We start from the raw sequence: 110,685 nt of genomic DNA on the forward strand, positions 1-110,685 counted from the left end.
TCGCGGCGTGCGTGTCGTCCCAGCCGCCGTCGCCGAACATCAGGATCGCCGGACGGGCGATGCCGCCGCAGCCCGGGCAGCGGGGCAGCTCGCCGACGGCACGCATGGTGGCCTCGTCGACCGGCACCTCGACGCCGTCGGCGGGCCACACGCCGTGACCGCAGAGCCGCAGGCACTGCAGGTGGTGGATGGAGCCGTGCACCTCGGCGACGTCGTCCGGGGCGAAGCCGGCCCGCTGGAACTGGCCGTCGACGTTCGAGGTGAACACGTTCGAGGGCACCCGGCCGGCCCAGCGGCGCAGCACCGCGAACCCCGGGTGCGGCACGGTGTCCCGGTAGAGGTGCAGGCGGTGGCCGTAGAAGCCCCAGGCCAGCGCCGGGTCGTCGGCGAAGTGCGCGGGATCGGCCAGCTCCTCGAAGCGCAGGCCGAGGCGGGCGTAGGGCGGGTAGGCCCGCCAGAAGCCCTCGCCGCCGCGGAAGTCCGGCAGCCCGGAGTCGACGCCCATCCCGGCACCCGCGGTGACTAGCAGGGCGTCCGCGTCGCGGACCAGGCGGGCCGCCGCGGCGATCTCGTCGGAGAAGGCCGCAGCGACCTCGCGGGCGTCGATCAGGACCCCGCCGCGATCTGCTGCAGGTCGACGACCTCGAACTCCAGCAGTGACGCGCCCTTGGCGACCGGCTGCGGCGAGCGCTGACCGGCGTGCGCCTCGGCGGCCGGGCCCGCGCGCCACGCCTGGAAGTCGGCCTCGGTCTCCCAGCGGGTCACGACGAAGTACCGGTCGTCGCCGGAGACGGGGCGCAGCAGCTCGAACCCGAGGAAGCCGGGCTGCCCGTCGACGGCGTGCAGGCGGTTCGCGAACCGCTTCTCCAGCTCGGGGCCCGCGTTCTCCGGGACCTCGATCGCGTTGATCTTCACAATGGCCATGTCCGCCACGTTATCCCCGCCCGGCCTCGTCGACGCGCATGTGCCACGCGTCACCGACCAGCTCGGCCAGCCGGTCGTCGTCCACCTGGTCCAGGCGGAGGAGCACCAGGGGCCACGGCGCGTGCCCGGCGTCGGTGAAGAACAGGTCGGGCTCGCCGAGCAGCAGGGCCTGTTTCTCCGCCTCGTCGCCGACGTACAGCACGGCGACGTCGGTCCTGATCACCTGTCGTCTCCCGGGCACCCGCTCCGGCCAGGACCACACGAAGCCCTTGCCGCGCACCCGGAAGTCGAACCCCTCACTCGGGTTCTCGACGACGCCGTCGAGGGCGAGCGCGATCCGCCGCACGTCCTGTTCGTCCGCCACGGGGCGAGCCTAGGGTCGGGGCGCACCACAGGGGACGGGCCGCCGCCGTGCAGGTATACGACCAGCCGCGCGGGCTCCGACCCCGGCCGGTACAACCGACCCGGACGGGACCGGACAGATGATGCTCGGCTGGCTCGCCGCGCCCGGGCCGGTCCGGCACCGGACGACCGCGGCCCGGCGGCCGGCGGAGTGGATCGAGCGGGGCCGCGACGGCGGGGGACCGACCCGGCCACCGACCCGGACGTCGCCGCCGACCTCCTGTTCGACGGCTACCTCGGGGCCGTCCTGCGCTGGTGTGCGATCCCGGCCGACCGCCGCGGGCCGCTCACCCCCATGGTGGAGGCGCTGGTCGAGCAGGCCCTCGCGGGGCTCAGCCCGCGCTGAGGGCCACCGTCTCCCCGGTGCGCGAGTCGTGCAGCTCGACGGCGGTGATCCGCGCCCGCACCGGCTCGACCGGGTGCAGCCGCGCGAACGCCTCGGCGGGCCGCCCGGTCGCCAGCACCACGTGCGGCAGCCAGGAACCCGGCAGGTGCGCGGCGTGCGCGCCCCGCACCCGCCCGGCCAGCGCGTCGTGCACCGCCGTGTGCACGGCCAGCACCTCGGGGTCGGTGACGGCGGTCAGCGCCAGCGCGTCCGGCGCGTCCGGGCCGACCGAGCCGAGACCGGCCAGCCACAGCACCGGCAGCGCGACCAGGCGCAGCTGGGCGGTCAGCTCCCGCACGGCGGGCGGCGGGACCGTGCCCGCCGCGGCGACGGTGACGTGCGGCGTGCCGGCCGCGACCGGGATCCCGGCCGCGGCGAGCCGGTCGCGCAGCGCGGTGAGCGCGGCGGCGCCGTCGTCGTCGAGCCGGAAGCGGACGGTGCTGGGCATCGGTCCCCCGCTCAGACGGGGAGGGCGAAGCGGCCGTCGTCGGTCTGCTCGGCCAGGCCGTCGACCAGCAGCGAGTGCAGGCACCGGTCGCGCTGGCCCGCGTCGGACCAGACGGCGTCCAGCGCGGCCCGCTCGACCGGCCCGTGCGCGGTGCGCAGCACGTCCATGAGCTTGCCGCGTACCTGCCGGTCGGTGCCGGCGAAGCCCTGGACCGGCTTGCGCGGGCCGTCGTAGGCGGGCCTGCCGGCCGCCACCCAGGCGCAGCGGGCCGCGACCGGGCAGTCCGCGCAGCGCGGCGAGCGGGCGGTGCAGACGACCGCGCCCAGCTCCATCAGCCCGGCCGAGACGACGGCGGCCTCGGCGTCGTCGTCGGGCAGCAGTGCGTCCACGTCGGCCAGGTCGGCCCGGGTGCGGGCCGGTCCGGCGTCGCCCTGACCGTGCACCGCGCGGGCCACGACCCGGCGGACGTTGGTGTCGACGACGGCGGCGCGCAGCCCGAAGCCGAACGCCGCCACCGCCCGCGCCGTGTAGGAGCCGACACCGGGCAGGGCCTCGAGTGCCTCGACGTCGGAGGGGACGGCGTCGCCGTGCTGGGTGGCGATCGCCGCGGCCGCGTCGTGCAGCCGGATGGCGCGGCGCGGGTAGCCGAGCTTGCCCCAGGCCCGCAGCACGTCCGCGCGCGGCGCGGCGGCCAGCGACGACGGCGCCGGCCAGCGCTCCATCCAGTCCCGCCAGACCGGTTCGACCCGGGCGACCGGGGTCTGCTGGAGCATGAACTCGCTGACCAGCACTCCCCACGGCGTGGTCTCCGGGCGCCGCCACGGCAGGTCGCGGGCGTGCGCCCGGAACCACGGGAAGATCAGGTCGGCCACCACCGTCCCAGTGTCCCGCGCCCCGGCCGGGCCCCCGGCGACGGCCCCGCCGTGATCACGGACCGGGCACCGTCGGCGTCGCCCGCGGCCGTCCCGGGCGTCGGCGCGGGGATCACGGTCCCTACCGCGCCCGCCACCGGGGCGCGCGCCACGACCGGGGTGGTTCCCGGCCGCGGGTGACCGGGCGGGCCCTGTCGCCGGACGATGTCGGTCACCGTGGGTCGGTGCGCCACTCGCCCGGGGGTCGGGCGATCCGGGTCGTCGACCCCGTCCGGGACGGCCCGGGGGCGCCCGGGCGGCCGTTCCGCCACTGCACTCACCCGGTCGGGACGCGCGGGTCGCCCCGCCGGGTGGACCTCGCCGGACATGTCCGGTCCCGGCGCGGCGGCGGCGACTTCGTGTAACCGGAGATCTACCGTCGGTGACATGCACCCGGTGGGTCCCCTGCCGGCGTCGGTCTACTGGCGCCGGCGCGCGTGCGCGGTCGGCGTCGCGCTGCTCGCGCTCTTCGCGCTGCTGTGGCTCACCACCTGGCTGCTGATCCCGCGGGGCTCCGACGAGCCCGCCGGGACGGCCGCACGGACGACCCCCCAGTCGTCGCAGACCACACCGGACACGGGGACGGCCGCACCCGCGCCGCCCCCGGGGTCCCCGTCCCCGGCATCCCCAGCCCCGGGGACGGGGGCACCCACGTCCGTGCCGCTCCCCGACCCCGCCGCGCCCGGACCCCCGCCGGCCGCCGCGGCGGGGACGTCCGCCGGGCCCGCGACCCCGAACGCGGGCCCGGCGGACGAGACGGTCCGCCCCGACGACACACCACGCCCGTCCGTGCAGGTGCCGCAGTCCGCACCCTCCCCGCCGACCGGTCCGGTGCCCTGCACCGACGCGATGATCGAGGTGCGTGCCGAGACCGGGCAGCCGACCTACCCCTCCGGCGCGCGGCCCGAGCTGCGGCTGGTCGTCACCAACGTCTCCGGCCAGCCCTGCGTGCGCGACCTCGACGGCGCCCAGCAGGAGATCGCCGTCTGGAGCGGCGACGGGGCGACCAAGCTCTGGTCGTCCAACGACTGCTCCAACCCGTCGTCGGACGACCTGCGCACCCTGGTGCCCGGCCAGCCGGTGGCCTTCGCCGTGACCTGGACCGGGCTCGCCTCCGAGCCCGGCTGTGCGGGCGAGCGCACCCGGGTGGGCCCGGGCGGCTACCGGGTGCTGGCCCGGCTCGACCGGGTCGTGAGCGAGCCCGCCCCGCTGCTCATGAGCTGAGGCTCAGCGGATGCGGGCCATGATCTCGCGCAGCGACGACGCCTCGGTGATCTGCATCCCGGTCCGCCCGACCTCGGCCCCGGTGGGGACGATCGCCCGGGTGAAGCCCAGCCGTGCGGCCTCCGCGAGGCGCCGGTCCACCCCGTGCACCCGGCGCAGCTCGCCGGCCAGCCCGAGCTCGCCCAGCACGACGAGGTCCGCGGGCAGCGCCGCGTCCCGCTTCGCCGAGACGACCGCCAGCGCGATCGCGAGGTCGGCCGCCGGCTCGGTGATCCGCATCCCGCCGACGGTGGCGGTGTAGACCTCGGCGTCGTGCAGCTTGAGCCCGCCCCGCCGTTCGACGACGGCGAGCAGCATCGGCACCCGCGACGAGTCCAGCCCGGTCACCGCCCGGCGCGGGCTCGGGATGTTCGCCCCCGCGACGAGCGCCTGCACCTCGGCCAGCAGCGGCCGTCGCCCGTCCATCACGACGGTCACCGCGGTCCCCGGCTGCACCGCGTCGGCGCCCTGGCCGAACCGGCCGAGGAACAGCCCCGAGGGGTCGGCGAGACCGACGATGCCGGAGTCGCGCAGCTCGAAGCAGCCGACCTCGTCGGCCGGACCGAACCGGTTCTTCACCCCGCGGACCATCCGCAGCGCCGAGTGCTTGTCGCCTTCGAAGTGCAGCACCACGTCGACCAGGTGCTCCAGCACCCGCGGACCTGCGATGCCGCCGTCCTTGGTGACGTGGCCGACGAGCAGCACGGCCAGGCCGCGTTCCTTCGCCAGCGCGGTCAGTCCCACGGTGACGGCACGGGTCTGGGTCACCCCGCCGGGGCTGCCGTCGACCGAGGCGGTGGACATGGTCTGGATGGAGTCCACCACCAGCAGCGACGGCCGCAGCGCGTCGACGTGGCCGAGCACCGACTCGAGGTCGGACTCGGCGGCGAGGTAGAGCTCGTCGTGGACACCGCCGGTGCGCTCGGCGCGCAAGCGGACCTGGCCCGCGGACTCCTCACCGGAGACGTAGAGGACCCGGGACCGGGCGGCGGCCTGTGCGGCGACCTCCAGGAGCAGCGTGGACTTCCCGACGCCCGGCTCACCGGCCAGCAGCACCACCGCGCCCGGGACGAGCCCGCCACCGAGGACCCGGTCCAGCTCGTCGACCCCGGTCGGCCGGGCCCGGGCGGAGTCCAGCTCCACCTCGGCGATCCGCCGGGCCGGGGTGCTGGGCGCCCCCGCGACGACGGTCCGGCCGCCCCCGCCGGTGCGCACCGGCTCGACCTGCTCGAGCGACCCCCAGGCCTGGCAGCCCGGACAGCGCCCCACCCACTGCGCCGTGCGGTGGTCGCACTCCGTGCAGCGGTAGCCGCCCGAGCGGGCGGCGCGGGACCGGGGGGTCAGTTGCCGGCGGCGCCGCCGGCGCCGCTGCCCTCGTTGCCGGGCGCGACGGGGGCGCCCTCACCGGCCGGGACCGGGTTCGGCCGGTCCACCGGCGGGGCCTCGGCCTGGCCACCGGTCTCGGAGTTGACGCCGGTCTCGGCGCCGTTGGCGCCCTCCTCGCCGTCGGCGAACGACGCGCGCTCCGGGGCGTGCCCGGGGGAACCCTCGACGGTCGGCACGCCGGTCGGGACGGTGAGGGTCACCGAGCCGGCCTTCTCGAACACGAACGTCATCGGGAGCTGCGCGCCGGAGGGGACCGGACGGGTCAGACCCTCGGCGACGAGCTGCACGCGCTTGGCGTTGGTGGGGGCCAGCTGCAGGTTGCCCGGCGAGACCAGCGCGACGTCCTGCGGCATGGTCGCGTCGCCCTGGATCTGCACCGACGCGGCGGCCGGCGAGGTGACCGAGACCAGGCGGTCGGCGACCGAGCCGGTGTTGACCAGGGTGGCGACGAGCGGTGCGGCGCCGCCCTGGCGGTAGAGCGCGTCCGGGCCCGCGGGCGTGGTCGGGTAGGCGACCTGGACGTCACGCAGGTCGACCGAGCCGACCGTGGCGTTGGCGCCGTTGACGGCGGCGACCTGCTCTGCGGTCTGCGCGATCTGCCCGGCTCCACAGCCGCTGATCAGCAGGCCGGTCAGGGCGACGGCGCCGGCGACCCCGGCCAGGGTCCGGGCGGAACGGCGGGTGCGGCTCACGGTCGTCGTGTCCTTCCTTGCCGGTGCCCCGAAGTGCCCCCGGCGCACATGCTGGGTCTGTCGGGGGCAGCCTAGTCGCGCGCTCCGGCGCGTTGCGCGGTCGGGCACCCGGGTGTGACGACCGCGTCCCCGCCGGACGGCGGGGCGGCAGACCCGGTGGTCCGGGACGTGACGCGGCGGCGACCGGCACGTGGCCGGGCCGGTCCGGATGGGCGCCACGCCCGCGGGGAACACGTTCCTCCGCCGTTGTCAACCCCCTGACCTGCGACGACGGTGAAAGCCGGTCACCGTCCCGCCCGGGCGACGTGTTAATCTGGACCCAGCGAAAGGGGCCAGAGGACACATGGTTTTCAAGGTCGGAGAGACCGTCGTCTACCCGCACCACGGTGCCGCGCTCATCGAGGCGATCGAGACCCGGACGATCAAGGGCGAGGAAGTGCAGTACCTCGTCCTGAAGGTCCAGCAGGGCGATCTGACGGTGCGCATCCCCGCCGACAACGTCGAGGTGGTCGGTGTTCGTGACGTCGTGGGCCAGGAGGGACTGGATCGGGTCTTCGAGGTGTTGCGCGCGCCGCACACCGAGGAGCCCACGAACTGGTCGCGCCGGTACAAGGCGAACTGGGAGAAGCTCACGTCCGGTGACGTGAACAAGGTCGCCGAGGTCGTCCGCGACCTCTGGCGGCGGGAGAAGGACCGGGGCCTGTCCGCCGGTGAGAAGCGGATGCTGGCCAAGGCGAGGCAGATACTGGTCAGTGAGCTCGCGCTGGCCGAGGGCACCGACGAGGAGCGGGCCGAGGTCCTGCTCGACGAGGTGCTCGCCACCGCGAACGCCTGACCGGCGTGCACGGACCGTCCTCCGGGGCGGGTGTCGTCGCGGTGCTTCCCGCGGCCGGTTCCGGGGTGCGTCTGGGTGCAGGTGTGCCCAAGGCGTTCGTCGGACTGGCCGGGGTTCCCATGCTGGTACGCGCGGTCGACGGCCTTCTCGCGTCCGACGTCGTCGGACACGTGGTGGTCGTCGTCCCCGCGGACCAGGTGGACGCCGCCGCCGCCATGCTGCCCGGACGCCCGGCGACCGTCGTCGCCGGCGGTGCCGACCGCACCGCCTCCGTCGCGGCGGGTCTCGTTGCCACCGGGACGGACGCCGAGGTCGTGCTGGTGCACGACGCCGCGCGCCCGCTCACACCACCCGACGTCGTCCGCCGGGTGGTCGAGGCCGTGCGCGCAGGTGCGCCCGCCGTGATCCCGGTGCTCCCCGTGGCCGACACGATCAAGCGGGTCGACGGCGCCGGGACCGTCGTGTCCACCGTGGACCGTTCCGAGCTGCGTGCGGTGCAGACACCGCAGGGGTTCCGCGCGGCCGACCTGCGCCGCGCCCACGCGGGCACACCCGACCCCCGCACCGACGACGCCGGGCTGGTCGAGGCGCTCGGCGACCCGGTCACCACCGTCGCCGGGGACCCGCTCGCGTTCAAGGTCACCACCGCGTGGGACCTGCGCATCGCCGAACTGCTGCTCGCCGGGGCGGGCCGCGTCATCGAGCACGAGGAACACGCATGAGGGTCGGGATCGGTACCGACGTGCACCCGGTCGAGCCGGGCCGCGACTGCTGGGTCGCGGGTCTGCTGTGGCCCGGGACCGACGGCTGCGCCGGGCACTCCGACGGCGACGTCGCCGCACACGCCCTGTGCGACGCCCTGCTGTCCGCGGCGGGGCTGGGCGACCTGGGCGCGGTGTTCGGCACCGGCCGTCCGGAGTGGACGGGTGCGAGCGGGGCGACCCTGCTCGCCGAGGTCCGCCGCCTGCTCACTCGCGACGGCTGGACCGTCGGCAACGCCGCCGTCCAGGTGATCGGGAACGACCCGAAGATCGGGAAGCGCCGGGCCGAGGCCGAACGGGTGCTCTCGGAGGTGGTCGGCGGCCCGGTGTCGGTGTCCGGCACGACGACCGACGGGCTGGGGCTGACCGGGCGCGGCGAGGGCCGCGCCGCCGTCGCGACGGCGCTGCTGCTGCCCGCGGGCTAGAGACGCCCGGTCCGCTCCTGGACCTGCTCCGGGGTGAGGTCGTCGGCGTGGGCCGCCACCATCCAGGCGTGGCCGAACGGGTCGGCGAGCCGGCCGCCGCGCTGCCCGTAGTCGTGGTCGGTCACCGGGAACAGCACCCGGCCGCCGTGCTCCACCATCGCCGTGGCGACCGCGTCCGGGTCGTCGGCCTCCAGGGCCAGGATCACCCCGCCGGGCCCCGACGGCGGGGGGTCGACGTCGTCGCCGTCCTTGACGGCCCACTCCGCGCCGCCGGCCCGCAGCAGGGCGTGCACCACGGCGCCGGAGCCGTCGGTGTAGCGCTCCACGAGCTGCGCGCCGAACGCGGCGCGGTAGAAGTCGATCGCGGCGTCGGCGTCGTGCACGACCAGCCGCGGGTACATCCGCTGAACACCCATGGCCGACACCTTGCCCCGTCCGCACCGCCCGTGTAGTGGACGAATCGGAGGCCCGTACCCTGGTGACGTGAGCCTCAGACTTCTCGACTCAGCGACCAGGGAGCAGCGTGCGTTCACGCCGCTGCGGGCCGGAGCAGTGTCGATGTACGTCTGTGGGGCGACGGTGCAGGGTCTGCCGCACATCGGCCACGTCCGCTCGGGCCTGAACTACGACGTGCTGCGTCGCTGGCTGGCCCGGTCCGGGTACGACGTCACGCTGGTCCGCAACGTCACCGACATCGACGACAAGATCCTGCGCAAGGCCCAGGCCGCGGGCCGTCCGTGGTGGGAGTGGGCGGCCACGCACGAGCGGGCCTTCACCGCCGCGTACGACGCGCTGGGCTGCCTGCCGCCGTCGGTGGAGCCCCGGGCGACCGGGCACATCACGCAGATGGTCGAGCTGATCGAGCGGCTGATCGAGCGCGGTCACGCCTACGCCGCGGGCGGCGACGTGTACTTCGCCGTGCGCACGCTGCCCGACTACGGCGCGCTGTCCGGCCAGCGCGTCGACGACGTCCACCAGGGCGAGGGCGAGGGCGGCGCCAAGCGCGACGCACTGGACTTCACGCTGTGGAAGGCCGCCAAGCCCGGCGAGCCGAGCTGGCCCACCCCCTGGGGGAACGGCCGTCCCGGCTGGCACCTGGAGTGCTCGGCGATGGCGACCGCCTACCTCGGCCCGGAGTTCGACATCCACGGCGGCGGCCTGGACCTGGTGTTCCCGCACCACGAGAACGAGCGCGCCCAGAGCCACGCGGCCGGGGACGGGTTCGCCCGGTTCTGGCTGCACAACGCCTGGGTGACCATGGGCGGGGAGAAGATGTCGAAGTCGCTGGGGAACACCCTGGCGATCGAGAACCTGCTCGAGCGGGTCCGCCCGGCCGAGCTGCGCTACTACCTGGTCGGCCCGCACTACCGGTCGGCGATCGAGTACTCCGACGCCGCGCTGGACGAGGCCGTCGCCGCGTACCGGCGGATCGAGTCGTTCGTGCACCGGGTGCGCGAGCGGCACGGCCTGCCCGAGGTCGCGGCGGAGCTGCCCGGCGCGTTCACCGCCGCACTCGACGACGACCTGGGCACCCCGCTCGCGCTCGGCACCGTGCACACCCTGGTGCGCGAGGGCAACACCGCCCTCGACGCCGGGGACGTCACCGGCGCGCTGCGGGCCGCGTCCGCGGTCCGTGCGACGACCGAGGTGCTCGGCCTGGACCCGCTGGCAGCCGGCGGCGTGGCCGAGGAGTCGGGCGACGCCGCCCGGCAGGCGCTGGGCACCCTGGTGGAGACGATGCTCGAGCGCCGCCGGGCCGCGCGCGCCGAGCGCGACTTCGCCACCGCGGACCGGCTCCGCGATGAGCTGCTCGCCGCCGGGATCGCCGTCGAGGACGGCGCCGACGGCTCCACCTGGACTCTCAAAGACAACTAGGACTCGTAGAACTCATGGCAGGCAATTCCAAGCGCCGCGGTGCGATCCGTAAGGAAGGCACCAAGAAGGGCATGGTCGTCGGATCCGGCGGCCAGCCCCGGCGCGCACTGAAGGGCAAGGGCCCGACCCCGCCCGGCGAGATGCGACCCGGCCACCCGAAGGCGAGGGCGGCCGCGCGCCGCGCAGCCCAGGACCAGCAGCAGCGCCGACGCCCGGTCGCGGGCCGTCGCGGTGACGGGGAGACCCCGGAGACCGTGCTCGGCCGCAACCCGGTCGTCGAGTGCCTGCGGGCCGGCGTCCCGGCGACGGCGCTGCAGGTGGCCACCGGCATGTCCGCCGACGACCGCGTCACCGAGGCCGTCGCGCTGGCTGCGGAGCGGGGCATCTCCATCCTGGAGGTGCCGCGCAACGACCTCGACCGGATCAGCGGGGGAGCGCTGCACCAGGGCCTCGCCCTGCAGGTGCCGCCGTACGCCTACGCCCACCCCGACGAGGTGCTCGAGGCCGCGTCGCACTCCGGGCGCCCGGCACTGGCCGTCGCCCTGGACGGGGTGACCGACCCGCGCAACCTGGGTGCGGTCGTCCGGTCGGTGGGTGCGTTCGGCGGCCACGGCGTCGTCGTGCCGCAGCGGCGCGCCGCGGGCATGACCGCGGTGGCCTGGCGGACCTCGGCGGGCACCGCGGCCCGGGTCCCGGTCGCGCGCGCGACGAACCTGACCCGCACGCTGCAGGAGTACGCCTCCGCCGGGCTGATGGTCGCCGGTCTGGCCGCCGACGGCGACGTCTCCCTCGACGACTTCGACCTGGCCTCCGGGCCGCTGGTGATCGTCACCGGGTCGGAGGGCAAGGGCCTGTCCCGGCTGGTCCGCGAGACCTGCGACGTGACCGTCTCGATCCCCCTGGCCGGCCGCGTGGAGTCCCTGAACGCCTCGGTCGCCACCGGCGTCGTTCTGGCCGAGGTGGCCCGCCGCCGTCGCGTCGGCCGCTGAGCGGACCCCCCTCCCTGCACGAACGGGCCCCTCGTACGAACCTTTCGTACGAGGGGCCCGTTCGTGCGACCGGGGGGTCAGGCGCGGACCGGGCCCCGGCCGCGGAGGCGGCCCACCAGCCGGCACAGCAGGTAGGCGACGAACCCGATGGTCGCCACGTAGGCCGAGATCGGCAGCCCCGGCGCCAGCGACAGGATCGTCCCGCCGACCAGCGCGACCTCCGCGATGACGATCGCGAGGACGGTCGCCAGCAACGGGTTCGCGGTGACCCGGTTCGCCGCGGCGCCGGGCACGATCAGCACCGACAGCACCAGGATCGCCCCGACGATCGGCACGGCCAGTGCCGTCACCAGGCCGATCAGCACGCCGAACACCAGGGTCAGCGCGCGGACGGGCACGCCGCGCGCCAGCGCGACGTCGGGGTCGGTGCTGGCGAACAGCAGCGGCCGGTAGAGCAGCGCCAGGGTCGCGAGAACGACGACGGCGACGGCCCCCAGCACCCACAGGTTCTGCTGGTCGACCGACACGATGGAGCCGGTCAGCAGGCCGAACCGGTTGGAGGAGCGGCCGTCGTAGAGGGCCAGGAACAGCACGCCCAGGCCGAGCCCGAACGCCATCACCACGCCGATCGCGGAGTCCCGCTCGCGTTGGCGCAGGCCCAGCACACCGAAGATCACCGCGGCGACGACGGCGCCCACCACCGCCCCCACCCCGACGGCGACGCCGAGCAGCAGCCCGGCCGCGGCCCCGGTGAAGGCCAGCTCGGCGGTGCCGTGCACGGCGAAGGCCATCCCGCGGCTGACGATCAGCGGGGCGAGCAGCCCGGCGACCAGCCCGAGCACCGCGCAGGCGATGAGCGCGTTGCGGACGAACGGGTAGCCCAGCAGCGTGCCGGTGCCGGACAGGTCGAGGATCCGGGCCAGGAACTCGGTCACGCGCCACCCCCGACCGCGACGCCGTGCTCGGCGTGCTCGTCCCGGGTGACCGGGGAGTCCTCGGCCCCGACGACGACCAGCCGGTCGCGGACCCGCAGCACGTCGACGTCGGTGCGGTAGAGCCGCGACAGCGTCGCCGAGGTCATGACCTCGTCGGTGGTGCCGATCGAGAACCGGCCGTCGACGAGGTAGAGGACCCGGTCCACCAGCGGCAGCACCGGGTTGATCTCGTGGGTCACGAACAGCACCGCGGTGCCCGCGGCGCGGCGGCGCTCGTCGATCAGCCGGGTCACGATCCGCTGGTGGGACAGGTCCAGGCTGAGCAGGGGTTCGTCGCACAGCAGCACCGCCGGGTCCCCGACGAGTGCCTGCGCGACCCGCAGCCGCTGCTGCTCGCCGCCGGACAGCCGCCCCACGGGGGCGTCGGCGTACCCGGTGCCGCCGACCTGGGCGAGCGCGCGGTCGACGCGCTCGCGCCGCTCGCGTCGCCGGCCCAGGCCGAGACCGAAGCGGTGCCCGTCGAGCCCGAGGCCGACGAGGTCGCGCCCCCGCAGCGGCAGGTCCGGGTCGAGCGGCTGCTGCTGCGGGACGTAGCCGATCTCCGGGCTGCCGCGCCGCGGGGTGTGCCCGCCGACGGTCACGGTGCCGTCGGAGAGCGGGAGCAGCCCCAGCAGGACGCGCATCAGCGTCGTCTTGCCGGAGCCGTTCGGGCCGAGGACGGCGACGAACTCGCCGGGTGCGACGTCCAGGTCGAGGCCGGACCAGAGGGTCCGGTCCCCGAACCGGAGGCCCGCCCCGCGCAGCGACAACGCGGACTGTTGCGAGGAACCCATGTCAGCGGTTCAGCGCCGCGGAGAGCTCGTCCAGGTTGGCGTTCATCCACTGCACCCAGTCGGTGGTGCCCGCGGGCAGCGTCTCCGACATCTGGACCACCGGGACGCCTGCCTTCTGGGCGGCGTCGCGGACCTGGTCGGTGGTCGGCGAGGTCGTCTGGCTGTTGAGGACCAGCGCGTCGACCGGCGGCTGCGCGGTGAACAGCCCCAGCATCTGCGCGACGACGGCGGCCGGCGGGTCGGTGCCCTCCTCGACGGCCGAGGAGAACTCCTGCGGGGTCGCGTTCGCGATCCCGGCGGCCTGCAGCAGGTAGGCGGGCACCGGCTCGGTGACGGCGACCCGGGCCCCCGGGTGCGCGCGGCCGATCTCGGTGGCCTTCGACGTCAGCTGGGCGACGCCGCCCTCGAGGGTCTGGGCGTTGGTGCGGAAGTACTCCGCGGCGCTCGGGTCGATGCGGCCGAGCTGGTCGGCGAGCTGCTCGGCGACGCGGCCGACCGCGGCCGGGTCGTACCAGACGTGCTCGTTGAACGAGCCGTGCTCGTGCTCGTGGTCCGCCTCGCCCGCGGGCTCGGGGGTGGCCCCGGCGGCGTGGTCGTGGCCGTGGTCGTCGGCGGCGGCCTCCTGGGCCCCCTCGATGCCGGAGACCTCGACGGCGTCCACCAGCGGTGCCGTGTTGCCGGACGCGGCGACGAGGTCGGTCATGAACGCGTCGTAGCCGCCGCCGTTCATGACCAGCAGCTGGGCCTCGCCGACGGTCGCCGCGTTCTGCGGGGTCGGCTCGTAGCCGTGCGGGTCGACGTCGGGGGAGCTGATGACCGACTCGACCCTGGCGTAGTTGCCGCCCACGGCGCGGGCGACTGCGCCCCAGGCGTCGGTGGAGGCGACGATCTTCACCTGCGGGGTGTCGGCGCTGGTGGGGGCGTCGACCTGGCCGGAGCCGCAGGCGGTCAGACCCAGGGCGAGTGCGGCCAGCCCGGCCACGAGCGCGGCCGGGCGGAGCGGGGATCGGGACACGGACGGAACTCCCATCAACATATCGGCATAGATTTATTGGAAATCGTTCTCAGATTCACTCTACCGCTGTACGGGGAGCCCGGAACGCGCGCGGCGTGTGATCCCGTCGTGGCCGGTCGGGGCGGACTTTCACGTGCGTGACCGCGCCGCTACCGTTCGGGGAATGACCGGCCCCCAGCACCCGCGGCGCCCGGCGACGCTCGCGTCGCTGGCCGCCGAGCTCGGGGTCTCCCGGACGACCGTGTCGAACGCCTACAACCGCCCCGACCAGCTGTCCGCGCCGCTGCGCGAGCGCGTCCTGGAGGCGGCCCGGCGGCTCGGCTACCCGGGCCCGGACCCGGTCGCCCGCTCGCTGCGCACCCGGCGTGCCGGAGCGGTGGGCCTGCTGCTGACCGAGGCGCTCAGCTACGCCTTCCGCGACCCGGGCGCCACCGGCTTCCTGGAGGGGCTCGCGCTGGCCTGCGAGAAGGCGGGCACCGGTCTGCTGCTGATCCCGGTCAGCCCCGAGCACTCCGACGTCGACTCCGTCTACCAGGCCGGGGTCGACGGCTTCGTCGTCTACTCGGTCAGCGAGGACGACCCGCACTTCCGGGCCGTCCTGCAGCGCCCGGTGCCGACGGTCGTCTGCGACCAGCCCACCGGGATCACCGGGGTGGACCGCGTCGGCGTCGACGACCGCGCCGGGACCCTCGCGCTCGGGCGGCACCTCGTCGAGCTCGGCCACCGCCGCGTCGGTGTGCTCTGCATGCGCCTGTCCTCGCACCGGCACGACGGCAGGGCCGACGTCGCCCGGCAGGAGGGCAGCTCCTACGCCGTGCAGCGCGAGCGCCTCGCCGGGCTGCGCGCGGCGCTCGCCGAGGCCGGTGTCGACTGGGCCGACGTCCCGGTCATCGAGCGGTTCGAGCACTCCCTCGACGCCGGCGCGGACGGCGCCGCCACCCTGCTGGACTCCCACCCCGGGATCACCGCGCTGGTGTGCACCTCCGACATCCTCGCCCTCGGCGCGCTGCGCGAGGCCCGCGACCGCGGCCTAAGGGTGCCCGAGGACCTCTCGGTCGCCGGGTTCGACGGCGTGCCCGAGGCCGAGCGCGTCGGCCTGACCACGGTCCGCCAGCCGTTCCGGGAGAAGGGCCTCGAGGCCGGACGGCTGCTGCTCGAACGCGGCGACCGCCACGTCCCCGAGCACGTCACGCTCCCGACCGAGCTGATCGTCGGTACGACCACCCGCGGGCTGCGCCAGTCCGGGGAGTTCTTCTCCGGATGGTGAGCCTGACGGGGCTGCGCCGCTACCCGGTCAAGTCCTGCCGGGGCGCGGACGTCGCCCGCGCCGTCGTCGAACGGGCCGGTCTCGCCGGGGACCGGCGCTGGATGCTGGTCCGCGACGACGGCGCCGTGGTCACCGCGCGCACCCACCCGCGGCTCGTGCTCGTCGCGCCCACCCCCGCCGCCGACGGGCTCCGCCTGACCGGACCGGGGCTGCCGCCGCTCACCGTCCCCGTGTCCGACGGCGAGCCGGTGCCGGCCCGCGTGCACCGCTGGGACACCGCGGGCGTCCCGGCCGGCCCGGCGGCCGACGCCTGGTTCTCCGAGCTGCTCGGCGACCCGGTGCGGCTGATCCACCTCGACGACCCGGCCCGGCGCCGTCCCGACCCCGACTTCTCCCTCGACGACGACCGCGTCTCCTATGCCGACGGCTATCCGCTGCTGCTCGCCTCCACCGCCTCGCTGCACGCGCTGGACGCTCTGGTCGCCGACGGCCCGAACGCGGCCGAGGCGCCGCTGCCGATGACCCGGTTCCGGCCGAACGCCGTCGTCGACGGCGCACCGGCCTGGGCCGAGGACGGCTGGCGGCGCATCCGGATCGGCGCCGCGGAGTTCCGGGTGGCCAAGGGCTGCGCCCGCTGCGTGCTCACCACCGTCGACCCGGACACGGCCGTCAAGGGCCGCGAGCCGATGGCGACCCTGGCCCGGCACCGGCGGTTCGACGGCAAGGTGTGGTTCGGGGTCAACCTGATCCCGGACGACCCGGGCGCCGAGATCGCCGTCGGCGACGAGGTCGAGGTGCTCGACGCCGTCGACCCGGCCTGCGGCCCGCCGCGCTGACCCGGACCGGCCACGGTTCCTCCCGCCCCGTCGGTATCGTCGGGTTCGGGTCGCCCGTCCGGGTGGCCGGACCGGGGCGAGGGGGAGGTTGCGCTGAACGACGAGCGCGACCCACGTCGCCGTCCGCCACCACCGCCCCCGGGCCCCGCCGGGCGGCGCCCACCGATGCCGCCTCCCGCGTCGCGTCCCGGGGCCGGGCCGCCACGTGTCGTGCCGCCCCGCCTCCCGGACGTCCGTCGGCGGGCGGGCGGCCGGCCCGCGCCGTGCCACCCCGCCGGCCCCGCGGCCCTCCGCGCCGCCCGACCGCCCCGACCGCCCCGACGGCCTGCGTCGAGCCCCGCGCCCCGCACCGTCCGACTCCCCGGACGCCCGGCGCCCGATCCCGCGCCCCGTGGCGTCCGACCGCCCGGACGTGCTCCACCCGGCCCAGCGGCCACTGCCCACGCGTCGCGGCGCCCGCCGGACCGGCCCGCCCCCACGCCGAGGTGCGGGCGCGGTACCCCGCCCGGAGTCCGGGCCCGCCCCGCGCCGCCCGATCGGGCCGCAGCTCGCGGCGCTGCGGGACCGGCTGCGCCGGCTGCGGCCGCAGCGGCCCCCGGGGACTCCGCCGCCGTCGACCCGGGCCCGGCTGCGCAGGCTGCTGCGCTGGGCCCTGGTCGCCCAGGCCGTCCCGCTGGTCCTGGTGCTGCTGTTCACCCTGGTCAACCCGCCGTACACGATGTTCCGGCTGTGGAACTTCGGGCCGACCGTGGCGCAGTGGACCGACGCCGAGCACGTGTCGCGCAACTTCCTGATCGTGGTGATGGGGCAGGAGGACCAGCAGTTCCCGGAGCGCACCCTCGCCGTCGACTACGGGATGCAGTGGGCGCGCGTGCAGGCGTACATGGACGGCACCGACGACCCGTCCGGGTCGACCATCACCCAGCAGACGTCGAAGAACCTGTTCCTGTGGGCCGGGCGCTACCCGCCGCTGGAACCGGTGCGCAAGGCTCTGGAGATCCCGCCGGCGGAGACGATGGAGCTCGTCATGTCCAAGCGCCGGATCCTGGAGATCTACGTCAACGTCGCGCAGTTCGCGCCGCGCGTCTACGGCGTCTGCGCCGCCTCCTGGTACTACTTCGGCAAGTCCAGCCGCTCACTCAGCGTGGACGAGTCCGCCCAGCTCATCGGACTGCTGCCGTCCCCGCTGCACGTCGAACGCGCCCCCGGCGGCGGCATGCGCTTCCTCGGCGACGCCAACGGCAACGGCGTCGCCGACCCCGGCGAACGCGGCTGGATCAGCGCGAAGGGCTACTGGCACGCCCGCGAGCGCGCCCCGCGCTGGTACACCCAGATGGGCGGGCTCGCCGCCACCGAGGGCCTCGGGATCCCCGGCAACGCCTCCGACCTGCCCGCCGCCGACGACCCGTGCCGCGAGCCCCCGGCCGCGCTGGCCGACCTCGACTGAGCTGCCGCGACCCGGTCAGGACCCGGTCAGGACCCGCAGCGCAGCGCGGCCAGCCGCTCCAGGACCCCGGCCATCTCCTGCGGGTCGGCGACCCGGAAGCGGGCCGCGGTGGCGCCGTCGCCCACCTTGATCCCGACGTCGCCGTCGCCCAGCACCCGGAACGCGGTCTCGTCGGTGACGTCGTCCCCGGCGAACAGCACCGCGTCCGCGTGCAGTGCCGACCGCAGCGCCTCCACCGCGGAGCCCTTGGTGGTCTCGACGACGGCCAGGTCCAGCACGTCCTTGCCCGCGACGGCGTCGACGCCGTCACCGGCCCACTCGGCGTGGACCCGCTCCAGCAGCGCCGCCCCGGCGACCGGGTCCATGCCGCGCACGTGCACCGCTCCGCCCGCGGGCTTGGTCTCCAGCCGCGCCCCGGGGGCCCCGTCGACCAGGGTGCGCAGACCGTCGAGCAGCGCGGTCCGCCGGCGCTCCTGCGCAGGCGTCAGCAGGCCGCCGCGCCCGAGCAGGGCGGCGAGCCCGTCGTCGTACTCGGCGCCGTGGCTGCCCACCAGCCCGACCGGCGGGACGAACCCGGAGACGGTCGCGAGGTCGTCGCGCCCCCGGCCGGACAGCATCACGACGGTCGTCGCGTCGTGCGCCGCGAGGCGCCGGACGGCGTCGGCCGAGGCGGGCAGCGGCCGCGACGCCGACGGGTCGTCGACCAGCGGGGCCAGTACGCCGTCGAAGTCGAGGGCGACGAGCAGCCGCCCCACGCCGGCGAGCTGCTCCACGGCCGCGTCGGGGCTCACTGCTCGACCCGGATGCCGAGCGCCTCCAGGAACCCGGTGGCCCAGCGGTCGACGTCGTGGTCGAGGACCTGGCGACGCAGCGTGCGCATCCGCTTGCGCCCCTCCTCGGCGTTCATGGTCAGCGCCGCGTAGAGCGCCTCCTTGACGCCGTCGGTGTCGTGCGGGTTGACCAGCAGGGCGCTGGTCAGCTCGATCGCGGCACCGGCGAACTCGGACAGCACGAGACAGCCGCCGTCGTCGGGGCGGCAGGCGACGTACTCCTTGGCGACGAGGTTCATGCCGTCCCGCAGCGGGGTCACGAGCATGACGTCGGCGGCGAGGAAGAACGCGGCGAGCTCCTCGCGCGGCAGCGACCGGTGCAGGTAGTGCACCGCCGGGTGCCCGACGCGGGCGAACTCGCCGTTGATCCGCCCGACGGCCTGCTCGATGTCGGCGCGCATCTGCTGGTAGTGCTCGACCCGCTCCCGCGACGGCGTCGCCAGCTGGATCATCACCGCGTCGTCGACGGACACCCGCTCCTCCTCGAGGAGCTCGTGGAAGGCGCGCAGCCGGACGTCGATGCCCTTGGTGTAGTCGAGCCGGTCGACACCCAGCACGATCTTCTCCGGGCTGCCGAGCTCCGTCCGGATCTCGGCGGCACGCTTCTCGACCTCGGGGGTCCGGGCCAGCTCGTCGAGCCGGTGCGAGTCGATCGAGATCGGGAACGCGCCGAGCCGGATCCGCCGTCCGCCGTGGTGGAGCACCTCCGGGTCGCGGTCGGTGGAGGCTCCGGCGAGCTCCTGGGCGAGCCAGTGGAAGTTGCGGACGCCGCCGTCGGTGTGGAAACCGACGAGGTCCGCGCCGAGCAGGCCCTCCATGATCCGGGTCCGCCACGGGAGCTGGCGGAACAGCTCGACCGGCGGGAACGGGATGTGCAGGAAGAAACCGATCCGCAGGTCCGGGCGCAGCTCACGCAGCTTCCCCGGGACGAGCTGGAGCTGGTAGTCCTGCACCCAGACCGTCGCGCCCTGGGCGGCGACCTTCGCGACCTCCTCGGCGAAGCGCTGGTTCACCGCGGTGTAGGCGCGCCACCAGTGCCGGTGGAACTGCGGCGGCGCGACGACGTCGTGGTAGAGCGGCCAGAGCGTGCCGTTGGAGAAGCCCTCGTAGTAGTCGGTGACCTCCTGCGCGGTCAGCGTCACCGGGAACAGCGACAGGCCGTCCTCGGCGAAGGGCTCGACCTCGGCGTCGGGGACGCCGGGCCAGCCGACCCAGGCACCCTCCCTGGCCCGCAGGGTCGGCTCCAGCGCCGTGACCAGGCCGCCCGGGCTGCGACGCCAGGTGGTGCTGCCGTCCGGATGCCGCTCCAGGTCCACGGGGAGCCTGTTGGCCACCACCACCAGATCCGCTGCGGTCACCGGTTCCCCTGTGGACACATGCCCTCCTCGACGCTCGCCCCGTGGCGACCCTACTTCGGATCGGCCCCGTCGGCCGTGGCGTCCGACACCGGGGCGCCGACGGCCGCGGCGCCGGTGGGGGAGCTCTCGGCCCCGCCGGGCCGGTCCTCGGGACGGCGGCGCGGGCTGGCCACGAACTGCCCCAGGGCGACGCCCGCGGCCAGCGCCAGACCGACGGCCAGCGCGATCGTGATCGTCACCAATCCCTCGGACGGCCCCTCGATCGCCAGCTGGTAGAAGCCGCGGTAGGCGGCCAGACCGGGCAGCAGCGGGGTGACCCCGGCGAGGGTGACGACCATCGGCGGGGTCTGTGTGCCGCGCCGCAGCAGGCCCGCCGCGAGCCCGACGACCAGGGCCGCGGCACCGGTCGCGGGTACCTGGCCGAGCCCGGCGTTCTGCGTGAGCAGGCCGTAGACCAGCCAGCTCGACGCGCCGACCGCGCCGGCGATCGGCAACGACCGCAACGGTGCGTACCCGGCGAGCGCGTAGAACGCCGCCGCCAGCGCACCGGCGACCAGCGACAGCCCGAACTGGCCCGGTCCCGACGGCAGGTCCCCGGACACCTCGATCTGGGTCCCCATCGCGAGCCCCAGCTGCAGGCCGAGCACGACGCCGGTCAGCAACCCCGCCGACAGCAGTGAGATCTCGACCATGCGGGCGGCCGCGGTCAGGTAGTAGCCGGTCAGGGCGTCCTGCACGGTGGAGACCACGCTCAGCCCGGACAGCAGCACCGTGATGCCCGCCGCGACGATGTAGGACGCCCGGGTGCCCGGCGGGAACACCTCCAGCTGCACCAGCGCGACCGTCGAGGCGGTGACGAGGAAGCCGCCGACCACCTGCTGGAAGAACGCCGCGACCCCGCGCCGGGCCAGCAACCGGCCGATCCGGTCGATGATCGCGGTGGTGACGAACGCCGTCGTCGCGGTCAGCGGACCGCCGCCGAGCAGCAGGGCGATCGACGCGGCCAGCGCGGCCCAGCCGAACGTCGCCACCCAGCGGGGGTAGGGGTGCGGGTGCCGCACGACCTCCGACACCTTCGACGACGCCGCCCGCACGTCGAGCCGGCCCGCCTCGACGTCGCGGATGATCTCCTCGGTCTCGGCGAGGCGGGACAGGTCGAGCGTGCGGTAGCGGACCAACCGCATCGTCGTCACCGGCTGCGCGGCGTTGCCCCGGTGGCAGCACATGGTGATCGAGGTGAACGTGATGTCCACGTCGACGGCGGGCAGACCCGCCAGGTTGGCCAGCCGCAGCATCGTCGCCGTGACTTCGTCGACCGATTCGCCGGAGGACAGCTCGATCTCACCGATCCGCATGCAGAGGTCCAGGACCTCCTGCACACGGGCGTCGTCGGGGACCTGCGGGCCGAGCATGAGCATCGGCACCGTCGACGGACCCGGGGTGAGCAGCCGTTTCGCGTCACGCCGCAGCGCGCCGCGCAGTCGCCGTGCGAACCGGTCGGCCGTCGGCGTCTCCTCGGCCACGATCCCTCCATCCGTTCGTGCGGGTCCGGTGTCGCACACCAGGCTAGGGGCGGGCCGACGGGCGGCGACGGGCGACGGTCCACCTCACACCGTGCGACGGCCCGGCGGCCGGGAGGGTTGCGACACGGTCGGGGCGTTAGGCTGGTCGTGTTCGCCGGTGTAGCTCAGTGGTAGAGCAACCGCCTTGTAAGCGGTAGGTCGTCGGTTCGATCCCGACCTCCGGCTCCACGTCCGACCAGCGGTCCTCTCCGGGACGTCTCCGGCACGACCGCTCGCACGACTCCCCGTGGTCCAGGCCGGGGCAGGCCGGCCGCCGGCGTGACGCAGGGCCACGGGCGATTCGCGGGACGCCGGGTGGCAGGACGACTCTCCGGACCCGCCGGCACCGGTCTCCCCGGTCCCGAGGACCGACCGCTCGGCGATGGTCCACATCACAGCACCGACGCGTGAGGATCCCGCCCCGATCGCGTCCCACAGCTGTGGAACGGACCGAGGCATTCCGGGAGCGGTGGCCTCGTCCGCCGCCGAGGTCCCGGCACGCCAGGCGGCCGGGCCCGCAGGACGACGGGAGACAGGACATGACCACCCCGAACACCCCCGCGACGACGACCCCGAACCCGGCCGCGTCGGGCGCGCTGTCCTCCGGCCGGGGCAGCCCCCGGATCGCCGAGGCCGTGGTCGCCGCGATCGCAGGTCCGGCGGCCCGCGAGGTCCGCGGCGGGTACGCCCTCGGCGGCGGAGCGGCCCGCATCGCGTGACGGCCACACCGGGCCGGCCTTCGCCCCGGCCGCGACCCGGGCGCTGAGGTGCGCTGCCGGAGGAAACCCGCACCCGTGCCCTGCGGCGAGGCCGACGGCCACCTTTCCCGGCCGTCGGACGGACGGCCTGCGCGCCCGACGGATCGCCGCCCTGGTCCGTGCATCCGTTGCCTCCGCCGGACGGGCGGCCGAGATCGTCGTCGTGGTCGAGGGCTGCAGGTGCTCTCCGCGGCGCCGCACCGACCGGCCACCGCTCGTCCGTGTCGAGCTCGGGGTGGTTCTGCGGGCGATGCGCCCGGCCGCGGTCGGCCCACCCGGCGGACCCGGCATCACCCGATCACCGACGACGAGGTCGAGGAGGACCGAATGAGCGGGCATCATGCCGCTGACGTGTTGGTGGACAGGCCGGGCCCGGGCATCGTGGTGCTGCGGATCGTCGGCGAGGTCGACGCCGCACGCGTGCCGGAGCTGCAGCGCACGGTCATCGCGCTCCTGCCGGATCCGGCTCTGACCCGGTTGTGCGTGGACCTGACCGCGGTGGGCTACCTGGACTCCCATGGTGTGGACCTGCTGGTGCGCACCCACCGGCTCGCTCGTGCCCACGGGATCGACATGCGCGTGGTCGTGTCGGGGAACCGTGCACTCGAACGTCTCGTCGTGGTCAGCGGCGTCGAGCGCGTGCTGCATCTCGCCGACGACGTCACGCAGGCGATCGCACCTGACACGGAGCCGGCCGCGCACGACCGGGCGACCACCCCCACCGCGACCTGGACAGCTCGCGACGACGAGAGAGGAGAGGGCCCATGACCGACCCCCGACCAGAACATCCTGACCACCTCAGCGTCCCACTCGCCGACGCGGTACGGGGCTGTCCGGGCGTCGTCGACCTCCACGGCGGGCCCTTCGGGACCGTCGCCACCCATCTGCCGGGACGGCGAGTCGTGGGTGTCCGCCTCGGCGTCGACCCGGGCGCCGAGCGGACGGCCGCGGACGCTCGACGCTCCACGCATGTCGAGGTCCACGTCGTCGGTCGCCACCCCCATCCGATCGCCGAGATCGCCGACCAGGTCAGGGCCGCCGTCCGCGGGGTCATCCCCGACGCGGGGATCACGGTGACCGTCGAGGACTAACGGTGACCCGCCCGGTGCGCGCCTGAGCCACTGCTCCGCCGGGCGGGATGTGTCCGTGTGTACGCAACGATCGTCCGCATGTCCGTCGCCCCCGTCGCCGGCTCGGGGCGTCGGCGCTCTCGGCACCGCAGCAACGAGTTCCCGAGGCCGACAGGTCGGCGTCGACCATCCCGCCGGAGGTACGGAGCCACGTGGCGCACGACAGCCGGCCCCCCCCCGTCCCGGCGCGGCGTGGGCCCCGTCCCGAGCGGCTCGACCACCAGGCCGACGACTGGCTCGTCGGCAAGGCCCAGGAGGGTTCGCTCGACGCCTACGAGGCGCTCGTGCGGCGCCACCGCGACCGCATCTACCGGATCGCCCTGCGCATGCTCGGCAGTCCCGACGACGCCGAGGACGTAGCCCAGGAGGTCGTCATCCAGCTGTGGACGGCGCTGGCCGGGTTCGCGGGCACGAGCCTGTTCACCACGTGGCTCTACCGCATCGTGGTGAACCGTTGTCTGGGCACGATCAGGCGTCGCCGTGACGACACACCCCTGACCGACCCCGACATCGTCAGTTCGCCGGGCGCCGACGTCCAGGTGATGGCCCGGAACAGGCTCTCGGCGATGCTGGCGGCGGTCACCGACCTGCCACCCGAGCAGCGGGCCCCCGTCGTGCTGGTGGACATCGAGCAGCTGGGCTACGACGAGGCCGCCGCCATCCTCGGCGTCTCCGAACCGACCTTGCGCGGCCGTCTGTACCGAGCCCGCCGCCGGCTCGCCGACACCATGCGGGAGTGGGCATGACCGAGCACGACCAGCCCGACCACACCGACCGTCGGGATCGGGACACCCTCCCCTGCGGCACGTCGGTCGACGTGCTGCTCACCCAGGTCGCCGACGGCCGCGGTGCCGACCGTGACGTGCACCAGCAGGGATGCGTGCACTGCCAGGCGGCCCTCGCGGAGTACGACAGGCTCCTGTCACCCCTGCGCGACCTGGCCGCCGAGCAGGTGATCGCGCCCGAGGGGCCGATGGAGGAGGCGCTCGCGCGCATCCGCAGCGCGATCGACGACAGCGACTACGCCACCGTCCGTACCGCCGACGGGGTCACCCGCGTCGCCGCGCGGGTGGTCGTCGCCGCCGCGCGGCACTCCGCCGAAGGTGTTCCCGGTGTCCGCGTCGCCCTGAGCCGTGACCTGTCGGGCCACCGCGACTCGGACTCGGAGATCACCGCAGGCGTCGCCGGGGCGAGCACGGCCCTGGAGATCACCCTCGCCGCGGACTTCGGGCGCCCGCTGCACCAGCTCGCCGACGACGTCCGCCGCGCCGTGGTCGCCACGGTCCGTCACCTCACGGACCTCGAACCCGTCCAGGTGACCGTGCTCATCGACGACGTCTTCACCGAACCCTGAGGATCGCGGTGACGTACGCCATCCGGCGAGAGGCACGCACCACCCGCCCGATCGCGAGATCCCCGGTGAGCTGTCGACCGGGAGCGGACGGTCATGTCGTCGTCGCAGGTTCTGCTCACGGGGGTACGGGATCGAGCGAACGGCCCAGCCGAGGAGATACCCCCTCCCACACAGGGGGGTCAGCAGGGCTGTGCCGACATCCGTCACACGATGTAGTGGACCCATGACAACAGTCGACGCGGCCCCCGCCCCCACGAGGAGCGGGCCCCCACCCGTCCTGGACGGGAAGCGCCCGCCGGGAGAGATGTTCCTGGTGGGGCTGTTCGTCGTCCTGCCGACCCTGGCGCTGCTCGCGGCCGTCCCGCTCGCCTGGAGCGTGGGCTTCCTCGGCTGGACCGACGTCGTGCTGGCGTTCGTCCTCTACTACGTGAGCTGCCTCGGCGTCACGGTCGGGTTCCACCGGTACTTCACCCACGGCGCGTTCAAGGCGAAGCGCCCGCTGCGGATCGCGCTGGCGATCGCGGGCAGCCTGTCGCTGCAGGGCAGCGTGCTCGACTGGGTCGGTGACCACCGCCGGCACCACGCGTTCTCCGACAAGGAGGGCGACCCGCACTCGCCGTGGCTCTACGGCACCGGCCCGATGGCCCTGGTCAAGGGCTTCTGGCACGCCCACCTGGGCTGGCTGTTCCAGCGCGACCTGACCAACATGAAGCGGTTCGCCCCGGACCTGCTCGCCGACCGCGACATCGCCCGTGTCGACAAGGCGTTCCCGCTGATCGTCGTCGCGAGCCTGCTCGGCCCGGCACTGCTCGGCGGTCTCATCACGATGTCCTGGTGGGGTGCGCTGACCGCGCTGTTCTGGGCGGGCTTCGTCCGCGTCGCGGTGCTGCACCACGTCACCTGGTCGATCAACTCGATCTGCCACATCTGGGGCGAGCGCCCGTTCGCGGCGCGTGACCGGTCCGCCAACGTCTGGTGGCTGGCCCTGCTGTCCTGCGGCGAGTCGTGGCACAACCTGCACCACGCCGACCCGACCTGCGCCCGGCACGGCGTGAAGAAGGGCCAGATCGACATCTCCGCCGTGGTCATCCGCGGTTTCGAGAAGGTGGGCTGGGCGACGAACGTCCGCTGGCCCACCACCCGTCGCCTGGAGCGCCTCGCGGCGAAGTGACGACCGGCGGCGACGCCGACGGTGGCCCGTCGGCTTCGTCGCGTGCGAGGATCGCGGTGTGGCCACGACCTTCGCACTGATCTACACCTACACCGACGACACGGAGCTCCGGGACGCCACGCGTCCGGCCCACCGTGACTACCTGCGCCCCCTCGCCGAGGACGGGACGATGCTCGTCGCCGGCGCCTGGGCCCCGGGTGAGGACCCGGGCGGCCTGCTGATCTTCCGCGTCGAGGACCGGGCCGCGGTGCAGGCGATCGTCGACGCGGACCCGTTCTCCACGGCCGGCGTCGTCGCCCGCGCCGAGATCCGCGAGTGGGCGCCGCCGCTGGGCCCGCTGGCCGGGGCGCTGACCGGGCAGGCGTAGGCACCCTTCCCCCGCACCACGACGGCGGACGGCCCGGGACCATCCTCCCGGGCCGTCCGCCGTCGGCATTCCCCATCCCGGTCGGGCAGGGAATCTTGACAACTGTCCAGATTCCCGCCACGGTCGTCGCTGTCCGCAACGGTGCAGATCCGGGGAGCCGCGATGTCGCTGACCTTCTACCTCGACAAGGGCGCCTCCCTCGATCCCGCGGCCCCCTGCCTGACCCTCGACGGCACGTCGCTGTCCTACGGCGACGTCGTCGATCTCTCGCACGCCGTCGCGCGGGCGCTGCGACGCTCCGGCGTCGCGCCGGGGGACAAGGTCGGCATCCTCTCGGCGAACGACCCGACCGCGTTCTCCTGCGTGTTCGGCATCGCCCGCGCCGGCGCGGTGTGGTGCCCGATCAACCCGCGGAACGCGGCGGACGAGACCGCCGAGCTGCTCGACCTGTTCGACTGCACCACGCTGATCTACCAGCCCTCCTTCGACGGCCTGGTCGCCGAGATCGCCCCGGACCTCCCGCAGCTGACCACCCTGGTGCGCCTCGGCGACCCGGGCCCGGACGGGCGGGCCGAGGCCTTCGACGCCTGGCTCGACGCCGCCCGCGACGACCCGTCCGCCGAGGCGGCACCGCCCGACGAGATCGTGGCGCTGGTCGGCACCGGCGGCACCACCGGGCGTCCCAAGGGCGTGCTGCTGACCGACCGCAACGTCGAGACGATGTCGGCGATCACGCTGATGAGCTACCCGTTCGACGAGCGGCCGGTCTACCTCGCGCTGGCGCCGCTGACCCACGCCGCGGGCGTCCTGTGCTTCCCGGTGATGGCCCGCGGCGGCGAGGTCGTGATCATGGCGAAGCCCGACGTCGGCCGGTTCCTGGAGCTGATCGAGGCGCACCGGGTGACGCACACGTTCCTGCCGCCGACGCTGATCTACATGGTGCTCGGCCACGAGGCGCTCGACGCGACGGACCTGTCGTCGCTGCAGTGCTTCTGGTACGGCGCGGCCCCGATGTCGGTGGCCCGGCTGACCGAGGCGCTGGACCGGATCGGGCCGATGGCGCAGCTGTTCGGCCAGTCCGAGGCCCCCATGATGATCTCGACGATGTCGCCCGCCGAGCACCGTCGCGCCGACGGGAGCGTCGCCACCGAACGGCTGGCCTCGGCCGGGCGGCCGTCGCCGCTGGTCACCGTCGCGATCCTGGACCAGCAGGGGAGCCCGGTCCCGCGGGGTGAGCGCGGCGAGATCTGCGTCCGCGGCTCGCTGGTGATGGCCGGCTACCACCGCAACCCCGAGGCCACCGCGGAGGTGTCCGCGCACGGCTGGCACCACACCGGCGACATCGGCCTGCTCGACGACGACGGCTTCCTGCACATCGTCGACCGGGCCAAGGACATGGTCATCTCCGGCGGCTTCAACGTGTACTCCGCCGAGGTGGAGCAGGCTCTGATGGCGCACGACGCCGTCCGGGACTGCGCGGTGGTCGGCCTGCCCGACGAGAAGTGGGGCGAACGGGTGACCGCGGTGGTCCAGCCCCAGCCCGGTGCCGAGATCGACACCGAGGAACTGGTCGCGTTCGTCAAGGCGCGCATCGGTTCCGTGAAGGCCCCCAAGCAGGTCGAGCTCTGGACCGATCTTCCGCGCTCGACTGTGGGTAAAGTTCTGAAGAACGAGATCAGGGTCACACTCTCCCGTTAGCGACACTGTCATGCCGCAAGGAGGCAGCATCACATGAAGCTCGCTCTGTACCTCCCCAACTTCCGCGACCTCGTCACGGTCAAGGAGCTGGAGGACCTCACCGCGCTCGCCGAGGACCTGGACTTCGACTCGGTCTGGACGCTCGACCGGATCGTCGTCCCGGAGAAGTCCGACCGCCAGGAGCTGCAGTACTCCTTCGGCATGATGGACGGGCTGCCGAACGCCCTGCCGGTGTCCTCGCGCGGCAAGTGGTTCCAGGGCTACCCGCTGATCCCGTGGCTCGCCGCCAAGACCACCAAGGTCCGCATCGGGATGAGCATCATCGACACGCCGTTCCGCTCGCCCGGCGTCCTCGCCGCGGAGCTGGCGACCATCGACCACCTCTCCGGCGGCCGGCTGAACGTCGGCGTCGGCTCCGGCTGGATGCCCGAGGAGTTCGCCGCGGCCAGCGCCGCCCACATCTTCCCGAAGCGCCACAAGCACGTGCGCGAGTCGATCGAGATCATGCAGGGCATCTGGGACAAGAACGCCGACCACTACGAGTTCCACGGCGAGTTCGCCGACTTCGACGCCTGCGGCTTCGGGCACAAGCCGCTGCAGGACCCGCGCCCGCCGATCTTCATGAGCGGCCTCAAGGACCCGCTGCGCTCGGCGCGCCGGATCACCAAGTACGACCTCGACGGCTGGATCGGCATCCAGGACTCGCCCGAGGGCCTCGCCAAGTGGATCACGGCCATCGACGAGCAGTTCGAGGAGATCGGCAGCCCGAAGCGGGCCAAGGACCTCGAGATCTGCTCGATGATCTGGACGGTCATCACCGACGAGGAGGTCGACCAGACCGTCAACGGCGTCGCGTCGAACCTGCTGGTGGGCACCGAGAAGCAGCTCACCGACCGGCTCAAGGCGTACAAGGAGGCGGGCATGACCATGCCGCTGATCTGGCCGCCGTTCGCCGACGTCCCGGTGTCGAAGACGCTCGACGACCTCAAGCGGATCAAGAACGACATCATGCCGAAGGTGCTCGCCTCCTGAGCGCCCCGAGCCGGGTGTCGCCCGGCGATTCCGCCGTGGGCTGACCGCGGCACCGCACCGCAGCACCGCGTCGGCGGGTCCACCTCCCGGGTGGGTCCGCCGACGCGCGGGACGCCCCCACGGAGGAGACACCGATGACCGACGTCCTCTGGAGCCCGTCGGCGGAGCGCATCGAGCGGTCCGCGTTGCGCGCCTACCTGGACTGGCTGGCCGAGCGGGAGGGCCGCCCGTTCGACGATCACGACGCCCTGCACGCGTGGTCGGTCGCCGACATCGACCGGTTCTGGCGTTCGGTCGTCGACCACTACGACGTCGCGTTCTCGACGCCGTGGGAGCAGGTCCGCACCGCGGACGCCATGCCGCACACCCGGTGGTTCACCGGGGCCCGGCTGAACTGGGCCGAGCACGCGCTGCGCCGCGGCGCCGACGACGACCCCGCCCTGGTGTGCGTGCAGGAGGGCGGTGCGCCCGCCCGGGAGATCACCCGCGGCGGGCTCCGCCGGTCGGTCGCGGCCGCCGCCGGCTGGCTGCGCCGGGCCGGGGTGCGCCCCGGGGACCGGGTCTGCGCCTACCTGCCCAACACCGAGCACGCCGTGATCGGGCTGCTGGCCGCGGCCGCGGTCGGCGCGGTCTGGTCGTGCTGCTCACCGGACTTCGGCGCCGAGGGCACCATCGGCCGGCTCGCCCAGCTCGAACCGACCGTGCTCGTCGTCGCCGACGGCTACCACTGGAACGGCCGGGAGGTCGACCGCGCCGACGTCGTCGTGCGGCTGCGGGCCGAGCTGCCGACCGTGCGCCACGTCGTGGCCGTCCCCTACGTGTTCGACCGGCCCGCCCCCGAGGGCACGACGCCGTGGGACGAGCTGCTCGCCGTCGACGCCGAGCCGGAGTTCACGCAGGTCGAGTTCTCGCACCCGCTGTGGGTGCTGTTCACCTCCGGCACCACCGGCCTGCCGAAGGGCCTCGTGCACGGCCACGGCGGCATCACCCTCGAGGGCCTGAAGTGGTCCGGGCTGTACTGCGGCCTGCGGCCCGGCGAGCGCATGTTCACCTACACCTCCACCGGCTGGGCGCTGTGGAACATGCAGCTCGGGGCGCTCACCCAGGGCGCGAGCATCGTGCTCTACGAGGGCAGCCCCGGCCACCCGCCGGGTGCGGTCTGGGAGGTCGCCGCCCGGACCGGTGCCGACGTCGTCCTGATGGGGGCGGCGGTCGTCACCGCGACGGCGAACACCGGGGTGTCCCCGCGCGCCGAGCACGACCTGTCCCGGCTGCGGCACGTCATGGTCAGCGGCTCGGCGCTGCCGCCCGCCGGCTACGACTGGCTGTACTCCCACGTCAGCCCGGACATGCGGATCGACTCGACCAGCGGCGGCACCGACGTCTCCGGCTCGTTCGTCGGGGCGAACGAGTACTCCCCGGTCCGGGCCGGGCGGATCGGCGGCCGGCTCGCGGGCGTGGACTGCGCCGCCTGGGACTCCGACGGCGACCCCGTCGTCGACGAGGTCGGCGACCTGGTGGTCCTCCAGCCGATGCCGTCGATGCCGGTGCACCTGTGGAACGACCCGGAGGCCGAGCGCTACACCGACTCCTACTTCGACACCTGGCCCGGCGTGTGGCGGCACGGGGACTGGGTGACCCTGCACGCCGACGGCAGCGTCTCCATCCACGGCCGCTCGGACTCCACGCTCAACCGGCAGGGCGTCCGGCTGGGCAGCGGCGACTTCTACGACGTCCTCGACACGATGGAGGAGATCGACGAGGCGCTGGTCGTCGGCGTCGACCTCCCCGACGGCGAGTACTGGCTGGGCCTGTTCGTCGTCCCCGCGGAGGGGCACACCCTCGACGACGACCTGCGGGCCACGATCGTGTCCACCCTGCGGTCCCGGCTGACGCCGCGGCACGTCCCGGACGAGATCGTCGAGGCCCCCGCGGTGCCGCACACGCTGAGCGGGAAGCGGCTGGAGGTGCCGATCAAGAAGCTGATGGCGGGCCGTCCGCTGGAGAAGGCCGCGAACATCGCCTCGGTCGACGACCCGGACGCGCTGCGCTGGTACGCCCGGTTCGCCGCGGACCGGCGGGCGTAGCGGTGCGGCTGGGCGCGACGCTCGCGCACCTGTCCGACGCGCCGCCGTACCCGGTCGCCGGGTGGGCCCGGCGACTCGCCGGTGCCGGTTTCGCGCACCTGTGGGCGCCGGAGATCATCGGCCGTGGACGGCTGGTGCCCGACCCGTTCGTCGCGCTGGCCGTCGCGGCCGGGGCCACCGACGGCGTCGGCCTGTCGACGGGCACGGTGCAGGTCCCGCTGCACCAGCCGGCCGAACTGGCCCACCGGATGCTGTCGCTGCAGGCGGTCTGCGGGGACCGGCTCGCGCTCGGGGTGAGCCCCGGCTCGACCCGCGACGACTACGCCGCCCTCGACCGGGACCACCGGACCCGTTTCCGGACCTTCGACGAGAACGTCGTCCGACTGCGTGAGCTGCTGGAACGCGGCGGGGACGCCGACGCCCGGCTCGCGGACGCGCCCACCGCCCGGCCGCCGCTGCTGCTGGGGTCGTGGGGCGCGAACGTCGAGAAGGCCGCCCGGTCCTTCGACGGCTGGCTCGCCTCCGGCCACCGCACCACGCCGGACGAGATGGTGGACGCCCTCGGCCGCTACCGGGCGGCCGGGGGCGGTCGCGCGGTCGCCTACGCCCTCCCGGTGCCCGCGGGCGCCGACCTCGGCCGTCTGCGGGACGACCTGGCCCGCTACGCCGACGCGGGCTTCGACGACGCCGTCGTGGTCATCGGGCCGGGCGGCCCGGACCCCGACGGGGTCCGGGCGCTGCTGCCGTAGCCCGGTCTCAGCCGCGCTCGACGTGGGCGCGCACCGAGTCGCCGTCGTCGGAGAGCCAGCCCTTGCTCCGGGCGTAACCGAGCATCCCGGCGAGGTCGTCCTCCCAGTCCGGGCCGACCCGGCCCGCCGCCAGCCTGCGGACCGCGTCGACGCGCACCAGGACGTGCCCGCCGTCGTCGGCGACCTCGCCGAGACCGGTGCTGCGCACGGTGTCGGCGAGCGTGTCCTCGGTCAGGTCCGCGGGGGCGACGACATGGAAGCTCCGCACGTCATCCGGGTCGACGAGCTCGACGTCGCCGGGGGTGATCCGGAAGTACATGCACCGAGGCTAGCCCGCGGCGTGGCGCGGTGGACGGTGTCGCGTCGCCGGATCCGGCTCAGCCCGCGAGCTTCCCGGCGACGGTGACCACGCGGGTGGCGAGGTGGTCGAGAGCCGCATTGTCGGCCTCACCGAGCGGGGCGTCGTTGTCCGCCCCGGTCACGTGCGAGGCGCCGTAGGGGTTGCCGTCGACGAACTTGGTCGGGTCGGTGTACCCGGGCGCGACGACGATCCCGCCGAAGTGGTGGATCGTGTTGTACAGCGCGAGCAGCGTGGACTCCTGGCCGCCGTGCAGGGTCTGGCTGGCGGTGAACCCGGCGTAGACCTTGTCGGCGAGCAGGCCCTGGCCCCACTGCGGGCCGAGCGAGTCGATGAAGGTCTTCAGCTGGCCCGCGATGTTGCCGTAGCGGGTGGGCGAGCCGAACAGGACGGCGTCGGCCCACACGATGTCGTCGGCGGTCGCGGCGGTGACCTCGGGGGCGGCCTCGGCGTGCGCGGCCTGCGCGTCGGTGGCCTCGCGCTCACCGGTGGTCGCCTCGCGGGCGACGCGGCGCAGGCGCACCTCGGCGCCCGCCTTCTCGCCGGCCTGCGCGGCCCGGTGGGCCATCGCGTCGACGGTGCCGGTGGCGGAGTAGTAGACGACGGCGAGCTTGACGGTGCTCATGGTTCCTCCGGTAGATGTGAGGGGAGGAGCCCGGTACGGCACTGGACCCGGCTCGGTACCTCCGTCGCGTTCCCGGTGGGGGCGACCGGCATGCGTCCCGGTCACCCCCGTCACGCCGTCGGCGGACTCAGCCCTTCGAACCGCCGAACGCGTCCTTCACGTTGCCCGCGGCGTCCTTCAGCTTCTCCCCGGCGTCCTTCAGCGACGCCTTCGACTGCTCGGCCTTGCCCTCGGCCTGGAGCTCCCGGTCGCCGGTGGCCGCGCCGGCCTTCTCCTTGGCGACGCCCACGGCGTTCTCGGCCTTGTTCGTGACCTTGTCGGTGAACGACACGACTGCCTCCTCGATGGACTGGTCGTTCGAGGATGGTCGCCCCGCCGTCCGCACGCGGACGTGACACACGTCACTCAGGACGCGATGCGGTCCACCCGGTCGGGCACCGGGCCGATCCGGCCCCGTCCGTCGGTCCGGTGCAGCGCGGCGACGGCGTCGAGGTCGGCCCCGTCGAGGGTGAACCCGGCGAGATCGCGGTTGGCGGCGATGCGCCCCGCGTCGTCGGACTTCGGAACGGCGACGGTGCCCTGCTGCAGGTGCCAGCGCAGGACCACCTGGGCGGGGGTGACGCCGTGCCGGTCGGCGATCCGGGCCAGGAGCGGCTCGCCGAGGACCGCGCCGCGGCCCAGCGGGCTCCAGGCGCCGGTGACGATGCCCAGCGCGGCGTGCACCGCGCGCAGCTCCGGCTGCTGGTGGTGCGGGTGCAGCTCGACCTGGTTGAGCGCCGGGAGCCGACCGCCGAGCGAGCGGAGCCTGCGCAGGTGCGACGGTCGGAAGTTCGACACCCCGACCGCGCGGGTGCGGCCCTCGGCCAGCAGCTGCTCCATCGCCTCCCAGGTCGACAGGCAGTGCCTGAGGTCGTCGTTGGGCCAGTGCACGAGCAGCAGGTCGACGTGGTCGAGCCCCAGCCGGTCCAGGCTGCGCCGTGCCGCGCCCAGCGCGTCGGGGCGGTCGCCGTCGACGTTCCAGACCTTGGTGGTCACGAACAGCTCGGAGCGGGGCAGGCCGGAACCGGCCAGCGCGGCGCCGACGCCGGTCTCGTTCTCGTAGACGGCGGCGGTGTCGATGCTGCGGTAGCCCTGCGCGAGCGCCTCGGCGACGGCGGCGTGGGCGTCGCGGGACTCGGACACACCGAACCCGAGACGGGGCATGGCGACGCCCCCGTTCAGGAGCACGGTGTCGTCGGTGTGGGTCACCGGGAGGGTCCTCTCGACTGCGGGTGGCGACGGCGGCGTCGGAGGTGGTCACCCCGTCCAGCGTCCGGCCCGGCGCCGGTGTTCCCCGCGGTGGGCCGCCTCACGGCCCGTCCGGGGCCGCCGCGCGCTCGTCGATCCGGGCCTGGATGCCCGCGTCGGAGCAGAACCCGCGACCGTGCCGCTTGAGGCAGAGCAGCCCGAGCAGCCGGCCGGCGTCGTCGACGACGGCGACCCGCCGCCGCCCGGCGTCGGCCATCGCCGCCCAGGTCGACGCCAGGTCGTCGCCGGCGTGGGCCACCCGCCCGCCGAGCGTCCCCAGGGGCGCGGCGGGCTCGTCCGGTCCGGCCCCGGTCAGGTCGGCCCGGTCGACCACCGCGAGCAGCCGTCCCGCGTCGAGGACCAGCAGCGAGTGCACCTTGGGTCGCTCGAATGCCGCCCACGCCTGCGCGACGGTCGTCGCCGGTCCACAGGTCTTGGGGAAGGTGTGCATGGCCGCGGCCACGCGCACCCCGTCCGGTGCGGTGCTCGGTGCGGTGCTCATCGCGTCCCTCCCCTCTCCACGCGGGTTACCCGGCCTCACTCCGGCCGGAACACGGCGAGTGCCGTGGCCAGCATCGAGTAGTACCCGGTCAGCCACACCAGCGCCGCGAGGGTGTCCCGGCCCAGCACCCGTAGCGCGGTGGCGAAGGCGTCGTCGCCCAGGTCGTGCCGGGTGAGCAGGGCCCGCACGGTGGTCAGCGCGACCCGCTCGGCCTCGTCGAGGCCGTCGGGGACGTCGCCGTCGAGCAGGGCCTGCAGCTGCGCCCCGGACAGTCCGGTGTCGCGGGCGAGGCCCTCGTGCGCGGACCACTCGAAGGCCGACCCGTGGTGCACGGCGACGGCGAGAACGGCCAGCTCGCGCAGCCGGGGCGGGAGGTCGTCGTCGGTGCGCAGGGCCGCGCCGACCTGCTGCACGGCGTCGCCGATGCGCGGGGAGAACAGCATCGTCGTGAACGGGCCGAGCAGGCGGCCGGCGTCGTCGACCAGCGGGACCCGGGCCTGCGCTCCGCGCGGGCCGGTCGCGATGCGGGCGTGCAGCGCGGCGCGCCCGGGGTCCAGCCCGGCCGGGTCCGACGGCGCGGTCCGCGGGTGGACCGGCGGTCGCGGCCTGCCGCGCAGGTCGGCGGGCGTCGTGGCGTCGCTGGTCGTCACCGGTCCAGGTTACGGACGCGCGCGGCGGGCCCCGGGAGTGACGCCGATCTCCTGGACGATCCGTCCAGGTGGACCGGCACCAGGGCCGGGTGACCTGCCGCCGGTGTGCAGCTCGTGGTGGGCCGGTTGCGTAGATACCGGGATCAGCGGTGTCCTCGCTGCACACCAGCGAGGCGATGGAGGCGCGGGATGGCTCTGCCCGAGTGGGACGGCGAACTGACCTCGGTCCGGTACGACCGGGGGACGGGCGCGTGGTTCGTGATCGGGGTGCACTCGACCCGTCTCGGACCGGCGTCGGGCGGGACCCGCGCGATGGTCTACCCCTCGCCCGGCGACGCCGTCGCCGACGCCCGCCGCCTCGCCGGGGCGATGACGCTGAAGATGGCCGTCGCGGGCCTGCCGATGGGCGGCGGCAAGTCGGTGATCGCGCTCCCGGCGCCGCGCGCCGAGCTCGGCGAGGCGACCTGGCGCCGCATCCTCGAGGTCCACGCGGCGAACCTGGAGCTGCTCGGCGGGAACTACACCACCGGCCCGGACGTCGGGACCTGCTCGGCCGACATGGACGTGCTCGCCGGTCTGACCCCGCACGTGTTCGGCCGCTCGGTCGCGGCGGGCGGGCCCGGCTCGTCCGGCCCGATGACCGCCCTCGGGGTGTTCGCCGCGATCCGCGCGGGAGTCGCGGAGGCCGGGTTCGACGGCGTCGACGGGCTGCGGGTGCTGGTCCAGGGGCTCGGCGCGGTCGGCGCCGACGTCGCCCGGCTCGCCGCCGACGCCGGGGCCAAGCTGATCGTCACCGACGTCGACCCGGCCCGCTGCGCCGCGGTCGCCGACGAGCTGGGCGCCGAGGTGGTCGACACCGGCGCGGTGACCACCCGCGAGTGCGACGTGCTGGTCCCGTGCGCCACCGGCGGTCTGATCACCGCCGAGGTCGCCGAGACCCTCCCCACCGCGGTCGTCGCGGGCGCGGCGAACAACCTGCTCGCCGACCCGTACGCGGCCGAGGTCCTGCGCCGGCGCGGCATCGTCCACGCCCCGGACTTCGTCGCCAACGCCGGCGGCGCCATCCACCTGGTCGGCCGCGAGGTCCTCGGCTGGAGCGCCGACGCCGTCGCCGGCCGGACCCGCGCGATCGGCGACACCCTGACCGGCGTCTTCGCCGACGCCCGCACGCACGGCACCACCACGGTCACCGCGGCACAGGAGCTGGCCGCCCGCACACTGACGGGAGAGCACTGATGGACATCCTCACCGACTCCGAGAAGCTCGCCGATCTCGACGCCGCCGCCCTGCGACGCCTGGTCGGCCTCGTCTCCCACGACGACTCCGCCGACCCGTTCCCGGTCACCGGCTGGGACGCCGTGGTCTGGGCGGTCGGCAACGCCACCCAGGCCGCGCAGCTCTACCAGGTCGTCTACGGCATGGAGCTCGTCGCGTACTCCGGGCCGGAGACCGGCAACCGCGACCACCACTCGTACGTGCTGCGCTCGGGCGCGGTCCGGTTCGAGCTGCGCGGCGCCGTCGACCCGGACAGCCCGGTCGCCGACCACCACCGCCGGCACGGCGACGGCATCGTCGACATCGCCCTCGAGGTCCCCGACGTCGACCGCTGCCTCGCCCACGCCCGCGCCCAGGGGGCCACCGTGCTGGTCGAGCCGCACGACACGACCGACGAGCACGGCACCGTGCGCTCCGCCGCGATCGCCACCTACGGCGACACCCGGCACACCCTGGTCGACCGGTCCCGCTACACCGGCCCGTACCTGCCCGGCCACGTCGCCCGCAGCTCCTCGGTGGACCGGCCCGCGGACGCGCCGCGCCGGCTGTTCCAGGCGCTCGACCACGTCGTCGGGAACGTCGAGTACGGCCGCATGGACTCCTGGGTGGACTTCTACCACCGGATCATGGGCTTCACGAACATGGCCGAGTTCATCGGCGACGACATCGCCACCGACTACTCGGCGCTGATGAGCAAGGTCGTCGCGTCGGGCAACCACCGGGTGAAGTTCCCGCTCAACGAGCCCAGCCCCGGCCGTCGGAAGTCCCAGATCGACGAGTACCTGGACTTCCACCGCGGCCCCGGTGCCCAGCACCTCGCGCTGGCGACGAACGACATCCTCACCACCGTCGACGTGCTGCGTTCGCGCGGCGTGGAGTTCCTCGACACCCCGGACGCCTACTACTCCGACCCGGAGCTGCGGGCCCGGATCGGGTCGGTGCGGGTGCCGATCGCCGAGCTGGCGTCCCGCGGGATCCTCGTCGACCGCGACGAGGACGGCTACCTGCTGCAGATCTTCACCAAGCCGGTCGGGGACCGGCCCACGGTGTTCTTCGAGCTCATCGAGCGGCACGGCTCGCTCGGCTTCGGCAAGGGCAACTTCAAGGCGCTGTTCGAGGCGATCGAGCGGGAGCAGGAGCGCCGCGGCAACGTCTGACCGGTGCGTGTCCGGTCCGGGTCAGTCCCGGATCCGCCGCCAGGGGCGGTCGGCCTCGATGGCGTACGCCAGCTCCAGCAGCGTCCGCTCGTCGCCGACCGTGCCCTCCAGGTGCACCCCCACCGGCAGCCCGCCGGCCGTCGCCCCGGCGGGCAGCGCGACGGCGGGCGCCCCGGCGACGTTGGCCAGCGGGGTGAACGCCACGTAGTCGAGCAGCCGGGCGGTGAGCTGCTCGATCGGCACCGTCGGCGCGAGCCACCCGATCTCCGGCGGGGTGTGCGCGAGCACCGGGGAGAGCAGCACGTCGTGCCGGGTGAACAGCTCGGCGTGGGTGGCCGCGACCCGGCGCAGGCGGTGCAGGAACACCGGGGTGCGGGCCAGCGCGCGACGGTAGTGGTCGGCCAGGCCGTGGGTCAGGCCGTCGAGGCGGTGCGGGTCGAAGGTGCGCCCGTGCAGCAGCCGGCCGCCGGTGACCACGGAGAACGCGAGCAGCCCCCAGTAGTCGAGGAAGTCGTCGACGAACCGGGTCCCCACCCCGGTGACGGCCTCGGACACCTCGTGGCCCTGCTTGGCGAGCAGCTCGGCGACGGCGGTGACGGTCTCGCGGGTGTCGGCGTCGACGGCCGCGCCGGTGGGGGACTCCAGCAGCAGCCCGACCCGCAGGCGTCGCCGGGCGGGGCCCTCGACCAGGCCCAGCGGTGGCAGCGCCGGGTTGCGGCGCCCGCGGTCGGCGGCGCCGAGGAACACCGCGGTGTCGCGGACCGAGCGGGACACCACGCCGTCGGCGACGAGGTCGATCGGCATCCGGGCGCCGGTCGCGTTCGGCGCGAGCCGCCCGCGCGACGGCTTGAGCCCGACCAGCCCGCAGGCCGCGGCCGGGATGCGGATCGAGCCGCCGCCGTCGTTGGCGTGGGCCAGCGGCACCACGCCGGCGGCCACGAGCGCGGCCGCCCCGCCCGACGACGCGCCGGCCGAGAAGCGCGGGTCCCACGGGTTGCGGGTCGGCTCGGCGTCGGCGAACTCGGTGGAGGCGTTCAGCCCGTACTCCGGCATCCGGGTCGTGCCCACCAGGTCCAGCCCGGCCGCGAGCAGCTGCCGGGTCACCTCGGCGTGCTCGCGCGACGGGGCGGGGACGAACGCCCGGGTGCCGTGGCCCGCGGGCCAGCCCCGCACCTCGACGTTGTCCTTGACCAGCGTCGGCACCCCGGCCAGCGGGCCGCCGGTGTCCCCGGTGACGGGGTCGGCGGTGCGGTCCAGGGCGAGGCCGTGCAGGTGCGGCTCGACCCGGGCGGCGCGCGCGGCGACGGCGGCGCGCAGCTCGGCGGGCGCGACCTCACGGCGGCGCAGCCGCTCGGCGAGGGCGACGGCGTCGTCGTCGCCCAGGGCGTCGTCGGTGAACGCGTGTACGCGTCGGTCCATGTCGGACGATCCTGCACCCCGCCCGCCCGCGCACGACCGGGGACCCGGCCGGGCGCGGGTAGTGTCGCCTCCGTCACCACGGTCACGGAAGGTGTGCGCCATGGGTTTCGACGGAGCCGTCGGCCGATCCGCCCCGGGGGGCGTGCGCGAGCACATCGCCTCGTCCTGGCGGCGTGCGCGGCTGGCGGGCATCGACCCCGACCGCGTCGACCGGCCGGAGATCGCGGAGGTCGACCGGGTCGGCCGGCTCGCGGTCGCCGCGGAGCCGGTGCTGCAGGCGCTGGCGGCCGAGCTCGCCGGTGAGCCGTTCTCGGTGCAGCTGGCCGACCGGGACTGCCGGATCCTCGACATCTGGTGCGACGACCGCACCCTCGACTCGGCGTTCGACGACATCGGCCTGGTGGTCGGGGCGGCCGCCGACGAGCAGGTGCTGGGGACCAACGGGATCGGCACGGCCGCCGAGACCGGCCGCGGCATCGCCGTCCACGGCGAGGAGCACTTCCTGGCCGGGCTCAAGGGCGTCAGCTGCTTCGGCCACCCGATCCGGCATCCACTGCGCGGCCGTACCGAGGGCGTCCTCGACATCACGGTCGCCGGCGGGCGCGCCCACCCGCTGTTCGCGCCGCTGCTGTCGCGTGCCGCCCGGGACATCGAGGAGCGGATCGTCGAGACCGCCCGCGACGGCGACCGCAGGCTGTTCCTCGCCTTCCAGGAGGCCACCCGGCGGCGCTCGTCGCCGATCGTGGTCCTCGGTTCGGACGTGGTGCTGACCAACCGCGGCGCCGTCACCGTGCTGGGCGAGGGCGGGATGGACCTGCTCGCGACGCTGCGGACCGAGGTCGTCGAGAACGGCCCGCTGACCCGGGTGCTGGAGGCGCCCGACGGCGCCGGGATCCGGGTGCGGGCCGAGACCGTCGCGGAGACGGCGGACGGGGTGCTGTTCCACCTCGTCCCGGTCCGTGCGGCGCGGCGCGAGCCGGTCCGCCGCACCGCGCGGCCGGTTCCCACTGGGCGCTCGGTGCTGGTCGCGGGTGAGCCCGGGACCGGGCGCAGCACCGAGGCGGCCCGGCTGCTCGGTACCGCCGACCCGGTCGTGCTGGCGGCCACCGACGCCCTCACCGGACCGTCCCGGGACTGGGCGGCCCGGCTGTCCGCGCTGCTCGGGGAGGGGGTGCCCGCGGTCGTCGTCGACGACGTGGACGTCCTGCCCGAGGAGCTCTGCACCGTGCTCCGCCCGCTGCTCGACGCCGGCCCGACCCGTCTCGTACTCACCTGCGGCCCGGTCGGGGAGCTGTCCGTCCCGGCGGCGCGGCTGGTCGCCCGGTGCGCGAGCCGCGTCGAGCTCGCGCCGCTGCGCGAACGCCGCGACGAGCTGCCCGGGCTGGTCGCCGACATCGCCGCACGGGTCCGGCCGGGCCGGGAGCTGATCCTGACCCGGTCCGCGGTCGCGGCGCTGTCCGCGTACGCCTGGCCGGGCAACCTCACCGAGCTGACCCGGGTCGTGACCGAACTGGCGCACCTGTCCGGGACCCGCCGGATCGACGTCGAGGACCTGCCGGAGCACCTGCGGCCCGGCCCGCGGATCACCCGGCTCGGCGGCCGGGAGCGCGCCGAACGGGTCGCGATCCAGCACGCCCTGACGGTCGCGGGCGGCAACAAGCGCGAGGCCGCGCGGGCGCTCGGGATCAGCCGCACCACCCTGTACCGCCGGATGCGCGCGCTCGACGTGGCGGAGACGTAGCCCGCCCGGTATGAGGCAGTGCGCACGTGTCCACATGTGGAACACGCCACACCCCCGGGGGTGGGACAGGATCCGGGGCGACACCGACGTCACCAGCGCAGAGGAGCGTGCCCGTGAAGACCAAGGCAGCAGTCGTCTACGAGGCCGGCAAGCCGATCGAGATCGAGGAGCTCGAGCTCGACGGGCCGCAGCAGGGTGAGGTCCTCATCCGCTACACCCACGCCGGGCTGTGCCACTCCGACGTCCACATCGCGCACGGCGACCTCGAGGCACGCCTGCCGATGGTCCTCGGGCACGAGGGCGCCGGGATCATCGAGGACGTCGGCCCGGGCGTCACCCGGGTGAAGCCGGGCGACCACGTCGTCTGCTCGTTCATCCCCAACTGCGGGGTCTGCCGCTGGTGCGCGACCGGGCAGCAGGCCATCTGCGACATGGGCGCGACCATCCTCGAGGGCTACCTGCCGGGCGAGCGCTTCCCCTTCACCGGGCCGAAGGGCCAGTACGGCGCGATGTGCATGCTGGGCACGTTCTCCCAGTACTCCACGATCCACCAGAACTCGGTGGTCAAGGTCGACGACGACCTCCCGCTGGACAAGGCCGTGCTCGTCGGCTGCGGCGTACCCACCGGGTGGGGCTCCGCGGTCAACGCGGCGAAGGTCGAGCCGGGCGACACGGTGATCGTCGCCGGCGTCGGCGGCATCGGCATCAACGCCGTCCAGGGCGCCCGCTACGCCGGCGCGAAGAACCTCATCGCCGTCGACCCGCTGGCCAACAAGCGCGAGAAGGCGATGGAGCTCGGCGCCACGCACGCCGTCGCCACCGCCGCAGAGGCCGGTGACCTGGCCCGCGCCATGACCAACGGCAACGGCGCGGACAAGACGATCGTCACCGCGGGCATCGTGACCGAGGAGATCGTCACCGGCGCGTTCGAGAACACCGGCAAGGGCGGCACCGTCGTGCTGACCGGCCTGAACAAGCTCTCGACGACCAACGTCACGCTGCCGGGCTCGATCCTGACGCTGTTCAAGAAGACGGTGAAGGGCTCGCTGTTCGGCGACTGCAACCCGACCGTCGACATCCCCAAGATCCTCGGCCTCTACCAGAGCGGGGACCTGAAGCTCGACGAGATCATCACGCGTACCTACACCCTCGAGCAGGTCAACGAGGGCTACGACGACCTGCTCGCGGGCAAGAACGTCCGCGGCGTCCTCGTCCACGAGCACTGATGGGGTCTGTCACGAACCCCGCGGGACCGGCTGCGGCCGGTCCCGCGGGGACCCCCGTCGTCGGCCGCGGCCGGGAGGTCGAACTCCTCGTCGCGGCGCTGGAGGCCGGCGCCCACGTCGTCCTGGAGGGCCCGCCGGGCACCGGGAAGACGACGCTGCTGCGGTCGGTGGCCGAGGAGGCCGAGCTCCCGTTCGTGTTCGTCGAGGGCAACGCCGAGCTCACCCCGGCCCGGCTGGTCGGGCACTTCGACCCGGCCCAGGTCCTGGAGCGGGGCTACAACCCCGAGACCTTCGTCGACGGTCCGCTGGCCGAGGCGCTGCGCTCCGGGGCCCTGCTCTACGTCGAGGAGATCAACCGGATCCCGGAGGAGACCCTCAACGTCCTCATCACCGTGATGAGCGAGGGCGAGCTGCACGTGCCCCGGCTGGGCCGCATCACCGCGCACGAGGGATTCCGGCTGGTCGCCGCGATGAACCCGTTCGACGCCGTCGGCACCGCCCGGATCTCCTCCGCCGTCTACGACCGGGTCTGCCGGATCGCGATGGGCTACCAGACCGCCGGGGACGAGACCGCGGTCGTCGCGCTGCGCGGCCCCGAGGTCGACGAGCAGTGGCGGGCCAAGGTCGTCTCCCTGGTCCGCCGGACCCGGGAGCACCCGGACGTGCACGTGGGCTCCTCGGTGCGCGGGGCGATCGACATCGTCCGCATCACCGCGGCGCTGGCGGCCCGGCGCGGCCGGGAGACCACCGACTGGCGGGCCGGGCTGGACGCGGCGCTGGTCGCGCTGTCCGGCCGCATCCGGCTCGCCGAGTCCGGCTCCCGCAGCGCCGAGGACATCGTCCGCGAGCTGTACACGGCCGAGTTCGGCCAGGAACCCGCCGACGACGCCGACGGGGCCCCGGACGGCGGTGATGCGTCGGGGGGAGCCTGAGCCCGCCACCGGCGGGCGGTCCCCGGCCCGCGGACGGCTCCACCCGTCCGTCCCGGCCGCGTGCGCGCCCGGAGGACCGCACGGTGGCCCGCAGCTCCCTGGCGGGCCACCCCGGGTTCACCGAGATCTCGCCCGAGGTCGGGGTGCTCGACCCCGACGCGTTCGACGCCGCGCTCGCCGAGCGTCCCGACGAGACGCTGACGCTGCTCGTCGACATGGGCAAGGCCACCGACGAGAAGCTGCGGGCGGCGGCCCGCAGGCTCGCCGGCCGGGTCGTGCTGGAGATCGGCCGGTCCGGCCGGGTCACCCGGCGCGGGATCGGCAGGCTGCGTGCGGTCCCGGCCGACCGCGGCGGCGACCTGGACCTGGACGCCTCGCTGGGCGCGGTCGCCGAGGCCCGCGCGGCGCGGCGCCCGGTCGGGCTCGACGAGCTGACCGCGCGCACCTGGGCGCGGCCCGCGCTCGCGTTGTGCCTGGTGGTGGACGCGTCCGGGTCGATGGGCGGGGACCGGCTCGCCGCGGCGGCGCTGACCGCCGCGGCCTGCGCGTTCCGGGCACCCGGTGACCACGCGGTGCTGTCGTTCGCCGCCGAGACCCGGGTCCTGCGCGACATCGGGTCCACCCGTCCGCCGTCGGCGGTCGTCGACCGGGTGCTGGGCCTGCGCGGGCACGGGGTGACCGCGCTGTCCGGTGCGTTGCGGGCGGCCACCGCGCAGCTGGAACGGACGCGCGCGGAGCGGCGGATCGTCGTGCTGCTCTCGGACTGCCGGGCCACCGACGACCACGACCCGGTCCCGGCGGCGCGGCAGGTCCCGGAGCTGCTGATCCTGGCCCCGGAGTCCGACCACGAGCAGGCGGCCGAGCTGGCCGCGCGCAGCAACGCGCGGTGGGCGCCGGTCGCCGGCCCGTCGGACGCACCGGGGGTGCTGCGGTCCCTCCTGGGTGGCTGAGCCCCGCCCGGGACTCAGCCGCCCAGCACGTTCACGGCCCGGGAGACGACGAGCGCGATCGTCACCAGCGACACCAGCGCCTGGACGAGCATCAGCATCTTCGCCCACCGGCTCAGCGGCATCACGTCGGTGGGGCTGAACGCGGTGGCGTTGGTGAACGACAGGCCCAGGTAGTCGGCGAAGCGGGGCTCCCGGTCGGCGTCGTGCGGGAGGCCCTCGAGCAGCCCGGCCGTCATCGAGGACCCGGACCGGCTGATGCCCGGGCCGGGCGCGGCGATCCGGGCCGCGCGGACCGTCACCACGTCACGCGCCCGCGGCGATCGCCTCGGCCCAGGTCGACGTGCTCACCGCGTGGTCCTCTCCCGTGGCCCGGCCGCCCGGGCCGGACGGTGCTCGCCGCGGGTGCCCCGGCGGGTGCGACACGCCGGAGGTGCCCCGGGACGTCGGGGACGTCCGGCGCGAGGGGATCGACGCGGTCAGGACCGGGCGTCGGCGCGACGTCGCGAGCCGGTCGTTCGCACGATCGCGGTCCGCCCGAGGACCAGGGTCAGCCCGACGGCGATCCCGCCGACGACGAGCAGCCAGGGCCGCGACTCCAGGTCGGTGGCGAGCCGGTCCCCGGCCGCGTAGCCGATCCCGACGAGCACCGCGGCGCGTACCGCGCTGGTCGGGATGATCCAGGCCAGGAAGCGGCGGTAGCCGACCTTGGACAGCCCGGCGGCCAGGTAGGCCGGGATCGCGCCGATGTCGACGAGCTTGGCGCCGATGACGATCCGCGGCAGGTGCGTGTGGACCTCGCGGGTCAGCACCTCGCGGCGCTCCTCGGTCAGGCCCAGCCGGTTCAGCACGCGGGCGACGGCCGGCCGGTCGCCGTTGCGGCCCAGCGCGTAGAGCGCGGTGTCCCCGACGACGTCGGCGACCAGCGCGGCCAGCCACACCCCCCACCAGGGGAGCTGCCCGGCCCCGGCGAGCGCGGCGGCGGCGACGGTGACGATCGGACCCTCGAGGAACGCCCCGACCCCGATCACGAGGAGCGACCGGACGGGCGCAGCAGGGATCGCGGCCAGCAGTGCGGCCACGGTGTCCGCGAGTCCGAACACGATCGCCTCCCATCAGGTCCTACACCGAATGGTGCCCTGTGTGCCGCACGAGGCGGCGGGCGGCCCGTCGTTGTCGCACGACGCGGGGTCCTCGTCACCGGGCGTGACGGCGTCGTCCGGTGGCGGTGTCGAGTCCCGTGGCCGGGCCGGCTGCCGGGTCTCCCGGGGCGTCGTTGCCCGGCACATCGATCGTCCCACCGTCGACCGGGATCGGCAGGCCCGGAGGACCCGCGACGGCCGTGAGCACGGCCACCGGTAGTACCGGTCCGGTGAGCGCGTCCCCCGTCCAGGTGGTGCAGGTCGGGACGGACGGCGGGTGGGCATCCGTTCATCGGGCCGGGGACTCCCGGACCGCGCGGTCGTCGTCGGCGACCAGGACCGTCTGCGGCACGGCACCGATGATGCCGCAGCCGCTCAGCGCGGGGTGGTGATCCCGTAGCGCTGCACCCGCCGGTACGCCGTCGCGCGGCTGATGCCGAGCGTCTCCGCGGCCCGGGTGACGCTCATGCCGTGCTCGGTGAGGCAGCGGACCAGCTCGTCGCGCTCCAGCGACTCGATCCGGGTCAGCGATCCGGATCGGGTGGCGAGCAGCTCCGGGGGCAGGTGCCGCACGTCGACGAGGCTGCTGCGGGCGGCGGCGTCGCGCACGGTGCGGCGCAGCTGCTCGACGTTGCCCGGCCAGGAGTAGGTGCGCAGCGCGCGGGCGGCGGCGTCGGTGAAGGTGACGCCGTCGCGGGCGAAGTGCGCGGCGAGCACCGGCACGTCCTCGGGACGGTGGCGCAGCGCCGGCACCTCGACGACGACGTCGAGCAGCCGTGACAGCGCGTCCGGTATCCCGTCGACACCGCCCGCGGTGACGCTCAGCGACGCCCGCGGCAGCGACCGGACCAGCGCCGCCAGCCGGGTCGCGACGGGCGCGGGCAGCTCGTGCACCCGTCCCGCGATGACCGCAGTGTCGTCCTTGCCCAGCTCCGGGGACCACAGCGACAGCCAGGACACCGCGTCCTCGGCGGCCGGCGGGCGGGCGTGCAGCACCCGGTGCCGCGGGCGGACGGCGCGCAGGGCCGCGGCGAGCAGCGCGGACTTGCCGGCGCCGGGCTCGCCGACCACCCCGACCCGGGCGCCGTCGCGCAGCGCGTCGCGGACCTCGTCGAGCGCGGCGGCCCAGGCCGGGCCGAGCGCCGCGGTCCCGCCGACGGGCTGCGGGGCGACCCGGAAGACCTCGCCGCGCGGCGCGCGCCGGGGACTCGCGCCGCGTCCGTGCGCGAGCATCAGCGCCGAGGTCTGCCCGGCCGCGGTGCGCGCCAGCGCGAGCAGCAGACCGTCGGAGCGCTGCGACCAGGTGGTGAGGTTGATGCTGCCGAGCAGCGACCCGTCGACGGGGTCGAGCACGGGGGCCGCCGCGCAGGTGTAGCCCCACAACCCGGTGCAGTAGTGCTCGTCGCCGCGGACCAGCGACGGGACCCGGTCGGCCAGGGCCAGGCCGAGCCCGGTGGTCCCCGCCTCCCGCTCGCCGAAGGCGAACCCGGGCGCGAGGTAGGTGCGGTCCAGCGCGTCGAGCAGGGCGCGCTCGTCGCAGAGCCGGGAGACGACGATGCCGTCGGCGTCGGTCAGCATCAGTGAGATCGGCTCGCCCGGCAGGCCCTCGTGCAGCCCGGCGAGCACCTCGCCGCCGCACCGGGCGAACAACGAGCCGTCGTCGACGGCGCCGGTGAACGCCGGGTCGACGGCCTCGGTGGGGGCGCCGTAGGTCTCGCTGCGCGCCCAGGACGCCGAGATCCGGGCCGGAGCCAGTGACTGCCCCATCGCGCGTACCTCCTCGTACCTGCTGCCCACGACCGTGTCACATCGGCGACGCCGTCGCGACGCCGTCTCGTCTCAGGTTGAGACGGTGATCACGACCGCCGGGGCGCCGCCGTTCCTACCTTCGGCCCTCGACGCGGGATCCCCCACCGGCCCGCGCAGTCGCGGGGTGCCCACCACCTCGCCGCGACCTGAGAGGGACGACGATGTACTCGAAGAACGGTGAGTCCTACTTCATCGTGGACGCCCACGTGGCGCTCTGGGACGCACGCCCGGAGAACCAGCGCAACATCCACGGCAAGCAGTTCATCGACTGCTTCTACGACTACCACCGCAACCTGAGCCCCGAGTCCGAGGTCTGGCCCTACGAGGACTACCTCTACCAGGGCGGCGAGCGGCTGATGAAGGACCTGTTCACCGACGGCCACGTCGACCACGCGGTGTTCCAGCCCGCCTACCTGGGCGAGTTCTACGACAACGGGTTCGGCCAGACCGAGGAGGCCTTCGCCCTCGCCCAGGCCCACCCGGACAAGCTGACCTACAACCACCACTGGGACCCGCGCAACGGCGAGCAGGGCCTGCGGCAGCTGCGCGAGGACGCGAAGCGCTTCGGCTTGAAGGGCGCGAAGCTCTACACCGCGGAGTGGCACGGCGAGTCCCGCGGCTGGAAGCTCGACGACCACTGGTCCTACAAGTACCTCGAGGCGGCCCAGGAGCTGGGCATCCGCAACATCCACATCCACAAGGGCCCCACCATCCGCCCGCTGGACCGCGACGCGTTCGACGTCGCCGACGTGGACAAGGTCGCCACCGACTTCACCGACCTGAACTTCGTCGTCGAGCACTGCGGCCTGCCGCGCCTCGAGGACTTCTGCTGGATCGCCACCCAGGAGCCGAACGTGCACGCCGGCCTGGCCGTCGCGATGCCGTTCATCCACACCCGGCCCAAGTACTTCGGCCAGATCATCGGCGAGCTCCTGTACTGGCTGGGCGAGGACCGCATCCAGTTCTCCAGCGACTACGCGATCTGGACCCCGCGCTGGCTGGTCGAGCGCTTCGTCGACTTCGAGATCCCGGACGAGCTGTCCGAGTACGCGCCGCTGACCACCGCCCAGAAGAAGAAGATCCTGGGTCTCAACGCCGCGGCGATGTACGACATCGAGGTCCCCGCCGAGCTGCAGCTGCGCGACGAGACGCCGACCGAGGTCCCGGTGGCGTCGTGAGCGCCCCCGCCCTCGCCCGCACCTCGCGCACCGACCAGGCGTTCCGGGCGCTCGACGCCGTCGTCGACCCCGAGCTGGACGAGCCGATCACCGACCTGGAGTTCGTCCGTTCCCTCGACGTCGACGGCGACCGGGTCACCCTGCACCTGCGCCTGCCCACCGCGTTCTGCGCGCCGAACTTCGCCTACCTGATGTGCTCGGACGCGAAGGACGTGCTCACCGCGCTGGACTGGACCGGCGAGGTCGTGGTCGAGCTCGACGACCACCACGACTCCGACCTCATCAACGCCGGGCTGGCCGCCGACGCCGGCTACAAGGGCACCTTCCGGCACGAGGCCGAGTCCGACCTCGACGAGCTGCGCGAGACCTTCCGGCGCAAGGCGCACACCGCCGCGATGGAGCGCTCGCTGACCGGGCTGCTGCGGGTCGACCCGGACCGGACGCCCGAGTCGCTGCACGGCGTCACGCTGGCCGACCTGCCCGCGGGCCCGGCCACCGACGCCCTGCTGCGCCGCCGCGCGGCGATCGGCCTGCCCACCGGCGGCGACCGGCCGGTCCTGGTCGGCCACGACGGCGTCCCGTACCCGGCCGAGCAGGTTCCGCTGAAGCTGCGGATGGCCCGCTCGGTGCGGATCTCCATCGAGGGCAACGCCCACTTCTGCCGCGGGCTCCTGAAGACCCGCTACCCCGAGTCCGTGAAGGGATCCGTGTCGTGAGAGCAGTACAGGTGGTCGGCTACCACCGGCCGATGGAGCTGACCGAGGTCCCGAAGCCGGAGGTCGTCGACCCGTTCGACGTCGTCGTCCGGATCGGCGGGGCCGGGGTCTGCCGCACCGACCTGCACGTCCTCGAGGGGCAGTGGGCGGAGAAGTCCCAGGTGACGCTGCCCTACACGATCGGCCACGAGAACGCGGGCTGGGTCGAGTCCGTGGGGTCGGCCGTGACCCACGTCCGTGAGGGCGACGGCGTCATCCTGCACCCGCTCGCCACCTGCGGCCTGTGCCGCGCCTGCCGCTCCGGCGACGACGTGCACTGCACCGCCTCGGCGTTCCCGGGCATCGACACCCACGGCGGCTACGCCGAGTACCTGCGCACCTCGGCGCGCAGCGTCGTCAAGCTGGACCCGTCGCTGCAGCCCGCCGACGTCGCCGCCCTCGCCGACGCCGGTCTCACCGCCTACCACGCCGCGGCCAAGGCCTCACGCCGGCTGGGTCCGCGCGACACCTGCGTCGTCATCGGGGCGGGCGGGCTCGGCCACATCGGCATCCAGGTGCTGAAGGCGCTGACCCCGGCCCGGCTGGTCGTGCTCGACCGCAACCCGGACGCGGTGAAGCTGGCGCTGGAGATCGGCGCCGACGACGGGATCGTCGCCGACGGCGGGCAGGTCGACGAGGTCCTGTCGCTCACCGGCGGGAACGGCGCCGAGGCCGTGATCGACTTCGTCGGCGAGGGCGGCTCCACCGCCCAGGGCCTGGCGATGACCCGGCGTGCGGGGGACTACCACGTGGTCGGCTACGGGGAGAACGTCGACGTCCCGACGATCGACCTGATCTCGGCCGAGGTGAACGTGGTCGGCAACCTGGTCGGGTCCTACAACGATCTCTGCGACCTGATGGAGCTGGCCGCCCGCGGCCGGGTCACCCTGCACACCAGCACCTACGCCCTGGACGACTTCCAGTCCGCGCTCGACGACCTCGACGCCGGGAAGGTCAGGGGCCGCGCCATCCTGGTGCCCTGACCTGCTGTTCCGATCGCGGTCCCGCTCACGACGGCCCGTACCGGCGACGCCCGGTGCGGGCCGTCGCGCGTTCCGCGGAACGCGGTCAGCGGGGGGCGCGGCCGTCGAGCCGGGCCTGCACGGCGGCGGTGATCCGGGTCAGCGCGGCCACGTCGTCGTCGGAGAGGGCGTCGAAGACCAGCTCCCGCACGGTCTCCACGTGCCCCGGCGCCGCGGCCTCGATCGCCGCCCGGCCCGCCGCGGTGAGCACGACGTAGTTGCCGCGGCCGTCGTCGTCGCACTCCTCGCGGGCGACCAGGCCGCGCTTCTGCATCCGGGCCAGGTGGTGGGAGAGCCTGCTCTTCTCCCACTCCAGCAGCGTCGCCAGCTCCAGCACCCGGCACCGCTCGTCGGGCCGGTCGGTCAGGGCCACCAGCACGTCGAAGTCGGTGAGCGAGAGCCCCGACCCGGTCTGCAGCCGCCGGTGCAGCTCGCCCTGCAGGCGGGCCTGCATCCGGAGCAGCCCTCGCCAGGCCACCTGCTCGCGCTCGTCCAGCCACCGTGTCACGGCACCATCGTAGCGGAATAGTTGACGCATCACCTATGTTGCTGCAGGATGTAGATGACGGATCAACCAACGGTCCGTCGACGAGCAGAGGAGGAAGCCGTGCAGTTCGGAGTCTTCACGGTCAGCGACGTCACGCCGGACCCGACGACCGGCCGCACGCCGACCGAGGCCCAGCGGATCCAGGACGTCCTGACCATCGCGAAGCACGCGGAGCAGGTCGGGCTCGACGTCTTCGCGATCGGCGAGCACCACAACCCGCCGTTCTTCTCCTCGTCGCCGACCACCACGCTCGGCTACCTCGCCGGCGTCACCGAGACCCTGCAGCTGTCCACCTCGACCACGCTGATCACCACGAACGACCCGGTGAAGATCGCCGAGGACTTCGCGATGCTGCAGCACGTGGCGGGCGGCCGCGTCGACCTCATGCTCGGCCGCGGCAACACCGGCCCGGTCTACCCGTGGTTCGGCCAGGACATCCGCCAGGGCCTGAACCTGGCGGTCGAGAACTACGCGCTGCTGCGCACGCTGTGGGACACCGAGGTCGTCGACTGGGAGGGGCACTTCCGCACCCCGCTGCAGGGCTTCACCTCGACCCCGCGCCCGCTCGACGGCGTCGCGCCGTTCGTGTGGCACGGCTCGATCCGCAGCCCCGAGATCGCCGAGCAGGCCGCCTACTACGGCGACGGCTTCTTCCACAACCACATCTTCTGGCCGGCGTCGCACACGAAGCGGATGGTCGAGTTCTACCGCACACGCTGGGAGCACCACGGTCACGGACCGGCCGACCGCGCGATCGTCGGCCTCGGTGGCCAGGTGTTCATGCGCCGCAACAGCCAGGACGCGGTGCGCGAGTTCCGGCCGTACTTCGACAACGCCCCGGTCTACGGGCACGGGCCCTCGCTGGAGGACTTCACCCGCGAGACCCCGCTGACCGTCGGCAGCCCGCAGCAGGTCATCGAGCGGACGCTCGGCTTCCGCGACTACGTCGGCGACTACCAGCGTCAGCTGTTCCTCATCGACCACGCGGGCCTGCCGCTGAAGACCGTGCTGGAGCAGCTCGACCTGCTGGGCGAGGAGGTCGTGCCGGTGCTGCGCCGCGAGTTCGCCGCGCTGCGCGCGCCGGGCGTCCCGGACGCGCCGACCCACGCCTCGCTGGTCGCCGCCCGCGGCGCCGCGGGCACCGGCAGCACCGGGACGCAGGAGAAGGAGGTCGCGTGATGACCACCCGCAGGATCGTCGTGCTCAGCGCCGGGCTGTCGACGCCGTCGTCGACCCGGCTGCTGGCCGACCGTCTCGCCGCCGCGGTCACGGCCGCGCTGGCCGACCGGGGCGAGCGGGCCGAGGTGCAGGTCGTGGAGCTGCGCGAGCACGCCCGCGACCTGGCCGACCACCTGGTCGCCGGCTTCCCGAACACCGCGCTGGCGCCGGTGCTGGAGTCGGTGGCCGCCGCGGACGCCGTCGTCGCCGTGACGCCGATCTTCTCGGCGTCCTACAGCGGGCTGTTCAAGACCTTCGTCGACGTCCTGGACCGCGACGCGCTCACCGGCACCCCGGTGCTGCTCGCCGCGACCGGCGGCACGGCGCGGCACTCGCTGGCCCTGGAGCACGCGATGCGCCCGCTGTTCGCGTACCTGCGGGCCGCGACGGTCCCGACCGCGGTGTTCGCCGCGCCCGAGGACTGGGGCGCGACCGAGGTGGGCACCACACTGGACGGCCGTGTCGGGCGCGCCGCGGGCGAGCTGGCCGACGCCGTCGCCGCCCGGCCGCCGGCCACCCGCACCGACCTGTTCGCCGACGTCCCCGACTTCACCTCACTGCTGAAGGGCTGACCACCATGACCGACACCGGCACCCCCACCGACACCGCCGCCCTCGACGCCGCCCGCGACCGGATCCGCACCGCCCACCTGAAGCCGGCGGGGGAGCGGCCGGCCTCGACCGCCCGCGGCCTGCACCACACCGCCCTGGTGAGCTCGGACGTCGAGCGGACCGTGCGCTTCTACCAGGATGTCCTCGGCTTCCCGCTCACCGAGCTGATCGAGAACCGGGACTACCCGGGGTCCTCGCACTTCTTCTTCGACATCGGCAACGGGAACCTGCTCGCGTTCTTCGACTTCCCGGGCCTCGACGTCGGCCCCTACGCCGAGGTCCTCGGCGGGCTGCACCACATGGCGATCAGCGTCGAGCCGCAGCGGTGGGACGAGCTCGTCGCGCGGCTCGCCGAGGCCGGGGTGGAGCACGAGGTGCACTCCGGTGTCTCGGTCTACTTCCGCGACCCCGACGGTGCGCGCATCGAGCTCATCGCCGACCCGCTGGGGGAGATGTACGGCCAGCACGTGCTGTGAGCGGGGTGCTCACCGGCGGACGCTGACGTGGACGTGGTCGTAGTGCCCGCCGGTGGCGTCCTCCGGGTCGTACACCCCGCCGCCGTCGTAGGGCCGGCCCCAGTTCTCCCGGCCCTCCCCGGAGTCCCCGGTGCCGCGGTACCAGATCCGGCCCTGCCAGATCACGTAGCGGACCCGCAGCTCGGCGGCGTTCTCGCGCAGCCAGGTCGCGACGGCCCAGCCGTCCTCCAGGTCCTGGCCGGCGGGGAAGTCGCCGTAGCCGGCCGGGAAGAAGTCGCAGGCCCGGCCGGCGGGGTGGTCGCTCGAGGGGTTCCACGCGTGCTCCGACCAGCAGGTGACCGCCCGGACCGGTGCTGACGGGCCCGGCTCGCCGAACCGGGCCACGGCGGCGTCGTGCACGCGCAGCGCGGACGGGGTGAGGCAGCCCGAGGTCGTCGGGTCCGGCTGGTCGCACTGCTCCGGCGGCGGCGGATCGACCAGCTCGCGCAGGTCGTCGGGGGTGAACCCGCGGCTTCCGGCGAACCAGGCCAGACCGCCCACGAGCAGGGCCAGCACGAGGAGCACGCCCAGCACCGGGGCGACGCGGGTCTTCACGGGGGCTTCGTCCGTTCTGTCGGAGTGCCTCCCACGGTACGGCGAGGAGTCCGGTGCCCGCCGACGGTCGGCACCGCGACACCGCCCGCGAGGAGGCACCCATGACCGTCGTGACGACGGATCTGCTCGACCGCCCGGACGCCCGCATCACCTTCGACGTCCGCGTCACCGGCCCGCTGCTCGTGCTCGTCGGCTCGCCGATGGGCGCCGAGGGCTTCGGCCCGCTCGCCGACGCGATGGCCGCCGACCACACCGTCGTCACGTTCGACCCGCGCGGCACCGGCCGCAGCCCCGCCGCCGACCCGGACGCCGACTCCACCGTCGCGGTGCGGGCGGCCGACCTCGCCGCGCTCCTCGAGCGCGTCGGCGGCGCCCCGGCCACCCTGTTCGGCTCCAGCGGCGGGGCGGTGGTGTCGCTGGCGCTGGCACAGGCGCGCCCCGAGCTGGTGGGGGTCCTCGTCGCGCACGAACCGCCGCTGGAGGAGTTGCTGCCCGACGCGGCGGAGCACCGCGCGGCGACCGAGCAGATCATCGGCACCTACCGGGAGCAGGGCGCCGCCGCGGCCTGGGCGCTGTTCCTGGCGTCGGCCGGGCTGCCGGGCGCGGCACCCGACGACGCCGCGCAGAACGCGGCCGACGGTGCCGGGCTCCCCGCGACCGACGCCGACGCGACCGCGCAGCAGGCCGCCGACGAACGGCACTTCTTCCTGCACGAGATGCGCGAGACGGTCCGGTGGCGTCCGGACCCGCAGCGCCTGCGCGGGCGGCGGGTCGTCGTCGGCATCGGGTCCGCCTCGGCCGGGCAGATCTGCGACCGGACCTCCCGGGCGCTGGCCGCGGAGCTGGACCGGGACCCGGAGCCGTTCCCCGGCGGGCACGTCGGGAGGCTGGAGGACCCGGCCGGTTTCGTCGCCCGGCTGCGGGAGGTGCTGGCGCGCACCTGACAGCGGCCGCGCGGTTCGGCAGGATGGCGCGGTGATCAGCACGACCGCTGCGGGCGACGCCGTCCGCGCCCGGCCCGACACCGAGCGTCGCCGCCGGGCCCGGGCCGCCCTGCACGACCTGCTCCCGCAGCTGTCCCGGGAGGCGGTCGCCGCGCTCGGCGCGGTCGAGGCGGCGGGGTTCCTCGCCCGCACCGAGCGCTGGTACGCCGACGCGCACCTGCCGCTGGACGCCCTCTACGGCGCCGTCGCCGACCCGGGCGGGCTGACCGCCCGGCTGGTGCGCGCCGCGCTGGCCGCCGCGGCCGCCCGCCCGCAGGCGCTGCGCGAGCTCGACCGCCGCCGCGAGGTCGACGGCGACTGGTTCCAGGACCCCCGCACCGTCGGCTACGTCGCCTACACCGACCGCTTCGCGGGCACCCTGCGCGGCATCCGCACCCGCCTGGACCACCTGTCCGACCTGGGCGTGCGGTACCTGCACCTGATGCCGCTGCTCAAGCCGCGCGACGGCGAGAACGACGGCGGGTACGCCGTCGCCGACTACACCGCCGTCGATCCGCGGCTGGGCACGATGGACGACCTGGAGTCCCTCGCCGGGGCGCTGCGCGAGCGCGGGATGAGCCTGTGCGTGGACCTCGTCCTCAACCACACCGCCGCCGAGCACCCGTGGGCGCGCGGCTGGCTCGCCGGCGACCCGCGCTACGCCGGCTTCTACACCGCCTACCCGGACCGGGAGATGCCCGACGCCTGGGAGGCGACGATCCCCGACGTCTTCCCCGACCGCGCGCCCGGATCGTTCAGCTGGGTGCCCGGGGCGGGCGGCGGCGACGGCGGCTGGGTGTGGACGACGTTCTGGGACTACCAGTGGGACCTCGACTGGACCTGCCCCGAGGTGTTCGCCGCGATGCTCGGCACCGTGTTCACCCTGGCCGGGCGCGGGGTCGAGGTCCTGCGCATGGACGCGGCGCCGTTCCTCGGCAAGCGGCTCGGCACGAACTGCCAGAACCAGCCCGAGGCCCACGACGTGCTGCAGGCGCTGCACGCGCTCACCCGGATCGCGGCCCCGGCGGTGGTCTTCAAGGCGGAGGCGATCGTCGCGCCCGACGACCTCGTCGGCTACCTCGGCGCGCACGACCGCTACCGCCCCGAGTGCGAGCTGGCTTACCACAACCAGCTCATGGTGATGCTGTGGTCGAGCCTGGCCACCCGCGACGCCCGCCTCGCCGCACACGCGCTGCGCCGCATGACCCCCGCCCCGTCGACGACGGCGTGGGCGACCTACGTCCGCTGCCACGACGACATCGGCTGGGCCGTCTCCGACGTCGACGCCGCCGCCGTCGGCTGGGACGGCCCGTCGCACCGGCGGTTCCTCAACGACTTCTTCGCCGGACGCTTCCCGGGCAGCTTCGCCCGCGGCGCCCTGTTCCAGGAGGACCCGGACACCGGGGACGCCCGCATCTCCGGCAGCGCCGCCGCGCTCTGCGGCATCGACGACGCCCGCGCCCGCCACGACCCCGCCGCCCTCGACGCGGGTGTGCGACGCCTGCTGCTCGCGCACGCCGTCGTCTACGGCTGGGGCGGCATCCCCCTGCTCTACATGGGCGACGAGCTGGCCCTGGCCAACGACACCGGCTACCGCGCCGACCCCGAGCGCGCCGCGGACAACCGGTGGATGCACCGGCCCCCGATGGACGAGGCCGCGTTCGCCCGCCGCTACGACCCGGACACCGTCGAGGGGCGGGTGTTCGGTGCGCTGACCGGGTTCGCCGCGGTGCGGGCCGAGCTGCCCGCGCTGCACGCGTCGGCGCCGGTGGAGGTGCCCGTGCTCGACGACCCGGCGGTGCTCGGGTGGACGCGGCGGCACCCGCGCGGCGGCCGCTTCGTCGGGCTGGTCAACGTGTCCGACCGGCCCGCCTCGGTCGACGCCGCCCTGGTCACCGGCCTGGACACGGTGCTGTCCTCCGACGGCCCGGTCCGCACCGAGGGCGGGCGGGCCCACCTCCCGCCGCTGTCCTGGGCGTGGCTCGCGGAGCCGTGAGCCACGCCCGGCGCCCTCACCAGCTCCCGAACGGCGTGCCGCCCCCGAACAGCGGTGACGTGCCCAGCGCCGAGCGGAACTCCAGGTACACCACGAGCCCGTAGACCACCCCGGCCAGGAAGACCAGGCAGGACAGCGACACCAGCACGTAGGTGAGGACCCGCAGCACGGTCAGCGCGGTCGGGTCCTTCGCGACCCGCACCGGTGCGGCGGCCGTGGCGGGGGCGGCCGGGGCCGCCGCCGCGCGTGGCGTCGTGGTCACCGGCCCGGTCGCCTCGACGGCCGGTGCGGCCGCCGCCGTGTCGGCGGACCGTCCGGTCGCGCCGAACCGGGCTGCGGCGGCCTCGGCCACCGTCGCCGGGCGACGGCCGCCGGACTCCGACGGCGGACGCGGCGCGGGCACCGCCCCGGCGCCGGTCCCGACGGCGGAGCGCTCGGCGACCGCGGTCCCGCCGCTCTCGCCGTGCCCGGGCCGTCCGTGCCCGGCGCGGTCGTACTCGGCCCGGTCGTCGCCGGAGTCGCGGCCGGACGTGGCGGCGGCGATCGGCCCGTCCCCGACGACCTCGTCCCGGGGCAGGTCCTCGTGGTCCGCGACGTGGTCCGGGTCGTCGTACGGCACGGCCGGGCGGACCGGCTCGTCCTCCTCCGGGGCCCGCGCGCGCCCGTACCCGGATCCGGTGGGGCCGGGGTAGGGCGGCCCGCCGTCGATCGCGGTCCCGCCACGGGACCCGGGGTCGCCGTACTCGCCGTAGGCGGCCCGGGTCGGGGTGACCGGCTCCTCGGGCTGGCGGTGCGCGGCCCGGCCGTACGGGCCGTACCCGCCGTCGTCGGGGTCGTCGCCGCCCGGCTGCGACCCGCCCGCCGGTACGGGGGCGCCGTAGCCCTCGTAGCGCATCGGTGCGGCGTACCCGCCCCGCCCCACGGTCGGCTGCGGACCGGTCCCGCCGTACAGCTCGCCGAAGCCCTCCGGGTCGGTGGGCGTCGCCCGCTCCACCGGCCGCGACGGCCGCAGGTCCGGGTAGCCGCCCTGGTAGGAGTCCTCGGGGAACTCGTGGTCGTCGAACCCGTGCCGCGGTCGCGGCGACGGCCGGGCGCGGTCGGCGTCGGCACCGCGCGGGCCGGGGCTGGGTCGGTGCTGCGGGCCGGTCATGGCAGGACCTCCGGGGTACGGCGTCACGGTCGGCGACACGTGCTGTGTCACCTCTACCGCCGGTCGTACCCACGGCGTTAGCCCTGACGACCTACAGTCACCCGGTCCGGCGAGGTGAAATCACCGGGTGTACACCCCGGTCGGGGAATCGTGGTACCCCTTCGCCCCGACGGCGTCGGCCAGCGGGCTGCGCGGCGGCCCGCCGTCACGCACCCGCGCGACGACGGCGTCGACGTCCCAGACCGGGGTCCAGCCGAGCTCGGCGACCGCCCGGCCCGGGCAGTACACCCGGTCCACCGGCGGGACCGGCCGGCCGCGGTCGGCCAGCAGCGCGGCGAGGGCTGGGGCCCGCCGCTCCAGCACCGCGGCCGGGTCGCGGCCCAGCTCGGCGAGGTCTGACCGGTGGAACGGCGGCGGTGCGCTGACCACGTAGCGGGCGAACCCGAGCCCGGGCGCCCGCCGGGCCGCGGCCAGGTGCGCGGACACGACGTCGGCGACGTCGACCCGCCGGTGGCAGAACTCCACCAGCTTGAGCGTGGTGTCGTCGTGGGCGGCGCGGACCTCGTCGCGGTCGTCGGGCTCGGGGAAGAACCGCGAGGTCCGCAGCACCACGACCGGCAGCCCCGGGTCCAGCGCGGCCAGCTCGCACAGGTCCTCGGCGGCGGTCTTGGTGGCGCCGTAGACGTTGCGGACCCGGGGCACCACGGTCTCGTCGATCCAGGTCGCGGGCCCGCCCGGCACCGGGGTCAGCGCGCGGCCGAACGCGCTGGTCGAGGACGTGAACACCACGCCCCGCACCCCCGCCGCGGCGGACTCCTCCAGCACCGCGAGGGTGCCCGACACGTTCGTGCCGACGAAGTCCTGCCTGCTGTGCGAGCCGACGTGCGGCTTGTGCAGCGTCGCGGTGTGCAGCACGTGGCTGACCCCGCGCAGCGCCGACCGCAGGGCGTCGCGGTCGGTCAGCGACGCGACGACCGCGGTCCACGGCGAGGGCCGCCGGTCCAGACCGACGACGGGCACCCCGTCGCCGGCCAGCGTGCGGACCAGCGCCTCACCGAGGTGGCCGGAACTGCCGGTGACGAGGACGCGCTCCATCCCACCAGTGAACCCGCTCAGGCAAGCAGGTTCCGCAGCTCGGTCACCGCCGTCCGCAGCTCCCGGGCGAAGGCGTGCATCCCTTCGGCCTGGTCGGCCGGGGTGGACAGGTGCACGTGGAAGCGGTCGGGCAGCAGCACGTAGGCCACCCCGATGCAGCGCGAGCTGGTCGAGCCGAACCCGAAGTACCGGATGTTGTCCGACGGCGCGGAGCTGGTCGACAGCCAGTCGTCGCGCATGATCGTCCAGCCGGGGGAGTCGAACACCGCCAGCTGCTCGGTGACGCCCAGCTCCGCCCCGCGACGGCGCCGGATCCAGTCCAGCTCCCACAGGTGCTGCTCGGGCGCGTCGCCCTGCTGGCACTGCTTCGCGCGGGCGCCGTGCGCCGCGGCGGCGGCCCGGAAGGTGTCGACCTTGTCGGCGTCGGAGGCCTGCGGGTCCCCCATGGCGTCGACGAAGGTCACCATCTCCGGCGTGATCACCCGCATCGCCTCGGTGCGTCCGCGCCGGAACTGCCGGGTCGCGATCGACTCGTAGGTGGCCCCGGTGACGCCCTTGGCCCGCCGGTGCGCGACCTGGTAGCAGGCCTGCACGAAGGCGTCCGGGGAGCACTTCAGGGCCTTCGCGTCGCGTGCGCCGAAGTCGTCGAAGGCGACGAGCTCGGTGGCGGTGGCGTCGAGGAACGCGGAGAACTCGTCGTGCGCGCGGGCCACGGTGGCGCGCAGGTCGTCGTCGAGGACGAACCGCAGCTCGGCGTGCGACGGGACGCCCTGCGGACGGGCCCCGATCCGCTCGGCGTGCACTTGCAGCGGGTCGCCGAACATCGCGTCGACCAGGGTGAGGACGGTGGTGCCGTCGAGCTCGCAGTGCTCGATGTTGACCCCGGCGGTGCCGTCGGCGAGCACGACGATCGACAGCGCCTTGTCGAACCACCGGTCACCGGCGTCCCCGGCCAGCAGGGTCCGCGCGGCGGACTCCTCGTCGGCGGGGTCGGTCTCGTCGAGACAGATCGCGAGCAGCGCACGCTCCACGAGGTCGACGGCCTCGGCGTTGGCCGGGTCCAGCCCGGTCAGCCGGTCCCGCACCGCGGCCCACTCGGCGCGGGCCAGGGTGGTCAGCGCGCCGACCGCGTCACCGGTGGCGGCCCGCTCGGGGTGGGCGTCCCGGATCTCCCGCAGGGCGCCGGCGATCTCCTCGGCGGTGTGCGCGGCGCCGTCGGCGCCGACCACGTCGAGGCGGTGGATCCGGCCACGGTGCAGCACCACGACGTGCCGCTCGGTGGACGGGCCCGGCCAGTCGTCGCTGTAGGGGGTGCGGACGGTGTCCTGGGGGTCGCCCGGGATGCGGGTGGTGGAGAAGATGTGGCGACTCTGGTCCATCGACTGCGGCACGTCGCGGTTGACCAGTGGCGGGAACGTCCCGGCGTCGAGATCGGCCTTGTGCCCGAGGGCGGCCACGGTGAGCTGCGCGGCCCGCGCGCACGGGTCGGTGGTGGAGCCGGGGCCGAACAGGAAGAAGAAGTTCGCGTTGAGCGCGATCCGATCGCGCCGGCCCAGGTAGCGCGACGGCCAGAACGCGTCCAGCCAGCTGTGGGCGCCGGCGTCGAAGCGCTCGAGGTCGGCCTGGAGCACCGACGCGGGGCCGCCCTCGGCGAGCAGCTCGCGGGCGGCGGACTCGGTGCGGGCGTACTCGTCGGGGTTGAGCAGCGGGGCGCACCACTCGAGGAAGCGGTCGACCGAGGCGGACAGGGTCGGGAGCGGCACCTTCGGCAGGTCGTCGTCGGCCGCGAACGTGGTGGTCACGGGCATCAGTCCAGCAGCCCGTCGACGCGCACGGTGCGCGACCCCCCGTGTTCGGACAGTGTCCTCCCGAACAGCTGGCGGGTGCGGACCGCGCTGCCGACCACCCCGGGGCGGGTGCTGTAGGAGAAGATCGCCGTGTGCCGGGCGACGTTCCCGCGCACCTCGGTCACCCGGTGCAGCGAGTACCGGCCGCGGAACAGCTGCAGGTCACCGGGACGCAGCACCAGCCGCCGGACGCGGTCGCCGCCCCTGCCGTGCAGGACCTCGGCGACGTCGGCGGTGTTCTCCGAGGACGTGCTGCGGATGTCCGGGCAGTACTCGAAGACCCCGCCGGCCTCCGGCGCGCGGGTGAGCAGGCTGATCGCGATCTCGTTGGTGTCGAAGTGCCAGGGGTGCGACCGGCCGTCGCCGACGACGTTCAGGCACAGCCCGGCCAGCGGGTCGGCCAGCTCGTGCAGCTCGGGCACGCCGGTGCAGGCGGCGAGGAAGGCGCGGAAGGCGGGCTGCGGGTACAGGCGGTGGACCACCGCGGCCGCCGGGATCCGGTCGCGGGCGACGAAGGCGTTGCCCCGCTCCATCGGCACCCCCGCCGGGTGGTCGGCGGGCAGCGAGGGGTCGGGGTCGGTGTTGTAGACGTTGACCACGGCGGTCTCGTAGTGCGCCAGCGGGGCGACCGCCTCGCCCTCGGTCCGCAGCCGGTCCCGCCACGACGCCCGGACGAACCCGGGGAGCACCGCGCAGCCGTCGGCGGCGAGCTGGGCGCGGGCCCGGCGGACCGCGTCCTCCCACCCGGACGAGCCCGGTTCGTGCACCGGGTAGCGGGCCAGGTCGACCGGGTCGAGCTCCTGCGGGGTCGCGAGTGCGGTCGGCTGCACGGATCAGCTCCTTCGTCCCCGGGCAGCGCCGGTGCCGCCCACGGTGTCACCGTCATCCAAACCCGTTCGAGGCCGCCGGATCAACGGTGAGTGACCGAGCGATCAGGTTCCGTGCGCCGTGGGAGGCTGTTCTTGCGCGGGAGAACCCCGGCGGAGGATGGTTCGTTGATCCGGTCGACGAGCGAGGAGGCTGTCATGGGCGCTGTGAGCCCCACCCACTGGTTGATCGTGCTGGTCGTGCTGGTCCTGCTGTTCGGCGCGAAGAAGCTGCCGGAAATGGCGCGGTCGGTCGGTCGGTCCAGCCGCATCCTGAAGAGCGAGATGCGCGGCCTGCGCGACGACGAGCGCCCCGGGGAGATCGGACCCGGCGGCGCGTCCCGTGCCGACACCGAGGTCCGTGACCCCGGTACCCGGCAGCCGGGGACGCCGGAGGGCACCGCCCGTCCGGAGCCCGGTCCCGAGGCCCACCGGGCCTGACACCGCAGGACGGACGACGCATGACGGTGCTCGTGACGGGTGCCAGCCGCGGGGTCGGCGCGGCCACCGCCCGGCTGCTGGCCGCCCGCGGCCAGGACGTCCTCGTCGGGCACCGGGCCTCACCCCAGGACGCCGCGGCCGTCGTCGCGGAGTGCCGGGCGGCCGGGGTGCACGCCGACGCGGTCGCAGCGGACGTCACCCGCACCGAGGGCGTCGAGCGCCTGTTCGACGCTGCGTCGGCCATGCCCTCGCCGCTGACGGGCGTGGTCGCGAACGCCGGCGGAGCTCCCTCGCGGCAGCGTCTCGAGGACATGAGCGACGCCCGGATCGACGAGGTCGTCGCGCTCAACCTGCGCGCGGCCCTGCTCTGCTCACGCGAGGCGGTGCACCGCATGTCGACCCGCTACGGCGGGGCGGGTGGTGTGCTCGTGCACGTCACCTCCCGCGCGGCGGTGCTCGGCTCGCCCGACGAGTGGACCGACTACGCGGCCGCGAAGGCCGGGGTGGAAGCGCTCGTCGTCGGGCTCGCGAAGGAGGTCGCCGCGGACGGGATCCGGGTGGCGGCCGTACGACCGGGCCTGCTCGACACCGACTTCCACGCCCGGGCCGGTGAGCCGGGGCGGATCGAGCGGATGGCGCCGTCGATCCCGATGGGCCGTGCCGGCCACCCCGACGAGGTGGCGACGGCGATCGCCTGGCTCCTGTCGGACGAGGCCAGCTACGTCACCGGCGCCGTGCTGGACGTGTCCGGCGGGCGCTGATCCGCCGGCGGGACCGGACCGGTGGCAGGTGAGGGAGCCACCGGCGCGGGTCGGGGCCCGGCCGGCGGTGGGGGAACGGACCGGCTGTGCGGTCGGCGGTCGGCGGCGGCGCTCAGGAGGCGGCGCGGGCCGAGCGCCCGAAACCGATCCGTCCGCGGCGGCGGGCGCGGCGCCCGGCCCCGGAGGTCTCGGCACACAGCAGGCAGCCGTCCCCGGGCGGGGAGGCCAGCGACGCCGGCAGCACCACGTGCCCGCAGAGCGCGGTGCAGTGTCCGGTTCCGGCGGTGAGCGAGTCGGCCAGCACCGCCTGCGCCACGACGTGGCTGCGGCTGTCGCGGGCGCAGGTGACCGTGACGGTCTGCTCCTCGTCCGGCGCGGTCACCACGGCCACGGGGCGCGTACTGGCGGGTGTCACCGACACGGCAGCTCCTCCGGGCACGATTCGACGGAATAACCATCCTCACCCCGCAGCGGTGCAGATGCAAGTGCATCCGCACGATTGGCCGAACGTGCGGGCGGGTGGTCGCGGAGCGTGGCGAGGGCCACGTCCGGGTCCGTGGCTGCGCCGGACAGGCCCCGTCGGGGTCACCGAGCTGTTCGGCGATCACGGTGTCTTCCTGGGCGGACACCCGGTCGCTATGTCACGGGCCGCTCTGTGTCGCCGGTCACGTCGATCAGGGCGCACGGGGTCGGTGCCGGTCGTCAGCGGCTGCGACCTGCGCCGGACGGCACTAACCTCATCCGTCATGACCGCTCCCGAACAGGCTCCTCCTCGGGCGTCCACGGCTCCGGACGGGGACGCCGCGACCGGCGCGCCCGCCCCGGCGGCCGACGCCGACGGTGACCATTCGTACGAGATCGGCTCCCCGGTCCCGGCCGACGGGGTGGACATGTGGCGGCTGGCGGTGGAGGCGCGGACGCTGGACGCGAACTCCCGCTACGCCTACGTCCTGTGGTGCCGCGACTTCGCGCGCACCTCGGTCGTCGCCCGGCGCGACGACGGCCGCGCCGTCGGCTACGTGACCGGCTACCTGCGCCCCGAGAACGGCGCCCTGCTCATCTGGCAGGTGTGCGTCGATCCGGTGGCACGCGGTGCGGGGCTCGCCGGCCGGATGCTGGACGCCGTCTGGGACCAGGCGGGCGCCGAGCGGATGGAGACCACCATCACGCCGGACAACGCCTCCTCGATCCGCCTGTTCACGAAGTTCGCGGGGCGCCACGACATGACGATCGAGCGGGAGGACCTCTTCGGTCCGGACCTGCTCGGTGACGAGCACGAGCCGGAGAACCTCTATCTCATCGGCCCGATCGCAGCAGACAAGGGTGGGAACACATGACCGTTTTCGAGGATCTCGAGTCCCAGGTCCGGAGCTACTGCCGTAACTGGCCCGTCGTCTTCGACACGGCGAAGGGCAGCCGTCTGACCGACGTCGACGGCCACTCCTACCTCGACTTCTTCGGTGGTGCGGGCGCCCTGAACTACGGGCACAACCCCGAGGTGCTCAAGAAGCCGCTGATCGAGTACCTGACCCGTGACGGCGTCACCCACGGGCTGGACATGTACACCTCGGCCAAGGGCGAGTTCCTGACCACGTTCGAGGACGTCATCCTCAAGCCGCGTGGCCTGGAGTACAAGGTTCAGTTCCCCGGCCCGACCGGCGCCAACGCCGTCGAGTCCGCGCTGAAGCTCGCGCGCAAGATCAGCGGCCGGGAGGCGCTGATCAACTTCACGAACGCCTTCCACGGCATGACGCTGGGCGCGCTGTCGGTGACCGGCAACTCGATGAAGCGCGGTGGCGCCGGCATCCCGCTGGTCCACTCGACGCCGATGCCGTTCGACAACTACTTCGACGGCAAGATGCCCGACTTCCTGTGGTTCGAGAAGGTTCTCGACGACACCGGGTCCAGCCTCAACGAGCCGGCCGCGGTCATCGTCGAGACGGTCCAGGGCGAGGGCGGACTCAACCCGGCGCGCATCGAGTGGCTGCAGGGTCTGCGGGACCTGTGCACCCGCAAGGGCATCCTCATGATCGTCGACGACGTCCAGATGGGCTGCGGCCGGACCGGCCCGTTCTTCTCCTTCGAGATCGCGGGCATCCAGCCCGACATCGTCACGATCTCGAAGTCCATCTCCGGCTACGGCCTCCCGATGGCGCTCGTGCTGATCAAGCCCGAGTACGACCAGTGGGGCCCGGGCGAGCACAACGGCACCTTCCGCGGCAACAACCCCGCGTTCGTCACCGCCACGCACACGCTGCGCAACTGGTGGACCGACGACACGCTGGAGAAGGAGACGCTGCGCAAGGGCGAGAAGGTCGAGGAGGCCTTCAACAAGATCATCGGTGACAACCAGGGCACCGAGATGTTCACCAAGGGCCGTGGGATGGCGCGGGGCATCCAGTTCGAGGGCGAGGGGCTCGCCGAGAAGGTGGCCTCGAAGGCCTTCGAGCACCGCCTGTTGCTGGAGACCGCCGGTCCGAACGACGAGGTGCTCAAGCTCCTGGCGCCGCTCACGACCACCGACGACGAGCTCGACGAAGGTCTTGCGATCATCGGCGAGTCCGTCAAGACCGTCATCGGGAGCTGATCCACAACCATGATCGTCCGCACCATCGACGAGATCACCGACACCGAGCGTGACGTGGTCTCCGAGGACCAGCAGTGGCGCAGCAAGCGCATCGTCCTGGCCAACGACAAGGTGGGGTTCTCGGTCCACGAGACCACGCTGAAGGCCGGGACGATCAACGACTTCTGGTACGCGAACCACATCGAGGCCGTCTTCATCACCTCCGGTGAGGGCGAGCTGTACGACAAGGACAACGACGTCACGTACCAGCTCAAGCCGGGCTCGATCTACGTGCTGAACGGCAACGAGAAGCACCAGCTCCGCCCGAAGACCGAGATCACCTGCGTGTGCGTCTTCAACCCGCCGGTGACCGGTCGTGAGGTGCACGACGAGAACGGCGTGTACCCGCTGGTCACGGAGGACTGAGGGCTCCGTACCGGGATCGACACCGCGAGGGGTGTTTCCGCTGTGTGACAGCGGGAACGCCCCTCGCGGTCGTTCACACGACGTCCATCCGAAGGGACACCGAACCCACAGCGACTCACAGGAGGGTCCATGACCGCACTGGTCGGTAACGACGAACCGCGTCTCGTGCGTGCAGCCGGGGACCGCTACCCGACGCGCGTCTCGAACACCCCCGCCTTCATCGACCGCGCCGAGCCCACCGTGTGGGGCTCGAGGGCGAGCGCCGGCATGTTCGGCGCCCAGGAACTGGAGGCGCACGAGCGCGACGGCTTCGTGCAGGTGCCGGGGCTGCTGACGGCCGACGAGATCGTGGAGTACCAGGCCGAGCTGGACCGGCTCGCCCACGATCCCGAGGTCCGCGCCGACGAGCGCTGCATCGTCGAGAAGTCCTCGGACGAGGTCCGCTCGATCTTCGAGGTCCACCGGATGTCCGAGGCGATCGGCCGGCTGGTGCGCGACGAGCGGGTGCTCTCCCGGGCCCGCCAGATCCTCGGCTCCGACGTGTACGTGCACCAGAGCCGGATCAACTACAAGCCCGGGCTCGGTGGCGGGGGGTTCTTCTGGCACTCCGACTTCGAGACCTGGCACGCCGAGGACGGGATGCCCGGCCCGCGTGCGGTCAGCTGCTCGATCTCGCTGACCGACAACCACCCGTTCAACGGCTGCCTGATGATCATGCCGGGGTCGCACCGGACCTTCGTGTCGTGTGTCGGGGAGACCCCGGAGGACTACCACCTGACGTCGCTGAAGGAGCAGGAGATCGGCACCCCGGACGCGGAGTCCATCTCGAAGCTGGCCCAGCGGCACGGCATCGCGATGATGACCGGCGAGGCGGGCGGCGCCACGTTCTTCGACTCCAACTGCATGCACGGGTCGGGGGACAACATCACCCCGTACCCGCGCTCGAACATCTTCCTGGTGTTCAACAGCGTCGAGAACGCCTGCGTGGCGCCGTTCTCCGCGCCGCGGCCGCGGCCGTCGCACATCGCCGCCCGGGACCACTCACCGGTCCGCTGAGCGGCTCGCGCTCAGGCGTCCTGGAGGGGTGAGAGCTCCGGACGCTTGGGCCGGTACCCGTCCCACGTGTGCCCGCCGCGCAGCCGCTTGCGCAGGTAGGGCATCACGTGGTGGGTGACCCACCGCAGGTCCTCGGCCTGGCGCGCGGTCCAGGGGGTCGGTCCGCCCTCGGGCTCCGGCCACGGCCCGCGCCAGTCCGGGGCCTGCTCACCGAGGGTCTCCAGCACCCGCCAGGCGACCCGCTCGTGCGCGTGCGGGACCAGGTGCAGCCGGTCCGGCCCCCAGGCCCGCGGATCGGCGAGGCAGTCCATCGCCCACAGGTCGACGACGCGGCAGCCGTGCCGTTCGGCGGCGGCCCGCATGTCCTCGTTGTAGCAGGCGATCCGGCCGCGCAGCCTGCGGATGAACGGGTGCATCCGGCGCAGGTCGAAGCCGGTGAAGATCAGCACCTCGGCGCCGGTCGCGACCAGCCTGCCGAGCGCGGCGTCGAAGCGGGCGGCGAGGTCGTCGACGTCGCAGGACCAACCGATGATGTCGTTGCCGCCCGCGCAGAAGGTGATCAGGTCGGGGCGCATCCGTTCGGCGACCGGGAGCTGCTCGGCGACGATCTCGTCGAGGACCTTCCCGCGCACGGCGAGGTTGGCGTAGCCGAAGCCCGGGCGGCGGTGGGCGAGGGTCTCGGCGACGCGGTCGGCCCAGCCGCGGGCCCGGCCGTCGGGGGTGAGGTCGTCGAGCCCCTCGGTGAAACTGTCGCCGATCGCGACGTAGCTCCGGTGCTGTGCGTGCGTCTGCTGGTGCATCGGCACGGCCCCCTCTCGTCCCCGGTCCTCCGCGTGCCTTGTCTGTTGTTCACCGCAACGATGTCCGGTGTTACGCCGATGATCACCCTGTTCGGCGCTGTCCGCCAATCCGATCCCGTCGACCCGGCGTGCGGGATAGGGCACCCTTAGCGGGGTGACGTCCGATCGCGCTCCGCACACCGCATCCCGGGAGGACCCGAGGCTCGCCGATCTGCTCGGTGGCCGGGCCGGTGCCATGGACGCCTCGATACCGGTGGTCGCGTTCGTGCTCGCCTGGGTGGTGGCGGGGGCGGCGGGGTCGGCGTTCCCGATCAACTGGGGGGCCGGCGCGGCGATCGTCGCGGGGGCCGCGGTGGCAGGGTGGCGGCTGTACCGCGGCCGGCGGCCGCGGGCGGTGCTGTTCGGGCTGGCCGGGGTCGTCGTCGCGGCCGGGATCGCGCTGGTGACCGGGCGGGCGTCGGACTTCTTCCTGGTCCAGATCGTGTCCAACGTCGGCAGCGCGCTGGCCTGGGCGATCTCGGTCGTCGTGCGGTGGCCGCTGCTGGGGGTCGTCGTCGGCGGGCTGCTGGGACAGCGCACGAGGTGGCGGCGCGACCCGGACCTGCTCCGCGGGTACCAGCGGGCGTCCTGGGCGTGGGTGGCGCAGTACGTCCTGCGGCTGTCGGTGTTCCTCCCGTTGTGGGCGGCCGACCAGGTCGTGCTCCTGGGTGTCGCGCGGACCGTGCTGAGCCCGGTGCTGGTCGGGCTGAGCGTGCTCGTGTCGTGGCCGTTGCTGCGTACGGCGCTGCCGGCCGATCACCCGGGCATCCGTCACCCCCGGTGACAGGCTCTGACGCCTCGTAGCGCTAGAATCGTGATCTTCCCGTGACCTTTGCTCGGTCGTGTGAAGGTCACCACTTCGGGTGATCGTCCGGCGCAATCGTGGCCGCCCGGACGTTCCCCCGGGGCGAGCCGCCGCACCGACGATCACTGCAAGGAGCCATGCCACACCAGCGCCCCCCGGAGCCCGGCTTCGGCGACGCCCCCCGTGGCGTCCCCGGCCCGGCCCGTCCCCCCGCCCAGCCGTCCGCTCCCCGACCCGGCGCCGGTCGCCCGGTGGCCGCCCCCGACGCCCCGCGGCTGCCCCGTCAGCGCACCGCGCATCCGCCCCGCACGCACGGCGGCCGGGTCCCGCAGCCGCCGTCGGGCACCGTCCGCGGCCGGACCACGCAGACCCCGCCCGGTGGCCGTCCGGTGAGCCCGGTCGTGCCCGGTCCGGGCGTGCCGGACGGGACCCCGCCCGGCGGGCGTCCGCGCACCCGGGTGCTGCCGCCCGCGTCGGACACGACCCGCGCGGCCGGTCCCGGCGGTCCGGTGGGCCCGGTCGGCGGCGGACCGAACGGACCCGGTGGGTCCGGGGGCTCGGGCGGGTCCGGTGACGGCTCCGGCGACGCCTCGTCGGACACCACGAAGGCGAGCGGCCTCAAGGCCGACCTCAGCCCGACGAAGATCGCAGCCGGCGCCGGCGCGGCGATCGTCACGGCGGTGCTCGGCTCGTTCCTCGGCGCGGTCGGCACGGTGATCGGCGCGGCGCTCGGCTCGATCATCTCGACGCTGGCCACCACGCTGTTCACCCGCTCGCTCGAGGTCAGCAAGGACAAGGCACTCGAGCTGAAGGACAGGGCGACCCGGCGCGGCAAGGGCGTCGCCGAGGGCACCGCGGTCGCCGCGCAGAACGGTGCCGGCCACGGTCTCGCCGGGCCCACCGGCGAGGAGACGGTGCTGCTGGACCCGTGGCAGACACCCGGCGGCACCACCCGCGCCGCCGGAGCGGGCCACAGCCGGTTCCGCCGGGTCCGGGTCACCCGCAAGACGGTCATCGTGTCCGCGGTGCTCGGCGTCGTCACCTTCGCGGTGTCGATGTTCCTGATCTCGGGCATCGAGTTCGTGAAGGGCTCGTCGCTGTCCGGCTCGTCCGGGACCTCGGTGAGCAACGTCGTCCGCGGCGGTGCTCCCCCCACCCAGCAGGAGAACGACCGGGGCGAGGGCTCCGGGGGCGACTCGTCGACGTCGTCGTCGAGCTCGACCTCCACCGAGGAGTCGGGCACCAGCACGTCGGAGTCGCCGACCGGCACCCGTGACCGGGACTCCGGTCAGGACGGCTCGGACTCGTCGAACCCGCTGCAGGACGGGCTGAACCGGGTCCTGCCGACCCAGCAGCCAGGCTCCGGCCAGTCGGGTCAGGACTCGGGCGGGCAGAGCTCCGGCGGCCAGGGCTCGGGCAACCAGGGTTCCGGCACGCAGAACTGATCCGCGGCGCCGGATCCCGGCGCCGCGGGGCCGGTTCGAGCGCGGCCGGGCCCGGCGCAGGCGGGCTCAGTGCAGGCGGGCCCGCAGCGCCGCCGCGGCCGCGCGCGGGTCCTCGGCCTCGGTGATCGCCCGGACGACGACGATCCGGTCCGCACCGGCGTCGAGGACCTCGTCCAGGCGGTCGCCGTCGATGCCCCCGATCGCGAACCACGGCCGCGCCGGGGTCCGTCCGGCGACCGTGCGCACCAGGTCCAGGCCGGGGGCCGGACGTCCCGGCTTGGTCGGGGTCGGCCAGCACGGGCCGACGCAGAAGTAGTCCACGCCGTCCTCGTCGGCGGCGGTCAGGGTCTCGGCGGGGCTGTGCGAGGACCGGCCGATGAGCACGTCGTCGCCGACGACCCGGCGCGCCCACGCCACCGGCAGGTCGTCCTGGCCGAGGTGCAGCACGTCGGCGCCCGCGGCGAGCGCGACGTCGGCGCGGTCGTTCACCGCGAGCAGCGCGCCGTGCCGGCGGCAGGCGTCGGCGAGCACCTCCAGTGCGGCGAGCTCCGCGCTCGCCTCCAGCGGCCCGCCGGGCCCGCCCTTGTCCCGCAGCTGGACGATGTCGACCCCGCCGGCGAGCGCGGCGTCGGCGAACTCCGCCAGGTCACCGCGCGCGGTGCGGGCGTCGGTGCACAGGTAGAGACGGGCGTCGGTGAGGCCGTCGAGCCGGGCGCGGCGGGTGTCGCCGGTGCCGGGACGGGTATCGGTGTCGGACACGGCTCGCAGGCTACGGCGTAGCCTGGGCCCCGGACGACGACGAACCACGGGAGCCCGGGCAGCGGGCTGAGAGGGGATCCGCGACGCGGTCCCGACCGTCGAACCTGATCCGGGTCATGCCGGCGCAGGGAGTGAGGTGGATCCGATGAGCGCGAGTGCCGGACGGCTGGTCGTCGCGGGTGCGGGGGCCGTCGGCCTGTCCGTCGCCCGCGCGGCGGCCCGCGACGGCTGGTCGGTGACGGTGTTCGACCCGGCCCCCGGTCGCGGCGCGTCCTGGGTGGCGGGCGGGATGCTCGCCCCGGTCACCGAGGCCTGGCCCGGCGAGGAGGACCTCCTCGCCCTCGGGCTGGACTCGGTCGCGCGCTGGCCGGAGTTCGCCGCGGCCCTGTCCGCCGACGCCGGCACCGACGCCGGGCTGCACCCTGAGGGCACCGTCGTCGCCGCGACCGGGTCGGGGGACCGCGCCGAGCTGACCGCGCTCGCGGACTACCTGGAGTCCCTCGGCCGCGACGTGCACCGGCTGACCGGTCGCGAGCTGCGCCGGCTCGAACCCGCGCTGGGCCCGGAGGTCCGTGGCGGCCTCTCGGTGCCCGACGACCCGTCGGTGGACAACCGGCGGCTGCTCGCCGCACTGGCGACCGCGGCCGGGCGGGCCGGGGTCGTCGTCTCCGACCGTGGGGTCGCGCGCGTCCTCGACGACGGCGCCCGTGTCACCGGCGTGCGGCTCGCGGACGGGACCGAGGTCGCGGCGGACGCGGTCGTCGTCGCGGCGGGGGCGCACTCGTCGTCGCTGCACCCGGTGCTCGACGGGCTGGTCCGCCCGGTGAAGGGCGAGATCCTGCGGCTGACCCGCCGCGCCGGTGCCCTGCCGCCGCCGTCGCGGACGGTGCGGGCGCTCGTCGACGGGCGCCCGGTCTACGCCGTGCCGCGGACGCTGCCCGGGTACGGCGACCTCGTGATCGGCGCGACGACGGCGGAGAACGGCTTCGACACCGACGTCACCGTCGGTGGGGTGCGCGACCTGCTGCGCGACGCGGAGCGGATCCTGCCCGGCATCGCCGAGTACGCCCTGACCGAGACCGCCGCCGGGCTGCGGCCGGGCAGCCGGGACAACCTGCCGCTGATCGGGCGCACCGGGCCCGACGGGCTGGTCGCGGCCACCGGGCACGGCCGCAACGGGATGCTGCTGGTACCGGTGACCGCGGCGGCCGTCGCGGCGGTGCTGCGCGGCGACGACGTGCCGGAACCGGTCCGCGCGGCGGATCCGCGACGGTTCGCCCCGGCCGCCGCCGGGGCACGCGAGGAGGGGAACCACTGATGCGGATCGTGCTGAACGGCGAGCACCGCGACGTCGACGACGGCGCCGACCTCGCCCGGATCCTGGCCGAGGCCGGGCTGCCGGAGCGGGGGATCGCCGTCGCCGTGGACGGGGAGGTCGTGCCGCGCACCTCGTGGGCCGGGCACCGCCCCGCCGACGGCGCGCGGGTCGAGGTCCTGACCGCGGTACAGGGAGGATGAGCATGGCTGTGCAGACCGACAAGCTCGCGTTCGGCGACCACCTGTTCGACTCGCGGCTGGTGATGGGCACCGGTGGTGCCGCGAACCTGGAGACCCTGGAGCGCGCGCTGGTCGCGTCCGGCACCGAGCTGACGACGGTGGCGCTGCGCCGTGTCGACGTCGCGGGCGGGACCGGGCTGCTGGACCTGCTGCGCCGCCTCGGGATCGCCGTGCTGCCCAACACCGCGGGCTGCCGGACCGCCGCCGAGGCGGTGCTCACGGCGCGGATGGCGCGCGAGGCGATGGAGACCGACCTGGTGAAGCTGGAGGTCGTCGCCGACGAGACGACGCTGCTGCCCGACCCGGTCGAGCTCCTCGACGCCGCCGAGCAGCTCGTCGACGACGGCTTCACCGTGCTGCCCTACACCAACGACGACCCGATCCTCGCCCGTCGCCTGGAGCAGGTCGGGTGCGCCGCCGTCATGCCGCTCGGCTCGCCGATCGGTACCGGGCTGGGCATCCGCAACCCGCACAACATCGAGATGATCGTGGCCGCCGCGGGCGTGCCGGTCGTGCTCGACGCCGGGATCGGCACCGCCTCGGAGGCGGCGCTGGCGATGGAGCTGGGCTGCGACGCGGTCCTGCTCGCCACCGCCGTGACCCGTGCCGCCGACCCGGAGCGGATGGCCCGTGCGATGCGCCGCGGGGTGGAGGCGGGCTGGGACGCCCGGCACGCCGGTCGGATCCCGCGCCGCTACCGGGCACAGGCGAGCTCGCCCGGCCGCGAGGACTGAGGACCGACGGTCCGGTGCGTTCCGCGGAACGCACCGGACCGTCTCGGGAGGCTCAGGCGGGGGCGACGCCGTCGGCGTGCCGCCGGGCCAGGGCGCGGTAGAAGTCCGGGTTGGTCCGCACCCACCAGCGGGCCTGCTCGGTCAGCTCGCCGCGTTCCTTCGCCGCGGAGCCGAGCATCAGCCGGTCGGCAGCCAGCTCGGAGTTCGGCGCGACCGTCGACCCGGCGGCGACCATCGCGCCCTCGCCGATCCGGGCACCGTCCTGCACGGTGCTGCCGTTCCCGACGACCGCGCGCGCCCCGATCACGGCGCCGTGCACCACGCACAGGTGCCCGATCGTGGCGCCCTCGCCGATCTCGGTGACCGGGTCGTCGCCGCCGTGCAGCACCGACCCGTCCTGCACGTTGGCGCCGGCACGTACGACGATCGGCCCCAGGTCGGCGCGGAGCACGGCGTTGTACCAGATCGAGGCGCCCTCCTCGACGCGTACGTCCCCGACGAGGGTCGCGGTCGGAGCGACGAAGGCGTCCGGGTGCACGGTGGGGGAGAGGCCCTCCAGGGCGAACAGCGGCATGGCCGACAGCTTCGCACCCGCCGCGGTGCCCGTCGGCGACGAGACCGCGTCGTCGCCCGCTCGCCCCGTGCCGCCCGGTCGTCGCTCAGTCGTGCGGGTGTGCGTGCAGCCCCAGGTCGGACAGCTCCAGCGCGGCCAGCGCCGCGACGACGGCGGGGTCCCCGGACCGCCACGCCGCCGCCGGGTCGGGCGCGACCCGGACCAGCCGCGACACCGGCACCCGGGACAGCGCCCGCACGGCCAGCAGGTCCGGCGCGGCGGTCCGCGCCGCGACGGCGGCACCGGCCCGCCGGGCGTAGCGCAGCCGCAGCGGCAGCCAGCCGAGCAGCACCGGCAGCAGCATCACCAGCGGGACGACGACCAGCGCCCCCGTCGCGAGGGTGCCGACGGCGTCGCCGAACTCCCGCCCCGCCGCGACGAGCTCGGTGCCCGCCCCCGCGGCCGGATCCAGCGCGCGGGCCAGGTCGGACCCGACGAACGGGATCGAACCGACCGCCCCGGCGACGCCGGTGAAGGTGTCGGAGACCCGTCCGCCCGCGGCGACCAGCGAGTCTCCGGGCCCACGCAGCGCGGACAGCCCGTCGTGCACGGCCACGCCGGCGGTGACGGCGAGGACCGTCCACAGCAGCGCGACGACGTCGGCGACGACCTGGCGGGCGATCCGGTCGGGGCGTTCGGCGTACCAGCGCATCGGACCTGTCTACCGGGGCCGGAATCCGGTCGTCCCCGCGGCCCGCCCGTGCTCCGCTGGGCGGGCGGACCGTTCGCTCTCCCTCGACCGCGCCTCCTGGGATGACCGCGCCCCGCTGCACGCGCAGAGCCCCGACTACGGCGTGGACGCACTCGTCGCCGATCCCACGAGTGGAACCACGGCCTCGGTGAGGTGGTCACCGCGCTCCTCGACCAGGGACCGACGCTGTCCGGTCTCACCGAGCACCGGGTCGTCCCCTGGGAGGCCCTGCCCGGCCGGATGGCCGGGGACGACGACGGCGGGTGGCACGTGACCGACGGCCTCCCCGATGTGCCACTGGGTGTCACCGTCCAGGCGACGCGCTGACCGGGCCGGTCACGAAGGCGCAGGCCGGTCCGGGCGTGGATGCCGGGTGGGCGGGCTGACGTCGCGTTCCGCGGAACGCGGTCCGTCCTCCCGCCCACCGGTTCCGCGCCGGTCTCCCGCGGTCTCCCACCGGCCGGTGCGCTGCGGCCCGCGTCCTCTTCCGGCCGTGTGGGTGCTCGGTCGCCCGGCGGAGGACCTGCGGGGTTCAGGCCGCGGCGGCCGTCGTGCCGGGCGGGAGCAGGGCGTCGAGGATCGGCTCGGGGTCGAGCCGGTCGCCGTACCAGTCCGGGGTGAGGGTGCTGCGATCGATCCGCAGCCGGGCCCGCGTGTTCCGTTCGACGAGGGACTCGGCGCTGCCGTCCAGCGGTCTGCCCGTGGCCTCGACGGCAGTGCCGTCGGGCCGGTGGAACAGCCAGTCCTCGCCGGGTGGACGCAGGACCAGGTAGCCGTGATCGTGCACCAGCCGGTGGTGGAACGAGCAGAGCAGGACCAGGTTGTCGACGTCCGTCGGCCCGCCCCGCAGCCAGTGCCGGACGTGGTGGGCGTGCAGGTGGCGTGCGTGGTGGCACCCCGGGAACCGGCAGGAACCGCCGCCGTCGGCGGTCAGGGCGGCGATCTGCGCCGGGCTCGCCAGGCGCCTGCTCCGGCCGAGGTACATCCGGTTCGCGGCGCGGTCGGTGAGCAGCACCCGGGCCCGGGCGTCGCAGGCCAGGCGCTCGGCGGTGCTCGCGGCGATCTCGGGGCCGCCGGCGAGGCGCGCGGTGCCGGTCCCCGCGTCGACGACGACCGTCACCCGCGCCGCACCCCGCTCGACGACCGCGGCTCCGGCCGCTCCCGGCCCGCGGACGACCAGGCCCAGCAGGGCGTCGACCCGCCGGGCGGCCAGGGTGTCGACGACGGCGCCCGGTGTCTGTTCCTCCGTGCGGCGGGCCTGTTCGTGCGGATCGGGCCCGTCCCATCCCGACCGTCGCCCCTCACGTGCGGCCGGATCGTCGGTGTCCTCGTCGCCGGGCGGGGCGGTGTGGCCGGCGGGAGCCGGGCGTGCGGTGGCGACCCCGGCCTCGATCGCGGCGACCAGGAGGGCGCCGTCCTCGGGAGTGAGCCGGGCCCGTACGACCAGGGACCCGTCGACGTCGTGGTGCCAGCTCACCCCGCGCCGGGCGGCGACGTCGCGCGGCGGCGCGCAGCGGCGGCGGACCGCGCGGACGACGGTCTCGACATGGCTCGCGGTCCCGCCGAGCGCCAGGTCCAGGAGCACCTGCTCGGCGTCCGGCCCGGCTGCGGCCAGCGGAGGATCGTCCGGCTCGGTGTCCCGGAGCGGCTCCGGAGCGGCGACGGCGACCGGCCGGCTCCCCGTGCCGTCCCACGGACCGGTGTCCCCGCGTCCGGCGGGTGACGTGGTGGCTCTGTCCGTCCTCCCGGCGTCCGACAGGTCGGATCCGGCGCCCGTTCCGGGGCCGTCGACGTCTCCGGCGCTGCGGTCCGTGCCCGTGTCGGACGCGTCTCCCGCTCCCCGGACGGTGTCACCAGGCCCTCCCCGTGATGCGCAGTCGACCGATGCCCCGCCGGAGTCGTCGTCGGGGTCGCGACCTGGGCGCCGGAGCGGCTCCGTGGCGGTGGCCGGCGGAGCAGCGGCGGCCATGCGGTCGAGGACCGCGTCGTCCGCGCCGACGAGGCGGGTGACGGCCCGGACCTTGGAGTAGGAGATCCGGCCGGCCGCGAACGCCTCGGTGATCCGGGGCAGCCGGGTCAGTGCGTGCGCGACCCGCAGGTGCTCGGTCGCGGTGCGCAGGCTCATCCCCGCCCGCCAGGTCAGCCAGTGGGCGCAGGACCGGACGCCGACGCCGCACCAGCCGCCGCGGTCGTCGAACTCGGCGAGCAGGCGCAGGAACCGGCACTCGGCGGCGGCGATGTGGCCGGCGAGGCCGAGGAGTTCGGACTCGAGATCCGGCAGGCTCAGTTCACCGGCGGGCGTGGTCGTGGGGGTGGAGGTCGGCACGGCGCTTTCTCCTTCGTCGAACGTGTGTTCGACAGGAGTATGCCGGGTGGGCCCGACAGTTCCGGTCCAGACCGACGGTGGGATCGGCGCGGACCGGGGCGATCGCGTTCCGCGGAACGCGATCCGGAATCAGCGACGACGCCCCCTCGCCTCGCACACCCTCCCGCCGTGCCGCCGTGCCGCCGTGCCGCCGTGCCGCCCTCCGCCGTGCCGGGCGGAGAGGCGTGGCCGGGGACGTCGAGGTCAGAGGAGGCCGAGCTTGGTGGCCGCGTAGACCGCCTCGGCGCGACGCGACACCATCAGCTTGCGCATCAGGTTGCCGACGTGGAACTTGACCGTCGTCTCGGAGATGAACAGCTCGGCGCCGATCGCGCGGTTGGACAGCCCCCGGGCCAGCAGACGGAGCACGTCCAGCTCACGGTCGGTCAGCCGTTCCCGGTCGGGCATCCCGCCGGACAGCGACCGCACCATCGCCGACGCCGACCGGGCGTCGAACGCGCTCTCCCCGCGGGACACCGCGCGGATGGCACGGACGAGCTCGGTGGTGTCGACGTCCTTCACCACGTAGCCGCGGGCGCCGGCCTGCACCGACTCGACGACGAGGCGGTCCTCGGCGAAGGTCGTCAGGACCAGCACCCCGATGCCGGGGTGGTCGGCGCACAGCTTGCGGCAGACCTCGAGACCGTCGGTCTGCGGGCCGGACGCCAGCTTGAGGTCGAGCAGCACCACCTGCGGCCGGCCGGTCGCGACGGCGGCGAACGCCTCCGGCGCGCTGCCCGCCTCGCCCACGATGCGCAGGTCGTCCTCGCGCTCCAGTACCGCGCGCAGCCCCTGGCGCATGATCGAGTGGTCGTCGACCAGCACGATCCGGATCGGCCGCGCCGCGACGCCCGCGGGACCGGGACCGCTGCGGGTCGCGGCGGTCCCACCGGACCCGTGCATCCCGCCGCCCGGCGCGTTCCCGCCGCCCTGCCCGGGGCCCGCCTGACCGGGGATGCCGTGACCACCGCCGTGACCACCGCCGAGGCCGGGGCCGCGCGCACCGACACCGGCTCCGCCGCGGGCATCCGGTCCGCCGCCGCTGCGGGCGTCCGTGACGGCGCGGCCCCGGGCGGGGCCGCCGGAGACGTGCCCGGGACCGCCCGGGGCGGTCCGTGTGCCGCTGCTCATCCGAGCTCCTTCCCCGGCGTCCCGATCGGGACGTCCACCTGCACCTGCAGCCCACCGATCCGCGAGCGGCGGAACCGCAGGGCCCCGCCCATCTCGCGGGCGCGGGCGTCCATGTTCACGAGGCCGCGGTGCTCCCCGGAGGGGCCGCGCACCGACGCCGCACGCAGCGTGCGGCGGATCTGCTCGGGTGAGGCGCCGCCGTCGTCGGAGATCGACAGGCGGACGCGGCCGTCGGCGTAGGCCAGTCGCACCACCGCCCGCGAGGCCGACGCGTGCATCGCCGTGTTGAACAACGCCTCGCCGGCGATCCGGAACAGCGACTGCTCGTGCTCGTGCGGCAGCGGCACCGGGGCCCCGCCGATCGTCACCTCGACCCGCAGCTCGTCGGGCATGTGCACGGTGGACAGCTGCCGCAGCATCGAGGGCAGGTCCTTGTCGGCGTGGTCGTCGTCGTTGAGCGCGTAGATCGCCGACCGCAGCTGCTCGACGGCGCGCCGGGTCAGGTCCTTGGCCGTGTCGAGGTGCTGGAGCAGGACCGGCTCGGTGATCTCCGACCGGCACAGCTCGATGTGCATCCCGGCCGACAGGGCGTACTGGGTGACGCTGTCGTGCAGCTCGCGGGCGATGCGGTGCCGCTCGTTGTCGAGGACCTCCCGCTGGCGGGCCGCCCCGAGTGCCTGCTGGGTGAGCATCAGCTCGTCGTTGCGGACACGCAGGTCCTCGGCCTGGGCCGCGGTGCGTGCGTGCAGCCGCTCGGCGCGCTCCAGCAGCGCGCAGTTCTGCAGCGCCGACGCCGTCTGACCGGCCAGGATGCGCAGCACCGAGTGGTCGGTGTCGTCGATGTGCCGTTCCGGCGGCGTCCACGCGACGAACCCGCCGACGGTGCGTCCGTCGAGCCGGATCGGGACGTGCAGGTGCCGGGGGCGCGGGTCGTCCTCGTGGTGGTGGTGATGGCCGTCGCCGGCGTGCAGCCGTTCCACGTGCCGGCGCACGCGCTCGGGCACCGACCCCAGGTCGGCCCACTCGACGCCGTCGGGGCCGAGGACCACGTGCCGCGGCGCGGCGTCGGGCAGCTCGCCGTCGACGAGCCCGAGCACCACCCAGTCCGCCGACAGGTGGTCGGCGGCCGCGTCGGCGACGGCGCGGACCAGCGCCTCGGAGCCCTCCATCGTGCGGACCAGCGCGGCCGAGATCCGGTCCAGCGCGAGGATGACCCGGCGCAGTCGTTCGGCCCCCTCGCGGTACTCCGGGTAGAACGACGGCTTGCCCGTCCGCAGGCCGGTGAGCTGGTCGAGGTCGGGGCGGGCCCGGCCCCCGGCGGCCGGCGACGAGGGCGGTGCGGGAGTGCGGCGGCGCGGGAAGCGGGCGGCGGCGGTCACCGCGAGGGCCTCCGTGCGGGCGTCACAGCGCTTCCCGGAACAGGTTCTCGATCTGCTCCACGCTCGCCGTGCGCGGGTTGGTGGTCAGGCAGGCGTCGCCGAGGGTGAGCCGGGACAGCCGCGGGACGTCGGCCTCGCGCACCCCGATCGCGGCGAGCCCGGTCGGGACGCCGACCTCGTCGGCCAGCTTGCGGACCTCGGTCGCGACCATGTCCACGGCCTCGTCGCCGGGCATCCCCGGCCGGGCGGGCAGCCCCATGGCCTGGGCGATCGGGACGAAGCGCGCCGCGTCGGCGTCGGAGGCCGAACCGTTGAACCGGATCACGTGTGGCAGCAGCACCCCGTTGATCAGGCCGTGCGGCAGATCGAGCATGCCGCCGACCTGGTGGCTCATGGCGTGGGTGGCGCCGAGGATCGCGTTCGTGAACGCCAGGCCCGCCTCGAGCGCGGCCTGCGCCATCGCGGTGCGGGGGCCGTCGTCGTGGCGGCGGATCATCGTGGTCGGCAGGTTGGCGTGGACGAGTGCGACCGCGTGCAGCGCGTGGGTGTCGGTCAGCGGGCCGTGGGCCAGCGACACGAACGCCTCGATGCCGTGGGTGAGCGCGTCCAGGCCGGTCGCGGCGTTGAGCCAGTCCGGCATGGTGACGAGCAGCCGCGGGTCGATCACCGAGACGTCCGGGACCAGGGCCCGGCCCATGATGGTGATCTTGGTGAGGCGGGCCGTGTCGGTGATGATGCAGAACTGGGAGACGTCGGCGCCGGTGCCCGAGGTCGACGGCACCATCACCAGCGGCGGGATCGGGTTGGCGATGCGGTCGATGCCCTCGTAGTCGAGGATCGTGCCGCCGTTGGCCGCGAGCAGGGCGACGCCCTTCGCGGCGTCGATCACCGAGCCGCCGCCGACGCCGATCACCACGTCGCAGCCGGAGCTCTCGTAGCGCTCGAACCCGGCCTGGATCTCGTGGTCCTTCGGGTTCGGGGTGATCTCGTTCCACAGCTGCGGGCGCAGGCCCGCGGCGCGCAGGTGGCGCAGCAGCTCGGCGGGCCACCCGGCCTCGGTCACCCCCGGGTCGGTGACGACGAACGGCCGGCGCGCACCGAGCCGCAGAGCGGCGTGCGCGGTCTCCGGCAGCGAGTCCGGCCCGAAGACGATCTCCGGGGCGTGGAACTTGGACAGCCGCGGCCGCTCCCGCGGGCGGTGCGCCGCGCGAACGGTGTAACCCTCGTCGGCGCCGGACGTGCCGGTCTCCCCGTCGAGCACGAGAACGGTCTCCCGTCGCACGGTTCCGCGATGCCCGTGGTCAGGGGCGACGGGACCGGCCGAACCGGTGAGGACCACGTTGCCCTCCTCCTGCTGCTGCGCGTTGTCGACTCACCACTCGACGACGGCGAGCGGATCTGTCACGAGCGTGTGGCCCACGGTACAGGGACACCCTGTCCCGCGACCCCCTCGATCGGCGGACGGCGCGCCGATCCGCAGGTCGGAGCCGGGTCGTCGACCGGCTCCGGCCTGGCCGAAAGCGGAGGAGGTCAGGACGCGTGGATGGGCCCCTCGCGTTCGGCCAACCGGACGCCCTCGCCGCCCCAGTGCTGGGCGATCATCTCCGCGGCGATCGACACCGCGGTCTCCTCCGGGGTGCGGGCGCCCAGGTCCAGCCCGATCGGCGACGACATCTTCGCGATCTCGGCCTCGGTCACGCCCCGCTCGCGCAGACGCTCGAGCCGGTCGTCGTGGGTGCGCCGCGAGCCCATCGCCCCGATGTAGCCGACCTCGGGCAGCCGCAGGGCGACCTCCAGCAGCGGCACGTCGAACTTCGGGTCGTGGGTGAGCACGCACAGCGCGGTGCGCTGGTCGATCCGGCCCGCGTCGGCCTCCGCCTGCAGGTACCGGTGCGGCCACTCGACCACGACCTCGTTGGCCCCCGGGAAGCGGCTCGCGGTCGCGAACACCGGACGGGCGTCGCAGACGGTCACCCGGAAGCCGAGGAAGGTGCCCATCCGGGCCACCGCGGCGGCGAAGTCGATCGCCCCGAACACGATCATGCGGGGCGGCGGCGCGAACGACTCGACGAAGATCTGCAGACCCTCCCCGCGTCGCTCGCCGTGGACGCCGTAGGTCAGCGTCGCGTTGCGGCCGGAGTCGAGCAGACCGCGGACGTCGTCGCGCACGGCGTCGTCGATCCGGTCCGAACCGGTGCCGCCCTCGGTCCGGTCCGGCCAGACGATCAGGCGCCTGCCGAGCAGCTCCGAGGGGCCCGCGACGACCGTGGCCACCGCGACCGGGTCCTCGTCGCGGATCGCCTCGGCGATCCGGCCGAGCTGTGCGTAGGTCTCCGGGGTCACCTTCTCCACGAAGATGTCGAGGATGCCGCCGCAGGTCAGGCCGACGGCGAACGCATCGTCGTCGGAGACGCCGTAGCGCTGCAGCACCGGTCGTTCCTCGGACAGCACCTGCTGTCCGAGCTCGTAGACCGCGCCCTCGACGCAGCCGCCCGAGACCGAGCCGACGGCCTCGCCCGCCGGGCCGACGAGCATCGATGCCCCCGGCTGGCGCGGTGCGGACCGGAAGGTCCCGACCACCGTCGCGAGCGCGGCCGGCTCACCGTTCTTCCACCAGCCTTCGAGCTGGTCGATCACGTCACGCATTGCGCACCACCTCGAGCAGTTTCTCCAGCGTGTCCAGGCTGTGCCCGGCCAGTAGGTCGTCCAAGTGCGGAAGGGCCGCGACTATTCCCCCCTGGACCGGGGCGTAGCCGTCCTTGCCCGCGTGCGGGTTGACCCAGACCAGCCGGTGGGCCAGCCGGGACAGCTGCTCGGCCTGGGTGCCGAGCAGCTCGGTGCCGCCGCGCTCCCAGCCGTCGGAGAAGACGACCACGACCGCCCGCCGGGCCGCACCGCGGCGTCCCCAGCGGTCGACGAAGGCCTGCAGCACCTCGCCCAGGCGGGTGCCGCCCGACCAGTCCGGGATGGCCCTGCCCGCGGCGCGCAGCGCGTGCTCGGGGTCGCGCAGCCGCAGCTCACGGGTGATGCGGGTGAGCCGGGTGCCCAGGGTGAACGCCTCGACCGAGCGCGGCGAGCGACGGACGACGACGTGGGCGAAGCGCATCAGCGCGTCCGCGTAGGGCTCCATCGACCCCGAGACGTCGATCAGCAGCACGACCTTGCGCGGCCGGCGCGAGGTGTCGCGCCGGGCCAGCCGGAAGATCTCGCCCTGGTTGCGCAGCGCCGCGCGCAACGTGCGCTGCGGGTCGGCCTCGCCGTGCCGGTTGCGCCTGCGGCGCCGCGACGCCCGGGTCGGCGGCTCCGGCTTCAGCAGGGTCATCAGCCGGCGCAGGTGCTCGCGCTCGGCGGGGGAGAGCTCCCCGAGGTCGCGGTTGCGCAGGATCTCCGCGCCGGTCGCGGCGGCCTTGATCTGCGGGCCGTCGGTGTCGTCGGAGTCGTCCTCCCCGCCCTCGCTGCCGGGCAGCAGCGCGGCCAGCTTCGGTGGTGCGGGCGGGCGGTCGTCGCGGTTGCTCGACGGGCGGTTGCTGGTCGGCTCGAACCAGGACGGGAACGCCAGGTCGTACCGGACGATGTCGTCGGGGTCGGCGCACAGCGTCAGCCGGCCGGCCCAGTACGCCTGGTCCCGGTCGGTGACCTCCAGGGTGTCGAGCGCCTGCAGGTAGGCGGTCACCCGGTCCTGGGTGACCGGGACCCCCGCCGCGCGCAGGACCTCGGTGAACCCGACGAATCCGGTCAACAGCTCGTCGGTTGTGCCGGTGGGCTCCGCCGCGGGCGGCCGTGGCGGGGCCGCCGGGGACGGGCTCGGGGGGACGGTCATCGCGGCCGGGTCAGGACGCCAGCAGGGTGTCGAGCTGCTTGTGGACCCGGTCGGCGTCCTCCCGGTACTTGAGGACGGCGCCGAGGGTGCGCGCCGCCGACTCCGGATCCAGGTGCCGGGCACCGATCAGCTGCAACGCCCGGGCCCAGTCCAGGGTCTCCGCGACACCCGGCGGCTTGATCAGGTCGGCGTGGCGCAGCTTCTGCACGGCCCGCGCGACCGACGCGGCGAGGCGCTCGGGCACCTCGGGCAGCCTGCTGTGCAGGATCTCGATCTCGCGCTCGATGTTCGGGTGCTCCAGCCAGAGATAGAGGCAGCGCCGCTTGAGCGCGTCGTGCACCTCGCGCGTCCGGTTCGAGGTGAGGACGACGACCGGCGGCGTCGTGGCGCGCACCTCCCCGAGCTCGGGGATGGTCACCGCGTGCTCGGTGAGGACCTCCAGCAGGAAGGCCTCGAACTCGTCGTCGGCGCGGTCGATCTCGTCGATGAGCAGCACCGACGGGCTGGTGCGCAGCGCCTGCAGGATCGGGCGGGACAGCAGGAAGCGCTCGTCGTAGAGGCCGGCCTCGACGGTGTCCGGATCGAACCCGTCGCGCCCGCTCGCGGCCTCCAGGGTGCGCAGGTGCAGCAGCTGGCGGGGGAAGTCCCAGTCGTACAGGGCCTGACCGGCGTCGATTCCGTCGTGACACTGCAGGCGGATGAGCGGTGCGTCCAGCGTGGCGGCCAGTGCCTGGGCCAGCGCGGTCTTGCCGGTCCCCGGCTCGCCCTCGCAGAAGAGCGGACGGTTCATGCGCAGGGCGAGGAAGGCCGCCGTCGCGAGACCGTCGTCGGCGAGGTAGCCGGTCGCGCGCAGCGCGTCGGCGAGCTCGGCCGGGCTCCCGGGGCCGGGTGCAGGTTCGTTCACCGAACCAGCATGCAGGACGAGCGGTGAACGCGGCCACAGCAGGAGGGTCCCTCCTCCCCGCGCGGGCGGGTCCGGGACCTCCCCGTGACGACGAACGAGGCCCCCGGAAGGTTCGAGTTGCTTCCGGATCAGAAATGTTCACGACCACGTGATAGGTCCGTGATGTGACGTCGTTGACCAGTGCGTTTAGGGAGAATCTGATAATTACATCGTTGTCACAGTGATTCCGCTCACGGGTCCCTTCATTGACGAATTCTTCCCGCGCATTCACCTTTCTCGTCGGCCGGTCCACCGGAGCGGCCGCCTGAACGAGTCACACATCCGGACCCGCCGCGCCGAACCACCCCCGTCCCGCGGCTGTCCGGTCCGTCGAGGAAACGGAACGGGACGGGGACGAGAGAGACCACCTCCGCGGGCGTCATGGACGTCGCTCCCCGGTCCCGATCGACGCACCCGCGACGACACGGTGGGCACATCTGTGCCCTGGGGACCTCCTGCGCGGAGTGTGCGTGTCCTCGGGACGGCGCGGTGGGAGCGAAACGATGACCAAGGGACCCAAGGGCCGAAGTCTGCTGCGCATGGCTGCGGCGGGTGTCGTCGCGGTCGGCGCGACGGCTGCGATCGCCGGTACCGCCAACGCCGCCCCGGACGAGGTCTGGGACCAGCTCGCACAGTGCGAGAGCGGCGGCAACTGGTCGATCAACACGGGTAACGGGTTCTCGGGTGGGCTGCAGTTCACGCCGTCCACCTGGAAGGCCTTCGGTGGCACCGGCTCGGCGCAGAACGCGAGCCGCGCCGAGCAGATCGCCGTCGCCGAGAGGGTGCTGGCCGCCCAGGGCTGGGGCGCCTGGCCGTCCTGCTCGAAGAAGCTGGGCATCACCGGCCACTCGGCCGACACCGGCAAGCGTGTGAAGGCGTCCGCCCCGGCCGCCTCCGCGCCGAAGAAGAAGGCGGCCGCCCCGGCCGCCGGCGGCTACACGGTGAAGTCGGGCGACACCCTCGGGAAGATCGCCGCCGCGCACGGCACCTCCGTCGCCGCGCTGGCCGCCGCGAACGGCATCGGCAACGTGAACGTGATCAGCGTCGGCCAGGTCCTGAACCTCGGCTGATCCCGCCGACCGTTCCCGGGCCGCCATCCGGGACGGGCGGCACGGGGTGCGCGGTGTCCCCAGCACCCGCCCCGGCGGACGACGGCCCGGGTCCTCCTTCCCCTCGCGGGGAGGCGGACCCGGGCCGTTCCGTCGTTCCGGGGCGCCCGGCCGGGCTCAGGTCGAGTTGACCCACTCGTCGGAGCCGTCGGCGAACCGCTGGTGCTTCCAGACCGGCAGCAGCCGCTTCACCTCGTCGACGAGCTCGGCGCAGGCGGTGAACGCCTCCCGGCGGTGCTCGGCGGCGACGGCGCAGGCGAGGGCGACCTCGCCGATGTCGAGCGGGCCGACCCGGTGGCTGACCGCGAGCGCCCGGACGCCGGGGGAGCGAGCGGCCACCTGCTCGGCGACCTCGGCGACGATCCGGGCGGCCGTCGGGTGCGCGCTGTACTCCAGCCCGTGCACCGACTTCCCGCCGTCGTGGTCACGCACGACGCCGGCGAAGGTGACGACCGCGCCGGCCGCGGCGTGCTCGACCAGGCGGGCGTGCTCGTCGACGTCGAGCGGCTCCTCGCCGACGGCCGCACGCAGGACCGTCGCGGTCCGCGTGGTCGCGGGATCGGTCATCGGTGGTCTCCTCCGTGCAGCTGGTCGACCGCGTGGTCGAGGACCCCGGCGAGCACGCCGAGGCCGTCCTTCACCCCGCCCGGGGAGCCGGGCAGGTTGACGATCAGGGTGCGGCCCGCGACCCCGGCCAGGCCGCGGGAGAGCACCGCGGTGGGCACCTTCTCCTCCCCGGCGCGGCGGATCGCGTCGGCCAGGCCCGGGATCTCGTGGTCGAGCACGGCCCGGGTGACCTCGGGGGTGGCGTCGGTGGGGGAGATGCCGGTGCCCCCGGTGGTGACGACGACCGCCACCCCGTCGGCGACGGCCGCCCGCAGCGCCTGCCCGACCGGCTCGCCGTCCGGCACGACGACCGGGTCCGGGGTGTCGTAGCCGCGCTCGCGCAGCCAGGCGACGATCGGCGGCCCGCCGCGGTCGGTGTAGACGCCCGCCGCGGCCCGGTTGGACGCGGTGACGACCCGGGCGGTGCGCGCGGCGGTCATGCCCCGCGCTCCCACAGCCCGGTCTTGCCGCCCTCCTTGCGCTCGACGCGCACGGCGTCGAGCACGGCGGCCGGGTCCACGGCCTTGATCATGTCGTGCAGGGTGAGCCCGGCGACGGCGACCGCGGTCAGCGCCTCCATCTCCACCCCGGTGCGGTCGGTGGTGCGGACCTCGGCGCGGATGGCGACCCGGCCGGCGTCGCCGTCGGTGGCCGGGGTCAGGTCCAGCGTCACCCCGCTGATCGCGATCGGGTGGCAGAGCGGGACGAGGTCCGGGGTGCGCTTGGCGCCCATGATCCCGGCGATGCGGGCGGTGGCGAGCGCGTCGCCCTTGGGGAGGCCGTCGGTCTCCAGCAGGTGCACGACCTCGGCCGTGGTGTGCACGGTCCCGGTCGCGACGGCGGCGCGGCGGCCGGGCGGCTTGTCGGAGACGTCGACCATCCGGGCCGCCCCGGCGTCGTCGACGTGGCTGAGCGCGGGGCCGGGCCGGTTTTGCTCGGTGGTCACGACCCCGACAGTACGGGGGCGCCGGTAGGGCGGCCCCCGCCACTCCGTGTGCACGGGCCGGGCCCCCCGGATGACCCAGTCGCTGTGATCTGTATCACGTTTATGGAACCGATCGTACTGTTTGCACGAACGTTTCCCGTTCGTGATCGGGGCTCGTCACCTGGGCAAACGCAAGGCCCGAACATCATGTGTCCGGTACGTCCGACGCCACGCCGTGTCGCCGTCGACTTTCGCGTCGTCCTGACGTGACCTACCTTCGGTCCCGGCTCGGCCGACTCCCCCATGCGGCCGGGCTCCGGTGCCGCAACGCTCCCTGTCCGGCGGTCCACCGGCCCCCGAGGTATCGGTGTGGGACAGGGCCGATCGTCAGACGGATCGGTGGCCGCTCCCCCGGCCGCCGGACCGGGCACCCACTCCCCGGGTGCGGTTCGGGTCGCGTCACGCGGGAGACCTGCCATGCCTCGTTACCGTGGGAAACACCGTAAACCGAGCACCGCCGGCCGCACGATCGTCCGGACCGCCGTCGCCGGTGCCGTCCTCGGCGCCCCGATGCTGGCCGCCGTGGGCACCGCGAACGCCGCCACCGACTCCACCTGGGACTCGCTCGCGCACTGCGAGAGCACCGGGAACTGGGCCGCGAACACCGGCAACGGCTACTACGGCGGCCTGCAGTTCAGCCCGAGCACCTGGAAGGCCTACGGCGGCGGCGAGTACGCCACGTCGGCGCACCAGGCCACCCGGGCCCAGCAGATCGCCGTCGCCGAGAAGGTCCTGGCGGCCCAGGGCTGGAACGCCTGGCCGTCGTGCTCGTCCAAGACCGGCGCGTCCGGGTCCGCCACGCCGCGGACCCTGGAGACCGACTCCGGCACCCGGGCCCCGGAGCGTGTGAAGGCCAGCGCCCCCGCGGCGTCGTCCGGCGGCACCTACACGGTGAAGTCCGGCGACACGCTGGGACAGATCGCGGCCGCGCACGGCATCGCGAACTGGAAGGACCTGCTGTCCAAGAACCCGGGCCTCGGCGCCGGGCACCTGATCACCCCCGGCCAGGTCATCAACACCTGATCCCGGCACGACGACGCCCCGGTCCCTCGGCGAGGGACCGGGGCGCACGTGTGTCGGGGCCGGTGCGGTGGTTTCAGGTACCGGCGAGGCGGCGCAGCTGCCCGGGGGTGTCGACGTCGTCCGGAACGGCGACGTCGCCGCACTCGACCAGCTCCACGTCGGAGCGGCCGGCCAGGTAGTCACGGGCGCCGGAGTCCCCGGAGGACAGCGCGACGACCCCGGACCAGTGGTCCCGGCCGAGCAGGACCGGGTGCCCGGGGACGCCGTCGAACGCGGCGCGCCGCAGCGACGACGGCCCGGCGCCGTCGACGACCCGGCGGATCGCCTCCGGTCCGATGCCCGGCAGGTCGACCAGGTGCACCAGCGCCGCGCCGGTGCCGGGCAGGTGGGTCAGCGACCCGAGCCCGCGCCGCAGCGACGCGCCCATGCCCTCGTCCCAGTCCTCGGCGACCACGACACCGACGTCACTGCCGTCGGTGCCGAGTCCGGCGCCGCGCAGCACGTCGGTGACGTCGTCGGCGCGGGCGCCGAGCACGACGGTGACCGGGCCGCACCCACCCGCCTGCAGCGCCTTCACCGCCCGCACCGCGAGCGGCTCACCGTGCAGTCGGACCAGCGCCTTCGGGGTGCCCATGCGGCGCCCGGCGCCGCCCGCGAGCAACAGGCCGGCGACCACGGTCAGCGGTTGATCTCGGTGACCGGGTGCTCGTAGGGCACGCTGGCGACCGGGAACTCGATGTCTCCGAACGGCGACATGTTTCCCTGGACGCTGCCCAGGAGCTCGGTGACCGGGTGGTCGCCGTCGTCGGAGTGCGGCCACTCCGGGTGGATCCGGTCCTGCTTCGCGGGCTTGGCGGCCATCGCGTCCTCCAGCGTCGTCGTCCGGTCCCGGGCGGGACCGCGGCAGTCTCCTGTGCCCAGTATCGCGGACGCGGGCGCGGCTGTCCGCCCCGGTGCGCCCGCGATCGTCCGACTACCCTGGCGATGATGCAGACGTCCCTGGTCGAGTGGTTGCGCGGGCAGGACGACGGGTTCCTCGCCGCGCTGCTGCGCGCGCGTCCGGACCTCGCCGTCCCGCCCCCCGGCGACCTCACCGTGCTCGCGACCCGCGCCTCGATCCGGGCGTCGGTGCAGCGCGCCTGCGAGGACCTGGGCACCGTCGCGCTGACCGTCCTGGACGCGCTGGTGCTGGCGACGGCGTGGCGGACCCCGGCCGACGCGACGACGCCCGGCGCGGGACTGCGCGGCTGGCTCGGCGCCGACGTCGACGCGGCCACCGTCGCCGAGGGACTCGCCGCGCTGCGCGACCGCGCGCTGGCCTGGGGCCCGGACGAGGCGGTGTCGCTGGTCCCCGCGGCCGCCGACGTCGTCGGGCCGTGGCCCGCCGGGCTCGGCGCCCCCGCCACCGGCGCGGCAGCGGGCCCCGAGCTCGACACGCTGCTCGCCGGGGTGGGCGACGACGAGCGCAAGGTCCTCGACGTGCTCGCCCAGGGCCCGCCGGTCGGCCGCTCCCGCAACGCGACCGGGCCGACCGGGCCGGTCGGGTCCCTCGTCGACAAGGGACTGCTCGTGCGCCGCGACGCCGACACCGTCGAGCTGCCCCGCCAGGTCGCGCTCGCCCTGCGCGGCGACCGTCCGATGGGGTCGCTGGACCTGTCCCGGCCGGACGTCCCGCTGCGCGTGCGGGAGACCCCGCTGGTCGACGGCACCGGCGCGGGGGCCGCGCTGGAGTTCCTGCGCCGCACCGACCTGCTCCTGGAGTGGCTGACGCGGGAGTCCGTGCCGGTGCTGCGCTCGGGCGGGTTCGGCGTCCGCGAGCTCAAGCGTGCGGCGAAGGCGGCCGACACCGACGAGCCGACCGCCGCGCTGGTCCTGGAGATCCTGCACGCCGCGGACCTGGTCGGGGCGACCGAGTCGGTGACACCGGAGTGGCTGCCGACCACCACGTGGGACGTGTGGGGGACCGGTCCCGAGGAGTCCCGCTGGGCGGTGCTGGCCCAGGCCTGGCTGGAGCTGCCGCGGCTGCCCGGGCTCGTGGGGCGCCGCGACGAGACCGGCAAGCCGATCACCGCGCTGTCCGACGGGCCGCGTCGTCCGCCGGCCGCGCGGGACCGCCGCCGGGTCCTGGACGCGCTCGCCGACCTCGCGCCCGGCACCTCGGTGGGGTCGCCGGAGGACCTGGCGCGGCTGCTGGCCTGGCACGCCCCGCGCCGCGGCGGACGGCTGCGCGACGAGACGGTCGGCTGGACCGTCGCCGAGGCCACCGCGATCGGCGTGGTCGCCCTCGACGCGCTCACCACGGCCGGGCGGGTGCTGCTCGACCCGGCCCTGCGCCCGGACCCGGCGCACCCCAGCCGGCACCCCACCGAGCTGGCCGCGGCGCTGCACGCGGCGCTGCCCGCCCCGGTGGAGGAGATCCTGCTCCAGGCCGACCTGACCGCCGTCGCACCCGGGCGGCTGTCGGCGGACCTCGCGCACGAGCTCGCGATCCTGGCCGAGGTCGAGTCCGCGGGCGGCGCCACGGTGTACCGCTTCACCGAGCGCAGCCTGCGCCGGGCGCTGGACACCGGCCGCACCGCCGACGACGTCCGCGCGATCCTCGAGGCCCGTTCCCGCACCCCGGTCCCACAGACCCTGACCTACCTCGTGGACGACGTCGCCCGCCGGCACGGCAGGCTGCGCGGCGGCGCGGTCAGCTGCTTCCTGCGCTCCGACGACGAGGTGCTCCTGTCCGAGGTGCTCGCGCACTCCGCGGCCGAGGAGCTGGGGCTGCGCCGGATCGCCCCGACCGTCGTGGTCAGCTCGCTGCCGCTGGCCGAGGTGCTCGACGGGCTGCGGGCGGCCGGCTTCAGCCCGGCCGCGGAGGACGCGGTCGGCGCCGTCGTCGACCTCGGGCCGAAGGGGCGGCGCACCGAGCCGCGGCTGCGTCGCGGCACCCGGGACGCCGGCCGGGTCGTCGACCGGTCCCCGACGAACCGGGCCGAGGAACTCGTCGAGCGGCTGCGGGCGGGGGACCGCCTGGCCGGGGTACGCGACAGCGTCGCCGGGCGGCGTGAACTCACCGGCGCGACCGGGAACCTGGCCTCGCTGCAGGAGGCGGTGCGCGAGGGCCGGACCGTGTGGATCGGCTACGTCGACGCGCACGGCGTCGCCGGGGACCGGGTGCTCGCGCCGGTCTCGGTGGGCGGCGGGTACGTCGAGGGCCGTGACGCGCTCGACGGCGAGCTGCGCCGCATCCAGCTGCACCGCATCACCTCGATCGCGCCGGTGGACGCCGGATCGGAGCAACCGGCCGGACGCGACTAGCCCCGGACGCGGTACCGCAGCGGCGCCGGCACACGATGTGCCTGCGCCGCCGCGGTGTCCGGGTCGGGTCGGGTACGGGTCAGCGCGCGCCGGCGGCCATCCGCTGGTGCATCGCGTGCTGCACCAGCGCGATCAGGGTCTCCTTGGTCGACTGCCGGTGCCGGGCGTCGCACACGACCATCGGGACGGCCGGGTCGATCGACATCGCCTCGCGCACGTCGTCGAGGGTGTGCTGCAGCTGCCCGTCGAAGGCGTTGACCCCGACGACGTAGGGCAGGCCACGGTCCTCGAAGAAGTCGATCGCGGCGAAGGAGTCGGCCAGGCGCCGGGTGTCGACGAGGACGACGGCGCCGATCGCGCCGCGGACCAGGTCGTCCCACATGAACCAGAACCGCTGCTGGCCCGGCGTCCCGAACAGGTAGAGCACCAGGTCGGCGTCCAGGGAGACGCGACCGAAGTCCATCGCGACGGTCGTGGACCGCTTGTTGGGGGTGGCGGAGAGGTCGTCGTGCGACGCGCTCGCCTCGGTCATCACCGCCTCGGTGGTCAGCGGCATGATCTCCGAGACCGATCCGACGAAGGTGGTCTTCCCGACGCCGAACCCACCGGCCACCACGATCTTGGCCGACATCGTCGCGGCACGGGCCATCCCGGCCGCGGGCTGGGGCGGCTGTGGCCTAGAGCCGACGGAGTCCACTCAACACCCTTTCCATCAGCGCGAGGTCCGGCGCGTTGCCGGGGGTGCTCGCGGTCTGGTGAACGGTCACCGTGCCGTTCGAGGCCATGTCCCCGAGCAGCACCCGGGCCACGCCCAGGGGGAGCGACAGCAGCGCCGCGACCTCGGCCACCGAGCGGGTCTGCTCGAGCAGCAGGTCGGCGACGGAGCGGTGCTCCATCGGCAGCCGTTCCAGCTGGCTGCGGGCCCGGTTGCTGACCGAGACCAGGGTCTCGACGGCCAGCTCGTAGCCCGACTTGGTCCGTCCCCGCGTCCAGGCGTAGGGCCGGACGAAGGCGGCGCCACCCGCGGACGGGGGCACCGGCGGCGGCGCTGCCACTGGGTCGTGCGCGGGGCCGGGCCCCGTGTTCTGTGCCGGCGACGGCGACGGCCGGTCCGGCCGGTCACCGGTCCGCTGGGCCTCCAGCTCGGCCGGGGTGGGCGGCAGCCCGTAGGCCGCCGATCCGCCGATGGGGCCGGTCACCTCGGCCGGGTTCGGCGGCGGGACCGGGCGCCCGGGGGCGGCGACCTCCGGCTCGACGTCGTCCTCCGGACGGTTGCGCCCCCATCGGCGCCTCTTCGGCTTGCGCTTGGAGTCCAGGCTGAACCCGTTCATGACGTCGGCGAACGTCGGCTCGGGGCCGTGTCCGCCCGGGTCCTGGGTCATCGGATCTCACCCGCTCTGGTCGATCCTGGGATGGGGTGCATGACGGTAACGCGTCCTGGGGGTCCGGAGTCGCGGCCTCAGGGCCCGAACGAACCCTGCAGCTCGGCGCGCAGCTCCGGGGTGAGCAGCTGGCCGACCCGGTCGACCAGCAGCGTCATCTCGTAGCCGACGAGGCCGATGTCGCAGCTCGGCGAGGCGAGCACGGCCAGGCAGGAGCCGTCGCTGATCGACATGAGCAGCACGATCCCGCGGTCCATCTCGACGACGGTCTGCACGACGCCACCGGCGTCGAAGCAGCGCGCGGCGCCCTGGGTCAGGCTGACCAGACCGGATGCGACGGCGGCGAGCTGGTCGGCCCGGTCGCGCGGCAGCCGGTCGGATGCGGTCAGCAGCAGCCCGTCGGTCGACACCACGATGGCGTGCGCGACACCCGGGACGCGCTCCGCGAAGTTGGTGACCAGCCAGCCGAAACGGCTCTGGCTCGGCTGTGCCTGCGGTGCCCTCACTGGTTCTCCTCGGGGTCGGACGAGTTCGGTCGGTCCGCGGCGGGCTCGGGGGTGCCGGTCGCGGTGGTGTCCTGCGGGGCACGGGTGCCCTGCCGGTCGTGCTGGTCCTGCGGGTCGTGCTGCTCGGAGTCGCCGTCGACCGTGTCCGTCGTGCCGGCCAGTGCGTTGCGGCGGACACCGGAGGCGCTCTCCCGGCCCTGACGCACGCCCTGCTGGTAGCTGGCGAGACGGCCACGGACGCTCTCGGCGTCCCTCGGCTCCGCCGGAGCGGGGCTGAGCACGGTCGATCCTGCCGCACTGCCCGGGAGCAGTCGCGCCCGCGGGCGTCGCTTGGGCAGTCCGGCGGTCGTCAGGTCGTCACCGGCGGTCTCCGACTCGTCGCCGTCGGTGGCCTCGCGGGCCTGCCGCCAGACGTCGTCGGCGGGGGAGGCGAAGCCCGCCGGGGGCGCCGGGGCGCCGTCGTTCGGGCCGGCGCCGTCCTGCCAGCGGACCGGCACCGAGCGGTTCGAGCGGAACCAGGCCGAGGCGATGTCGTCGAAGATCGGGGTGGTCTGACCCATGTCGAACCCGGTCTGGGCCCGGGCCGACTCGACCGCCCCGGGGCGCCGGAGCTGACCCCGGTCGCCCTCGACGGGCACCTTCGGTGCGAACAGCGCGTCCTGCGAGGAACCGGCGGCGTTCGCGGCCAGGCCCGCCGGGCCCGCGGCCCGGCCACCCTCCCGCTTCGGCAGCGGTGCGGGCGCCTGCCTGCCCGGCGCCTGCTGCACCGGACGCTCCTGCGGAGCCTCCGGGTGCTGCGCCTGCTGGACCGGCTGCGCCTGCTGGGGCGCGGGCTGCTGCGGTCCGCGGGCCGGTGCCGGGGGCGGGCCCTGGCGGCCGGGCCCACGGGTGGGCAGCGCCGGTCCGGCGCCGCGGGCCGGCATGACCGGGCGTCGCGACGGGGAGGGACGGGACCCGTTGGTGCGGGCCGGGAGCGGCCCGCCCATCGGTGTACGGCCGGACGGGCGGATCGTCGGGAGTGCCGCGGTCTCGGGTTCGGTACCGGCGGAGCCGCCGTCCCCGGATCCGGTTTCCCCGGAGCCGTTGTCCGCGGCTGCGCCGTCCACGGACGCGGTGTCCGCGGGACGGTCGCCGTCGGCGCCGGTCCCGGGGGCGTCCGCGGACGCGGCCGTGCCGGTGGTGTCGTCCTCGGCGGGGTCGGTCGCGGTGCTGCCCGCCCCGGTGGCGTCGACCCCGGTGGCGTCGACCCCGGTGGCGTCGACCCCGGTGGCGTCGACCCCGGTGGCGTCGACGTCGGTGTCGTCGGACGGGGTGTGGCCGGACGGGGCGCTCACGTCGGTGCCTGCCGCGTCCGCGGCTCCGGTCCCGTCGTGGGCGTGACCGTCGGTCCTGCGGGCGTCGGTGCGGTCGCCCGGGGCCGGAGGGAACGGCGCGATGCCGTTCGTCCGGGCCGCGAGCGGTGTCTCCTCCGGGGCGGTCCCCTCGGTGTTCCGGTCGGCGTCCCGGTCGGTGTCCCCGTCGGTGGCGCGGGAGTCCACGGAGCCGTCGGTGTCCGGGTCGGTCCCGTCCGGACCGGCCTCGGTGACGGCGTCGGTCTCCCCGGCGCCCTCGTCGTCGGCCGGGGTCCGCCCGTGGTCCTCGGGGCCGTCACCGATCGCCCGGTCCAGGACGACGGTGTCGTCCATGTCGCGGTCGGCGCGGGCCCGGGCCGCGGCGGCCGCCGCAGCGGCACCCGCCAGCCCGAGCGCGGCGGCGGCCGACGGGCTGCGGTGCCGCCGGAGCGGTCCGCGTCACCGTCGGTGTCGGTGTGGTCGGTTCCCTCGGCGGGGACCGCGGCCTCGGTGTCCTCGGTGTCCGTGAGGGATCCGGCGCCGGTGCCCGTGTCGTCGGACGGGCCGTCACCGTCGCCGGACGGGGCCGGGCCGGTGCCCCGGAACGCCTCGGCGCCGTGCGGGGCGTCGCCGTCGGCGGGACCGGAGCCGGCCTCGTCGGCCGGGGTGAAGACGTCGGCCGGGGTCCGCCCGTCGTGTGCGCCGTCCTGCGACGGCGCGAAGGCCGACAGACCCTGTGGGGCGGACCCGTTGAGGGTCGGGGCCGACCCGTCGGCGGTCTGCCCGCCGGCGTCGCCGGGGGCCGCGTTCTTCGTCAGCGACGACCCCGGACGGCGCGTCGGCAGGCTCGAGGCCGAACCGTTGCGCGCGGTCGTGGACGAGGGCGTGCCGGTCTCGAAGGTCGGGGTCATCGGGCCGTCGGAGCCCGCGACCATCGACGGCAGCGACCCTCCGCGACCGTTCCCGTTCACCGCGACCGGGGAGTCCGGCCGGGGCCCGTCGGGCGCTCCGCCGCCGGTCAGCGCCGGGGCCGGCTGCGGGGCCTGCTGCTCGCCACCCTGGGGCGGCACGCCGCCCCAGCTGCCCGGGTCGCCGTCGCGGCGCTGTTCGGGCAGCTGCGCGGAGGGCACCAGCTGCGGCGGGACGGTCACCGAGGCGCTCAGCCCACCCGAGCCGCCGCCGACCGCGGCCGAGGCGAGCCGGACGCCGACGCGGTGCCGTGCGGCCAGCCGGCCGACCACGAACAGGCCCATCCGCCGGGAGGCCGACACGTCGACCTCGGCCGGGCCGGACAGACGCTGGTTGGCGTCGACCAGCTCGGAGTCGGTCATGCCGACACCGCGGTCGGAGATCTCGATCAGCAGCGACTCGTCGGCGGTGCGGGTCGTCGACATGACGACCTGCGAGTCCGGCGGCGAGAAGTTCGTCGCGTTGTCCAGCAGCTCGGCGAGCAGGTGGACGAGGTCGTTCGCGGCGCGACCGGCGATCGTCGCGTTCGGCGGGGTCTGCACGACGACCCGCTGGTACTGCTCGACCTCCGACACGGCGGCCCGCAGGACGTCGACGACCTGCACCGGCGCAACGTTCCGCTTCGCCAGGTCGGTGCCCGCGAGGACCAGCAGGTTCTCGCTGTTGCGGCGCATACGTGTCGCGAGGTGGTCCAGCTGGAACAGGTTCGACAGCTGGTCCGGGTCCTGCTCGTTGCTCTCCAGCTGTTCGATCAGCTGCAGCTGGCGCTCGACGAGCGCCTGCGAACGGCGGGAGAGGTTGACGAACATCGAGTTGACGTTCTGCTGCAGCGCGGCCTGGTCGGCGGCGAGGCGGATCGCCTGGCCGTGCACGGCGTCGAAGGCCCGCGCCACCTGGCCGATCTCGTCGCGGCTGTCCAGCGGGACCGGCTCGACGAGTGCGTTCGGTGCCTGCCCGGACCGCATGCTCTGCACCGCCGCGGGCAGCCTCTGCTCCGCGACCTCGAGCGCCGAGCTGCGCAGCAGGCGCAGCGAACGGACCATCTGACGGCCCAGCAGCAGGATGATGCCCGCGGTCAGTAGGATCGTGAGCATCAGCAGCACGGAGTTGAGGCCCGCGGTGTTGCCCGCCTGCTCGGCGGCCGCGGCCCGGCCGTCGACGAACGCCTGCTCGGCGGCGCCGGTGGACTGGTCCACCGCTGCGACGGACCGGTCGACGGCGGCGTTCCACGCGTTCGGGTCGACCGGCGGCGCGACCCCCGGCGGGACCGAGAGTGCCTGGTCACGCAGCGCGTTGCGCTCGCCGTTCGCCTGGCCCGCACCGAAGTTCCCGAAGGACTCGGCCTGCTCCGGCGTCAGCGACGACTGGAAGTCACCGGCCGCGGCCTGGAACGAGGCCTCGGCCCCGGTGGCCTGTGCGCGCTGCTGCTCCTCCAGCGTCCCCGCGGCGAGCGCGCCACCGATCACGGTGCGCTCGAGCTGCAGGGCCTCGCGGGCGCTCGACCCGGCGGCGATCGCCGTGGTCAGGCCGGCGGTGTCGGCGGTCTGCAGCCGCCCCACCAGCGCCCGGTCCAGCCCCAGCGTGCGCTGGACGACCGCGGTGTAGCGGCCGGTGAGGTCGGCGGCCGCGGTCGGCCCTCGGCGACCTGCGACCGGATGACCGGCAGCTGGCCCAGCGTGGTGTCCGCCTGCCGGCGGGCCGTGGCCAGGTCGGGGGCCTGCTGCTCGGCGGTGTCGAGCCCCGCCGTGGTGGCCTGCAGCGCCTGGTCGGTCGTGGCCTGCGCCCGGTCGACGGCGGCCCGGTCACCGAGCCGGTTGCCCGCCACGAAGCGGACCGCGGCGTCGCGCTCGGTCTGCAGTGCGCCGGTCAGCGTCTCGATCTGGCGGTGCACGTCGACCAGGCCGCTGCCGCGGCCGAGCTCCTCGGCCACGTTGGCCTGGTCGACGACGCGGACGGCGCCGATGGACAGGGCGAGGACCGTGGGCACCAGACCGACGACCGCCAGCTTGGCGACCAGGCTCCAGTTCCGCGGGTCGAGTCGCTCCGACCACGTGCTCGGGCGTTCCGTGCTGGTCACGGTGGTCACGGCGAGATCTCCCTGTCGGTCTCCGGTCCGGGGACGGGCGGCGCGGCGGGCACGAGGTCGGGGAGCATCAGCTGGTCCGGTGCGCCTTTCGGGGTCACGACGGGAACCGCTCGACCACACCACGACCGACACGGGGCGGCGGTTGCCGCGTCCCGGGGGGGTCGGACGGATATGATCGTGCCGGGTCCCGTCTGTGCGTGACGGACGGCTGCCGAGTCTAGCCCCCGGAACCCTCGTCTCCCGAGTGGCGTAGGGCCGGTTGCCTCATGGTCACGTGACGTGACACACGCCGACCGCTCGTCTCCGCTCGGCGTCCGGCGGACCCGCACAGCTCCGTTCCCCGGCCTCGAGAGGATTCGTTCCGTGACCGACGGCCCCCTGATCGTCCAGTCCGACAAGACGCTGCTGCTCGAGGTGGACCACCCCGACTCCGCGGCGGCCCGTGCGGCCATCGCGCCCTTCGCCGAGCTGGAGCGGGCACCCGAGCACGTCCACACCTACCGGGTCACCCCGCTGGCCCTCTGGAACGCGCGCGCGGCCGGGCACGACGCCGAGCAGGTCGTCGACGCGCTGGTCCGCTGGGCCCGCTACCCGGTCCCGCAGCCGCTGCTGGTCGACGTCGTCGACACGATGGGGCGCTACGGCCGGCTGCAGCTGTCCCACCACCCCGCGCACGGCCTCGTCCTCACCGCGCTGGACCGCGCCGTGCTGGAGGAGATCCTCCGGCAGAAGAAGATCAGCCCGATGCTGGGCGCGCGGCTGGACGACGACACCGTCGTCGTGCACCCGTCCGAGCGCGGGCACCTCAAGCAGGCGCTGCTCAAGGTCGGCTGGCCCGCCGAGGACCTCGCCGGGTACGTCGACGGCGAGGCCCACCCCATCGAGCTGGAGCAGGACGGCTGGACGCTGCGGGACTACCAGCGCCACGCGGTCGACGGGTTCTGGGAGGGCGGCTCCGGGGTGGTCGTGCTGCCCTGCGGCGCGGGCAAGACCCTCGTCGGTGCGGCCGCGATGGCCAAGGCGGGCGCGACGACCCTGATCCTGGTGACCAACACCGTCTCCGGGCGGCAGTGGAAGCGCGAGCTGATCGCGCGGACCTCGCTGACCGAGGAGGAGATCGGCGAGTACTCGGGCGAGAAGAAGGAGATCCGCCCGGTCACCATCGCCACGTACCAGGTCGTCACCCGCAAGACCAAGGGCGAGTACAAGCACCTGGAGCTGTTCGACTCCCGAGACTGGGGCCTGGTCGTCTACGACGAGGTGCACCTCCTCCCTGCGCCGGTCTTCCGGATGACGGCGGACCTGCAGTCCCGCCGCAGGCTCGGCCTCACCGCGACCCTGGTCCGCGAGGACGGCCGCGAGGGCGACGTGTTCTCCCTGATCGGCCCGAAGCGCTACGACGCCCCGTGGCGCGACATCGAGGCGCAGGGCTGGATCGCGCCCGCCGAGTGCATCGAGGTGCGGGTGACGCTGACCGACGCCGAGCGCATGTCCTACGCGACGGCGGACTCCGAGGAGCGCTACCGGACGGCGTCGACGGCGAACACCAAGCTCAACGTCGTGCAGGCGATCCTGGACCGGCACAAGGGCGAGCAGACGCTGGTCATCGGGGCCTATCTCGAGCAGCTCGACGCGCTGGGGGAGAAGCTCGGTGCCCCGGTGATCCAGGGCTCGACCCGCAACAAGGAGCGGGAGAAGCTGTTCGACGCGTTCCGCCGCGGCGAGATCGACACCCTCGTGGTCTCCAAGGTCGCGAACTTCTCCATCGACCTGCCCGAGGCGACGATCGCGGTGCAGGTCAGCGGCACGTTCGGGTCCCGGCAGGAGGAGGCCCAGCGGCTCGGGCGCCTGCTGCGCCCGAAGAACGACGGCCGCCAGGCGCACTTCTACTCGGTGGTGTCCCGCGACACCGTGGACACCGACTACGCCGCGCACCGGCAGCGCTTCCTCGCCGAGCAGGGCTACGCCTACCGGATCGTCGACGCCGACGACCTCCTCGGCCCCGCCCTGCCCGACGCCGGCTGAGCCCGCCCCCCGGATCGGGGGCCTCCGTACGGCGCCGATCACGGGCACACTGGTGCGGTCCGCGACGGCCGGGGAGGGCACATGTCGACCGCCCTGTGGATCCTCGTCGGGATCGGGGCGTGGCTGGTCCTGTCGGTCGTCGTCGCGCTGGTGCTCGGCCGGGTGGTGCGCATGCGGGACCGGCAGGTGCCCGACCCGCCGCACCGGCCGGGCCCGCCGTCCGCGGCCCCGCCGGAGCAGCGCGGCCCGGTCGAGCCGCCGCCCGGCCGCCCCCCGCCCGGGCCCCGTCCGCCGGGCTGAGCGGCGCCGCGACCCCGGGACGCGCGGGGCGTGCCCCTGAGACGGGGCGGTCCCGGTTCCGGGTCGGTCTCCGGGCTCGTCCCGAGTCCCGGCGCGCGCCGGGGCGACAGCCTGGAGCCATGGAGAACAACGCGAGCACGACCGGTACGGCACCCACCGGGACCGACGTCCACGACGCCTCGACCGGAGCCGACGACGCCGCGGTGACCGACCGGGTGCCGGTCGCCGCGGCGGCCACCGGCTCCGACGCGACCGACCCCGGACCGCTCGGCGCCGCCACCTCCGGCATGCCGGAAGGCGCCGGTACCGCGGGCGCCGGCACCGCGGGACCCGAGGTCCCGCCCACCGGCACCGGTCCCTCCGACGCGGGCCCGGCCGCCGCTGCGGACCCCGGGGCCGCCCACCCCGGTCCGGGCACCGGGGCGCCCTACACGACGGGGGCGCCGCACACCGCGGGCACGCCGTACGGCGGCGCCGGGACCCGGACGACGGCGCAGGGGATCGGCGACCGCGTCGCCGCGTTCCGGCTCCGGCGCAGCAGGACCGACCGGATGCTCGGTGGTGTCTGCGGCGGTCTGGCCGCCGACCTGGGTGCGGACGCCGCGCTGCTGCGCATCGCGGTCCTCGTCCTGACCCTGGTCACCGGTGGCGCGGCGGCACTGGTCTACCTCGCCGCCTGGCTGATCGCACCGGCCGCCTGAGCCGGTGGGGCGGGCGGGGCTCCGGCGTCGCGGCTCACGAGGGGGAGCCGCGACACCGGAGCCCGTCGGTCCGCCCGGTCCGCCCGGCCCGTCAGCCCACCCAGCCCGTCGACACCCGGCCCGACCAGTTCGCCAGCCGCTCGGTCAGCCCCGCCTCCGGGCGGTGCTCCACGACCGGGCCGAACGGCACCGGGCCGCCACGCCGCTCGGCGGGCAGATACGCGTGGGCGGTGGCGAGCGCCGTCGTCGCCAGCTCCCGGTCGGCCTCCGGGTCCTGCCCGGTGGCGACGGCCAGGTCCCACCCGTGCACCAGCGTCTCGTTCAGGTACACGGCCAGCGCGGCCCGCGCCGGGACCTCGCCGAACGGCAGCCGCGCGACCCGGTCGAGCAGTGCCTCGCCGTCCGGGCCGGACCAGACGGCCTGCAGCGCCGCCGCCTCGTCGACGTAGGCCGACGCCGGGTCGTCGAGGACGTCGTCGCTGACCAGCGGGGCGGCCATCGGGTCGGTGCCGGCGGCGAGCGCCGCCGGTCTGCGCAGTGTCGTGACCAGGTGCGCGAGCAGGGTGCGGACGTCGAAGTCGTCGCAGGGGGTGGGGTCGGCCATCCGGTCGGCGGGCACGGCCCGGGCGAGACGGGCGACCCAGTCGAGGGCGGCCAGGTAGGCGGGGCGGGGATCGGTGGTGAGCGTCGGGTTCGTCATGGGCGCCAGCGTGCCCGCGATACCTGACATCTCCTGTCGTGATTCCATGACATTCTCCGGGACGTGCGCGCCGACCGGCTCCTGTCCCTCGTGCTCCTGCTGCGCCACCGCGGCCGGACCACCGCCGCCGTGCTCGCGCGCGAGCTGGAGGTCTCCGAGCGCACCGTGCTGCGCGACGTCGAGGCGCTGTCGGCCGCGGGCATCCCGGTCTACGCCGAACGCGGCAGGCACGGCGGCTTCGCACTGCTGCCGGGCTTCACCACCGACCTCACCGGTCTGACCCCGGGGGAGGCGGTCGCGCTGCTCGGCTCCGGCGCGACGTCGACGCCCGGCGCGCTCGGGCTGGGGCCGGAGTTCGCCTCGGCCATGCGCAAGATCGTCGCCGCGCTGCCGGACGCCGCCCGGGAACAGGCCACCGACGCCGCCGGACGGGTGCTGGTCCGGCGTGGTGGCTGGCTGCGCGACACCGACGACGGCGCGACCACCGACGTGCTCACCGCCGTCCAGCGCGCGGTGTTCGGCGGGGTCCGGCTCCGCATCCGCTACCGGACCGGGACCCGGCCGGGCGCGCAGCCCGGGCCCGCCGCCGAACGCGTCGTCGACCCGGTCGGGCTGGTCCAGGCGTCGGGGCGCTGGTACCTGTTGGCGCTGCGCGACGGGGACGACCGCACCTACCGGGTGTCGCGGATCGAGGAGGCCGAGCCGCTGGCCGAGCCCGCGCACCGGCCCGAGGGCGTCGACCTGGAGGAGCTGTGGTTGCGCCGCCGGGAGGACTTCCGGGCGCGGCGGCCCGGGATCCGGGTCCACCTCGTGCTGCCCGCCGACCGCCGCGACGCGCTGTCGGCCGTCACCGTGGACGAGGAGCGGACACGGGACGGGACGACCGAGGTCGTCGCCGCGTTCGGGGACCTCTTCCACGCCGGGCGGGCGCTGTGGCCGCTGCTGCCGGACGTGCGGGTGCTGGACCCGCCGGAGCTGGTGACGGCGCTGCGGGAGCGGGCCCGCGCGGCCGTCGTCGCCCTGGGGTGACGGCGGCCCCCGGACGCGCCGCGGGGGCGGCACCGGCGAACCGGTACCGCCCCCGCGGGGTGGTGCTGTGTGCCTGGTGAGGCAGGACCGATCAGAAGTCCATGCCGCCCATGCCACCGGTCGGGTCGGCGGGGGCGCCGCCGCCCTTCTCCGGCTTGTCGGCGATGACCGCCTCGGTGGTGAGGAACAGGGCCGCGATCGAGGCCGCGTTCTGCAGCGCCGAGCGGGTCACCTTGGCGGGGTCGATGATCCCGGCCTTGATGAGGTCCTTGTACTCGCCGGTGGCGGCGTCGAGGCCCTCACCGGTGGGCAGGTTGCGGACCTTCTCCGCGACGACGCCGCCCTCGAGGCCGGCGTTGACCGCGATCTGCTTGAGCGGGGCCTCCAGCGCGACCTTGACGATGTTCGCGCCGGTGGCCTCGTCACCGTCCAGGCCGAGGCCCTCGAACAGGCCGGCACCGGCCTGGATGAGCGCCACGCCGCCGCCGGCGACGATGCCCTCCTCGACGGCCGCCTTCGCGTTGCGGACGGCGTCCTCGATGCGGTGCTTGCGCTCCTTGAGCTCGACCTCGGTGGCCGCGCCGGCCTTGATGACGGCGACGCCGCCGGCCAGCTTGGCGAGGCGCTCCTGGAGCTTCTCGCGGTCGTAGTCGGAGTCGGTGCGGTCGATCTCGGCGCGGATCTGGTTGACCCGGCCGGCGATCTGGTCGGCGTCACCGGCGCCGTCGACGATGGTGGTCTCGTCCTTGGTCACGACGACCTTGCGGGCGGTGCCCAGCAGGGACAGGTCGGCGGTGTCGAGCTTGAGGCCGACCTTCTCCGAGATGACCTCGCCACCGGTCAGGATGGCCATGTCGGCCAGCATCGCCTCGCGGCGGTCACCGAAGCCCGGGGCCTTGACGGCGACGGACTTGAAGGTGCCACGGATCTTGTTGACGACCAGGGTGGCCAGGGCCTCGCCCTCGACGTCCTCGGCGATGATGGCGAGCGGCTTGCCCGACTGCATGACCTTCTCCAGCAGCGGGAGCAGGTCCTTGACGGTCGAGATCTTGGAGGAGACGAGGAGGACGTACGGGTCCTCCAGCTCGACCTCCATGCGCTCGGCGTCGGTCACGAAGTAGGGCGAGATGTAGCCCTTGTCGAAGCGCATGCCCTCGGTGAGCTCGAGCTCGAGCCCGAAGGTCTGCGACTCCTCGACCGTGATGACGCCTTCCTTGCCGACCTTGTCCATCGCCTCGGCGATGAGCTCACCGATCTGCGGGTCGGCGGCCGAGATGGAGGCCGTGGCAGCGATCTGCTCCTTGGTCTCGATCTCCTTGGCCGACTTCAGCAGCGCCTGGGAGACGGCCTCGGTGGCCTTCTCGATGCCGCGCTTGAGCGACATCGGGTTCGCGCCGGCGGCCACGTTGCGCAGGCCCTCACGGACCAGCGCCTGGGCCAGCACGGTGGCGGTGGTGGTGCCGTCGCCCGCGATGTCGTCGGTCTTCTTGGCGACCTCCTTCACCAGCTCGGCGCCGATCTTCTCCCAGGAGTCCTCGAGCTCGATCTCCTTGGCGATCGACACACCGTCGTTGGTGATGGTCGGCGCGCCCCACTTCTTCTCGAGCACGACGTTGCGGCCCTTCGGGCCCAGCGTCACCTTGACGGCGTCGGCGAGGGTGTTCATGCCCCGCTCGAGGCCCCGACGGGCCTCCTCGTCGAACGCGATCTGCTTCGCCATGGGGGTGTTGCCCTCCGATAGAGGTGAGTCGAGTGATCGGATGCGGTGCCCGCGACGGACGCCCGGCAACCCTGCGCCGGACTCACCGACCCGACCTTGGCACTCCACGGACACGAGTGCCAGTGGATGCTGAGCCCGTTTCTAGCACTCGCCCGTGGTGAGTGCAAGCGGACCCCGCCGGGCTGCGGGCCGTCCGCGACGGCGGGCAGGATGGGGCCATGAGCACCTGGTCGCAGGCCGGTCCGCGCACCGTCTCCGAGCACGCCGCCGCGGTCGCGGCCCTGCTGCCGCCGACCGGGACCGAGCCGGTCGCGCTGGCCGCCGCGAGCGGCCGGGTGCTGGCCGAGGACCTGACGGCGGGCGTCGCGCTGCCGCCCTTCGACAACTCCGCGATGGACGGTTACGCGGTCCGTGCGGCCGACCTCGCCGGCGCCTCGGCTGCCTCGCCGGTGGAGCTCCCGGTCGCGGCCGACATCCCGGCCGGGCGCACCGACGTCCCCGCGCTGGCGCCGGGCACGGTGGCCAGGATCATGACGGGCGCCCCCGTGCCCGAGGGCGCGGACGCGATCGTGCCGGTCGAGCAGACCGACGCCGGTCCCGGTGGCGGGCTCGACCGCGTCCGGATCCACGAGGCCCCGCAGCCGGGCGCGTTCGTCCGCCGGGCCGGTGAGGACGCCGCGTCGGGCGCCGTCGTGCTGCGGGCCGGGACGGTGCTGGCCGCGCCCCAGATCGGGCTCGCCGCCGCCGTGGGCCGGGCGGAGCTGCCGGTCCGCCGTCGCCCGCACGTGCTCGTGCTGTCCACCGGCTCGGAGCTCGTCGCCCCGGGCGGCACGCTGGAGCCCGGGCAGATCTACGAGTCCAACGGCACGATGCTCGCCGTCGCGGTCCGGGAGGCCGGGGCGACGGCCGAGCAGCTGTCCTTCGTCCCCGACGACGTCGAGCGGTTCCGCGCGGTGCTCGCGGAGAAGGTCGGCGACGGCGTGGACCTCGTCCTCACCTCCGGCGGCGTGAGCGCCGGCGCCTACGAGGTCGTCAAGGACGCCATGACCGGCCACGGCGTGGAGTTCGGCAAGGTCGCGATGCAGCCCGGCGGTCCGCAGGGCTGCGGCCGGCTCGAGCTGGGCGGGACCGGGGTCGCCACCGTCACCCTGCCCGGGAACCCGGTGAGCTCCCAGGTCTCGTTCGAGGTGTTCGTCCGGCCCGCGCTCCGGGCGGCGGCCGGGCACCCCGCACCGGCGCGGCCGGTGGTGACCGCCCGGCTGTCCGGTGCGCTGGCCTCGCCCGCGGGGCGCCGCCAGTTCCGGCGCGGCCTGCTCGACGCCGCCGCCGGGACCGTGTCCGAGGTGGGGTCCACCGGGTCGCACCTGATCGCGGCGCTCGCCCGGGCCGACTGCCTGATCGACCTGCCCGCCGACACCACCTCCGTCGCCGACGGCGAGCAGGTCGCGGTCTGGCTGCTCGACGCCCCGTGACCCGGTGTCCGGTGGCCGCGGCCCGGCGCGCCGGGCGGTGACCCGCGGAGCCGGGCGGACCGGAACGGGCGTCCGGGTGCTGCGAGCGGGATCGCGCTGTGCGACGGGCCCACCACTCGCGCGGACGTGCGGCTGCGCCGAAAGTGTGAGCTATGTCATCGGCCGTCGGGGCAACGATCTCACCGCGGGCGACGTCCTAGGGGGTGTCCGTTCGGCCGAAAGAGGTAGATCACGGCGGACATCCGTCGTGATCTGGACTGCCGGTCGTCGGAGAGGAATACTTTCTGGTGTGGAGGGGTAGACCCTTTACAGCACAAGACCCACCGCCCGTCGCTGGGGAGCGGACGAGCGGTTCCAAGGCCGGGGTCGTCGTCTCGGGGGACGACGGCCCCGGCCCTTTTTCTGCCCCCGACCGGCCCGCGGGGTCGCGCACCGCGTGCGGCCGGCTCCGGGCACGAACCGACGATCGTGCCACCGGTCCCGTCTCGGCGCGGGGACCCCCGGATCCTCGGCGTGTCCCGGTCGTCCCGCCGGACAGCCGTCCGCGGCGCCCGCGTAGCGTTGGTGATCCCCCACCGGAGCATCAGGAGCCGACGACCCACCATGGCCGAAGGAACCGGGACCTCCCCGACCCACATCTCCCGACTGGTCCGGGACGCGATCCCCCCGATGCACCCGGGCGGGCGTCCGATCGTCGCCGGTGTGGCGCTCGCCGCGGCGGGGGTGCGCGCCCTCACCGGCCGAGGCACCCTGCCGGGCCTGCTCGCCACCGCGGCCACCGCGCTGTTCTTCCGTGACCCCGTCCGGACCCCGCCGCTGCGCACCGACGCGGTGCTGGCCCCCGCCGACGGCGCGGTCGCCACCGTGACCGAGACGGTCCCGCCCGCCGAGCTCGACCTGCCGCGCGTCCCGCACACCCGGGTCTCGATCTTCCTGACCGTGCTGGACGTGCACGTCCAGTGGGTCCCGGTGCACGGCCGCGTCGCGCGGGTCCAGTACTCGCCCGGCACGTTCCTGTCCGCGGACCTGGACAAGGCGAGCGAGGACAACGAGCGCAACGCGATCACCGTGGTCCGCGCCGACGGCGTCGGGGTCGGGGTCGTGCAGATCGCCGGCCTGCTGGCCCGCCGGATCGTCTGCGCCCTGCGCGACGGCGACGAGGTCGCCGCGGGCGAGCGGTTCGGCCTCATCCGGTTCGGCTCGCGCGTGGACACCTACCTCCCGCCCGGGACGACCGCGCTGGTCCGCCCCGGCCAGCGGACCGTGGGCGGGGAGACCGTGCTCGGCCTGGTGGCCGGGCCGGCGGAGCGCTGAGGTCGTGGGGATGTCCCGCCCCGCCGGCGGTTATCCCGCCGGCGTGCGGCTGCTGCCGAACGCGGTCACCGTCCTCAACCTCTGTGCCGGCCTGACGGCGGTCTACTTCGCGCTCCAGTCGCGCTTCGACTTCGCGATCATCGCCGTCCTGGTGGCCGCGCTCTGCGACGCCCTCGACGGCGGCCTGGCCCGGCTGCTCGACGCCTCCAGCCGGATCGGCGCCGAGCTCGACTCGCTGGCCGACCTCGTGTCCTTCGGTGTCGCCCCCGCCCTGGTCATCTACATCTGGGCGTTCGAGGGCACCCGGGCCGGCTGGATGGTGGCCCTGGTGTTCGCGGTGTGCATGGCGCTGCGCCTGGCACGCTTCAACACCCTGATCGACGACGACAGCGCCCCGCCGTTCGCCCGGGAGTTCTTCGTCGGCGTCCCGGCTCCCGCGGCCGCGCTGACCGCGGGCATCCCGATCTACCTGTGGCTGCACTTCGGTCAGGGCTGGTGGTCGGAGCGTCCGCTGGTCGCGGTGTGGGCGCTGGTCACGGCCGGGCTCATGGTCAGCCGCATCCCGACGCTGTCGCTCAAGACGGTCCGGGTCTCCCCGCGCACCACCCGGTGGCTGCTCGTCGGGGTGGCCGCGGTCGTCGCGATCCTGATCACGATCCCGTTCCTCGGGATCGCCGTCGCCGGGTTCGTCTACCTGCTGCTCCTGCCCTGGACGGCCTACCGCTACCGCTGGCTGTCGCACCACCCCGAGGCGTGGGACGTGCCGACCCGCCAGCGCCGCGCCGTCGCCCGCGCGGCCCGGTCCGCCCGTCGGCTCGGTCTGCGCCCGCCGCTGCGCCGCCGGGTCGCCGGCCGTGCCGGTGCGGTGGCCCGCGGTGTCCGGCGCCGGCTCGACCCGGAGGGCGAGGCCCGCCGGGACGGCATGCGCGACACCGGTGCCGTCCGCGACCCGCGCGGTCCGGGCGTCGCCGCCGCGCCCCGCGGTTCCGGCCGCCGCCTCGGCCTGCGCCGTCGCTGACCCGATCCCCCGGAGGACCTCCCGTGCTGGAGCTCGTCGCCCGACTGGCCCCCGCGGCCGCCGACGCCCGCCGCGGCGTCGTCCGGCTGCACCCCGAGGTGCTCGCCGCGCTCGGCCTGCGCTCCTGGGACGCGGTGACCCTCACCGGGGCCCGGGTCACCGCGGCGCTCGCCGTCGCCGGGGAGCGGGGCGATCCGCACGGTCAGGCCCGCTTCGACGACGTCACCCTGTCCAACGCCGGGCTGACCGACGGCGCGACCGTCGTCGTCGCGCCGGCGTCGGTCACCGCGGCCCGCGAGGTGCGCCTGGTCGGGTCCGCGCTGACCACCGCGACGGTCGCCCCGGCGACACTGCGGCTCGCCCTGACGGGCAAGGTCCTGGTCCGCGGCGACGCCGTGTCCCTGCTCCCGCAGGACATCGCCCCGGCGGCCGGGGCCGACGTCCGCTCGGTGCGCCGTGCGCTGGCCGCGGCCGTCGGCGGGACGTGGACCTCGGAGCTGCTGACCGTCGCGCTCGCCGACCCGGCGGGGCCGGTCACGGTGACGCCGTCGACGGTCGTGGGCTGGCAGGGCGGCCGCGACACCGGCGACCCCGCCCCGGCCGCAGCCGGCGCGCTCCGCATCCCCGGTTCCGGCGTCCCCGGGAACGGCGGCCCGGCCCTCGCGGGACCGGCGGCGCCCGGGCCCGGTGTCCCCGGCCCGGGCGGGGCCGGGCGCGGCTCCACCGCCCCCTCCGCCGTGCGGGCCGCGGGAGCCGCGTCAGCCCCGGCCGGGGCCGACGCGCCGGCCGGATCCGCCGAGCCCGTGCTGCCGCTGGAGGACCTCGCCGCGAACGAGGCCGTCGCCCGCCGCCTGCTGGACTGGTTCGAGCTGATGTTCCGCCGCCCGGAGCTGCTGACCCGGCTCGGCGGCGACGCCCGGCTCGGCGTGCTCGTCTCGGGGCCGGAGGGCGCGGGCAAGGCGACACTGGTCCGCAGCGCGGCCGCGGCGGCGGGCGCCCGGTGCGTCGAGCTCGTGGCCCCGGCGGTCGCCGCCGTCGAGCCGGCCGCCGCGGCCGAGCGGGTCCGGGCGGCGATCTCGCAGGCCCGCACCGGCGGGACCGGCACGGGCGCACCCGCGGTGCTGCTCGTACACGATGCGCACGCCCTGCTCCCCGCCACCGATCCGCCGCCGCTGGCCACGCTGGTGCTCGACGAGCTGCGCGCGGCGACCGCGCCGGGCGGGCCCGCGCTCGTCGTCACCAGTGCCGAGCCGGAGGCCCTGGACCCGCGGCTGCGGGCGCCGGACCTGGTCGACCGCGAGCTGTCGGTCGGTCTGCCCGACGCCGCGACCCGGCGTGCGCTGCTGGAGCGGCTGCTGGCCGACGTACCCCGGGCCGACGACGTCGACCTGGGCGCGGTCGCCGCCCGCACACCGGGGTTCGTCGTCGCCGACCTCGCGGCGGTCCGGCGGGAGGCCGCGGTGGGCGCGGCGCTGCGCGGCACCGGCTCCGACCCCACCGAGCAGGTCCGTCAGTCCGACCTGCTCGACGCCGTCGGCTCGGTCCGCCCGATCTCGCTGTCCGGTGGCGGCACGCTGGGCAGCGGCGGCCTCACCCTCGACGACGTCGGTGACATGACCGAGGTCAAGGCGGCCCTCACCGAGGCCGTGCTGTGGCCGCTGCGCCACCCGGACTCGTTCGCCCGGCTCGGGGTCGACGCCCCGCGCGGGGTGCTGCTCTACGGCCCGCCGGGTGGTGGCAAGACGTTCCTGCTGCGTGCGCTCGCCGGCTCCGGTGACCTCAACGTGTTCGCGGTGAAGGGCGCCGAGCTGCTCGACAAGTACGTCGGCGAGTCCGAGCGCGCGGTCCGCGAGCTGTTCCGCCGGGCGGCCGAGGCCGCCCCCGCACTGATCTTCCTCGACGAGGTCGACGCGCTCGCCCCGCGCCGCGGCGGCTCCACCGACGCCGGGGTGGCCGACCGCGTCGTCGCCGCGCTGCTGACCGAGCTGGACGGCGCGACACCGCTGCGCGAGGTCGTCGTGGTCGGGGCGACGAACCGGCCCGAGCTGATCGACCCCGCGATGCTGCGGCCGGGCCGGCTGGAGCGGCTGGTGTTCGTGCCGCCGCCGGACGCCGCCGCGCGGGCGGACATCCTGCGCGCGGCGGGCCGCGACGTGCCGCTGGCCGACGACGTGGACCTCGACGCGCTCGCGTCCGAACTGGACGGTTACTCGGCCGCGGACTGCGCGGCGCTGCTGCGCGAGTCCGCGCTGACCGCGATGCGCGAGTCCCTCGACGCGGGCGAGGTGACCGCCGCGCACCTGGCGACGGCGCGCCGCACGGTGCGGGCGTCGCTGGACCCGGCGCAGGTCGCCGAGCTGGAGGCCTACGCCCGTCGCCGCAGCGACGGCTGAGTCCGGCACACGGACGGCCCCGGAACGCCGACGGCCCCGGACGCGGAGGCGTCCGGGGCCGTCGTGCGTGTGGAACGTCAGGCGGCGGAGAAGTCCCGCGTCACGATCACGATGACGCCGGGCGTCGCGTCCTGAATGCCGTCGAAGCGGGGCTCGGAACGGATACCGAACTTCTTCGCGATCTCCTCGGCGGCGGCCTTCTCGCCGGTGCCCTGCCGGTAGTAGACGGTCGTGGTCGGGATGACGCCCTGGGAGTAGTTCTGCACCTGGGACACGGTCCAGCCGTTGGTGCGGAACTCCCCGGCCGCCTTCTCGGCGAGACCGCGGATGGTCGAGTTGTTGTAGATCCGCACGACCGGGCGGGCCGCGACGGCGGACCCCTCACCGGCTGCGGAACCGGAGCCGCCCTGGCCCGCGGAGCCGGAGCCCGCGGCGGGCGGCGCGGCGACGGCCGGGCCCGCGCCGTCGTACCCGGGGAGCCCGGCGTGCCGGGCGCTCCGGGGGTGAACGGCGAGGTCTCCCCGGGGGTGCCCGGGGCGGGGGTGCCACCGGTGCCGGGCGTGGCGCCGTCGCCGGTGCCGTCCCCCGGAGCGGGGGCCGGCACCGGGGCCGGCTCGGCCGACGCCGACGGGGGCGCGGCCTGGTTGCCGCCGTCCTCACCGCCGCCGGTGAGGCCGATCAGGCCGACGACAGCGGCGACCACACCGACGCCGATCAGCGCGATACCGGCGATCTTCAGCGGTGACTGCCCGCCGGACGCGGGTGCGGTCATCGTGACCTCCTGGCTGTCAGGGCTCGAGGCCGAGGCGACGGGCGGCGCGGGTGCGCTGCCTGCTGGAACGCAGCCGGCGCAGACGCTTGACCAGCAGCGGGTCCACCGCCAGCGCCTCGGGCTTGTCGACCAGGGCGTTCAGCACCTGGTAGTAGCGGGTGGCCGACATGTCGAAGAGCTCGCGGATCGCCTGTTCCTTGGCGCCCGCGTACTTCCACCACTGGGCCTCGAACGCGAGGATCTCGCGTTCGCGACGGTCGAGCTCGCGGGGGGACGCGGCAGCGGTGCGCCGGTGCGCTCCGCGGCGTTCCGGCAGGGACCCGGCGGACTCCATCACGCTCCTCGAGCGGACGACGATCTCGTGCTGCGGCGGCCCCGCCCGGGCGCCGCGACGACGAACGACACGTCTGTCATTCGCGGTGCGGATTCAACCACAGGGGACCGACGGTCCCGGGCTGCGACGCGCCTGGAGGG

General features: G+C 74.9%; 115 protein-coding genes, 1 tRNA gene and 1 riboswitch (1 of these 117 only partly in view). Of the genes, 59 read left to right on the forward strand and 57 right to left on the reverse strand.

Going from position 1 to position 110,685, the window contains the following annotated elements; translation table 11 throughout:
* From AC0GKK_RS17505 to AC0GKK_RS17515, 3 genes are all read right to left on the reverse strand, one after another.
* Positions 1-505 carry the 5' portion of an SIR2 family NAD-dependent protein deacylase gene (locus AC0GKK_RS17505; RefSeq protein WP_357545084.1) on the reverse strand. 236 nt of this gene lie to the left of the window's left edge, so only the first 505 of its 741 coding nucleotides appear in the window; it begins with the start codon at positions 503-505; its stop codon lies off the left edge, out of view.
* A gap of 101 nt (positions 506-606) precedes the next feature.
* Positions 607-924 carry an antibiotic biosynthesis monooxygenase family protein gene (locus tag AC0GKK_RS17510; RefSeq protein ID WP_379674622.1) on the reverse strand — a complete coding sequence of 106 codons (318 nt, stop codon included), beginning with the start codon at positions 922-924 and terminating at the stop codon, positions 607-609.
* 10 nt (positions 925-934) lie between these two features.
* Entirely contained in the window at positions 935-1,288 is a 354-nt protein-coding gene (locus tag AC0GKK_RS17515; protein ID WP_489882120.1) for an MmcQ/YjbR family DNA-binding protein, read from the reverse strand.
* A gap of 189 nt (positions 1,289-1,477) precedes the next feature.
* Here AC0GKK_RS17515 and AC0GKK_RS17520 point away from each other — a divergent pair, with 189 nt between their 5' ends.
* Positions 1,478-1,672, forward strand: coding sequence for a hypothetical protein (locus AC0GKK_RS17520; protein WP_405421218.1), 195 nt, complete (start codon positions 1,478-1,480; stop codon positions 1,670-1,672).
* On the opposite strand, the gene AC0GKK_RS17525 is transcribed toward AC0GKK_RS17520, so the two are convergent.
* Together AC0GKK_RS17525 and AC0GKK_RS17530 are read right to left on the reverse strand one after the other, a co-directional pair.
* Positions 1,659-2,159 (reverse strand): 2'-5' RNA ligase family protein, encoded by a 501-nt coding sequence (locus tag AC0GKK_RS17525; protein WP_251783608.1) that lies wholly within the window; start codon positions 2,157-2,159, stop codon positions 1,659-1,661. The genes AC0GKK_RS17520 and AC0GKK_RS17525 overlap by 14 nt on opposite strands.
* Before the next feature lie 11 nt (positions 2,160-2,170).
* On the reverse strand, positions 2,171-3,034 hold the full coding sequence (locus AC0GKK_RS17530) for an HhH-GPD family protein (RefSeq protein ID WP_489882121.1): 864 nt from the start codon (positions 3,032-3,034) through the stop codon (positions 2,171-2,173).
* 423 nt (positions 3,035-3,457) lie between these two features.
* Between AC0GKK_RS17530 and AC0GKK_RS17535 the strand changes: the two genes are divergently transcribed.
* Entirely contained in the window at positions 3,458-4,294 is an 837-nt protein-coding gene (locus AC0GKK_RS17535) for a hypothetical protein (protein WP_476652989.1), read from the forward strand.
* Between the two features lie 3 nt (positions 4,295-4,297).
* On the opposite strand, the gene radA is transcribed toward AC0GKK_RS17535, so the two are convergent.
* A complete protein-coding gene (radA, locus tag AC0GKK_RS17540) occupies positions 4,298-5,677 on the reverse strand; it encodes a DNA repair protein RadA (protein ID WP_075309695.1) in 1,380 nt (459 codons plus the stop codon).
* Positions 5,674-6,411 carry a copper chaperone PCu(A)C gene (locus tag AC0GKK_RS17545; protein WP_405421222.1) on the reverse strand — a complete coding sequence of 246 codons (738 nt, stop codon included), beginning with the start codon at positions 6,409-6,411 and terminating at the stop codon, positions 5,674-5,676. The genes radA and AC0GKK_RS17545 overlap by 4 nt, the downstream gene beginning before the upstream one ends.
* A 343-nt stretch (positions 6,412-6,754) precedes the next feature.
* Between AC0GKK_RS17545 and AC0GKK_RS17550 the strand changes: the two genes are divergently transcribed.
* Genes AC0GKK_RS17550 through ispF form a run of 3 tightly spaced genes read left to right on the forward strand, consistent with a single transcriptional unit; the run spans position 6,755 to position 8,432 of the window.
* Positions 6,755-7,246: a CarD family transcriptional regulator gene (locus AC0GKK_RS17550; RefSeq protein WP_020625956.1), complete on the forward strand. Its 492-nt coding sequence runs from the start codon at positions 6,755-6,757 to the stop codon at positions 7,244-7,246.
* A gap of 5 nt (positions 7,247-7,251) precedes the next feature.
* A complete protein-coding gene (gene ispD / locus AC0GKK_RS17555) occupies positions 7,252-7,968 on the forward strand; it encodes a 2-C-methyl-D-erythritol 4-phosphate cytidylyltransferase (RefSeq protein WP_405421224.1) in 717 nt (238 codons plus the stop codon).
* Positions 7,965-8,432 carry a 2-C-methyl-D-erythritol 2,4-cyclodiphosphate synthase gene (gene ispF, locus AC0GKK_RS17560; protein ID WP_405421226.1) on the forward strand — a complete coding sequence of 156 codons (468 nt, stop codon included), beginning with the start codon at positions 7,965-7,967 and terminating at the stop codon, positions 8,430-8,432. The genes ispD and ispF overlap by 4 nt, the downstream gene beginning before the upstream one ends.
* Here ispF and AC0GKK_RS17565 read toward each other — a convergent pair.
* The gene (locus AC0GKK_RS17565) at positions 8,429-8,848 is read right to left on the reverse strand and encodes a VOC family protein (protein WP_489882122.1); all 420 of its coding nucleotides are present in this window, start codon (positions 8,846-8,848) and stop codon (positions 8,429-8,431) included. The two genes, ispF and AC0GKK_RS17565, sit on opposite strands and share 4 nt — an antisense overlap.
* Positions 8,849-8,915: 67 nt before the next feature.
* On the opposite strand from AC0GKK_RS17565, the gene cysS reads away from it, so the two are divergent.
* On the forward strand, positions 8,916-10,307 hold the full coding sequence (gene cysS, locus AC0GKK_RS17570; protein WP_100878902.1) for a cysteine--tRNA ligase: 1,392 nt from the start codon (positions 8,916-8,918) through the stop codon (positions 10,305-10,307).
* Positions 10,308-10,321: 14 nt separating this feature from the next.
* Entirely contained in the window at positions 10,322-11,296 is a 975-nt protein-coding gene (gene rlmB, locus AC0GKK_RS17575) for a 23S rRNA (guanosine(2251)-2'-O)-methyltransferase RlmB (RefSeq protein WP_062398410.1), read from the forward strand.
* Between the two features lie 77 nt (positions 11,297-11,373).
* On the opposite strand, the gene AC0GKK_RS17580 is transcribed toward rlmB, so the two are convergent.
* From AC0GKK_RS17580 to AC0GKK_RS17590, 3 genes are read right to left on the reverse strand one after another with little or no spacing between them, the layout of a single operon-like run.
* Positions 11,374-12,219, reverse strand: a complete 846-nt coding sequence (locus tag AC0GKK_RS17580; protein WP_405421664.1) for a metal ABC transporter permease — start codon at positions 12,217-12,219, stop codon at positions 11,374-11,376.
* An 8-nt stretch (positions 12,220-12,227) separates the two neighbouring features.
* Positions 12,228-13,064, reverse strand: coding sequence for a metal ABC transporter ATP-binding protein (locus AC0GKK_RS17585; protein ID WP_489882123.1), 837 nt, complete (start codon positions 13,062-13,064; stop codon positions 12,228-12,230).
* 1 nt (position 13,065) lies between these two features.
* Positions 13,066-14,079, reverse strand: coding sequence for a metal ABC transporter solute-binding protein, Zn/Mn family (locus AC0GKK_RS17590; RefSeq protein WP_489882124.1), 1,014 nt, complete (start codon positions 14,077-14,079; stop codon positions 13,066-13,068).
* A gap of 163 nt (positions 14,080-14,242) precedes the next feature.
* Between AC0GKK_RS17590 and AC0GKK_RS17595 the strand changes: the two genes are divergently transcribed.
* The 3 genes from AC0GKK_RS17595 to AC0GKK_RS17605 all read left to right on the forward strand — a co-directional run bounded on the left by AC0GKK_RS17595 (position 14,243) and on the right by AC0GKK_RS17605 (position 17,629).
* A complete protein-coding gene (locus AC0GKK_RS17595) occupies positions 14,243-15,346 on the forward strand; it encodes a LacI family DNA-binding transcriptional regulator (protein WP_208826660.1) in 1,104 nt (367 codons plus the stop codon).
* Positions 15,340-16,182 (forward strand): MOSC domain-containing protein, encoded by an 843-nt coding sequence (locus tag AC0GKK_RS17600; protein ID WP_489882125.1) that lies wholly within the window; start codon positions 15,340-15,342, stop codon positions 16,180-16,182. The genes AC0GKK_RS17595 and AC0GKK_RS17600 overlap by 7 nt, the downstream gene beginning before the upstream one ends.
* A gap of 391 nt (positions 16,183-16,573) precedes the next feature.
* Entirely contained in the window at positions 16,574-17,629 is a 1,056-nt protein-coding gene (locus tag AC0GKK_RS17605) for a transglycosylase domain-containing protein (RefSeq protein ID WP_224401249.1), read from the forward strand.
* Positions 17,630-17,655: 26 nt separating this feature from the next.
* On the opposite strand, the gene otsB is transcribed toward AC0GKK_RS17605, so the two are convergent.
* From otsB to AC0GKK_RS17620, 3 genes are read right to left on the reverse strand one after another with little or no spacing between them, the layout of a single operon-like run.
* Complete coding sequence (otsB, locus tag AC0GKK_RS17610; RefSeq protein ID WP_489882126.1) at positions 17,656-18,420, reverse strand: trehalose-phosphatase; 765 nt, start codon at positions 18,418-18,420, stop codon at positions 17,656-17,658.
* Entirely contained in the window at positions 18,417-19,835 is a 1,419-nt protein-coding gene (locus AC0GKK_RS17615) for an alpha,alpha-trehalose-phosphate synthase (UDP-forming) (protein ID WP_226354122.1), read from the reverse strand. Before AC0GKK_RS17615 ends, otsB begins: the two co-directional genes overlap by 4 nt.
* 32 nt (positions 19,836-19,867) lie before the next feature.
* Positions 19,868-21,340, reverse strand: a complete 1,473-nt coding sequence (locus AC0GKK_RS17620; protein ID WP_489882127.1) for a threonine/serine exporter family protein — start codon at positions 21,338-21,340, stop codon at positions 19,868-19,870.
* 153 nt (positions 21,341-21,493) lie between these two features.
* On the opposite strand from AC0GKK_RS17620, the gene AC0GKK_RS17625 reads away from it, so the two are divergent.
* The 12 genes from AC0GKK_RS17625 (at position 21,494) to AC0GKK_RS17680 (ending at position 31,725) form a co-directional block, all read left to right on the forward strand.
* Positions 21,494-21,568 (forward strand) — tRNA-Thr (locus AC0GKK_RS17625).
* Positions 21,569-21,918: 350 nt separating this feature from the next.
* Entirely contained in the window at positions 21,919-22,098 is a 180-nt protein-coding gene (locus AC0GKK_RS17630; protein WP_489882128.1) for a hypothetical protein, read from the forward strand.
* A gap of 366 nt (positions 22,099-22,464) precedes the next feature.
* Complete coding sequence (locus tag AC0GKK_RS17635) at positions 22,465-22,905, forward strand: STAS domain-containing protein (protein ID WP_489882129.1); 441 nt, start codon at positions 22,465-22,467, stop codon at positions 22,903-22,905.
* Complete coding sequence (locus AC0GKK_RS17640; protein WP_489882130.1) at positions 22,902-23,228, forward strand: Asp23/Gls24 family envelope stress response protein; 327 nt, start codon at positions 22,902-22,904, stop codon at positions 23,226-23,228. Before AC0GKK_RS17635 ends, AC0GKK_RS17640 begins: the two co-directional genes overlap by 4 nt.
* 191 nt (positions 23,229-23,419) lie before the next feature.
* On the forward strand, positions 23,420-24,013 hold the full coding sequence (locus tag AC0GKK_RS17645) for an RNA polymerase sigma factor (protein ID WP_489882131.1): 594 nt from the start codon (positions 23,420-23,422) through the stop codon (positions 24,011-24,013).
* Positions 24,010-24,621 (forward strand): Asp23/Gls24 family envelope stress response protein, encoded by a 612-nt coding sequence (locus AC0GKK_RS17650; RefSeq protein WP_405421350.1) that lies wholly within the window; start codon positions 24,010-24,012, stop codon positions 24,619-24,621. Before AC0GKK_RS17645 ends, AC0GKK_RS17650 begins: the two co-directional genes overlap by 4 nt.
* Positions 24,622-24,844: 223 nt before the next feature.
* Complete coding sequence (locus tag AC0GKK_RS17655) at positions 24,845-25,792, forward strand: acyl-CoA desaturase (protein ID WP_489882132.1); 948 nt, start codon at positions 24,845-24,847, stop codon at positions 25,790-25,792.
* A 58-nt stretch (positions 25,793-25,850) separates the two neighbouring features.
* Positions 25,851-26,159: a YciI family protein gene (locus AC0GKK_RS17660; protein WP_482638503.1), complete on the forward strand. Its 309-nt coding sequence runs from the start codon at positions 25,851-25,853 to the stop codon at positions 26,157-26,159.
* Between the two features lie 162 nt (positions 26,160-26,321).
* Positions 26,322-27,857, forward strand: a complete 1,536-nt coding sequence (locus tag AC0GKK_RS17665) for an acyl-CoA synthetase (protein ID WP_489882133.1) — start codon at positions 26,322-26,324, stop codon at positions 27,855-27,857.
* 33 nt (positions 27,858-27,890) lie between these two features.
* Positions 27,891-28,889 (forward strand): LLM class flavin-dependent oxidoreductase, encoded by a 999-nt coding sequence (locus AC0GKK_RS17670; RefSeq protein ID WP_346105796.1) that lies wholly within the window; start codon positions 27,891-27,893, stop codon positions 28,887-28,889.
* Between the two features lie 134 nt (positions 28,890-29,023).
* Positions 29,024-30,976: an acetoacetate--CoA ligase gene (locus tag AC0GKK_RS17675; RefSeq protein ID WP_489882134.1), complete on the forward strand. Its 1,953-nt coding sequence runs from the start codon at positions 29,024-29,026 to the stop codon at positions 30,974-30,976.
* A gap of 2 nt (positions 30,977-30,978) precedes the next feature.
* The gene (locus AC0GKK_RS17680) at positions 30,979-31,725 is read left to right on the forward strand and encodes an LLM class flavin-dependent oxidoreductase (protein WP_489882135.1); all 747 of its coding nucleotides are present in this window, start codon (positions 30,979-30,981) and stop codon (positions 31,723-31,725) included.
* 7 nt (positions 31,726-31,732) lie between these two features.
* On the opposite strand, the gene AC0GKK_RS17685 is transcribed toward AC0GKK_RS17680, so the two are convergent.
* The 6 genes from AC0GKK_RS17685 to AC0GKK_RS17710 all read right to left on the reverse strand — a co-directional run bounded on the left by AC0GKK_RS17685 (position 31,733) and on the right by AC0GKK_RS17710 (position 35,147).
* Complete coding sequence (locus AC0GKK_RS17685) at positions 31,733-32,044, reverse strand: hypothetical protein (protein WP_489882136.1); 312 nt, start codon at positions 32,042-32,044, stop codon at positions 31,733-31,735.
* A 58-nt stretch (positions 32,045-32,102) separates the two neighbouring features.
* Positions 32,103-32,708 carry an NAD(P)H-dependent oxidoreductase gene (locus tag AC0GKK_RS17690; RefSeq protein ID WP_308817178.1) on the reverse strand — a complete coding sequence of 202 codons (606 nt, stop codon included), beginning with the start codon at positions 32,706-32,708 and terminating at the stop codon, positions 32,103-32,105.
* Positions 32,709-32,835: 127 nt separating this feature from the next.
* Positions 32,836-33,039, reverse strand: a complete 204-nt coding sequence (locus AC0GKK_RS17695) for a CsbD family protein (protein WP_346105788.1) — start codon at positions 33,037-33,039, stop codon at positions 32,836-32,838.
* A 74-nt stretch (positions 33,040-33,113) separates the two neighbouring features.
* A complete protein-coding gene (locus AC0GKK_RS17700; RefSeq protein WP_489884032.1) occupies positions 33,114-33,911 on the reverse strand; it encodes an aldo/keto reductase in 798 nt (265 codons plus the stop codon).
* 145 nt (positions 33,912-34,056) lie between these two features.
* On the reverse strand, positions 34,057-34,497 hold the full coding sequence (locus AC0GKK_RS17705) for a CBS domain-containing protein (RefSeq protein WP_073576711.1): 441 nt from the start codon (positions 34,495-34,497) through the stop codon (positions 34,057-34,059).
* A gap of 35 nt (positions 34,498-34,532) precedes the next feature.
* On the reverse strand, positions 34,533-35,147 hold the full coding sequence (locus tag AC0GKK_RS17710) for a carboxymuconolactone decarboxylase family protein (protein ID WP_489882137.1): 615 nt from the start codon (positions 35,145-35,147) through the stop codon (positions 34,533-34,535).
* Positions 35,148-35,336: 189 nt separating this feature from the next.
* Between AC0GKK_RS17710 and AC0GKK_RS17715 the strand changes: the two genes are divergently transcribed.
* Positions 35,337-36,383 carry a Glu/Leu/Phe/Val dehydrogenase family protein gene (locus AC0GKK_RS17715; RefSeq protein ID WP_489882138.1) on the forward strand — a complete coding sequence of 349 codons (1,047 nt, stop codon included), beginning with the start codon at positions 35,337-35,339 and terminating at the stop codon, positions 36,381-36,383.
* Positions 36,383-37,579 (forward strand): 4-hydroxyphenylpyruvate dioxygenase, encoded by a 1,197-nt coding sequence (hppD, locus tag AC0GKK_RS17720; RefSeq protein WP_489882139.1) that lies wholly within the window; start codon positions 36,383-36,385, stop codon positions 37,577-37,579. Before AC0GKK_RS17715 ends, hppD begins: the two co-directional genes overlap by 1 nt.
* Positions 37,580-37,600: 21 nt before the next feature.
* On the opposite strand, the gene AC0GKK_RS17725 is transcribed toward hppD, so the two are convergent.
* Positions 37,601-38,998 carry an amidase gene (locus AC0GKK_RS17725; protein ID WP_482638496.1) on the reverse strand — a complete coding sequence of 466 codons (1,398 nt, stop codon included), beginning with the start codon at positions 38,996-38,998 and terminating at the stop codon, positions 37,601-37,603.
* 100 nt (positions 38,999-39,098) lie between these two features.
* On the opposite strand from AC0GKK_RS17725, the gene AC0GKK_RS17730 reads away from it, so the two are divergent.
* From AC0GKK_RS17730 to AC0GKK_RS17745, 4 genes are all read left to right on the forward strand, one after another.
* Positions 39,099-40,739: a sigma-54-dependent Fis family transcriptional regulator gene (locus tag AC0GKK_RS17730; RefSeq protein ID WP_489882140.1), complete on the forward strand. Its 1,641-nt coding sequence runs from the start codon at positions 39,099-39,101 to the stop codon at positions 40,737-40,739.
* Positions 40,740-40,852: 113 nt separating this feature from the next.
* A complete protein-coding gene (locus AC0GKK_RS17735) occupies positions 40,853-41,965 on the forward strand; it encodes an NDMA-dependent alcohol dehydrogenase (RefSeq protein ID WP_251787393.1) in 1,113 nt (370 codons plus the stop codon).
* Positions 41,965-42,897 carry an AAA family ATPase gene (locus AC0GKK_RS17740; protein WP_251787394.1) on the forward strand — a complete coding sequence of 311 codons (933 nt, stop codon included), beginning with the start codon at positions 41,965-41,967 and terminating at the stop codon, positions 42,895-42,897. Before AC0GKK_RS17735 ends, AC0GKK_RS17740 begins: the two co-directional genes overlap by 1 nt.
* A gap of 83 nt (positions 42,898-42,980) precedes the next feature.
* Positions 42,981-43,847, forward strand: a complete 867-nt coding sequence (locus tag AC0GKK_RS17745) for a vWA domain-containing protein (RefSeq protein WP_251787395.1) — start codon at positions 42,981-42,983, stop codon at positions 43,845-43,847.
* Between the two features lie 14 nt (positions 43,848-43,861).
* Here AC0GKK_RS17745 and AC0GKK_RS17750 read toward each other — a convergent pair whose 3' ends face one another.
* The 3 genes from AC0GKK_RS17750 to AC0GKK_RS17760 all read right to left on the reverse strand — a co-directional run bounded on the left by AC0GKK_RS17750 (position 43,862) and on the right by AC0GKK_RS17760 (position 46,753).
* The gene (locus tag AC0GKK_RS17750; RefSeq protein ID WP_489882141.1) at positions 43,862-44,149 is read right to left on the reverse strand and encodes a hypothetical protein; all 288 of its coding nucleotides are present in this window, start codon (positions 44,147-44,149) and stop codon (positions 43,862-43,864) included.
* Between the two features lie 174 nt (positions 44,150-44,323).
* Positions 44,324-44,947 (reverse strand): DedA family protein, encoded by a 624-nt coding sequence (locus AC0GKK_RS17755; protein ID WP_476652963.1) that lies wholly within the window; start codon positions 44,945-44,947, stop codon positions 44,324-44,326.
* 414 nt (positions 44,948-45,361) lie between these two features.
* Complete coding sequence (locus AC0GKK_RS17760) at positions 45,362-46,753, reverse strand: AAA-type ATPase lid domain-containing protein (protein WP_489882142.1); 1,392 nt, start codon at positions 46,751-46,753, stop codon at positions 45,362-45,364.
* 203 nt (positions 46,754-46,956) lie between these two features.
* On the opposite strand from AC0GKK_RS17760, the gene AC0GKK_RS17765 reads away from it, so the two are divergent.
* From AC0GKK_RS17765 to AC0GKK_RS17775, 3 genes are read left to right on the forward strand one after another with little or no spacing between them, the layout of a single operon-like run.
* On the forward strand, positions 46,957-47,973 hold the full coding sequence (locus AC0GKK_RS17765) for an amidohydrolase family protein (protein ID WP_073576701.1): 1,017 nt from the start codon (positions 46,957-46,959) through the stop codon (positions 47,971-47,973).
* Positions 47,970-48,689 (forward strand): iron-sulfur cluster assembly protein, encoded by a 720-nt coding sequence (locus tag AC0GKK_RS17770; protein WP_224401284.1) that lies wholly within the window; start codon positions 47,970-47,972, stop codon positions 48,687-48,689. The genes AC0GKK_RS17765 and AC0GKK_RS17770 overlap by 4 nt, the downstream gene beginning before the upstream one ends.
* The gene (locus AC0GKK_RS17775) at positions 48,686-49,711 is read left to right on the forward strand and encodes an NAD(P)-dependent alcohol dehydrogenase (RefSeq protein ID WP_489882143.1); all 1,026 of its coding nucleotides are present in this window, start codon (positions 48,686-48,688) and stop codon (positions 49,709-49,711) included. Before AC0GKK_RS17770 ends, AC0GKK_RS17775 begins: the two co-directional genes overlap by 4 nt.
* Positions 49,712-49,796: 85 nt before the next feature.
* Here AC0GKK_RS17775 and AC0GKK_RS17780 read toward each other — a convergent pair whose 3' ends face one another.
* On the reverse strand, positions 49,797-50,258 hold the full coding sequence (locus AC0GKK_RS17780) for a MarR family winged helix-turn-helix transcriptional regulator (protein ID WP_405421396.1): 462 nt from the start codon (positions 50,256-50,258) through the stop codon (positions 49,797-49,799).
* A 99-nt stretch (positions 50,259-50,357) separates the two neighbouring features.
* Here AC0GKK_RS17780 and AC0GKK_RS17785 point away from each other — a divergent pair, with 99 nt between their 5' ends.
* From AC0GKK_RS17785 to AC0GKK_RS17795, 3 genes are read left to right on the forward strand one after another with little or no spacing between them, the layout of a single operon-like run.
* Positions 50,358-51,476 carry an LLM class flavin-dependent oxidoreductase gene (locus AC0GKK_RS17785; RefSeq protein ID WP_489882144.1) on the forward strand — a complete coding sequence of 373 codons (1,119 nt, stop codon included), beginning with the start codon at positions 50,358-50,360 and terminating at the stop codon, positions 51,474-51,476.
* Positions 51,476-52,087, forward strand: a complete 612-nt coding sequence (locus AC0GKK_RS17790) for a CE1759 family FMN reductase (protein ID WP_073576696.1) — start codon at positions 51,476-51,478, stop codon at positions 52,085-52,087. The genes AC0GKK_RS17785 and AC0GKK_RS17790 overlap by 1 nt, the downstream gene beginning before the upstream one ends.
* A 5-nt stretch (positions 52,088-52,092) precedes the next feature.
* On the forward strand, positions 52,093-52,602 hold the full coding sequence (locus tag AC0GKK_RS17795) for a VOC family protein (RefSeq protein WP_489882145.1): 510 nt from the start codon (positions 52,093-52,095) through the stop codon (positions 52,600-52,602).
* A gap of 9 nt (positions 52,603-52,611) precedes the next feature.
* Here the strand turns inward: AC0GKK_RS17795 and AC0GKK_RS17800 are convergent, their stop codons facing one another.
* A complete protein-coding gene (locus AC0GKK_RS17800; protein ID WP_489882146.1) occupies positions 52,612-53,196 on the reverse strand; it encodes a VldE C-terminal domain-containing protein in 585 nt (194 codons plus the stop codon).
* Positions 53,197-53,297: 101 nt separating this feature from the next.
* Here AC0GKK_RS17800 and AC0GKK_RS17805 point away from each other — a divergent pair, with 101 nt between their 5' ends.
* Complete coding sequence (locus tag AC0GKK_RS17805; protein WP_489882147.1) at positions 53,298-54,140, forward strand: alpha/beta fold hydrolase; 843 nt, start codon at positions 53,298-53,300, stop codon at positions 54,138-54,140.
* Positions 54,141-54,171: 31 nt separating this feature from the next.
* A complete protein-coding gene (locus AC0GKK_RS17810) occupies positions 54,172-56,175 on the forward strand; it encodes an alpha-amylase family protein (RefSeq protein ID WP_208822919.1) in 2,004 nt (667 codons plus the stop codon).
* A gap of 16 nt (positions 56,176-56,191) precedes the next feature.
* On the opposite strand, the gene AC0GKK_RS17815 is transcribed toward AC0GKK_RS17810, so the two are convergent.
* The 4 genes from AC0GKK_RS17815 to AC0GKK_RS17830 form a co-directional block, all read right to left on the reverse strand.
* Positions 56,192-57,325 (reverse strand): hypothetical protein, encoded by a 1,134-nt coding sequence (locus AC0GKK_RS17815; protein ID WP_489882148.1) that lies wholly within the window; start codon positions 57,323-57,325, stop codon positions 56,192-56,194.
* Positions 57,326-57,445: 120 nt separating this feature from the next.
* A complete protein-coding gene (locus AC0GKK_RS17820) occupies positions 57,446-58,420 on the reverse strand; it encodes an NAD-dependent epimerase/dehydratase family protein (protein ID WP_489882149.1) in 975 nt (324 codons plus the stop codon).
* A gap of 17 nt (positions 58,421-58,437) precedes the next feature.
* Positions 58,438-60,222, reverse strand: coding sequence for a choline/carnitine O-acyltransferase (locus tag AC0GKK_RS17825; RefSeq protein ID WP_489882150.1), 1,785 nt, complete (start codon positions 60,220-60,222; stop codon positions 58,438-58,440).
* Between the two features lie 5 nt (positions 60,223-60,227).
* Positions 60,228-61,097, reverse strand: coding sequence for a HalD/BesD family halogenase (locus tag AC0GKK_RS17830; protein ID WP_489882151.1), 870 nt, complete (start codon positions 61,095-61,097; stop codon positions 60,228-60,230).
* A 195-nt stretch (positions 61,098-61,292) separates the two neighbouring features.
* Between AC0GKK_RS17830 and tatA the strand changes: the two genes are divergently transcribed.
* Together tatA and AC0GKK_RS17840 are read left to right on the forward strand one after the other, a co-directional pair.
* Positions 61,293-61,574 carry a Sec-independent protein translocase subunit TatA gene (gene tatA, locus AC0GKK_RS17835; protein ID WP_489882152.1) on the forward strand — a complete coding sequence of 94 codons (282 nt, stop codon included), beginning with the start codon at positions 61,293-61,295 and terminating at the stop codon, positions 61,572-61,574.
* Positions 61,575-61,594: 20 nt separating this feature from the next.
* Positions 61,595-62,335: an SDR family oxidoreductase gene (locus AC0GKK_RS17840; protein WP_489882153.1), complete on the forward strand. Its 741-nt coding sequence runs from the start codon at positions 61,595-61,597 to the stop codon at positions 62,333-62,335.
* A gap of 112 nt (positions 62,336-62,447) precedes the next feature.
* On the opposite strand, the gene AC0GKK_RS17845 is transcribed toward AC0GKK_RS17840, so the two are convergent.
* On the reverse strand, positions 62,448-62,756 hold the full coding sequence (locus AC0GKK_RS17845) for a hypothetical protein (protein ID WP_157818361.1): 309 nt from the start codon (positions 62,754-62,756) through the stop codon (positions 62,448-62,450).
* Positions 62,757-63,081: 325 nt separating this feature from the next.
* On the opposite strand from AC0GKK_RS17845, the gene ectA reads away from it, so the two are divergent.
* The 4 genes from ectA to thpD all read left to right on the forward strand — a co-directional run bounded on the left by ectA (position 63,082) and on the right by thpD (position 66,383).
* Positions 63,082-63,672, forward strand: a complete 591-nt coding sequence (gene ectA / locus AC0GKK_RS17850) for a diaminobutyrate acetyltransferase (protein WP_489882154.1) — start codon at positions 63,082-63,084, stop codon at positions 63,670-63,672.
* Positions 63,669-64,922, forward strand: a complete 1,254-nt coding sequence (gene ectB / locus AC0GKK_RS17855; protein WP_346105730.1) for a diaminobutyrate--2-oxoglutarate transaminase — start codon at positions 63,669-63,671, stop codon at positions 64,920-64,922. Before ectA ends, ectB begins: the two co-directional genes overlap by 4 nt.
* 9 nt (positions 64,923-64,931) lie before the next feature.
* Entirely contained in the window at positions 64,932-65,327 is a 396-nt protein-coding gene (locus AC0GKK_RS17860; protein WP_062398314.1) for an ectoine synthase, read from the forward strand.
* Between the two features lie 129 nt (positions 65,328-65,456).
* Entirely contained in the window at positions 65,457-66,383 is a 927-nt protein-coding gene (gene thpD / locus AC0GKK_RS17865; protein WP_489882155.1) for an ectoine hydroxylase, read from the forward strand.
* 11 nt (positions 66,384-66,394) lie between these two features.
* Here the strand turns inward: thpD and AC0GKK_RS17870 are convergent, their stop codons facing one another.
* Entirely contained in the window at positions 66,395-67,183 is a 789-nt protein-coding gene (locus AC0GKK_RS17870; protein ID WP_405421422.1) for an SGNH/GDSL hydrolase family protein, read from the reverse strand.
* A gap of 154 nt (positions 67,184-67,337) precedes the next feature.
* Between AC0GKK_RS17870 and AC0GKK_RS17875 the strand changes: the two genes are divergently transcribed.
* Both AC0GKK_RS17875 and AC0GKK_RS17880 read left to right on the forward strand, forming a co-directional pair.
* Entirely contained in the window at positions 67,338-68,006 is a 669-nt protein-coding gene (locus AC0GKK_RS17875; RefSeq protein ID WP_405421424.1) for a DUF3159 domain-containing protein, read from the forward strand.
* Between the two features lie 272 nt (positions 68,007-68,278).
* Positions 68,279-69,472: a hypothetical protein gene (locus AC0GKK_RS17880; RefSeq protein ID WP_482638478.1), complete on the forward strand. Its 1,194-nt coding sequence runs from the start codon at positions 68,279-68,281 to the stop codon at positions 69,470-69,472.
* Between the two features lie 66 nt (positions 69,473-69,538).
* Here the strand turns inward: AC0GKK_RS17880 and thiE are convergent, their stop codons facing one another.
* Positions 69,539-70,240, reverse strand: a complete 702-nt coding sequence (thiE, locus tag AC0GKK_RS17885; protein ID WP_405421666.1) for a thiamine phosphate synthase — start codon at positions 70,238-70,240, stop codon at positions 69,539-69,541.
* A gap of 30 nt (positions 70,241-70,270) precedes the next feature.
* Positions 70,271-70,379: riboswitch (TPP riboswitch) on the forward strand.
* Between thiE and thiO the strand changes: the two genes are divergently transcribed.
* From thiO to AC0GKK_RS17900, 3 genes are all read left to right on the forward strand, one after another.
* Entirely contained in the window at positions 70,377-71,549 is a 1,173-nt protein-coding gene (gene thiO / locus AC0GKK_RS17890) for a glycine oxidase ThiO (RefSeq protein WP_062403851.1), read from the forward strand. It overlaps the preceding riboswitch by 3 nt.
* A complete protein-coding gene (gene thiS / locus AC0GKK_RS17895) occupies positions 71,549-71,749 on the forward strand; it encodes a sulfur carrier protein ThiS (RefSeq protein WP_062398305.1) in 201 nt (66 codons plus the stop codon). Before thiO ends, thiS begins: the two co-directional genes overlap by 1 nt.
* 2 nt (positions 71,750-71,751) lie before the next feature.
* Positions 71,752-72,522, forward strand: coding sequence for a thiazole synthase (locus AC0GKK_RS17900; RefSeq protein ID WP_489882156.1), 771 nt, complete (start codon positions 71,752-71,754; stop codon positions 72,520-72,522).
* A gap of 52 nt (positions 72,523-72,574) precedes the next feature.
* Here AC0GKK_RS17900 and AC0GKK_RS17905 read toward each other — a convergent pair whose 3' ends face one another.
* Both AC0GKK_RS17905 and AC0GKK_RS17910 read right to left on the reverse strand, forming a co-directional pair.
* A complete protein-coding gene (locus AC0GKK_RS17905) occupies positions 72,575-73,096 on the reverse strand; it encodes a gamma carbonic anhydrase family protein (protein WP_062398301.1) in 522 nt (173 codons plus the stop codon).
* Positions 73,097-73,181: 85 nt separating this feature from the next.
* Positions 73,182-73,787: a hypothetical protein gene (locus AC0GKK_RS17910; RefSeq protein ID WP_405421433.1), complete on the reverse strand. Its 606-nt coding sequence runs from the start codon at positions 73,785-73,787 to the stop codon at positions 73,182-73,184.
* A 192-nt stretch (positions 73,788-73,979) separates the two neighbouring features.
* Between AC0GKK_RS17910 and AC0GKK_RS17915 the strand changes: the two genes are divergently transcribed.
* Positions 73,980-74,153, forward strand: coding sequence for a hypothetical protein (locus AC0GKK_RS17915; protein WP_405421435.1), 174 nt, complete (start codon positions 73,980-73,982; stop codon positions 74,151-74,153).
* A gap of 205 nt (positions 74,154-74,358) precedes the next feature.
* Here AC0GKK_RS17915 and AC0GKK_RS17920 read toward each other — a convergent pair whose 3' ends face one another.
* The 7 genes from AC0GKK_RS17920 to AC0GKK_RS17950 form a co-directional block, all read right to left on the reverse strand.
* Positions 74,359-76,152 (reverse strand): HNH endonuclease signature motif containing protein, encoded by a 1,794-nt coding sequence (locus tag AC0GKK_RS17920; RefSeq protein WP_489882157.1) that lies wholly within the window; start codon positions 76,150-76,152, stop codon positions 74,359-74,361.
* Between the two features lie 243 nt (positions 76,153-76,395).
* Positions 76,396-77,322 carry a MadR family response regulator transcription factor gene (locus AC0GKK_RS17925; protein ID WP_489882158.1) on the reverse strand — a complete coding sequence of 309 codons (927 nt, stop codon included), beginning with the start codon at positions 77,320-77,322 and terminating at the stop codon, positions 76,396-76,398.
* Entirely contained in the window at positions 77,319-78,701 is a 1,383-nt protein-coding gene (locus AC0GKK_RS17930; RefSeq protein WP_307799856.1) for a MadS family sensor histidine kinase, read from the reverse strand. The genes AC0GKK_RS17925 and AC0GKK_RS17930 overlap by 4 nt, the downstream gene beginning before the upstream one ends.
* 22 nt (positions 78,702-78,723) lie before the next feature.
* The gene (locus AC0GKK_RS17935; protein ID WP_224401297.1) at positions 78,724-79,983 is read right to left on the reverse strand and encodes an iron-containing alcohol dehydrogenase; all 1,260 of its coding nucleotides are present in this window, start codon (positions 79,981-79,983) and stop codon (positions 78,724-78,726) included.
* 248 nt (positions 79,984-80,231) lie between these two features.
* Positions 80,232-81,347 (reverse strand): XdhC family protein, encoded by a 1,116-nt coding sequence (locus AC0GKK_RS17940; RefSeq protein ID WP_178375819.1) that lies wholly within the window; start codon positions 81,345-81,347, stop codon positions 80,232-80,234.
* Positions 81,340-82,521: a vWA domain-containing protein gene (locus AC0GKK_RS17945; RefSeq protein ID WP_083658813.1), complete on the reverse strand. Its 1,182-nt coding sequence runs from the start codon at positions 82,519-82,521 to the stop codon at positions 81,340-81,342. The genes AC0GKK_RS17940 and AC0GKK_RS17945 overlap by 8 nt, the downstream gene beginning before the upstream one ends.
* A 10-nt stretch (positions 82,522-82,531) precedes the next feature.
* Positions 82,532-83,425, reverse strand: coding sequence for an AAA family ATPase (locus AC0GKK_RS17950; protein ID WP_073576676.1), 894 nt, complete (start codon positions 83,423-83,425; stop codon positions 82,532-82,534).
* Positions 83,426-83,967: 542 nt separating this feature from the next.
* Here AC0GKK_RS17950 and AC0GKK_RS17955 point away from each other — a divergent pair.
* Positions 83,968-84,534: a LysM peptidoglycan-binding domain-containing protein gene (locus AC0GKK_RS17955; RefSeq protein ID WP_208825897.1), complete on the forward strand. Its 567-nt coding sequence runs from the start codon at positions 83,968-83,970 to the stop codon at positions 84,532-84,534.
* Positions 84,535-84,690: 156 nt separating this feature from the next.
* Here the strand turns inward: AC0GKK_RS17955 and AC0GKK_RS17960 are convergent, their stop codons facing one another.
* From AC0GKK_RS17960 to moaC, 3 genes are read right to left on the reverse strand one after another with little or no spacing between them, the layout of a single operon-like run.
* Positions 84,691-85,140, reverse strand: a complete 450-nt coding sequence (locus tag AC0GKK_RS17960; protein ID WP_224387119.1) for a molybdenum cofactor biosynthesis protein MoaE — start codon at positions 85,138-85,140, stop codon at positions 84,691-84,693.
* Positions 85,137-85,619, reverse strand: coding sequence for a MogA/MoaB family molybdenum cofactor biosynthesis protein (locus tag AC0GKK_RS17965; protein WP_062403845.1), 483 nt, complete (start codon positions 85,617-85,619; stop codon positions 85,137-85,139). Before AC0GKK_RS17965 ends, AC0GKK_RS17960 begins: the two co-directional genes overlap by 4 nt.
* The gene (gene moaC / locus AC0GKK_RS17970) at positions 85,616-86,059 is read right to left on the reverse strand and encodes a cyclic pyranopterin monophosphate synthase MoaC (RefSeq protein ID WP_083658849.1); all 444 of its coding nucleotides are present in this window, start codon (positions 86,057-86,059) and stop codon (positions 85,616-85,618) included. Before moaC ends, AC0GKK_RS17965 begins: the two co-directional genes overlap by 4 nt.
* Before the next feature lie 522 nt (positions 86,060-86,581).
* On the opposite strand from moaC, the gene AC0GKK_RS17975 reads away from it, so the two are divergent.
* Entirely contained in the window at positions 86,582-87,187 is a 606-nt protein-coding gene (locus tag AC0GKK_RS17975; RefSeq protein WP_489882159.1) for a LysM peptidoglycan-binding domain-containing protein, read from the forward strand.
* A 73-nt stretch (positions 87,188-87,260) separates the two neighbouring features.
* Here the strand turns inward: AC0GKK_RS17975 and AC0GKK_RS17980 are convergent, their stop codons facing one another.
* On the reverse strand, positions 87,261-87,863 hold the full coding sequence (locus AC0GKK_RS17980) for a nucleotidyltransferase family protein (protein ID WP_073576670.1): 603 nt from the start codon (positions 87,861-87,863) through the stop codon (positions 87,261-87,263).
* A gap of 2 nt (positions 87,864-87,865) precedes the next feature.
* A complete protein-coding gene (locus AC0GKK_RS17985) occupies positions 87,866-88,048 on the reverse strand; it encodes a hypothetical protein (protein WP_062398283.1) in 183 nt (60 codons plus the stop codon).
* Positions 88,049-88,171: 123 nt separating this feature from the next.
* Between AC0GKK_RS17985 and AC0GKK_RS17990 the strand changes: the two genes are divergently transcribed.
* Positions 88,172-90,493, forward strand: a complete 2,322-nt coding sequence (locus tag AC0GKK_RS17990) for a helicase-associated domain-containing protein (RefSeq protein ID WP_489882160.1) — start codon at positions 88,172-88,174, stop codon at positions 90,491-90,493.
* 79 nt (positions 90,494-90,572) lie between these two features.
* Here the strand turns inward: AC0GKK_RS17990 and AC0GKK_RS17995 are convergent, their stop codons facing one another.
* The 6 genes from AC0GKK_RS17995 to AC0GKK_RS18020 all read right to left on the reverse strand — a co-directional run bounded on the left by AC0GKK_RS17995 (position 90,573) and on the right by AC0GKK_RS18020 (position 96,767).
* Entirely contained in the window at positions 90,573-91,142 is a 570-nt protein-coding gene (locus AC0GKK_RS17995; RefSeq protein WP_083474372.1) for a GTP-binding protein, read from the reverse strand.
* Between the two features lie 28 nt (positions 91,143-91,170).
* Positions 91,171-91,875, reverse strand: a complete 705-nt coding sequence (locus tag AC0GKK_RS18000) for a DUF742 domain-containing protein (RefSeq protein WP_489882161.1) — start codon at positions 91,873-91,875, stop codon at positions 91,171-91,173.
* 77 nt (positions 91,876-91,952) lie between these two features.
* Entirely contained in the window at positions 91,953-92,381 is a 429-nt protein-coding gene (locus AC0GKK_RS18005; RefSeq protein ID WP_020623626.1) for a roadblock/LC7 domain-containing protein, read from the reverse strand.
* Positions 92,378-93,715, reverse strand: coding sequence for a hypothetical protein (locus AC0GKK_RS18010; RefSeq protein WP_489882162.1), 1,338 nt, complete (start codon positions 93,713-93,715; stop codon positions 92,378-92,380). Before AC0GKK_RS18010 ends, AC0GKK_RS18005 begins: the two co-directional genes overlap by 4 nt.
* Positions 93,712-96,240: a sensor histidine kinase gene (locus tag AC0GKK_RS18015; protein ID WP_489882163.1), complete on the reverse strand. Its 2,529-nt coding sequence runs from the start codon at positions 96,238-96,240 to the stop codon at positions 93,712-93,714. The genes AC0GKK_RS18010 and AC0GKK_RS18015 overlap by 4 nt, the downstream gene beginning before the upstream one ends.
* Positions 96,204-96,767, reverse strand: a complete 564-nt coding sequence (locus tag AC0GKK_RS18020) for a nitrate- and nitrite sensing domain-containing protein (RefSeq protein WP_489882164.1) — start codon at positions 96,765-96,767, stop codon at positions 96,204-96,206. The genes AC0GKK_RS18015 and AC0GKK_RS18020 overlap by 37 nt, the downstream gene beginning before the upstream one ends.
* 363 nt (positions 96,768-97,130) lie before the next feature.
* On the opposite strand from AC0GKK_RS18020, the gene AC0GKK_RS18025 reads away from it, so the two are divergent.
* The 3 genes from AC0GKK_RS18025 (at position 97,131) to AC0GKK_RS18035 (ending at position 99,793) form a co-directional block, all read left to right on the forward strand.
* Positions 97,131-98,792: a DNA repair helicase XPB gene (locus tag AC0GKK_RS18025; RefSeq protein ID WP_253069366.1), complete on the forward strand. Its 1,662-nt coding sequence runs from the start codon at positions 97,131-97,133 to the stop codon at positions 98,790-98,792.
* Between the two features lie 81 nt (positions 98,793-98,873).
* Complete coding sequence (locus tag AC0GKK_RS18030; protein ID WP_489882165.1) at positions 98,874-99,092, forward strand: hypothetical protein; 219 nt, start codon at positions 98,874-98,876, stop codon at positions 99,090-99,092.
* 119 nt (positions 99,093-99,211) lie between these two features.
* Positions 99,212-99,793 (forward strand): PspC domain-containing protein, encoded by a 582-nt coding sequence (locus AC0GKK_RS18035; protein ID WP_308215801.1) that lies wholly within the window; start codon positions 99,212-99,214, stop codon positions 99,791-99,793.
* A 91-nt stretch (positions 99,794-99,884) separates the two neighbouring features.
* On the opposite strand, the gene AC0GKK_RS18040 is transcribed toward AC0GKK_RS18035, so the two are convergent.
* Positions 99,885-100,493 carry a TIGR03086 family metal-binding protein gene (locus tag AC0GKK_RS18040; RefSeq protein WP_489882166.1) on the reverse strand — a complete coding sequence of 203 codons (609 nt, stop codon included), beginning with the start codon at positions 100,491-100,493 and terminating at the stop codon, positions 99,885-99,887.
* A 63-nt stretch (positions 100,494-100,556) separates the two neighbouring features.
* Here AC0GKK_RS18040 and AC0GKK_RS18045 point away from each other — a divergent pair, with 63 nt between their 5' ends.
* Positions 100,557-101,522, forward strand: coding sequence for a helix-turn-helix transcriptional regulator (locus AC0GKK_RS18045; RefSeq protein ID WP_253069152.1), 966 nt, complete (start codon positions 100,557-100,559; stop codon positions 101,520-101,522).
* A gap of 91 nt (positions 101,523-101,613) precedes the next feature.
* On the opposite strand, the gene groL is transcribed toward AC0GKK_RS18045, so the two are convergent.
* On the reverse strand, positions 101,614-103,242 hold the full coding sequence (gene groL, locus AC0GKK_RS18050) for a chaperonin GroEL (RefSeq protein WP_020622657.1): 1,629 nt from the start codon (positions 103,240-103,242) through the stop codon (positions 101,614-101,616).
* A gap of 218 nt (positions 103,243-103,460) precedes the next feature.
* On the opposite strand from groL, the gene moeA reads away from it, so the two are divergent.
* The 4 genes from moeA to AC0GKK_RS18070 all read left to right on the forward strand — a co-directional run bounded on the left by moeA (position 103,461) and on the right by AC0GKK_RS18070 (position 109,439).
* Positions 103,461-104,714 (forward strand): molybdopterin molybdotransferase MoeA, encoded by a 1,254-nt coding sequence (gene moeA, locus AC0GKK_RS18055; RefSeq protein WP_346109298.1) that lies wholly within the window; start codon positions 103,461-103,463, stop codon positions 104,712-104,714.
* A gap of 603 nt (positions 104,715-105,317) precedes the next feature.
* Entirely contained in the window at positions 105,318-106,028 is a 711-nt protein-coding gene (locus tag AC0GKK_RS18060) for a phosphatidylserine decarboxylase (RefSeq protein WP_489882167.1), read from the forward strand.
* 10 nt (positions 106,029-106,038) lie between these two features.
* A complete protein-coding gene (gene pssA, locus AC0GKK_RS18065; protein ID WP_489882168.1) occupies positions 106,039-107,046 on the forward strand; it encodes a CDP-diacylglycerol--serine O-phosphatidyltransferase in 1,008 nt (335 codons plus the stop codon).
* Between the two features lie 23 nt (positions 107,047-107,069).
* On the forward strand, positions 107,070-109,439 hold the full coding sequence (locus tag AC0GKK_RS18070) for an AAA family ATPase (protein ID WP_489882169.1): 2,370 nt from the start codon (positions 107,070-107,072) through the stop codon (positions 109,437-109,439).
* Positions 109,440-109,516: 77 nt separating this feature from the next.
* Here AC0GKK_RS18070 and AC0GKK_RS18075 read toward each other — a convergent pair whose 3' ends face one another.
* A complete protein-coding gene (locus AC0GKK_RS18075) occupies positions 109,517-109,792 on the reverse strand; it encodes a LytR C-terminal domain-containing protein (RefSeq protein WP_489882170.1) in 276 nt (91 codons plus the stop codon).
* Positions 109,793-110,227: 435 nt separating this feature from the next.
* A complete protein-coding gene (locus tag AC0GKK_RS18080) occupies positions 110,228-110,545 on the reverse strand; it encodes a DUF3263 domain-containing protein (RefSeq protein ID WP_100878847.1) in 318 nt (105 codons plus the stop codon).
* Positions 110,546-110,685 lie beyond the last annotated feature (140 nt).

It is taken from the genome of Pseudonocardia sp. P-1, from assembly GCF_058111925.1.

Coding starts and splice junctions, on each gene's coding strand:
- AC0GKK_RS17510 (WP_379674622.1), bottom strand. CDS start 924: ATGGCCATTGTGAAGATCAACGCGATCGAGGTCCCGGAGAACGCGGGC.
- AC0GKK_RS17525 (WP_251783608.1), bottom strand. CDS start 2,159: ATGCCCAGCACCGTCCGCTTCCGGCTCGACGACGACGGCGCCGCCGCG.
- AC0GKK_RS17535 (WP_476652989.1), top strand. CDS start 3,458: ATGCACCCGGTGGGTCCCCTGCCGGCGTCGGTCTACTGGCGCCGGCGC.
- AC0GKK_RS17550 (WP_020625956.1), top strand. CDS start 6,755: ATGGTTTTCAAGGTCGGAGAGACCGTCGTCTACCCGCACCACGGTGCC.
- ispF (WP_405421226.1), top strand. CDS start 7,965: ATGAGGGTCGGGATCGGTACCGACGTGCACCCGGTCGAGCCGGGCCGC.
- AC0GKK_RS17565 (WP_489882122.1), bottom strand. CDS start 8,848: ATGGGTGTTCAGCGGATGTACCCGCGGCTGGTCGTGCACGACGCCGAC.
- rlmB (WP_062398410.1), top strand. CDS start 10,322: ATGGCAGGCAATTCCAAGCGCCGCGGTGCGATCCGTAAGGAAGGCACC.
- AC0GKK_RS17585 (WP_489882123.1), bottom strand. CDS start 13,064: ATGGGTTCCTCGCAACAGTCCGCGTTGTCGCTGCGCGGGGCGGGCCTC.
- AC0GKK_RS17595 (WP_208826660.1), top strand. CDS start 14,243: ATGACCGGCCCCCAGCACCCGCGGCGCCCGGCGACGCTCGCGTCGCTG.
- AC0GKK_RS17600 (WP_489882125.1), top strand. CDS start 15,340: ATGGTGAGCCTGACGGGGCTGCGCCGCTACCCGGTCAAGTCCTGCCGG.
- AC0GKK_RS17630 (WP_489882128.1), top strand. CDS start 21,919: ATGACCACCCCGAACACCCCCGCGACGACGACCCCGAACCCGGCCGCG.
- AC0GKK_RS17635 (WP_489882129.1), top strand. CDS start 22,465: ATGAGCGGGCATCATGCCGCTGACGTGTTGGTGGACAGGCCGGGCCCG.
- AC0GKK_RS17640 (WP_489882130.1), top strand. CDS start 22,902: ATGACCGACCCCCGACCAGAACATCCTGACCACCTCAGCGTCCCACTC.
- AC0GKK_RS17650 (WP_405421350.1), top strand. CDS start 24,010: ATGACCGAGCACGACCAGCCCGACCACACCGACCGTCGGGATCGGGAC.
- AC0GKK_RS17655 (WP_489882132.1), top strand. CDS start 24,845: ATGACAACAGTCGACGCGGCCCCCGCCCCCACGAGGAGCGGGCCCCCA.
- AC0GKK_RS17665 (WP_489882133.1), top strand. CDS start 26,322: ATGTCGCTGACCTTCTACCTCGACAAGGGCGCCTCCCTCGATCCCGCG.
- AC0GKK_RS17670 (WP_346105796.1), top strand. CDS start 27,891: ATGAAGCTCGCTCTGTACCTCCCCAACTTCCGCGACCTCGTCACGGTC.
- AC0GKK_RS17675 (WP_489882134.1), top strand. CDS start 29,024: ATGACCGACGTCCTCTGGAGCCCGTCGGCGGAGCGCATCGAGCGGTCC.
- AC0GKK_RS17685 (WP_489882136.1), bottom strand. CDS start 32,044: ATGTACTTCCGGATCACCCCCGGCGACGTCGAGCTCGTCGACCCGGAT.
- AC0GKK_RS17690 (WP_308817178.1), bottom strand. CDS start 32,708: ATGAGCACCGTCAAGCTCGCCGTCGTCTACTACTCCGCCACCGGCACC.
- AC0GKK_RS17700 (WP_489884032.1), bottom strand. CDS start 33,911: ATGCCCCGTCTCGGGTTCGGTGTGTCCGAGTCCCGCGACGCCCACGCC.
- AC0GKK_RS17705 (WP_073576711.1), bottom strand. CDS start 34,497: ATGAGCACCGCACCGAGCACCGCACCGGACGGGGTGCGCGTGGCCGCG.
- AC0GKK_RS17715 (WP_489882138.1), top strand. CDS start 35,337: ATGGCTCTGCCCGAGTGGGACGGCGAACTGACCTCGGTCCGGTACGAC.
- hppD (WP_489882139.1), top strand. CDS start 36,383: ATGGACATCCTCACCGACTCCGAGAAGCTCGCCGATCTCGACGCCGCC.
- AC0GKK_RS17725 (WP_482638496.1), bottom strand. CDS start 38,998: ATGGACCGACGCGTACACGCGTTCACCGACGACGCCCTGGGCGACGAC.
- AC0GKK_RS17730 (WP_489882140.1), top strand. CDS start 39,099: ATGGGTTTCGACGGAGCCGTCGGCCGATCCGCCCCGGGGGGCGTGCGC.
- AC0GKK_RS17740 (WP_251787394.1), top strand. CDS start 41,965: ATGGGGTCTGTCACGAACCCCGCGGGACCGGCTGCGGCCGGTCCCGCG.
- AC0GKK_RS17760 (WP_489882142.1), bottom strand. CDS start 46,753: ATGGGGCAGTCACTGGCTCCGGCCCGGATCTCGGCGTCCTGGGCGCGC.
- AC0GKK_RS17765 (WP_073576701.1), top strand. CDS start 46,957: ATGTACTCGAAGAACGGTGAGTCCTACTTCATCGTGGACGCCCACGTG.
- AC0GKK_RS17790 (WP_073576696.1), top strand. CDS start 51,476: ATGACCACCCGCAGGATCGTCGTGCTCAGCGCCGGGCTGTCGACGCCG.
- AC0GKK_RS17795 (WP_489882145.1), top strand. CDS start 52,093: ATGACCGACACCGGCACCCCCACCGACACCGCCGCCCTCGACGCCGCC.
- AC0GKK_RS17805 (WP_489882147.1), top strand. CDS start 53,298: ATGACCGTCGTGACGACGGATCTGCTCGACCGCCCGGACGCCCGCATC.
- AC0GKK_RS17815 (WP_489882148.1), bottom strand. CDS start 57,325: ATGACCGGCCCGCAGCACCGACCCAGCCCCGGCCCGCGCGGTGCCGAC.
- AC0GKK_RS17820 (WP_489882149.1), bottom strand. CDS start 58,420: ATGGAGCGCGTCCTCGTCACCGGCAGTTCCGGCCACCTCGGTGAGGCG.
- tatA (WP_489882152.1), top strand. CDS start 61,293: ATGGGCGCTGTGAGCCCCACCCACTGGTTGATCGTGCTGGTCGTGCTG.
- AC0GKK_RS17840 (WP_489882153.1), top strand. CDS start 61,595: ATGACGGTGCTCGTGACGGGTGCCAGCCGCGGGGTCGGCGCGGCCACC.
- ectA (WP_489882154.1), top strand. CDS start 63,082: ATGACCGCTCCCGAACAGGCTCCTCCTCGGGCGTCCACGGCTCCGGAC.
- ectB (WP_346105730.1), top strand. CDS start 63,669: ATGACCGTTTTCGAGGATCTCGAGTCCCAGGTCCGGAGCTACTGCCGT.
- AC0GKK_RS17860 (WP_062398314.1), top strand. CDS start 64,932: ATGATCGTCCGCACCATCGACGAGATCACCGACACCGAGCGTGACGTG.
- thpD (WP_489882155.1), top strand. CDS start 65,457: ATGACCGCACTGGTCGGTAACGACGAACCGCGTCTCGTGCGTGCAGCC.
- AC0GKK_RS17870 (WP_405421422.1), bottom strand. CDS start 67,183: ATGCACCAGCAGACGCACGCACAGCACCGGAGCTACGTCGCGATCGGC.
- thiO (WP_062403851.1), top strand. CDS start 70,377: ATGAGCGCGAGTGCCGGACGGCTGGTCGTCGCGGGTGCGGGGGCCGTC.
- thiS (WP_062398305.1), top strand. CDS start 71,549: ATGCGGATCGTGCTGAACGGCGAGCACCGCGACGTCGACGACGGCGCC.
- AC0GKK_RS17900 (WP_489882156.1), top strand. CDS start 71,752: ATGGCTGTGCAGACCGACAAGCTCGCGTTCGGCGACCACCTGTTCGAC.
- AC0GKK_RS17905 (WP_062398301.1), bottom strand. CDS start 73,096: ATGCCGCTGTTCGCCCTGGAGGGCCTCTCCCCCACCGTGCACCCGGAC.
- AC0GKK_RS17910 (WP_405421433.1), bottom strand. CDS start 73,787: ATGCGCTGGTACGCCGAACGCCCCGACCGGATCGCCCGCCAGGTCGTC.
- AC0GKK_RS17925 (WP_489882158.1), bottom strand. CDS start 77,322: ATGAGCAGCGGCACACGGACCGCCCCGGGCGGTCCCGGGCACGTCTCC.
- AC0GKK_RS17940 (WP_178375819.1), bottom strand. CDS start 81,347: ATGCGTGACGTGATCGACCAGCTCGAAGGCTGGTGGAAGAACGGTGAG.
- AC0GKK_RS17945 (WP_083658813.1), bottom strand. CDS start 82,521: ATGACCGTCCCCCCGAGCCCGTCCCCGGCGGCCCCGCCACGGCCGCCC.
- AC0GKK_RS17955 (WP_208825897.1), top strand. CDS start 83,968: ATGACCAAGGGACCCAAGGGCCGAAGTCTGCTGCGCATGGCTGCGGCG.
- AC0GKK_RS17960 (WP_224387119.1), bottom strand. CDS start 85,140: ATGACCGATCCCGCGACCACGCGGACCGCGACGGTCCTGCGTGCGGCC.
- AC0GKK_RS17965 (WP_062403845.1), bottom strand. CDS start 85,619: ATGACCGCCGCGCGCACCGCCCGGGTCGTCACCGCGTCCAACCGGGCC.
- moaC (WP_083658849.1), bottom strand. CDS start 86,059: ATGGTCGACGTCTCCGACAAGCCGCCCGGCCGCCGCGCCGCCGTCGCG.
- AC0GKK_RS17975 (WP_489882159.1), top strand. CDS start 86,582: ATGCCTCGTTACCGTGGGAAACACCGTAAACCGAGCACCGCCGGCCGC.
- AC0GKK_RS17985 (WP_062398283.1), bottom strand. CDS start 88,048: ATGGCCGCCAAGCCCGCGAAGCAGGACCGGATCCACCCGGAGTGGCCG.
- AC0GKK_RS17990 (WP_489882160.1), top strand. CDS start 88,172: ATGATGCAGACGTCCCTGGTCGAGTGGTTGCGCGGGCAGGACGACGGG.
- AC0GKK_RS17995 (WP_083474372.1), bottom strand. CDS start 91,142: ATGGCCCGTGCCGCGACGATGTCGGCCAAGATCGTGGTGGCCGGTGGG.
- AC0GKK_RS18000 (WP_489882161.1), bottom strand. CDS start 91,875: ATGACCCAGGACCCGGGCGGACACGGCCCCGAGCCGACGTTCGCCGAC.
- AC0GKK_RS18030 (WP_489882165.1), top strand. CDS start 98,874: ATGTCGACCGCCCTGTGGATCCTCGTCGGGATCGGGGCGTGGCTGGTC.
- AC0GKK_RS18035 (WP_308215801.1), top strand. CDS start 99,212: ATGGAGAACAACGCGAGCACGACCGGTACGGCACCCACCGGGACCGAC.
- AC0GKK_RS18040 (WP_489882166.1), bottom strand. CDS start 100,493: ATGACGAACCCGACGCTCACCACCGATCCCCGCCCCGCCTACCTGGCC.
- groL (WP_020622657.1), bottom strand. CDS start 103,242: ATGGCGAAGCAGATCGCGTTCGACGAGGAGGCCCGTCGGGGCCTCGAG.
- moeA (WP_346109298.1), top strand. CDS start 103,461: ATGAGCACCTGGTCGCAGGCCGGTCCGCGCACCGTCTCCGAGCACGCC.
- AC0GKK_RS18060 (WP_489882167.1), top strand. CDS start 105,318: ATGGCCGAAGGAACCGGGACCTCCCCGACCCACATCTCCCGACTGGTC.
- pssA (WP_489882168.1), top strand. CDS start 106,039: ATGTCCCGCCCCGCCGGCGGTTATCCCGCCGGCGTGCGGCTGCTGCCG.
- AC0GKK_RS18080 (WP_100878847.1), bottom strand. CDS start 110,545: ATGGAGTCCGCCGGGTCCCTGCCGGAACGCCGCGGAGCGCACCGGCGC.